This is a genomic window from Ruegeria sp. D1(2025) (genome assembly GCF_056536425.1).
On record NZ_JBQFPO010000010.1, the window covers coordinates 57672 to 173014 of the forward strand.

The window sequence follows — 115343 nt, forward strand, 5'->3', positions numbered from 1 at the left end:
AGGACAATCATTCGGTATCTGCAACGGTGGGAACGCTGCGCGGGCTGCATATGCAAACACCGCCTCACGCGCAGGACAAGCTGGTGCGCTGTGGGCGCGGACGGTTGTTTGATGTGGCCGTCGATATTCGCAAGGGCAGCCCGACCTATGGGAAATGGGTGGGCGTTGAACTGAGTGCCGAGAACGGCAAGCAACTGCTGATCCCGGCCGGGTTTTTGCATGGTTTCGTCACCCGTGAGCCGGACACCGAGATCGTCTACAAGTGTTCGGACTACTACGCCCCGGACTGCGACCGCTCGGTCCGGTTCGACGATGCCGATATCGGTATCGACTGGGAGCTGGAAATTGATCCTGTGCTGAGCGCCAAGGATGAAGCGGCCGTGACACTGGCGGCTTTGGACAATCCGTTTGTATATGAAGGTCAGAAATGAAAATTCTCGTGACCGGCGGGGCCGGGTTCATTGGATCCGCAGTAGTACGTCAGGCCATTCGTGACGGGCACAGCGTCGTCAATCTTGACGCGCTGACATACGCGGCGTGTCTTGAAAACGTGGCCAGTGTGACCAACCACCCCAATTACAGTTTTGTGCAGGCCGATATTCGTGACCGCGCAGCCCTGGACAAGGTGTTTGCAGAACATGAGCCGGACGCGGTCATGCATCTGGCGGCGGAAAGCCATGTTGACCGGTCGATCGACGGGCCGGGCGATTTCATCGAAACCAACATCACGGGCACTTATCAGATGCTCGAAGCTGCAAGAGCATACTGGACACACATGGGTCAGCCCGAGGCGTTCCGGTTTCACCACATCTCGACGGATGAGGTTTATGGCTCGCTGCCCGCCGACCCGCAGGTTCAGTTCACCGAAGAGACGTCCTACGACCCCCGCTCGCCCTATTCCGCTTCGAAAGCGGCAAGCGACCACCTTGTTCGCGCCTGGGCCGAAACATACGGCCTGCCGGTCGTGCTGACCAATTGTTCGAACAATTACGGGCCGTTCCATTTTCCTGAAAAGCTGATCCCCGTGATCATCCTCAATGCTCTGGCGGGCAAGCCGCTGCCGATCTACGGGGATGGTTCGAACATCCGTGACTGGCTGTACGTGGAAGATCACGCGGATGCGCTTCTGCTGGTCGTGCAAAAGGGGCAGGTTGGCCGTACCTACAACATCGGTGGCGAAAACGAGCGCACCAATCTGGAACTGGTCAAAACCCTTTGCGAAATCCTTGACCGCAAACGTCCAAAGGACAGCGGGTCTTACGCAGATCAGATCACCTTTGTAACCGATCGTCCCGGCCATGACGCACGGTATGCCATAGACCCGACCCGCATTCGCAATGAGTTGGGTTGGAGCCCGTCCGTAACCGTCGAGGAAGGGCTGGAAAAAACCGTCCAGTGGTATCTGGACAACGAAGACTGGTGGCGCGCGCTGCAAAACCGCGACGGTGTTGGTCAGCGACTGGGGACGGGAAAATGATCCTTGTCTTTGGAGAAACCGGGCAGGTCGCCCAGGAAATCGCTCTGAATGCGGGCCAGCGCGAGATCGTGTTTCTTGGCCGCGATGCAGCGGATTTGACCAACCCGGAACAGTGCCAGGCCGCCATCGAAACGCACCGGCCGCAAGCGGTGATCAATGCCGCAGCCTATACCGCCGTGGATCGGGCTGAAGATGAGGCCGAGACAGCAATGGCCGTCAACGGCACGACGGTTGGGGCCATTGCCCGGACCTGTTCCGCGCTGGGCATTCCGTTGGTGCATATTTCGACCGATTACGTATTTGACGGCTCGGGTGAGGCCCCGCACCGGCCGGAAGATGCCACGCACCCGATCAACACCTATGGCCGCACAAAGCTGGCTGGTGAAACGGCGATCCGGGCGAGCACCTGCCGCCATGCCATAATGCGCACCTCGTGGGTGTTCTCGGCCCATGGCAACAACTTTGTCAAAACCATGCTGCGCCTGTCTGAAACCCGGGATGCGCTGAACGTTGTAGACGATCAGATTGGCGGCCCGACCCCGGCTGCGGACATCGCGCGGGCCTGCCTGCATCTGGCCGACCGCCTGATGGCTGGTGAGATGGACAGCGCAACCCTGCATTTTGGCGGTTCACCGGACGTCAGCTGGGCCGGATTTGCGCGCGAGATTTTCTCGCAAGCCGGTCGGTCCGTGACTGTTACGGGTATTCCGACCTCTGACTATCCTACTCCGGCCAAACGGCCCCTGAATTCGCGAATGGACTGCAGCAGCCTGTCTGCCTGCGGTCTGGAACGCCCCGATTGGCGGGCCGGCCTGCGCGACGTATTGAACAGCAAAGAGATTTCATCATGACGAACCGTAAAGGTATCATTCTGGCCGGCGGCTCGGGCACCCGTCTGTACCCGATCACGATGGGTGTGTCCAAACAGCTTCTGCCGATCTACGACAAGCCGATGATCTATTATCCGCTGTCGGTACTGATGCTGACGGGAATCCGCGAGATCTGCATCATCACCACGCCCCAGGATCAGGACCAGTTTCAGCGCACGCTGGGGGATGGCAGCCAGTGGGGTCTGGAACTGACCTACATCACCCAGCCGTCGCCGGACGGTCTGGCGCAAGCCTATCTGCTGGCCGAAGAATTTCTGAACGGCGCGCCGTCGGCGATGGTGCTGGGGGACAACATCTTCTTTGGCCATGGTCTGCCGACCCAACTGCAAAAGGCCGATGCGCAAAGCACAGGCGGAACCGTTTTTGGCTATCGTGTGGCCGACCCGGAACGTTATGGCGTGGTAGGCTTTGATGCGACAGGCGCAGTGCAGAGCATCATTGAAAAGCCCAAAGTGCCACCGTCGAACTATGCCGTGACGGGTCTGTATTTTCTGGACGGTACCGCGCCAGAGCGTGCGCGGCGGGTCAAGCCGTCGGAACGCGGAGAACTTGAAATTACCTCCCTGCTTGAGACGTACCTGGACGACGGAACATTGCGCGTCAGGCAGATGGGGCGCGGTTATGCCTGGCTGGACACCGGCACTCATGCGTCATTGCTTGAGGCCGGAAACTTCGTGCACACGTTGTCGAACCGGCAAGGTCAGCAGGTCGGGTGCCCGGAAGAGATTGCGTTCGAACACGGCTGGATTTCGCAGGAGCAGCTTCTGAAGCGCGCGGAATTGTTCCGGAAAACGGCATACGGAAGATACCTGCGCAATCTGGTGGACTAGTCCCATCGCTTTCCGATCCGCGAGTTTTAAAGACCGATGAAGATTGCGTGGGCCGGATTACCGGTCGGCGCTGAAATACTCGTCCGGGAAATATTTGCGCCAGAACGTACTGCCGTATCTTTGGAAGGCGTGGCAGCCAAATGGCAGCTTCCCGTCGTTGCATTCCAGCAGGTATTCCGGCGCGGCTTCAAACGCGAACCGCGACGCCTGCATCGGCGTGGGAATCGTAAACCCGCTGAAATAACGCGGCACCAGGCTGGTCCAGATTACATCCTCGTTCACGCCGGGTTTTACGGGAATGATTGTTTTTCCGAACAGACGAAGCACTAGGTTTGCCAGGGCCACGGCACCAATCTTGTTGGCTATTCTGACGGCACCTGCGCAAGTCAGGAAAAGCGCCTCATGCGTCACCCTACGGCAATCGCTGATCTTGCGAAGGGACAATCCGCCGTTCAGTTCACCGGTGAAGTCATACGGCAGGTTTGGCTGGCTGTACCCGTCAAAAACCGGCGCTCCGACAAAGGAATATCCATGCGCGGTCCAGGAATCGAGATGATCCTGAATGATCAGACAATCGACCTGACAAATCAGGATGTAGGAAAAATCAGCAAATTGGTCATAAAACTCCTGACTGATCATCAGTTGGTTGTACGAGTCGATGCTGACAAAATGGGAATCGGACAGGCAAAGAGTCCGCGCTGTTCCTTCCGTTTCCCGCAGGACGTTTTTTGTGACCGTGTTCTCCAGGTAATCGCACAGGGCGTCTGGCCCCAGAATGGTGACATCGTGCGATTTCAGAATCCTGACATTGTGCAGAAGGGCCGCCATTTCCGTGTCCGTCAGTTCCCGGTGAACGGGCACGACAACGTTGCAGCAGCCAGAAGTGTTTTCTGCGTCTGAACTGTGCGGCACTTTCATGAATTCGCCCCTTCATAGGCCAACTATTTGTAATCTTGCAATATTAGCTGGCCGATACAGGATTCAGCCAAACTGTCAGGTTGAGCGAAATTTTCTTCGTTTCTGCTCTCAATCTAACAGCACCGCAATTGATTGCCAACGATACTCGGCGCTTGTCCTGCCGTGACAGTTGATGCCGACGCCATGACCCTCAGGTTGTCTTGTAACCCCGTGGCACATTCATGATTTGGGCTGAGGTGTCAATCCGATCTTTGCCCGCGGGGTGCATCCGGCCAATCCAGTGGGGCAATCCAGGCCAGATTCACTCAAGTACGTGCGGCTTTGCCTACCAATTATCGGGCCGCATTCTGCCAGGAGAATCGGCGTTCATGGGCGTGAAAACTGGGTCCTACGGGAATCCCCCAATATCGCTGTCAGCCGCGAATCGTTAATTATGTATTTCAGATACCGGGTCTAAACAGACCAAACCACTTTTCCCCCAAGAAGGGGCTGGCTACTTACCCCCTCGGCCGGCCCCTTACCCCTTTCAGGCAAGTTTACAGATCTCCGGCCTGACCAGTCGCCAACCGCGCGACAAGCGCGGGCAGTTCCAATGCATCGTTGTACACGACATCATGGTGAATGGCCGAAATGGCCGACTTCCGGTAACCATTGGTGAAAAGCAAAAAAGGCACCTGCGCGCGGCGCGCCGTTTCAGCGTCAACTTCGCTGTCTCCGACAAACAGCCGCGGTCCTGTGTCGGGCAGGGCTTCGAAGCAGGCATTAAGATGGGCCGGATTGGGCTTGCGTATGTTCAATGTATCGCCACCGAAAACAGCATCAAAGAAACCTGACATTCCCTGCGCTTCCAGGATGTGCCGGGCGGGCCGTTCGGGTTTGTTGGTGCATACACCCATCGCACAGCCCATTTCGCTGAGCGCATGCAGCGCCTGGATCATGCCGGGATACGCAACGGTGTGGACGCTGCTGGCGGCGTTGTAGTGGGCCAGGGTTCTCTGTGTCAGGTCGGAATGCTGTTCAAGGGGAAGGCCGCAATGGTGGATAACCCGCTCGACCAGTTTGGGAAGGCCGTTTCCAACGAATTGCCGGATAGTGTTCTGTTCCAACGGTGGATGACCGACATCATCCAGCATTCGGTTTGCCGCCGCCGCAATGTCGGCGAGGCTGTCGAGCAGGGTTCCATCCAGATCGAATACAAGGGTTGCAGTCACAGAAATGTCCACCGGTATCAATGCGTTCCAAGACCTACCCGGTGTCCCGGCCCGACGCAATCAAACAGTTATTCGGAAATGTGAAGGCACATGCTTGACAAACCTGAGTAAAATAATCAGATTAAGGCGCAGACAGTCAGCCAACCCGGCTCCGGGTCAGCCAGATCGTTGAAAAACGCAATCAGATCAAGACGATTTGCCAAAACCTATCCGGAGTTGCCCGATGAACATGCAGAACCCGAATCCAAGCCAGGCCTATGCCGTTTCCATGTTGCCTGCTCATAAGGCGGAAGACCTGACCAAGGGTGGAAATCTGGCTCATATCGAGTTGGGGGACCAGCTTTACACGCTGCGTATCACCCGTGCCGGCAAGCTGATCCTCACGAAATGAGCGCGCAGTCCTCGCGCGGCGGGGCAACGGTTGGACATTTGGCGGATCTGAGCCCGGTCGAGGCAGGAGCTGTCATGTATCTGCGGCTGTGGGGAAACGGTGCTAATGGCCGTGCTGATGCCGCAAGCGATTTTGAAATCGCTCTGGGTAATGATCACGGTCGCGCCGCAATGCTGACCTTGGACAGGTTGTGCTCGCTGTGCGCCAACCATGGGCGCCGACCTCTGATACGCCACGGCCTGAACTGCGCATGCCTGGGTGCGGACGAAAACTGCTTTGCGCAGATGATTGCTGCCGCATCCGAAGGGGCGCGAGAGGATGCGATGATGATGGCCTCGCTTATCATCAGGCCGGATTTTGCACCGGCGCTTGTCTGTCTGTCCGAAGAATTTGGGCTGGCGCTGCGCCGAATGACCATCTCGGCTCCGTTGCCCAACACGGGACATCATACCCCGGCAGCTACTTTACATTGAAAGAGACCGAATGATGAGAGAACCCCGCGCTGCGCAGCGGGGTTCTTCTGAATTCAGCAGCAACTGCAACCAACATGGTGGTCGTGATCCCAGACTGGGGTGGGTGCATAATCACCCACTTCGCTCAGAACGCTTCTCAAGGCCCAAAGGATCATGTCCACGTCTTCAGCCTCGATCGTCAGCGGCGGGCGAATCTTCAGGATATTGTCCTTTGGACCCTCGCTTCCGATCAGAATGCGATGATCCCGCATCCGGTTTTTGACGAACTTGCAGATCTCGGTTCCTTCCGATCCGTCAGGGCTGATCAGTTCGACGCCCAGAAACAGACCCATCCCGCGTACATCCCCGACGCAGCCGAAATCGGCCTCAATCCCCCGCAGGCCGTCCATCAGGCGTACACCCATATTCCGGGCATTGTCCTGCAATCCCTCGTCATCGACGATGTCCAGCACCTCTTTCCCAATCCGGCAGGACAGGGTCGAACCGCCGAAAGTCGAAAAGAACTCGATGCCATTGTCGAAGCTGTTGGCGATTTCCTTGGTCGTGACCAGAACGCCCAGCGGATGGCCATTGCCGATGGGTTTGCCCATGACAACGATGTCGGGCAGTGCCCCCTGATGTTCAAAGCCGAAATAATACTCGCCCAGCCGGCCAAGGCCGGTCTGCACTTCGTCCGCAATACAAACGCCACCTGCGGCCCGAATTTTTTCGTAAACGGCCGGAAGATAGCCCTTGGGTGGAATGATCTGGCCGCCGACCGATGGGAAGGTTTCCGCGATGAAGCCCGCAACCCCATGTCCTTTGGCCTTCAATGCAGCAATCGCGGGGTCCACCAAGTCTGCGAACTTCGCGGCACGGTCGGAATCGTCACGTCGGAATGAACCTCGATAGTCGTCGGCCACTTCGACCAGTTCGACCCAATCCGCCTGCCCCACACCGCCAGGCTTGTTGAACTTGTAGGCCGAGATCGCCACAGCCGCATTGGTATTGCCGTGGTAGCCGTGATCCGGCGTTACAATCCCCTTTGCCCCTGTGTGCGCCCGCGCCAGCCGCAAGGCCAGTTCGTTCGCCTCGGTCCCCGAGTTCACGAAGAAGCAGACCTCGAGGTGATCCGGCAGTTTCGACAGAATCTTGTCGGCAAATGCCGTTTGGGCCGGGTGAAGATAGCGCGTGTTCGAGTTCATCCGCTTCAGTTGGTCCGCTGCGACCGCCTGAATGCGGGGATGTGCATGACCCACGTGGGGGACGTTGTTATAGGCGTCCAGATAGGGGCGACCCCACTCGTCGAACAGATGATGCCTCCAGCCACGGACCAGCATGACCGGATCGTCATAGGTCAGCGACAGGTTGCCACCGAAATGGTCCTGGCGCCCGCGCAGGATCGCCTGTTTGTCGGTCGGGCGATAAAACACCTTGTCGTCCGGCAGGTTCAGTATTGCCGCAGGGTTCGGGCAGACTGCGTGCCACAGGTACATCTCGTCCGGGTCGCCGACACCGGGCCAGTCCGCCTCCATCCCGGCGGTGGTCAGGGCCAGCTGGAAATGCACATGAGGGGCCCAGCCTCCATTCTGACTGGCATCCCCTAGGCGGGCAAAGGCCGCGCCCTGTGCGACGGGATCGCCCGGCTTGAGCCGCGCGCAGACCTCGGGGTCCAGGTGACCATATAAGGTATAGAACGGATCGCCTTCAGGGGTTTCATGATGCAGGATCACAACGCCGCCGTAATCCAGATGGGCATCGCGGTTCTCGACCACTTCAACACGTCCGCTCATCGGGGCGTACAGCACGGCTCCGGCGGGCGCGAAGACATCAACGGCCAGATGAACAGTCCGCCGGTCCGAGGCCTTCCAAGGTCCCTTACGGAAACCCGGCTCAGCATAGATCAGGCGCGGCTCGTTGTAATACCCCAGCCACAGGCCATCGCCGAACTCGGCGCCCACGCGGGCGGCCTCTTCCAGAGGCATATGGAACGGGTTCTGCGGCCATGTCGAATTTTCAACCGAAAGCGATCCCATCGGCACATCCGCCAGATTCTGCCCGAACATTTGCGCAAACTGGCCGCGGTGGTCGGACAGATAGGCGTGGATACGCTCGGCCCCGTCCGTGACCGGCAGCCCGCAGGCCGCGCGCAGGCGGGCGGGCATCAGACCGCCATTGACGGATGTGTTCTCAAGAAACCGCCAGGCCGGAGCCTGAGAGATGGTGACATAGGGATCATCCGAGTTTACAGCCGCCATCAGAGTCGAATTCACGACAGACACCGCCAGACGCATCCGCAGCAACGGCCAGATCAGGTCGACTTCGTCGGTGCGCAGCGGGTTGGCGGCGTGATAGCCACGCACCAGCGCCGTCAGGGCGCGTTCAGGCCCGGGATGATCCAGAACAATATAGGCCCCGGCAATTGCGAGGTCACAGATACGCGGCGCCGCACACATGTCGCCCAGATCAATCAGGCCCGAGATCTTCAGGCGTTGCCCAAGCTCACCCTCAACAAGAATGTTGTAATCGTTTGCGTCATTGTGGATGGCCTGCCTGGGCATTGCGGCCAACCTGCCGGATACCTCATGGAACCCATCACAGATTTCGGTCAGCAACGCGCGCCGGTTGGGATCCGAAACAACCTCAAGCCTGCCGGAAATCCACCGGGCCTGTGTCAGATCCCATTTGAAATGCTCCCTGCTCAGCCCTGAATGGTCGAACCTTTCCAGAGCACGGTCCGTCGCTCCAAGAACACGGCCCAGCTTCATGATCAGTTCGTCGGTTTTGGGCGCGGCCTTGGCGTAGCACTGGCCCGGCAGACGCTCCAGCAACCAGGCAAGTCTTGGCTGACCCTGATCGTCAGGGATTTCGGGCAGCAATTCACCGGTCAGGTCCGGGATGACCGCCGGGAACGGCAGGCCGGGGGCCTCGGATGAGATATGGCGCAATGCCTGAACCTGCAGGTCCACAAACTCGGCCTCACACCCGGCCCGCATCACCTTGAGAACGTAGTCCCGTCCGTTGGTTGCTTCGGCCAGGAAATTCAGATCGTATTCGCCGTCCAGCCGGGTCAGCCTCGCTTCGATCCCCCAGGTCGCACGCAGCGCGTCCGCCCAGAATTGCGTCAGATCATTCATGCGCTTTGTGTCCTTTCCCAAAGCCGATCTCTTCTTTTGTGCCCATATATCTCGGGGGTGAACTGCCGCTTACGGCAAACGGGGCAGCCGCCTTGCCTTCAGTCCAGCGCGCGCAAGCGTTTGATCAAGGAAGAGGTGTCCCATCGCCCGCCGCCCAGTTTCTGAACGTCCTTGTAGAACTGATCAACCAATGCCGTCAGTGGCAGCGACGCGCCGTTCCTGTTGGCCTCGTCCAGACAAATACCCAAATCTTTCCGCATCCAGTCCACCGCGAACCCGTAGTCGAAATGATCGTCCAGCATCGTTTCGTGCCGGTTTTCCATCTGCCAGCTTCCGGCAGCACCCTGACTGATCACCTCGATCACGGCGCGGCCGTCCAACCCGGCTTTTTCGGCAAAGTGCAGGGCTTCGCTGAGACCCTGCACAACACCGGCGATGGCGATCTGGTTGCTCATCTTCGTCAACTGGCCAGCGCCGCTGTCGCCGATACGGCGGCATATCTTCGAATAGACCTGCATGACCGGTTCGGCCTTTTCATAGGCAGTTTGCGAACCGCCGCACATGATGGACAGAACGCCGTTCTCCGCGCCCGACTGGCCACCCGAAATGGGCGCGTCCACAAAGGCAAATCCCCTATCATCCGCAACCGATGCAAGCTCTTGCGTCACTTTGGCGGATACCGTGGTGTGATCGACAAAGACGGCACCTTGCGACATGCCGTCAAAAGCGCCGTTCTCGCCGGTGCAGATTGCGCGCAGGTCGTCATCATTGCCCACACAGGCAAAGACCAGTTCCGCGCCTTGCGCAGCCTCCGCCGGGGTTCCCGCCATTGCGCCGCCGTGCTGATCAACCCAGGCCTCGGCCCGTTTCGCCGTGCGGTTGTAAACGGTGACGTCATGCCCTGCTGCCTGCAGGTGGCCAGCCATGGGATAACCCATGACACCCAGACCTAGGAACGCGAGTTTTGCCATCAGATGATCCTCCCAGCTGTCCGGCCCTGCATCCGTCTGGTGGCGGGCCGGAATGTTCAGCAGAGACAAAGCAAAGCTGCGGGCAAAGGGCAACCCCGTGTCAGCTTTTGCGACCCAGATCGCTGAGGATTGGACAGTCGGGCCGATTGTCTCCGGCGCAGGCGTCAATCAGGTGGCTTAGCGTGTCACGCATGGCGTTGAGATCCGCAATCTTGATTTCGATCTGCGCCAGGTGATCGCGCGCGACCTTTTTGACATCAGCACTGGCGCGGGTTTCATCTTCGTAAAGGGCCAGCAGTGTCCTGCAATCGCCGATCGTAAAGCCCAATGCACGGGCGCGACCCAGAAAGATCAGCTTGTGCACGTCCTGTTCGCGAAACCGGCGATAGCCGTTGTCGTCACGCATGGGCCTGATCAGTCCGATATCCTCATAATACCGGATGGTTTTGGCGGGCAGACCGGTCTGGCTGGCAACGTCTCCGATATTCATGGTGTCACCGATTGGGTTGTTGGGATTGCAGAGGGTACGGGCGCGCTGACGCTCACCCGCCGCAAACGCAGTGCGTTGGTCACAACAAAGACGCTGGACAAGGCCATCGCCCCCGCAGCGAGCGCCGGGGACAGCAGTGGCCCGCCAAACGGGAACAAGACGCCTGCGGCGACGGGGATCAGCAGCGTGTTGTAGCCAAAGGCCCAGCCGAGGTTCTGGCGGATGTTGCGCATAGTCCGGCGGCTGATTTCCAAGGCGTTCACGACGCCCCGCAGATCGCCGGACATCAAAACGACGTCTGCCGTCTCGATTGCCACATCCGTTCCCGTACCAATGGCAAGGCCGATATCTGCAGCAGCCAGCGCCGGCGCATCGTTGATCCCGTCGCCAACAAAGGCTAACACGCCAAGACTGTCCTGCAGTTCGGTGACCGCGGCAAGTTTTCCATCGGGCAAAACATCGGCCACGACATGGTCAATGCCCAACTCATCGGCCAGCGCCTGCGCGGTGCGGGCGTTGTCGCCAGTGATCATTGCAAGGTTCAGCCCCATATCGCGAAGCTGCGCCAACGCTTCTTTTGTTCCCGGCTTGACCGGATCGGATACGGCAAGCAAGGCCGCTGCCGCGCCGTCAATGGCAACATACAAGGGCGTGGCCCCCGATGCCGCGCGCCTGTCCGCCTCGGCCCTCAGATCGTCAATGTCTATTCCGTTTTGCATCATCAGCTTCGCTGAACCGATCATGACGTCCTGTCCTTCGACCTCGGCGCGTACGCCAAGCCCGGTCATCGATTCAAACCCGGACAGCTCAGGCAAATCCGATGGACCGGCCCTTGTGATCGCGGTGGCAATTGGATGTTCGGACCGGGCCTCAAGCGCGGCGGCAAGGCGCAGCATTTTTTTCGGGTCAAATCCGTTGGCCGGGATAATGCCGTCAAGCTCGGGCCGGCCCAACGTCAAGGTTCCGGTTTTGTCAAAAGCGATGACCTGCGCCTGTTGCAATTGCTGCAGGGCATCACCTTTGCGGAACAGAACACCCAATTCGGCCGCGCGCCCGGTGCCGACCATGATTGAGGTCGGCGTTGCCAGCCCCATCGCGCAGGGGCAGGCTATGATCAGCACCGAAACGCCCGCAACCAGCGCCAGGGGCAGTGCGGGTTCGGGGCCGAAAACAAGCCACAGCGCGATTGTAAGCATTGCCACCGCAATGACCACAGGAACAAAATAATACGTTATGCGGTCGACAAGACCCTGAATTGGCAGTTTCGCGCCCTGCGCCTTTTCAACCATCTGTATGACCTGGGCCAGCACGGTGTCCGCCCCCACGCGTATGGCGCGGACGCGCAGCGCACCGGTGCCGTTGACCGTGCCGCCGACCACTGTGTCTCCGGCGGATTTCCCGACCGGCACCGGTTCGCCGGTAATCATGCTTTCGTCCAGATACGATGTGCCGTCCAGCACTTCGGCGTCCACCGGAACGCGCTCGCCCGGGCGGATTTGCAGGATGTCGTCCACCACAATGTCTGCGACGGGCATGTCTGCAACCATGCCGTTCCTTTCAACCCGCGCCGTTTTGGGCTGCAATCCAATCAGCCTGCGGATCGCGGCACCTGTTCGACCTTTGGCGCGCGCTTCCAGCAGGCGTCCCAAAAGGATCAGCACGATGATGACGGCGGCCGCTTCGAAATAAACATTCGCCGTTCCTTGCGGCAGTATTCCGGGCGCAAATGTGGCGATGACCGAATAAAGAAAAGCCGCGCCTGTGCCGAGGGCAACCAGCGCATTCATATCGGGCGCGCCACGCAGCAGGGACGGGACGCCTTTGGCATAAAAGACACGACCGGGGCCAACCAGCAGAACTGCGGTCAGAAGAAATTGGATCATGTGGCTGGTTTGCGCACCGATATTTGCCTGCACCCAATGATGGAAGGCAGGGACCATGTGCCCGCCCATCTCAAGCACAAAAACCGGTAACGCCAGAACCGCCGCCAGCAGGGTCGAGCGACGGAGGACGTTCATCTCGTCTGATTTATCGGCGGGCTTGGGATCAGGCGCATTCCCCTGGTCGACATGCGCGGTATACCCGATTCCGTCCGACACCTGCGCCAGTGCCTCGGGGGTCGTCGTCCCTTCGAGGTACGAGACCAGTGCTGTCTGGGTCGCCAGGTTGACCTGCGCATCAATGACACCGGGGCTGGCCAGTAAGGCCCGTTCAACCCGGGACACGCATGAGGCGCAACTCATCCCCTCGATTCTCAGCGTCGCTTGCTGGGTTGCAGCCGGGTATCCAGCGCTGTCCAACGCCTCAACCAACGATGCCAAGGGGCCTTCAATTGCGACCTGTGCCGTTTCCGTTGCGAAATTGACAGAAGCGTCAGTGACGCCGGAAACACCCCGCAGCGCCGCTTCCACACGTCCGACACAGGAAGCGCATCCCATGCCCGTGATCGTGAGTTGCAGTGTTTTCAGTTCAGCCATCCGACTCGTCCCGACATAAGTTCTTCCCTGCACATGGGGTTCCAGTCACGGGAAGGTCAAGGGGTTCGACTGGTTTTTTGTCCGAATTCAGGATCCGCGTATGTTCCGTTCCATCAGTCGCTGATACAGGCGCGGTGACAAACTGTTGAGCCACCACGCAAGGCGCGCAACACGCCCGACCGGGATCATGGGCTTGGACCTGTCCAACCCCCGCAGGATGACCTCGGCGGCATTTTCGGGGCTCATGGCGTCCATTTCATCGGATGCCGAGCCGGGACGCGCCATTCCATCTGCCTGCGTTTCGGCATTGCCGGGATTGGTGGAAACAAAGGACGGCGCGGCAATATGCACTCTGACGCCGTGCGGCCCCTCTTCGGATCGAAGCGATTTAAAAAACCCTTCAAGCGCATGTTTCGAGGCAGCATAGGCCGTCCGGTGATAAAGCGGCGCGAAGCCTGCGACCGACGAGATCGCCAGATGCGTGCCCTGCGTTTTGCGAAGCTCCGGAAGAAACGCGCGCGCCATTGCGACGGCTGCGAAATAGTTGATCTCGAATAGTTTGCGATGGCTGGTGTCGTCGGAAACGTCAAACCCGCGAATCTGGGTGACACCTGCGTTGTAGATGACCAGATCGATGCCATCGCTGGATTTGATGGTCTCAAGGACCGCTTCCTGCAACTGCTCGGGTTTCGTCAGGTCGCACCCGATCGGAAGCTGTGTTGGGGTCGCCGTAAGATCTGAAACATTCAGATCCAGCAGGACAACACGCCAGCCCCGCCGCTGAAGCTCCGCCGACAAGGCCCGACCCAGCCCACCTGCGCCGCCGGATATCACCGCTGTTTTCATAGCCCCGCCCATCCTTTCCACAGCGCGAATACCTCGGCGCTGGTCTTTTCCGGGGTGTATCCGAAATCGGTTTTCAGCGCAGTGTTGTCCAGCACCGGCCGGTATTGCAGAAATCGCACCTGTTCCGGTCCGTATCGCGACAGGCCAAGGGGGCGGGCAAGGCTCAGGACTGATCGGATCGCCCACGCAGGCAGGCGCAAAACAGGTTTGTTCAGGAGGTGCGCCAGTTCTGTTATTCCCAGCGCTCCGTCGCCGGCCACGTTGAAGATACCGGCCGGTCCATCTGTCGCCGCACGTTTCAGTATACGCGCCAGATCGCGGGTCCAGATGAAGACAAAGGGACTGTCACTGCCGGACACCGCCAGCAGGCGAGGTTTGTGAAACAGCGCCGTAATCTGATTGTCCGTGCCTTCCCCCAGTACAGTGCCCACGCGCAGGACAACCTGCTCAAGCTGCGGCGCACGTTGACGGGCCTCGGCCAGCATCTCCTCGACCTGCCGTTTGTGGTCGGCATAGGGAAATTCGGCATTGCCACGCAGCGGATCCTTTTCGCGTAGCGGGACGCGGTTGTCCGGGTGATAGCCGTAGGCAGCGCCGGACGACGTGACGACGAGCCGCCGAACGCCATTGGAAATTGCAGCGTTCAACACGTTTCTTGTGCCTGTGACATCCACCTCAAACGCTTTCTGGCGGCCCAGTCCGGGCGGTGGTGTCACAATCGAGGCCAGGTGAACGATGACTTCCGGCTTCACTTTCGCGATCACACGTGCCGCTTCTTCGGTGGTTACGTCCAGATGCAGAAACGCGGTGTCTTCAGGTAGGTCGGACGGTCGGTTCAGGTCTGTGGCAAATACAGCAAGGTCTTTGACTTCGGCCAGAAGGGCGCGCCCGACTGTTCCGGCGGCACCGGTAATCAGGATGCGGGTCATCGGGCCGCCTCGGTCCGGGCCATGGCAGTTGCCAGCGCAATCCCCGAGATCGCGTGCCAGATGCCCCAGAAGGCTGCCACAACGGCCATGCCGCCCAATCCGTTGAAGAACGCGAATATCAGGACCAGCCCGAGGCCGGAATTCTGAATACCGGTTTCGATCGTTATGGCACGGCGGTCATAGGGGGACAGCCGGGTCAGAGTGGCCACAACCCAACCGCCCCCCAAAGCCAGCGCGTTGTGAATGATCACAAGCCCGGCGACGGCTCCGGCAAAGCTCAGGAAAAAGTCCCAGTTGGCCGCCAGAGCAAGAATGATGAACGCAACGAAGATGCCCATGGACAGGTACTGCAGCGGTGTCCGCAACCGCGCGGTCAGATCCGGCCGGCGCTGATTCAGCGCCATGCCAAGCACCAGAGGCAGAATCAGCATCAGCCCCACGATGATCGCAATCTGCCAGGGGTCGATTGCCGTTCTTTGAAGGATTTCCCGGGTCGGTGGATAAAGCCCGCCCCAAAACGCAATGTTGAACGGGGTCATTGCGATTGCCCCGATCGTGGCGAATGCAGTCATCGATACGGACAGGGCGGCATTGCCGCCAGCACGATGCGTTATGAAGTTAGAAATATTGCCGCCGGGACAGGCTGCGACAAGGATCAACCCCAGAGCAATCGAAGGACGCGGGGCCGCCAGCCAGACCAGTACAAACGTCAGCGCAGGCAGCGCTACGAATTGAGAGGTCAGCCCCACGATCACAGGCTTGGGTGCCCGGCGCAGCCGATTGAAATCCTGCGGGGTCAGGTCGATTGCAATCGAAAACATCACGATTGCAAGAATGCCATTCAGCAATGTCAGAGAGGCAGGGCTGAAGTTCAGGGTAATCTCATCGATGCCGGTCATGGAGCGGCTTTCCTGAACTTGTCAATCCAGCCGGTGACCGCTTTGCGATAGGTCGCCTTGTCCACGTAATACGCCATGCGGGCGAGGTTGAGGTAGTTCATGCCCCCGGTGGCGCGCTCATAGGATTTTTGTTTTGTGGCCTTCAGTTCGGCCGCCGCGGTGCAGCCGCTCTGAATACCTTTTATATAGCGCGCCACCATCTCGGCTTGCTCGTGGCGTCCCTGCCAGCCCAGACCGGTCGCTTCGATCATCCCCAGAACAAACAGGTCGTCGCGGACCGGGTGCATGGCGTTGAGGTAAAGATGCGGCGCATCGCCCTGCCAGTTCAGCAGATCCGGGTCGATGAACGGGTAATGCAGCTTGTACCCGGTCGCGGCGAGGATCATATCATAGTCTTCGCTGCTGCCATCTGTGAAATGCACAGTTTTGCCGTCGATCTGCTGAATGTCGGGCCGAACGCGCAGATCTCCGTGACCCGCGTGGTACAGCACCAGTGAGTTCACGATAGGATGGCTCTCGTACAGTCTGTAGTCCGGTTTGGGAAAGCCGTATTTCTGCGGATCGCCGACGAACCACCCAAGGATCAGGCTGTCGATCTTGCGCTTCAGCCACATGGGCAGGCGGATCATTCCGCCCATCGTATCAGCTGGCTTCCCAAACACGTACTTCGGAACGAAATAGTACCCGCGCCGCATCGACAGATCGCAGCGCACGGCATGGTGAATGGCGTCCACCGCAATGTCGCAACCCGAGTTTCCTGCGCCCACGATCAGCACGCGTTTGCCATCGAACTGTTGGGGATACCGGTATTGCGAGGCGTGGATCAGTTCGCCTTCAAAGGTGCCTGCGAACTGCGGCATGTTAGGTTCGGACAGGGTGCCGTTGGCGATCAGAGCACCGGCAAACTCGGCCTCATGTTCCCCGTCCTGATCCCGCCAGCAAACGCGCCAGCCATCGCCGGGTGCGCCCAGCGGTTTGGCTTCTGTTACCTCGGCATTGAAAATGAAGTGTTTGCGCAGATCGAAGTGGTCGGCAAAGGCGCGAAAATAGTCCCGCATTGCCCGATGCGACGGATATTCGGCGACTCCATCCTCCATCGGGAAGTCGGAAAATTCCGTCATCCGCTTTGACGAGATCAGGTGGGCAGTCTCATACATGGTTGATCTCGGGGCATCAATGTCCCACAGACCACCGACATCCGAATGCAACTCGAACCCCTGAAATGGAATACCTTGCTCCTTTAGCACCTTGGCCGCAGCCAGCCCCATCGGGCCCGCCCCGATCAGGGCGAATGCCTCGCGCTTTTCTGACATGAACTCTCCCCTGTTCGCACGGCTTAAGTTGAACGATCGTACAAAATAAGGCAAGATGATTTTCATGACCGCCAAAGTGACTGAAATAAAACGACAAAGGGCACCATCGAAACGATCGCTGCAGACCCGGGCGCGCATTCTGGACGCGGCCGAGGCGCTGTTTGCCGATCGCGGATTCGAAGGGGCGTCGATCAGGGACATCGCGGCCAAAGCCGGTGTGCAAGTCGGGTTGGTGCATCACCACGGAGGCGGCAAGGAAGAGTTGTTTCACAAGACCGTTGCGCGTCGCGCGGATGAACTGGCCCAAATCCGGCTGGACGCCCTGAACGCGTTGAAAGAAGCTGGTCAGCCAACACTGCGCGGTGTTCTGGACTGCTTCATTCGGCCTTACATTACGTTAGCCGAAACGGGCGGAGCGGGATGGATGGCCTATGGGCGTCTGGTGGCGCATGTGTCTGTGGACCCGCGCTGGCGCGCCATCGCGGCGGAATGCTTCGACCCAACGGCGCGGCGTTTCATTGCGGAAATCGCGGCGCTGTACCCGAAGGTCGATATCGCTTTGCTGGCCAGCGGGCAGGTGTATTCGGTGTCCGCAGTTCTGGCGCACCTCAACAGTGCATGGCGGGTGGACGCCTTGTCGCAAGGCGGACAACTTGCCGGGACCGACGAACTGATCGATTTTTGCGCGGCAGGGATCGAAGCGCTTGTTCGATCCGCAAACCCCTAGACGGTTCGACATTACCTGGTTTCAAACTGTATCAGCAGAAGCGAATTATACGCCGCGGGCGGAGACGTTCGAACCGCTTCGGGCGAGGCAAAGAACCCAAACGAAATCACTGCCAGTGAAAAAACGATGCCAGCTAACAGCGCGCTGGCCAAATTCATTGTTGATCGCATCATTCGGGTAATTCCTTGTTCTAATTCAAGGGTAAGGAGCGTTGTTGACGTCGTGTTCAGGATCGCCCTGCCAATTGCTGCCTGAGCTTTTCGTTTTCGGCCTGAAGCTGCGCCAGTTGCTGGCCAAGCGAATTCAGGTGAGGCCGAAGCTCGGCCTCGGTGAAACGAGGCGTGATGTGGCGGGGGCAGTTCCAGTCCAAGGCCTCGACCTTGATGATCACTGCGCGCTCGGCGGAGGCTTCGGCGTTGTCAGGGTAAAGACTGGCGGCTGCGGCTTCGCCTTCGGTGAATTCGACCCGTCCCAGAATCTTCAGACGGCGCTGATTGGCATAATCCATCAGGATCAGGGCAATCCGGTCGTTGCCGTCCAAATTCCCGCGTGAAATGTACTGTTTGTTGCCTGAAAAATCAGCGTATCCAAGGGTTTGCGGCCCAAGCACTTTCAGGAACCCGACCGGACCGCCGCGGAATTGAACATAGGGCCAACCGGTCTCGGATACAGTGGACTGATAAAAGCTGTCGCGGGCCTGAATGAATGCCTTTTCAGCCTCTCCGATCAGGTGTCCTTTTTGCGGACCGCTGTCCAGGAACTTGGCATAGCTTCGCGCCGAACCCATCCTCTCCTGATGGGCGCGAACGGCGGGGGTGAAGGTCAGTTCGGAAAACGCGCGTGGCATGGGCTGTCCTTTCAAAGACCCAGATCAGACAGGCCGGGATGGTCGTCGGGGCGCTGTCCTGCGGGCCAGTGGAACATGCGTTGTTCTGCGGTGATCGGCAGATCATTCAGCGACGTGTGGCGCGAGGCCATTCGGCCGTCTTCAGCAAATTCCCAGTTTTCGTTGCCATATGACCGGAACCACTGACCGCTGTCGTCGTGCCATTCATAAGCATACCGTACAGCGATGCGATTGTCGCGATAGGTCCATAATTCCTTGATCAAGCGGTAATCAAGCTCCTTGGCCCATTTTCGTGTCAGAAACGCGTGAATCTCGGCGTGGCCGCTCAGGAACTCGGCGCGGTTTCTCCAGCGGCTGTCTTCCGTGTAGGCGGGCGTTACGACGTCCGGGTCGCGGCTGTTCCAGGCGTTTTCCGCCATGCGCACTTTCCGGGTGGCCGTTTCATGCGTGAAGGGCGGCAAAGGGGGGCGGTTCATATTACAGGCTTTCAGGTTAAGGCGGCCGTGATCAGCGCCAGAGTCAGAAGAAAGGGAACGTACTGCGGTGAAAATAGGCTGGCACGGCGTCGCATCGGTGAAATCCTTTGGTGTACAGATCGGTCAATCTTGATGATAAGATGTACAGATCGGTACATGTTTTCAAGCCCCTTTTTTGAAAATATTCGACTTCACCCTCCTGGCTTTGGTAATAGCGTTACAAAACAATATGTTAATTGTTGTCATTGAAGCCTCTTTAGAAAGTGTATATGTACTGATCAGTACAATCAGGAGCTAGGAATGCGCCCCAACAAACGTGATGAGCTTGTCCGCAAGGCCTTGGAGGTTTTCTACAGGGACGGTTTTCATGCCACCGGAATGGACAAGCTGGTGGTTGAAACAGGCGTATCCAAAACATCGATGTACAAGCATTTCCGCACCAAGGAGGAGTTGATCCTTGCGGCATTGCGCCTGCGAGATGAAAACTTCCGAAACTGGTTCGTCCGAAGGATTGAAGACCTTTCCGAAACGCCCGCCGATCAGCTGATCGCCAGTTTCGATGTGCTGAAGGAATGGTTCGAGGAAGACAAATACCGCGGCTGCATGTTCATCAAGGCCGGGGCTGAGTACCAGGAAAAAGACCACCCGATCCACGTTCAGGCGGCCGAGCACAAGCGGTTGCTTCTGGACTACATGACCGATCTGTGCCGCAAGGCCGGGGTTCGTGATCCTGAAAGTCTGGGGTGCCAGCTGCTGCTTTTGCAGGAGGGCGCGATTGTGACGGCGGTTCTTCTAAAAAAATGCGACCCTGCGCAGGATGCAAAGGAGGCGGCGCAGGTTCTGCTGAACCACGCACTGACATGACCGGATTTGATGAGCAGGTCAGACGCCAGACCGCGCAAACGAACGTCGCGTAGCAAGGGTTGAGAACGCGGCGTCACCCGGATTGGAAGAATCCGGGGCCGGGGATAGCATCGGACTATCAAAGACCGGAGAATACGATATGTCGCTTTTCACTTCGACCGCCGCATGGGTCACCGACGAACACCGGATGTTTGCCGAAATGGCCGGCCGGTTCATGGATGACGAGCTTGTCCCGAGCATTGATCGCTGGGTCGATCAGGGGATCGTTGATCGCGCGTTCTGGACGAAAGCGGGCGAAACCGGCTTGATGGCGGGCTCGATTGACGAGGCTTACGGCGGCGTCGGCGGCGGCATGGGGTTCGACTCGGTCACGCTGTACGAACAGGCTTCACGAGGCGACGCCGGATGGGGATTTGGGATTCAGTCCATCGTAACCCATTACATCACCAGCTATGGCAGCGAAGATCAGAAACAGAAATGGCTGCCAAAACTGGCCAGCGGCGAGATGGTCGGCGCCATTGCCATGACCGAGCCGGGAACCGGGTCAGACCTGCAGGCGGTGCGAACCACGGCCGAGAAGGATGGTAATTCCTACCGGATCAACGGATCCAAGATATTCATCACCAATGGCCAGACCGCCGATCTTGTCATTGTGGTGGCCAAGACCGACAAATCGCAGGGGTCCAAAGGGGTGTCCCTGATTGCGGTTGAAACCGACGGCGCGGAGGGGTTTCGTCGGGGCCGCAACCTGAAGAAACTGGGTATGAAGGCCAACGACACGGCCGAGCTGTTTTTTGAGGACGTCAAGGTTCCGATGACGAACCTGATCGGCCCGGAAGAGGGGCAGGGCTTTTATCAGTTGATGAAGCAGCTGCCCTGGGAGCGTCTGACCATTGGCATCATGGCACTGGGCGCGATCGACTTCGCCATCGCAGAAACGGTGAAATACACGCAGGAACGAAAAGCCTTTGGCCAGCGCGTGATGGATTTTCAGAACACGCGATTCAAGCTGGCCGAATGCAAGACCAAGGCCGAAGTTCTGCGCAGCTTTGTGAATGACTGTATCGGAAAGCTTGAAGCGAGCGAACTGGATGCGGCCACGGCGTCAATGGTGAAGTACTGGGGTTCCGAGGTTCAGAACGAGGTCATGCATGAATGCCTGCAACTGTTCGGTGGGTACGGATTCATGATGGAGTATCCGATTGCCCGCCTTTATGCGGATGCGCGGGTTCAGATGATCTACGGCGGGACAAATGAGGTGATGAAGGAGCTCATCGCCCGTTCCCTGGACGTCTGAGTCCTGAACGCTCCCGCCAGTCGTCAATGTTCCTTGCGGAACACCTCCTCCTGTTGGGCCGCGCAGCGCGCCGGGGCGCGCTGCGTTCGTGACAGCAGATGGGTCAGCCCCACAAAGTAGGGTTCATCCAGGGATCTGGCAGGTGCAGAACGCCAGACGCCTTTGTCTGGTTCCGGTTGATGTGCAGGGACTGCCACGCCGGGGCCCATTCCGTTGGAATGGGATAGGGCGTGGATACCCGGTCTTCCGCAAGAAACCCAAAACGGCTGTAATACTGCGGATCACCAAGCACAAAGACTTGCTGGTGCCCGAGTGTCTCAAGCTTGCTGATGCCTGCGTTGACCAGCCGTGTGCCGATCCCCTGTCGCTGAAGGTCCGATGAAACGGCAAGCGGCCCCAACAGGGCCCCCGGTGTCGGGTCGTTCTCCGTCCGGCAGGTGGTGAAAAGGACATGGGCCACCAGCCGATCACCGGTAAATCCACCCAATGACAGGATATCCTGTTCCAGCGTCAGAAGTTCCGCGACCAGCGGTGTCAGATCTTCGTCCGGGAACGCATCAGGGTACAATTCCAGAATCTGCGCCCGATCCGATGCGCCCGTTTCGCGAATGGTGATCTTGTCGTCCAATTCGGCCTCCTTTGACAGCGGTCCCGCCGCTTAATCCGGTGGTGTTGCGACCTGCCCCTCAAGCCAGGCGCGGAAAGAAACAAGCGGTGTTGCGGCAGGTCGGTGCTGCGGCCACACTAGGTAATAGTCACCCAGGCTGACCGGCGGACCCTGCCAGGCCAGCGACAGCCTGCCTTTCCTGAGATCCTCGGCAACCAGATAGCTGGGAAGCAGTGCGACACCCAGCCTGTGGATTGTGGCCTGAATCATGGTTGAGAACTGATCGAACATCATTCCGGTCAGGCCTTTGACGGGGTGTCCCTGTATCGCGAACCATTTCTCCCACGCGTCGGGGCGGGTTTCGATGTGCAGCAATGGGGCCGATGTCAGCCATTCAATACCGCCTTGATTCTTTGGCAGAAGATCCGGGGCGCAGACAGGCAGAATGTCTTCCCGCATGATGGGCAGGTAATTGACGCCGGGCCAGTCCCGTTGTCCGAAATGGATGGCGGCATCGAAATGCTCGGTCTGGAAGTCAAACGGTCTGAGGCGGGTATTCAGGTTCACGGTCACTTCGGGGTGACGGCGTGCAAAATCCTGAAGCCGGGGGGCCAGCCAATGCATGCCAAACGCGGGCAGAATAGACAGGCTCAGCGATCCGCCCGTCGGGTTTGCCTTGAGTTTGAGAGAGGCCTGCGCAAGCTGGTGTAGTGCGGTTCGGGCAATCTGGACATATTCCTTGGCCGCCGGTGTCAAATGCAGGCGCATCTGGGTGCGCTGGATCAGTTCGACCCCCAGCTGCTCCTCCATGGTCTTGAGCTGACGGCTGATCGCACTTTGCGTCAGCGACAGTTCCTCGGCCGCTGCCGAGGCGCTGCCGAGGCGATCAACCGCTTCCAGCGCCAGCAACGACGGGATCGAAGGCAGAAAACGGCGCGGCGCAATCATATAACGAATCCTCATACCTTTCGGATGGAATATCACTGGCATTGCGAAGGCGCTAGCCCGATACAGGGCAGGCTGATGGGTAACGGGATTCTCGCATATGGGCAGTCTAGAAACAGTGGCCGAGTTTCACCGGGCCGAGCGGCTCGACGGGATAGAGCTTTCGGAAATCGTTCAGATCTCCGAACATGCGGCGCGTCTTCGGGCCGAGGGCGTGGATGTGATCGCTCTCAGCACCGGAGAACCCGACTTTCCCACGCCGCCGCACGTGGTCGAGGCCGCGCATCTTGCTGCTGTTCAGGGTCAGACACGATACCCGGCTACGGGGGGAACACCGGCCCTGCGCGCGGCGATTGCAGGCCAAGCGGGGGTCGGGCCCGCGAATGTCATCGTGTCGACAGGTGCCAAGCAGGTTTTGTCTGGCGCGCTGATGGCGACCCTGAACCCGGGCGACGAAGTTATCACCGCGGCGCCGTTCTGGACCAGCTATGCAGACATGGTCAGGCTAGCGGGCGGTGTGCCTGTGGTGCTGGAGTGTCCAAAACAGCAAGGTTTCAAACTCTTGCCCGCACAGTTGGAGGCGGCGATCACGCCGCGCACGCGCTGGCTGCTGCTAAATACGCCGTCAAACCCGACGGGAGCAGTCTATTCCAAGGCGGAATTGCAGGCTTTGGGCGCGGTGTTGCAACGTCATCCGCAGGTCTGGGTCATTGCTGACGAGATTTATCAGCATCTGTCCTATGTGCCGTTTTCCCCGTTTGTCGAGGCCTTGCCCGAGCTTGCGCACCGGACGCTGACTGTAAACGGCGTGTCCAAAGCCTATTCGATGACCGGTTGGAGGATCGGCTGGGGTATTGGGCCTGAACCCTTGATCAAGGCGATGATCGCGGTGCAGGGGCAGATCACTTCGGGTGCGTGTTCGGTCGCGCAGGCTGCGGCTTTGGCTGCGATTACCGGACCGCAGGACCTGTTGGCGGACCGGCGTACCGAAATGCAGGCGCGCCGTGATCTGGTGGTCCGTGGTCTGAATGCGGCGGGGATGAAATGTGCGGTGCCGGACGGGGCTTTTTATGTGTTCCCCGAAACTCCACCTAAAATGCCGGTCGATCACGAATTTTGCCGTTACCTGCTGGACGAAGCGGGTGTGGCGCTGGTGCCGGGGCGGGCCTTCGGGATGCCGGGGCATCTGCGGCTTTCTTTTGCTTATGCCACCGAAAGCCTGCAACAAGGGCTGAGCCGCATTGCGGCCGCCGTCGAAAAGCTTTGAATTCAAAGACCGGGGATTTGCAATGGACCGCGCCCAGATCGTTCACGACAACTTCCTGACCCGCGTCGCCCGTCGCGACTTGCCCGAAGGCGCGCCGCCGCGTCCGGGGCTGAGCGGGCCCGAGGCTGTCTCGCTCTACCGATCGCAGGTTCTCAGCCGAGCGCTGGACCGGACTAGCCGGGCGATGCAGAAGGCCGGCCAAGGGTTTTACACCATCGGTTCTTCAGGGCACGAAGGCATGGCGGCCGTGGCCCACGCGCTTCGGCCGACCGACATTGCCTTTTTGCACTACCGCGATGCCGCGTTTCAGATCGCGCGGGCTGAACAGGTTCCGGGTCAGCAGATCGCCTGGGACATGCTTCTCAGCTTTGCCTGCTCGAAAGAGGATCCGACGTCAGGCGGCCGGCACAAGGTGTTGGGATCCCGGGCGCTGATGATACCGCCGCAGACCTCGACCATTGCCAGTCATTTGCCCAAGGCCGTGGGCGCGGCCTATTCGCTGGGTGCCGCCCGGCGTCATGACCCCGAGCATCGGGACCTGCCCGCAGACGGGATCGCCATGTGTTCCTTCGGTGATGCGTCGGCCAATCACTCGACTGCACAGGGTGCAATCAACACGGCCGGCTGGACCAGCGTGCAGTCAACGCCGCTGCCATTGTTGTTTGTCTGCGAGGACAACGGCATCGGTATTTCAGTGAAGACGCCAAAGGGCTGGATTCAGGCCTCGATGGAGCATCGGCCGGGCATCAAGTACTTCCAGGCCAACGGGCTGGATATTTTCGAAACCTATGCCGTGGCACAGGAAGCAGCCGAATATGTCCGGACGCGCCGCAAGCCCGCTTTCCTGCATCTGAAAACGGTTCGTCTTTATGGCCATGCGGGGGCGGATGTGCCGACAACCTATCTCAGCAAATCCGAGGTCGAGGCGGATGAAGCCAACGATCCCTTGCTGCATACCGTTCGCCTGCTGGATCAGGCCGGGGCCATGACGCCGGACGAGGCATTGAAAATCTATAACCAGACCTGCGCCCGTACTGACCGGATCGCCGCCGAGGCCGCGACCCGCCCGCATCTGGCCAGCGCCGAAGACGTTGTGGCCAGCCTGGTCCCACCAAAACGCGTCTGCAAACCCACAAACGGCCCCAGCGCCGGTGCGCGATCCACGGCGTTTGGCGGCGACATGCGGGCAATGGATGAACCACAACCAATGAGTCGCCTGATCAACTGGGCGCTGACCGATCTGATGCTGGAACATCGCGAGATCGTCTGCATGGGCGAAGATGTCGGACGCAAGGGCGGTGTCTATGGCGTGACACAAAAGCTGCAGCAACGGTTCGGGCCGGATCGGGTCATCGACACCCTTCTGGACGAGCAATCCATCCTGGGGCTGGCGATCGGGATGGGGCACAACGGGTTCATTCCGATCCCGGAAATTCAGTTCCTCGCCTACCTGCACAACGCCGAGGATCAGATCCGGGGCGAGGCGGCGACTCTGCCGTTTTTCTCGAACGGGCAGTTCTCGAACCCGATGGTTCTGCGGATTGCGGGCCTTGGATACCAGAAAGGCTTTGGGGGGCATTTCCACAATGACAACTCGCTGGCCGTGTTGCGGGACATTCCGGGTGTGATCATTGCCTGCCCGTCGAACGGAGCGGATGCCGCGAAAATGTTGCGCGAGTGCGCCCGTCTGGCCCGGGAAGAGCAACGGGTGGTGGTGTTCCTGGAACCCATCGCGCTTTATCCAATGCGGGATCTGCATGCACCGCAGGATGGCGGTTGGATGACGACCTATCCTTCTCCCGACCAGAGAATTGCGTTGGGGGACGTGGGCGTGCATGGCGCAGGAACCGATCTTGCGATCGTGACCTATGGCAACGGATATTACCTGTCGAGGCAGGCTTTGCCGGAACTGGAGGCCGCAGGGCTGAGCGTGCGTGTCATCGATATGCGCTGGCTGGCCCCCCTGCCGGAAGACGCGTTGCGGCAGGCTACCAAACCGTGCCGGCATGTGTTGATCGTGGATGAATGCCGCAGGACTGGCAGCCAGTCCGAGGCGCTGATGACGTTTTTCCGCGAAGAAAGTGACGGGATACCAACCGCCCGCGTCGTGGCCGAAGATTGTTTCATAGCGACGGGCCCCGCCTATGCCGCGCCGCTGCCGTCCAAAGATAGTATCGTCGCCTCCGCACTGAAGCTGACCGGAGTGCAGCCATGACCCGAACTGCCGTTGTGATCTGCCCCGGACGGGGTACCTATAACAAGCCCGAACTGGGTTATCTGCACCGACACCATTCGGATCGGATGAACATGTTTGCCGTGTTTGATGCCATTCGCGCCGAAGCGGGTCAGGAAGGTGCCACGGCGCTGGATGGCGCTCAGCGCTACACGGTCGGCAAGTACTCCAGAGGCGATGTGGCCTCACCCCTGATTTATGCGGCGTCGCTTGCGGATGCTCAGTCGCTTTCGGACGATATCGAAATTGTGGCCGTAACCGGCAATTCGATGGGGTGGTATATCGCACTGGCCGCCGCGCGCGCGTTGAGTACGCAGGATGGGTTCCGGGTGGTTAACACGATGGGAACCCTCATGCAGGAACAGCTGATTGGCGGTCAGCTGGTGTATCCGTTTGTGGGTGACGATTGGGTGAACGATCCTGCGCGGAAGGCTGAGTTGCTGGCAGATGTGGCGAGAATTGATGCGTTGAACGGACACGCTCTGGCAATCTCCATTGATCTGGGTGGGATGCTTGTGCTGGCGGGTAACGAAAGCGGGCTGAAAGCGTTTGAGCAGTCGCAGCCGGTGGTGCAGGAACGGTTTCCTATGCGACTGGCAAATCACGCGGCGTTCCATACCGGGCTTCAGGCACCGGTTGCAGCCAGGGGCCGTGCCCTGCTTGGCCAGGAACTGTTCGCTCAGCCGGATCTGCCGCTGATCGACGGACGCGGCAAGATCTGGTGGCCCGGTGCAGCCGACACAGAGGCGCTTTGGGACTACACGCTGGGGCATCAGGTCATGGAAACCTATGACTTTTCACGTGCAGTGCAGACCGCCGCGCGCGAGTTTGCCCCCGATCTGTTCATTGTCACCGGGCCGGGCGCAACGCTTGGTGGCGCGGTCGCGCAATCACTGGTTCTGGCAAATTGGCAGGGCATGGCCGACAAGGCTGCGTTTCAGGCCCGACAGGAGGCAGAGCCCCTTTTGATTGCCATGGGTCGCGACGATCAGAGAATGCTGGTAACCGGCTGATACACCGATGAGGACTGGTGCGAATCCGAGGGCGTCGACTTGAGTGATCATGAAAAACCATTGTGGCTGAATACCAGCCGCGAGCATGTGGACAGCACCCGGCTGACTGCCGATCTGACCGTGGATCTGGCGATAATCGGCGGGGGGTACACCGGCTGTTCCGCTGCCCTGACGGCCGCCAAAGCAGGCGCATCGGTCTGTCTGCTCGAGGCGCAGGAGATCGGGCACGGCGGATCGGGGCGCAATGTGGGGCTGGCCAATGCGGGCCTATGGCTGCCTCCGGACGACATCCGCGCGCATCTCGGTAAGGCCGAAGGCGACCGGTTGATTGACCTGTTGGCCGGGGCTCCGGACGAAGTCTTTCGCCTGATCGGGCAACACGGAATTGACTGTGCGCCGGTCAGGAACGGGACATTGCATTGCGCACATTCCCCGGCAGGCAATCAGGACATTGCGAAACGCCATGCGCAGCTCCGCGCATCCGGCGCGCCGGTCGAGCTGTTGACTGCCGAGGATACCAGTGGACGTACCGGCAGTTCCGCGTTTCACGGTGCGCTTTTTGATCCCCGGGCGGGAACCATCCAGCCGCTGTCTTATGTTCAGGGGCTTGCCCGGGCCGCAATCGCGGCCGGGGCGCGGGTGTTCACGAACAGCCCCGTGCGTTCGGTGACACAGAACGAGGGCGGCTGGTCACTGATCACGGAAGGCGGAGTTGTTCGGGCCAAGGCGCTCATTCAGGCGACAAACGCCTATCACTGCGACCTGCAGGAAACCGCACCTGCCTATGTGCCGGTCTACTATTTCCAATACGCAACGCAGCCTTTGCCGAATGATGTGCGCGACAGCATCCTTGCGGGTGGCGAAGGGTGCTGGGACACCGGACTGATCATGACATCCTTCAGAATGGATGCCGATGGGCGCTTTGTCATCGGCGCAATGGGGGATCTGGGCCACGCCGGGCGGTGGGCTCATTCCGGGTGGGTACGCCGCAAGATGGCCGAGCTTTATCCGCAACTGGCGGACCAGCCGCTGACAGATGGCTGGCATGGGCGAATTGCAATGACATCGGATCACATCCCGAAAATCACTCGGCTTGGACCGCGCGCCTTGTCCGCGCACGGCTTTTCCGGGCGCGGCATCGGGCCGGGAACCGTGTTTGGGCGTCTCATGGCCGAAAGCCTTCTGGTGGATGATCCGTCAGTGCTGCCAGTACAGCCCGTGGATGCGCATCGTGAAGGCTGGACAGGATTGCGCCGCGCCTTTTTTGAAACAGGCGCGGCATTGACGCATCTGGTGAAGGCACGGTTCTGAGGTCAGACGGATCGCGTGATGCCACCGTCGACGCGAATGTTCTGACCCGTGATGTACCCGCCTCCTTCGGATGCCAGCAGGGCAACGACGGACGCGATCTCATCATAGCTGCGACCGTACCTTCCCATCGGTATGCGCGCCCGGAATTCCTCTTTCTCGGGCAGGCTGTCGATAAAGCCGGGCAGGACGTTGTTCATGCGGATGTTGTCTGCTGCGTATTTGTCCGAGAACAGTTTTGTAAAGGCCGCCAGACCAGCCCGAAACACGCCAGAGGTCGGAAACACCGGATCCGGTTCGAATGCGGCGAAGGTCGAGATGTTGATGATCGATCCACCGCCCTGCGCCTGCATGATTGGTGTGACCAGCCGTGTCGGGCGGACGGCATTCATGAAATAGACGTCCATTCCGGTGTGCCAGTCCTCGTCCGTCAGTTCCAGAACAGGCGCGCGCGGTCCGTGTCCGGCGGAATTGACCAGCACGTCAATGCGGCCCCATTGTGCCATGGACGTATCAACCAGCCTTTGCAGATCGTCATTGGACTGGTTCGATCCGGTAACGCCGACGCCGCCCAACTCATCCGCCAGCGCCTCGCCCTTGCCGGATGAGGACAGGATGCCGACCTTGAAGCCATCCGCCGCCAGCCGACGGGCCGCATCTGCCCCCATGCCGCTGCCGCCTGCCGTGATCAGAGCCACTTTTGCCATTTCTTCTCTCCGATTGAATGTCTGGATTGAATGTGGAGGTTGCGGCCGGGTTTGACCAATCAGTTCTTCTGCCATAAAACAGTAGAAAATCTACTGGTTATTGCGATGGCCGCTCTACCTCCATTGAATGCATTGCGGGCTTTTGAAGCTTCGGCACGACACCTGAACTTTCGACGCGCCGCTGATGAACTGGGCGTTACACAAGGCGCGGTCGCGCAGCAGGTGCGCGGGTTGGAGGCGCGGTTGGCGGAAAAACTGTTCGACCGCATGCCACGCGGGTTGCGCCTTACTGAAGCGGGGCGGCGGTTTCACGCACCGCTGCAACGGGCCTTCCAGCTTATCGAAGAGGCCGTCGATGACCTGGCCGGCACAAGGCAGATCACCATTTCGGTTACACCCAGTTTCGCGTCGAAATGGCTGGTCCCGCGCCTGAACACATTCACGGACCTGCACCCCGACATCTCGGTTCAGGTAGACGCCCGCGAGCGGCTGGCAGATTTCCGGACCGACAATGTGGACATCGCCGTCAGGCAGGGTCGCGCACCTTTCGGGCCCGGGCTGATCGTAACACCCCTGTTTTCGACCGAGTTCGTTGCCGTTTGCAGTCCGGACCTGGCAGGGAATGTGCGGGCTGCGCGTGATCTTCTGGGCCAGGTCCTGCTGAACGATACGCACGGACTCTGGCCGCTTTTTCTTGAGCGTGTCGGAGTAACCGGCAAACCCCGGATGATGAGTTTCAGCCAGACCAGCCTTGCCATCGATGCGGCGATGTCGGGGCAGGGGATCGCGCTGGCAAACGCACCGCTGGTAGAGAGGGAACTTGAATCCGGTCGTCTGGTGCAACCCCTGCCGGATGTTCTGATCGGGGATCTGGGGTTTCACGTCGTGGCACCTGCCAATCCACGACAGCCAGAACTGGTCGGGTTGGTTCGCGACTGGCTGTTGTCTCAGACCTGAAGCCTTGCGGCAACCGCTTCGATCCGGTTTCGCAGCCACCGATGCGCGGGGTCGTTGGTCGATCGTTGGTGCCAGACCATGTAGATCGAAACCGGGTCGCAGTTGAACGGAAGCGGCGCGCAATCAAGCGAAGACAACGGCCCCTGTTTCATCAGCGCCGTGTCGGTCGAAATCAGATCGCTGCCTTTCACGAAAGATGGAATAGCGTTGAAATGCGGCAGGGCCACGGTGGGTGGCCTGATCTGCGACTGATCCACGCCGCGCATCACCGCGCGCGAACTGCGTCCATCGGCAAACCGCACTTCGACATGTTCCGCCTGACAATAGCTGGACCAGCTGTCCGGGGGCGTTCGCATCGCGCCGTCATAGAAAATCATCAGCGGGCTGGTGATCAACAGCTTCTGAATGATGTCCGGCCCGTCCGGCGGCAGCGGCGTCAGCATCAGTTGGCACCTGTCACCGCGCAGCAGGTCGGGGTCGGGAACACCTGACGGAATAAAACCAAGTTCAACGCGAATGCCGTCCGCGCGGCTGGCGCGCAGCAGTTCGGGAAAGATCAGCTCGCGCGGCATGTCGTTGGTGGCGATCCCGAACGCCATTTCTTCGGACAAGGGATCGAATGGGCGCTCGTGGGTCAGGGCCCGCATATCGTCGAGCAGCGTCTGAACCGGCTCTTTCAGGGACAAGGCGCGCTCGGTCGGGGTCAGGCCCTGACCTGAACGAATGAACAGCGGATCGTTCAACACCAGTCTCAGCTTCGCCAGTGTATGACTGATTGCAGATTGCGTAACGCCAAGCCGGTCGGCCGCCTTCGAGACCGAGCTTTCCTCGAGTATCGTCAGGAAGATGCGCAGCACCTTGCCATCCAAATCAGTAAAATCAGTTTTGCTCATACAATCTATGATTATTCATGAATGGATTTGCTGTCCACGGCAGGATAGGCAGCTTTCAGATCAGGAGGCGCGAAATGGGAATACGCTTTTTCTCGGACAAGAACCGACCCGTTCACATGGGGGCGTACCCAATGGAGCGGTTGGCTCGGCAGGACAACCTTCCGGATCTGTCGCTTGTGCCGCCGATGAAAGAGCTCAGCTTTCACCGCCCCGACCAGCCTGAAAGCATCGTAAACGCGATGGGCGAATTTCAGGCCATGATGGATGCTATCCGTGACGGGTTCGTGAACCCCGCGATGGCTGGAATCCCGGACAGCCCGTCGGAGCGCGCCAATCATCTGAAGGCGTTTGGTTATTTCAATGATGCCTCGATGATCGGATGCGGACCGCTGCCGGCTGAGGCGCTGTTGCCCGAACCCCGGAGAAATCGCGACATCGACCGGCTGGCCCACGCCCTGAGAACACGCCAGACCAAGACGCTGGCCTCGGGCATCGATGTGATCATGGCGGATCTGAAGGAAAGCATGGAGGCGGAGTCCGGCTCGATTGGCGCCCACCGACACGCGATTGTTTTCCTGTACGAACATCATCGCGACCCGGACGCGGATGAGCCGGGGACAGAGTGGATCAGGGATGCACAGGACCATCGTGCCTGCCTTTTGGCGACCGAAAACGCGGTGGTGATTGCCAACTATATCCGATTGCTCGGGTTTGATGCGCGGGCGCATACGGTCATGTCGTCCGAGGTGGATCTGAACAGGTTGGCCGTTGCCGCGGGGCTGGTCACGGCCGAGGACGGCGTGCTTGTCGCCCCCTGGCTTGGCAAACGGTTCGGGTTGGCTGCAATCACCACCGAGATGGAGATCGCCCATGACAGGCCCCTGAAGCCCATGGCGCAGCAGCCGTGGTTCAAAACTCGGGGCCCCGCGTGGTGGCTGGGTGCAGGTTTTGCCAAAGGTGCGTTGAACCGTGACCCCTATGCCAAGCGCCGCTATGTGGATGGCGCGCATCCGTTCGAAAAGCTGACGCGTGTCGACGATCCAACCACATACATTGACGAGGAAAACGTGGCCCGTGTGCCGAAACGGGCGGACATGTTTGCCCGCGCGCAATTCGGAGATATGGGCAAGCCCCTGCAGGACGCGGCCAAAGGCGGGCACTACGTCCGGAAATCCGCGCCCAGCTTCGCACAAAGGCGCGCGCTGGGTGCCTTCGTTCTGCTGCAGGATGGCGACGGCGCCGACGGGCGCAAGCAAACAGATGCGCAGCAGAACGCGGCGAACATCAAGGCGGCGTCCTACTTTCTGGGGGTCGATGCGGTTGGTCTCAGCCGGTGCCCCGAATGGGCCTGGTATTCCCATGACGCAACCGGCGAATCCATCGATCCGCCCCATGATCAGGCCGTCAGCATGATCATTGATCAGGGATATGAGACGATGGAAGGCGCCAGCGGTGACGATTGGATCAGCGTCGCCCAGTCCATGCGAGCATATCTGAGATTTTCCTTACTGGGCGGGGTGATTGCCCAGCAAATCCGCAATCTGGGCTACAAGGCCAAGGCGCATACGGTCATGGATGGCGAAGTGCTGCAGCCACCACTGCTGTTGCTGTCCGGGTTGGGCGAAGTCAGCCGCATTGGCGAGGTGATCCTGAACCCCTATCTGGGGCCGCGTCTGAAATCGGGCGTGGTAACGACAGATATGCCGATGAGCCACGACAAGCCCATCGACTTTGGCCTGCAAAGCTTTTGCGAGTCGTGCAACAAATGCGCGCGCGAGTGCCCCTCGGGGGCGATCACTGCCGGACCGAAACTGATGTTCAACGGATATGAAATCTGGAAATCCGACAGCCAGAAATGCGCCACCTATCGGATCACGACACCGGGCGGGTCCATGTGCGGGCGGTGCATGAAAACCTGCCCTTGGAACCTTGAAGGCCTGTTCAGCGAACGCCCTTTCCGCTGGGCAGCGATGAACATCCCATCCGCCGCACCCGTTTTGGCGCGATTGGACGACGCGGTCGGAAATGGCGGTTTGAACGACACCAAGAAATGGTGGTGGGATATCGAGTTGCAGGCGGACGGGGCCTATCGCCCTTCGACCCATCCCCTGAACCGGCGTGACCTGCAAAAGGATCTGGACCTGAAATACGAGGATCAGACGCTGGCCGTCTACCCGGCTTACCTGGCCCCGCACCCATGGCCCTATCCGTTCGCGATGGACCGCGAGGCCGGGATCGCCGCCTATGACGCTCTGGTTTCGGCAGACGAGTACAAGGCACGCAAAGCTGCCGGGGATATGAGCGTGGTTCACCGCTATCAGATCGCCGGAGACGCACCGGTGATGCGGGTTGAACTGACCAGGGTCGACAAGATGACTTCGGATGTCACGAAATACGAATTTTCGGCCATGGATGGTGCGCCGTTGCCGGACTGGACTGCCGGCGCACATCTGGATGTATTGGTCGCCCCGGAATTTCTGCGTCAGTATTCCATGTCGGGCGATCCTGCTGACCGGACTACGTATCAGATCGGCGTCCTGCGCGAAGATGAAGGGCGCGGCGGTTCGGCGCTGTTGCACCGTATCTTCGGCAAGGGGCGCAAGGTATTCATTTCAAAACCCATCAATCACTTTGAACTGGATGAGACTGCCAGCAAGACGTTCCTGATGGGCGGCGGTATCGGCATCACCCCGATGATTGCCTTTGCGCACAGGCTTCACGCGCTGGGCAGAGACTTCGAGCTGCACTATTCCGCCAGTACGCGGGCGGACGCTGGTTACCTGCAGGACCTTGCCGCAGCGCCCTGGGGCGATCATGTGCACTACCATTTTTCAGACGAAAACACCCGGGCCGATCTGGATGTCATCCTGTCTGATTATCAGGAAGGATGGCACGTTTATACCTGCGGTCCGGATCGATATATGGACGGCGTGATACAAGCGGCAGAACGACAGGGTTTTCCCGAAGACGCCCGGCATCTGGAGTATTTCTCGGTTCCCGAGCAACCCGAATACGAAAACCATCCGTTCATTCTGAAGCTAGCAAAGTCAGGCAGGGAGCTGACCGTCCCATCGGACAAGGATGCCGCGCAGGTTCTGAATGAGGCGGGAATTCATGTGGATGTGAAATGCGCCGACGGCATTTGCGGGGTCTGCAAATGCGGGGTTATCTCGGGCGAAATTGAGCATCGTGATTTTGTGTTGTCGAACCGGCAGCGCGAAGGAGCTATCATTTTATGCCAAAGCCGCGCCGCGAATGCGGATGGCGTGATCGAGATTGACCTCTGACAATTGTTCAAAAACGACTTTGGGAAACCTAAATTTTGGTCGTTCCGGCCATGGACGCCACCTGGTTGCTGCACTAACGTCCCGTTCAAACCCCAGTTAATCCTGATCCACAGGTGCGAGGTAAACAAATGGACTATCACAGCCCCAACAGTTTCGAAGAAGCTTCGGCGCTGGCAGCGAATGCAACGGGAACGACCCGGTTTCTTGCAGGCGGCACCGACGTACTGGTGCAATTGCGTTCGGAACTGGTGACCCCCGATACACTGATCGACGTGAAAAAAATCAACGGGGTGCGGGACATCACCCGTAACGCCGATGGCAGCTGGACCCTTGGCGTCGCCGCCACCGGTGCCGAAATGAGCGAGCACCCCGAACTTGGCCGCGACTGGCCCGGCGTGGTCGAGGCAATGGATCTGATTGGCTCGACCCAGGTACAGGGACGCGCGACTTTGACGGGCAACCTGTGCAATGGCTCGCCTGCGGCTGATTCCGTGCCGGCCATGGTAGCGGCCGGTGTCACGGTGACCGTGACCGGTCCTGGCGGCACGCGGGAGGTCGCGGTCGAAGATATTCCTGTCGGCCCCGGAAAGACCTCGCTGACCAAGGGCGAGCTGATTTCCGCAGTGCACATTCCGGCGCGGGGAGACAACGGTGGAGACGCATATCTGCGCTTCATTCCACGTACCGAGATGGACATCGCCGTCGTCGGCGTCGGCGTGAACCTGCGCCTGGATGGTGATAAGATCACCGAGGCGCGTGTTTCGCTGGGTGCGGTGGCCCCGACCGTTCTGCTGGTCGAAGACTGCGCCAAGGCCATCATCGGCACCACTCTGGACGACGCCGCGCTTGATGCACTGGCTGCGGCTGCATCCGCCGCCTGTAATCCGATCAACGACAAACGCGGCACAATCGAATTCCGCACCGAAGTTTCGGGTGTTCTGGCAAAGCGCGCCGCGAAAATCGCCTATGCCCGCGCGAAGGGAGAGCAAGCATGAGCAAGTTACACGTATCCACCACCGTGAACGGTGACGCGGTTGAATACCTGTGTGATCCCCGCGAAACCCTGCTGGACTGCCTGCGTGACAAGCTGAACCTGACCGGCGCCAAAGAAGGCTGCGGCACCGGCGATTGCGGCGCGTGTTCAGTTACGGTTGACGGCCGTCTGGTATGCTCGTGCCTGATGCTGGGTGTCGAGGCGGAAGGAAAGCAGATCGAAACCGTCGAAGGTATCGCGGATGGCGATGTTCTGCACCCGCTGCAGAAGAAATTCATCGAATACGCCGCCCTGCAATGTGGCATCTGCACGCCGGGTATTCTGGTTGCGGCGAAGTCCCTGCTGGAAAAGAACCCGAACCCGACCGAGGAGGAGACCCGGTACTGGCTGGCGGGCAACCTGTGCCGCTGCACGGGATATGACAAGATCATTCGTGCCGTGATGGATACGGCAGCTGAGATGCGGGAGGCTTCGTAATGGCACTCGACGATCGGAAATCCGAATTCAATTTCGTGGGTACCCGTCCTGACCGGCCGGATGGTCTGGACAAGGTGACGGGCCGGGCCCGGTTTGGCGCCGATGCTTATGCGCCCGGTATGCTGCATGGTGCGATCCTGCGTTCCCCTCATGCGCACGCGCGGATCGTGAAGATCGACGCATCGAAGGCCGAGGCGCTGAAGGACGTCAAAGCCGTTGTGACCCGGGCCGATTTCGCGGATGTGCCCTTCAAGCCCGGTTTGGAAGGCGAATTCTGGAGCGTGCTGGAAAATGTCATGGCGGGTGAAAAGGCCCTCTATGACGGTCACGCTGTTGCGGCGGTTGCGGCCACGTCGGCTTTGGCTGCGCGCGATGCGCTCAAGCTGATCGAGGTCGAGTACGAAGTGCTGCCCCACGTCACGGATGTGGACAAGGCGATGACCCCTGATGCGCCGGTAATCCGCGAAGGGGCTGCGGACTATTCTGTGCCCGAAGGGATGCACCCCAACGTCGTGCGTTATCACGAAAGCGGCCATGGCGACGTCGAGGCCGGGTTTGCCGAGGCGGATCTGATCCTGGAAGACAGTTTTGTGACCGAGGCAACGCATCAGGGCTATATCGAACCGCACGCCTGCCTTGGATCTCTGGGCAGTGACGGCAAGGGTGAGCTGTGGTGCTGCACGCAAGGCCATTGGTACGCGCAGAAATACTGCGCCACGCTGCTAGGCATTGAAACGGCGCAGCTGCGGGTGACCGCCTCGGAAATCGGTGGTGGCTTTGGTGGCAAGACCACCGTGTTCATCGAACCGGTTGCATTGGCGCTGAGCCGCAAGGCCAACCGGCCTGTTAAGATCGTAATGAGCCGCTCTGAGGTGTTCCGAGCTACCGGCCCGACCTCGTCCGCGTCGATGGATATCAAAATCGGCATGAAGAAAGACGGCACGATCACGGCGGCCGAAGGTATCTTCCGACTGCAGGGCGGTGCCTTTCCGGGAGCGCCCGGGGATATGACCGCCATGTGCGCTTTTGCGCCCTACAACCTGACCAATGTTCGTCAGGTCGGCTATGACGTTCTGGCCAACCGTCCGAAACAAGCCGCTTATCGCGCGCCCGGCGCGCCCATGGGGGCCTTTGCGGTGGAATCCGTGCTGGATGAGCTGTGCAAAAAGCTGGGGCTGGATCCGGTGGACGTGCGTCTGAAGAACGCGGCGCACGAAGGCACCAAAGCCAGTTATGGCCCGACTTACGAACGTATCGGTCTGGTCGAAACACTTGAGGCGGCCAAGGCCCATCCCCACTATTCGGCACCGCTGAAACCGGGGCAGGGGCGCGGCATTTCGTGCGGGTTCTGGTTCAATCACGGTGGTGAAACCAGCGTCTCGCTTGCGCTGTCCGAGGACGGCTCGGCCCAGGTTATGGTCGGCACACCTGACATCGGTGGCTCGCGTGCGTCGATGGCCCTGATGGCGGCCGAAGTGCTGGGTATCCCATACGAGAACATTCGTGTCACCGTCGCGGATACGGCGACGCTGGGCTACAATGACGTAAGCCACGGCTCGCGCGTGACCTATGCCAGCGGACTGGCGACCATCAAGGCAGCCAGAAACGCTGTGGAACGTCTGTGTGAACGCGCGGCGGCCAAATGGGGTATCCCGGTCGATGCGGTGAAATGGGAAAACGGCTGTGCCGTGCCTTCGGGTCCGAACGCAGGCGATTTCGATCCAATGCCGCTGGCCGATATCACCGCAGATATGGGTGCGACCGGTGGTCCGATCTCGGGGCATTTCGAAGCCACTCCGGAAGGGGCGGGTGTGTCATTCGGTACCCACATCGTTGATGCCGAGGTCGATCCGGAAACCGGCAAAACCGCGATCACCCGCTATACGGTCATTCAGGATGCCGGTAAGGCGATCCACCCGACTTACGTGGAAGGTCAGTATCAGGGCGGTGCCGCCCAAGGCATCGGCTGGGCGCTGAACGAGGAGTATATCTACGGCGAAGATGGCAGGCTGCAGAACTCGATTTTCCTCGACTATCGCATTCCTGTGGCCAGTGATCTGCCGATGATCGACACGGTGATTGTCGAAGTGCCCAACCCCGGCCACCCATTCGGTGTGCGCGGCGTGGGCGAGACCGGCATCGTGCCGCCGCTCGCGGCCATCGCCAACGCTGTCTCCAATGCGGCGGGCGTGCGGATGAAGCGACTGCCAATGTCGCCGCCCCGCATTCTGGCGGCGCTCAAGGACAATGGTTGAAGTCCACCTCTGGTCCGGCCTCCGGTCTCTGACCGGGGGCCAGCAGGTGGTCGAGGTGCAGGCCACAACCACCGGCGAGCTGCTGCGCGAACTTGTTCGCGCGCATCCGCAATTGCAGGCACCGATTGATGCCGGTGTGTCGATCGCCATCGACGGCCGCGTCATCGCCTCGGGACTGACCGAACCGATCCCGGAAGGCAGCGAGATTTACCTGATGCAACGCCTGCGTGGCGGCTAAGCGAGGTTGACCCGGAAGGGGCAACGATCAGTTCACTAGACCTTCGGCTATTTGATCCACGGCGGATTGCAGAGAGTCGCGTCGATATTGCGTGCTGTCGGCGAAGGCGTCGAAACGGGCCGAGGCCCGCAGAATTTGAACGCCGTCCCGTGGGGTGATTTCGAAACTGATCGAAGAAATAATGCAGTTTCCCAGCAAGGTGCGGATTTCAGTACAGATTTTGCGTACCTTTTCGAACACCTCTGCGCGGTTGCCCAGAGTGTTGTGAAGATCGCGGCCACCAATCAGCCGCACCCGGGCCGAGATGAGTTCGCCGTTCTTGACGACTGACGGATCGCCGGTTTCGTAATCCGGGACATATTGCAGGTTTCCGATGATCCTGACGGTTCCATCCCGTGAAAGCGTGGCGTTGGATTTGGAAACATCACATTTTGTTCCCAGGTTGCCCAGTACTTCGAAACAGTATCCCGCCAGAGTTTGCGGCGCGCGTGCATGGGCATAAAGTTCCTGAAAATCCGGCTCTGGCAGGGTTTCTCCAGGCTTCAGCAAAGCCTCAAACGGCATTTCCAGCTTGTATGACACATAGCGGCCTGTGGTCAGGTCCGTGGGGTTGAATGCTGCGTTCAGCTTCTTGTTGTTGCGCAGCCAGGCAACAAGTGGTGGGCCTTCGGCAAGTTCACCCACGGTTTCAAACGCCGCGTCGTCGCCGGACTGCGCCTGTGAAACCGCGCGGCTGATTTGATAGCCCCAGTACATCGTCGGCAGATACCAAACCGCAAGTAGGGCGAGGATCGACAGAGTCAGGGCCGTACCTATCAGTTTCATTGCCGGGAAACCTCCTGCGGCGCGGGATCAAGCAGCGCAAGGTCACCACCGACCGCGGCGGTCAGCAGCATGATATGCGTGTCCTCAAACGTGTCATCTCCGATCAGCGTAAAGTCGTTTTCCGAGACATAGACATCACGTCCTGCCATGCTGCGATATTCGATTGGCTGGTCCGGCAGGTCGCCCACCAGGACATGGGCCGCACTGTGGGGGGCTGTTACATTGGTGTCCGCAGGCACACCCATGACCTGCCGGTACCATGCGTCAAACGCGCGATAGCCGGTGTTGAAGCTGTAAATTTGGTTCGTGTACAGATCATTTCCGTTATCCGCCTTGGTCTGCGTGGGCCAATGCGCCTGTGGCCTTCGCCATGGTGCAACCATGCAAGGCCCCGGGGCATCATTCGCGCCAAATTCAAAGTTCGTTACAAAGTCGCTGATCCTGATTGCCTCGAACGGCACGTCCTGTTCAGGCGCCACAAGACCCGAGTTCTCGCCGATCATCGCGACATGCGACAGGGTGACTCCCCTGGCCAGTTGCAGGTTCCAGATCACGTTCTGGCGGAAGCTTTGCAGCACCAGATAGACGGGTGCCGACGTGTCCGTGACAAACACGTCCACGGCGAACATCCGTCCCTGCGCCCGGGATCCGGTCTGAAAGTGTTTTTTCGAAACCTGCACACCTTCGATATGGTCGATCAGCGCATTCGCGATGGCCCGGTTCGAGAACACATGGGTCGTTGTCGGCAGCGTGCCGGTCTCCATGCGCACGTTATAGACAACATCATTCGGCTGCGGTCTTTTGAAGGTGCATTCGGAATTGACGGCAAAAGGGATCAGCACGTTGGGCGGCGCGTCCTGCCCTGCCGGATCAAAGCCCGTCGCCACATCCAACACGGTCAATTGTTCCCGGTCCGCAGTTGCCAGACCCGGGCTGGGAATGCTCCAGCCTTGATCGGTGATCTGGCGAACGTCCTGCACAGGCTTGGGTTGTGGCTGTGAGGCCGACTGGTTGTCCGGGGCTGCTGCTTGCGACAGTTTCCACTCGTCGAACATCATCAGGGCGTAAAACCCGCCAATTCCGGCCATGGCCGCCAAATTGGCCCAGATCATCGCGTTGCGGAGATTATGACCCTTCGGCGCCGGTTCACTGGATGGAGCTTCTGTTTGGACTTGCGGTGGCGGAGGGGTGCCGTGTTTCTGCTGAATGCGTTGTATTCGTTCCGAAAAATCTTGCTTTTGTTTTGAATCGGTCATGGCGTCGTATCTCGTGATTCGGCACCGACGTTAATTGAAAATTTCAACCGCCGCGAGAATGCGTAACGGCGAAACATGCCGTTCGAAATGACTGTTGCAAGAAGACAAATCAACTACACCTTGTTTGAAGCAGTTGCAGTCCGGTTGTTTTGGCTGGATTTGATGCTTGGTTTGTTAACTCTGCCAGGGTTCACGCCCGACCATCCGGTCCGCTTCAGCAGTGAGATCGTTCATGTGGTGCTCGAGGCTTTGCCTGAGCGTTTCGATCTGTTCTTCACTGGCTTTGCGGGGAACGGTTTCGGTCCATTCCCGGCACAGGAAAACGCCCTGATTGCGCCAGGGGCGGGGCAGCAGCATGCGGTCCCACGTTCCGGCCTCGCGCCCGTGGCGGGTAGAAAAGGTAATGCCAAACACCCGCTTGCCCGAGGTGCGCGCCCAAACCAGCGGCACGGTCGACAACACCCGTTCGGGCCCACGCGGACCATCGGCGGCTATGCCAATCGAAATGCCCTGCTTGATCATCCCCAGCACCTCGCGCGACAAGGCGACGTGGCGTTTCCGGCTGGTCATGGCGATCGAGTCCAATCCGAAGAGCTTTTGCACCCGGCCCACCATGCTGCCGGCGCGCGCGGCCGACGTGATGGTACAAACCCGTCCCTTGTCCAATGGAAAGAGGTAGGGCGATAGCGTCAGCCGCTGGTGCCACATCACAACGATCACCGGCTCACCCTGTTCCACCAGTTTGTCCATTTCCTCAAACCCGAGGCGCTGCCAGCTCGTATTGCGATGAACCATCCGGATGTAGCTGGCGATCCGCCGCGCCGCCCAGTTGAGAACGGCTTCGCTGTCTGCGATTTTCTTGCGGAGGCTCACGTATTGTATCCTTTTGCTGACCAGACCTTGTCTTAAAGAACTGCGCGTTCTGTGCAACTTGTTTGTCCCCGGGGTGATCTGACGATGAATCGCAAAAAGCCTCTTGAGTCCGCCGCGCGGCTGGCATATCTGGGTCGCACCACAGGGGTATAGCTCAGTTGGTAGAGCGACGGTCTCCAAAACCGTAGGTCGCGGGTTCGAACCCTGCTGCCCCTGCCATTTCCTTGCATGTTGTCGACGAAGCCCAGGTTGGGGATACCCTTCCGTGTGCCGGTTCAGTTTCACGGGCAATCGCTGTTCCCTCTGGCGAATGAATGGCCTATTGTCCGGTGCAGACAGAACGCACCGGGATGGGGATACATGTCGCGTTTCGATGGTTACTTCCTGCGGCAGTTGCTGGTGCTGTTCGGATTTTTCACTCTGGTTCTGGTTGGCGTCTTCTGGATTACCCGATCAGTCAGCCTGTTTGACCGGGTAATCAGCGGTGGTCAGTCGGCCATGGTGTTTCTTGAATTTACGGCCCTGACACTGCCGACGCTGATCCGCACGGTGATGCCAATGGCCGTATTTGCTGCCGCAGTTTACGCCACCAACCGGCTGAGTCGGGAAAGCGAGATGACGGTGATGCTGGCCACCGGGTCAAGCCCGTGGCGGCTGGCGCGCGGAGTATTGGTTTTTGGTGTCATTGCCGGGCTGATGATGGCGGTCATAAGCATATTCCTGCGCCCCGCATCCGTCGATCAGCTTGAGCAGCGACAGGCCGAAGTCGCCGGGGACGTCACCGCGCAATTGCTGAACGAGGGTGAATTTCTGCACCCGGCCACTTCGGTGACGGTCTATATCGGCAGCATTGATCTGGACGGTACTTTGCACGAAGTGTTTGTTTCCGATCGTCGCGACAAACTGAACTCGGCCAGCTATTCCAGCAAGACGGCGTATCTGGTAAACAATGATGCGGGTCTGCATCTTGTGATGCTGGACGGGATCGCGCTGCGCCTGGACCGTGAAGGCCGGACGTTGTCTTCGACCCTGTTTCAGGACGCGTCTTACGACATATCCGGGTTGACCAGTTCGCGCGGCATGAACGACCGCAGCCTCGAAGCGGTTCCGACAATCGAGTTGCTCAATGACCGGGACGCAATCTCGGCAGCGGAAGGATTCAGCCAGGGTGAGATGATCGAGGAGCTGCACCAGCGGTTCTCTTGGATCGCGATCTGTATTGCTGTCGCGATGGCGGGGTATTCCACCCTGATGCTGGGCAGTTTCTCGCGGTTTGGCCTTTGGCCACAGATATTCGGGGCTTTCACCATCCTTATTCTGCTGGAGGGTGTTCGCGGATTTATCTCTCCCATTGTCATCGCCGATCCTGCCCTGTGGCCGATGCTGTATCTGCCGGCCTTCGGGGGCATCCTGATTTCCTGCATGTTCCTGTTTGTTGCGGGCCGGCCGCTTGTCGTGATGCGGCGAACCGAAAACCAGGCAATGCCGCAGGCAGGTACCTGAGTTCAGCCGCGAAGATCGGCAAGGCAGCTCAGGATATCGTCGATGCCCGCGCCATCACGGCGGGTCACCAGATAGAGCGGCAGTAACAGGTCGCGTGCCCCCTCGATCGGGATCAGTTCCTGTGATCGCAGGTGGTCTTCGATGACATAGCGCGGGAAATACCCGGTTCCGCCCCGGCGCAACACATAGCGCAGCGCCATCGTGCAATTGCCAAGAAAAATCGTCTGCCCCGGCGCCTGTCGGGCCACGGATCTCACGTGGTCCTGATAGACTTCACCCAATTCCAAATTGACAAATACCAGATCCTGGCCGGTGTCGGCCGTGCCATGGGTTCGGACAAGTATCAGACGCTCGGTGCCCAGGTCGTGGAACACCACGCGCGGATCGGCCGGTTTCTCATGGGTCAGGGCGGCATCCAGAACATGCGTCGCGACAGCGTCGACCATGTTCAGATCGTGGTCATAGTTTAGCGTCAGCAACAGTTTTCCGGACTGCCGTTCGAATCGCACGGCCAGATCAACCAGCAACGGATCCCAGATGCTCAGCTGCGCGCCAAGTCGCAAGGCGATGCGGTTCTGGGATTGAGACGGCAGGTCGTGTGAAGCAAAGGACCAAAGCGACAGCATCTGTTCGGCGTAAGGGCGGAATTGCCGCCCGAAATCAGTCAGTGTGGTGCCACCCGCGCCCCGATTGAACAGTTGCTTTCCCGTTTCATCTTCAATCGCGCGGATACGCGCACTGACCGCGGTCTGGGTCACGTTCAGCTTGCGGGCCGCGGCGTGAAAGCCTCCGACCTCGGCAACGCACAGAAATGTTTCGAGCGCTTTGATCTGCATGCCGAAAGTATTTTTTGATCGAACCGATAAAATCAATTCATTTTTTTGGCCACAGGGATTGCACTATCATGATGCGCAACTTCAGCCAAAGGACGCGCCATGCTGGACAAAAGCCACAAACCCACCTGGACCAGTTTCGAAAACACCACCAAGGAAGATTTTCTTGCGGTAATGGACTACGAAGACGCCTATAACGCGGCCCTGCCGGATCGCATTCTGGATGCAATCCGCTCGCTCGATGAAGAGTGGACGCCCTATCCTGTAAACCGTTATCAACACAGCCTGCAGGCCGCGACCCGTGCCTATAACGACGGGGCCGACGAAGAGATCGTCATCGCTGCATTGGTGCATGATACGGGCGATATCCTGTCCCCCTACAACCATGGTGAGCTGTCAGCGGCGATGATGAAGCCCTATGTCAGCGAAAAAACCTACTGGATTCTCAAGCATCACTGCGTGTTTCAGGGGTATTATTACAACCACTTCCTGGGTGGCGACCGCAACGCCCGCGACAAGTATCGTGACAGCCCGTACTGGGAAGACTGCCGGTATTTCTGCCACGAATACGACCAGTGCGCCTTCGACCCCGATTACCCGACCAAACCGCTGGAGTTCTTTGAACCCATGTTGCGCCGGGTTCTGAACAAGGGAGAAGGCCACATGGAATTGAACGAGACGGCGGACGACGGCAAGACTGATTAAGAAAAATGAAAGGCGGGCCTGAGTGGCCCGCCTGAACCGATCAGCAGCTTGCCATCAGACGATAGACGATCTGCGCGGCGGTAAAATCCCATGCGGCATTGCCATCGGGGGCCAGTTCGACCACATCGAGTCCGACGCATTTTCGCCCCTTCAACGCGTGTTCCACCAGATGCAGCGCCTGGTAATAGGCCAGCCCACCGGGTACAGGGGTTCCGGTTGCCGGCATGATCGCCGGGTCCAGTCCATCAACATCAAAGCTGACATAAACCAGTTCCGGGAAGTCTTCGGGCAGGTCGATGGCGTGGATGTTGTCGGTCACCAGTTCTTCGGCATCGACGTGAAAAACGTTGTTTTGTACACGGCTCTGCGCCTCTTCTTTGCAGAAGGCACGAACGCCGAACTGGGCCAGGCGGATGCCTTCTTCGGCCAGAAGATGCATGACCGAGGCGTGGGAGTGTTTTTCGCCCTGATAGGCGTTGCGCAGGTCGGCATGCGCGTCCACCTGAACGATACCGATTGGTTGACCCAGCGCACGGGCGACGCCCATGACTGCACCGTAGCTGAGCGAATGCTCGCCACCCAGCGTCACCGGCACCTTACCCGCGCGCACTGCGGCTTCGGTGCGTTGGGCCAGGCGTTCCATGATTTCCGGCAGCGAGGCATCGCAATCCAATGGCGGCTCGGTGAAGATGCCCTGCAGGCAGGGTTCAGCGCTGCCGACGATCCGCTCCAGCTCATTTGAGGCCTCGATAATTGCTTCGGGCCCTTTGGCCGTGCCCGAGCCATAGGACACCGTGCGCTCCAGCGGCACCGGGATCACGTGGAACCGCGCATCTTCAGTGCGCTCGGAGGCGGTCAGTTCACTGTCGAGGAAAATGCTCATGAGAGTCTGTCCTTAAAGTCTTCATAGCCGAACTTTTTGATGATTTTCAGTTCGTCTGTTTCGCTGTTCCACAGCGCGATGGTAGGCAGCGGCACGCCATTGAATGTGTTCGTCTTGACCATCGAGTAATGGGCCTGGTCCAGGAAGGCGAAGCGCTGCCCGATCTCCAGCGGCTTATCCCATGTGTAGTCGCCGATCACGTCGCCCGCCAGACAGGACGGGCCGCCCAGACGGTAGGTGTGGCCAGCCTCGGCTTCATCCATCAGAGCCGGACGATAGGGGGCTTCGATCACGTCGGGCATATGGCAGGTGGCCGAGATATCGGTGATCGCAAGGTTCATGCCATTGGTCGGCAGGTCGAGGATTTCGCCAATCAGAACACCTGCATCCAGTGCGACGGCTTCGCCGGGTTCAAGATAGACATCGATGCCATATGTTTCGCGGATGCCCTTGATGAAAGCGACCAGCCCGTCGCGGTCATAGTCGTCGCGGGTGATATGGTGCCCGCCGCCGAAGTTCAGCCATTTGAGTTGCCCCATGAACGGCAAGAGTTTCGGTTCGACGGCGTCCCACGTGCGCTGCAGCGGCTCGAATCCCTGCTCGCAGAGCGTGTGCATGTGCAGGCCATCAACCCCGGTCAGGGTTTCCGAGGTGAGCTGGCTGACGGGCGTTCCCAGCCGAGAACAGGGGGCGCAGGGATCGTATTTCGGAATTTCACCCTCGGAGTGTTCCGGGTTGATGCGCAGGCCGACCTGAACGCCCGCAGCCTGTGCCTTGGCGAGAAACCGATCCTTTTGCGCAGGAGAGTTGAAGATGATGTGGTCGGACAGTGACAGGATCTCGTCGATATCCGCGTCCTTGTACCCGGCGCAGAATGTGGCGACCTCGCCACCGTATTCTTCGCGGCCCAGCCGAGCCTCAAAGGTGCCGCTGGCGCAGGTGCCGCCGAGATATTGGCGCACCAGCGGGGCGAGCGAGAACATCGAGAAGGCTTTCAGAGCACTCAGCACATGTGCGCCCGAGCGGGTGCCGATATCGGCGAGGATGCTCAGGTTCCGTTCGACGGCCTTTTCATCGACCACGAAGCAGGGGGTCGGCACACGGCTCAGGTCAAAATTGCGGAAGGCTCCGGCATCCCCGGCTTGTGTGGTCATCATGTCGGACATAACCGGCGTCTCCTTGGGGTGGAGAGGCCGGGGGCGCTGCCCCCGGACCCCCGGAGTATTTGGGAAAAGATGAAGACCAGATCAGAATTCGACGGGGCCGTCGAGTTCATGGACCTGCCACGGCAGGCCGTGGTTGTTCAGCATGTCCATGAAATCATCCGGGTCGAGCTGTTCCATGTTCCAGACGCCCGGCTCGGTCCAGTTGCCTTTCAGAACCTGTGCCGCGCCGATCATGGCAGGGACACCGGTGGTGTAGCTGACAGCCTGGCTGCCAACCTCGCGGTAGCATTCTTCGTGGTCGCAGATGTTGTAGATGTAATAGGTCTTCTCGCCCGAGCCATCCTTGGCCTGACCCGTGGCGATGTCGCCGATACAGGCTTTGCCCTTGGTTTCCGCGCCCAGATCGCCGGGATCGGGCAACAGGGTTTTTAGGAACTGGATCGGGATGATTTCCTTGCCGTCATGCATCACCGGGTCGATACGGGTCATGCCGACGTTTTCCAGCACTTTGGCGTGGGTGATATAGGCGTCACCGAAGGTCATCCAGAAGCGGGCGCGCTCAATCTCGGGGAAGTGAGTCGACAGCGACTCCAGTTCCTCGTGATACATCAGGTACATGTTTTTGGGGCCGATGGCGGGGAAGTCAAACTCGACCTTGTTTGTCATCGCCGGCGAGTGCTTCCACTCGCCACCTTCCCAGTGGCGAACTTCGGCCAATACTTCGCGAAGGTTAATCTCCGGGTTGAAGTTGGTGGCGAATTCCTGATCGTTCGAGCCGCCATTGGCGTCCAGAACGTCGATTTGACGAATGGTGTCCAGCTTGTGTTTCTTGAGCCACTTGGCAAAGACGCTGGTCACACCCGGATCGAAACCCGAGCCGAGGATGGCGGTCAGGCCAGCCTCTTTGAACCGCTCCTGATAAGCCCACTGCCAGTGATATTCGAACTTGGCCTCATCCTCGGGCTCGTAGTTCGCGGTGTCGAGGTAATGGATACCGGCCTCAAGACATGCATCCATAAGAACCAGATCCTGATAGGGCAGGGCGAGGTTCACGAGGATTTCCGCGCCGGTCTCCTTGATCAGCTTGACCGTGTCTTCGACCTTGTAGGCGTCCAGTTCTGCGGTGGCGATATCAACGCCCACACGCTCTTTCACCGATTTGGCGATGGCGTCGCATTTCGATTTCGTGCGGCTGGCCAGAGTGATTTCGGTGAAGATGTCCGAGTTCATCGCCATCTTGTGCACGGCGGCGTGGGATACGCCGCCTGCGCCGACAACCAGTGTTTTGCCCATGGGGTTTTCTCCTCTCACAGGGGGTTATTCGTAATAGGTGTAGCCGTTGATCGAGTCGCGGTAGGCGCTCATCAGGGTTTTGCGGTCCTTGGCTTTCAGAGTACCGGTCGAGATCGCCTCGTCCACCATTTTGCGGAAGGCAGCGACACAATCGCCGGGGTCAAACTCGACATAGGACAGAACTTCGGAGATGGTGTCGCCTTCCTGCTCGTGCAGCAGGTCGAAGCCGCCGTCAGCGCGCAGGTCGATGGTGACGACGTTGGTATCACCAAACAGGTTGTGCAGATCGCCCAGCGTTTCCTGATAGGCGCCGACGAAGAAGACGCCCATGTAGTATTCGTCTTCTTCAGGCAGCGAATGCACCGGCAGGCTGGGAGAGACACCATCGGCCAGGATGAAGCGGTCGATCTTGCCGTCGCTGTCGCAGGTGATGTCGGACAGGACCGCGCGGCGGTCCGGTGTTTCGTTCAAACCCTGCAGCGGGACGATCGGGTGCAACTGGTCGATGGCCCAGACATCGGGCAGGGATTGGAACAGCGAGAAGTTGCAGTGGTAGATATCAGCCACTTTCTCAAGCTGGTCGTCCACATCGGTTTCCAGATCGTCGCTGGCCGCAAGCGCCTTGAGGCGGGTCATCAGCGACAGGTAGATGCGCTCGGCCCGGGCCATCTGGCGCAGGTCGACATAGCCGCGCCGGAACAGGGCACGCAGTTCATTGCGATAGAAGGTGGCGTCGTTCCAGCATTCCTGCAACCGGTCGCTGCTGAGGTAACTGGACACAGCGGCCAGGTCCGATACCATATGGTGGTCATCGGGTTCCACCTCGGGCCCGTTGGGCGCGTCGTAGAGCGTGCTTTCCAGCACGTTGAACAGCAGCATCGACGAGGTTGCCACCACAGCGCGACCGCTTTCGGTGACCAGAGTCGGGTGGGCCACTTCGGCCTCATCCATCGCGTAGGCCACGGTTTCGACGACATTGGCGCAGTATTCCTCGACCGTGTAGTTGATCGAGTTCTCGGCGGCTTTCTTTTCGCCGGTATAGTCCACACCCATGCCGCCGCCGAGGTCCAGATGGGTCAGCGGTACACCTTCGCGCGTCAGCTCGGTGTAATAGCGGCAAGCCTCGCCCACGGCGCGGCGCACGTCGTTGACGTCCTGCACCTGAGATCCGAGATGCGAGTGCTGCAGCTTCAGGCAATGCAGCAGACCGGCCGCTTTCAGTTTGTCGACAGTAGCGACCAGCTGATCGGTGTTCATGCCAAAGGCGGACCGGTCGCCCGAGCTTTCTTCCCATTTGCCGCTGATCTGGTTGGTCAGTTTGACCCGGACACCGATCAGGGGCTCGATGCCCAGTTCGTTATAGACCTCGATCACCGTGTCGGCCTCTTTCGGGCTTTCCAGCACGATGACCGTGTTGAAGCCGATCTTGCGGCTGAGGATCGCCAGTTGGATGAACTCGGCATCCTTGACGCCGTTGCACACGATCAGTGCTTCGCTGGCCAGACGATGGGCAAGCGCGATCACCAGTTCGGGTTTCGATCCGGCTTCCAGGCCGTAATTGTACTTCTTCCCGAACTCGACGATCCGGTCCACGACCTGCGCCTGTTGGTTCACCTTGATCGGGAAGACACCGCGATAGTGCCCTTTGTACCCGGTACGGGCAATCGCATCCCGGAAGCTTTCATTGATATGAGCGATCTCGTTTTCCAGGTAGGAACTGATACGCAAAAGCATCGGGGCCCTGATGCCGCGTTCCTCAAGGTCGCTCAGGATGCCGGGCAGGCTGATTGCCGCAGCCTCTGGCGCCATGGGATTGCGCAGACCGATCTCGCCCTGCTTCGTCACCTCGATGAGGCCTTTGCCCCATTTCTCAACCCCGTAGATGGAATGCGGTGCGTTGGGCGTATGTTTCAATCAAGTCAGTCCTTGTACGTCTGGAGTGCCGGTTTTGCGCCCGCCAATACGGCAGCAGTTTGATTCGTCCAAGTGTAATCTATGCGATGGAAAATGCCGAGGTTCAGCCAAACGCCCGGACAGGGATCAGGTGGTTGTCCCATTGGCAGTCCAGTTGGGCCGAATTGTTGGCGCTGATGCCGCTCAGGCTGCCGATCACTCCGGTGCCGGTGGTAAAGACATACCCCTTGGGCCCTGCGCATAACCCGCATACATCGTCAAGCTTGTGGATGCTGACCAATCGCCCGTCTGCGACATTGAACTGATGCAACGCGTTGCCGCGCGGGCAGGTGATCGCGACGGTTTCGCCATTGGCAGAAAACGCGACACTTCCTGCGTAGCCTTGAAGCGTGGCTTGATCGGTGTCGGGTGCCGCCAAAAGCCTGGGCGTCTGACGACGGTGATGCAGGCCCAATAACGGCGGGTGAGCGGTCGCGTCGCCCTGCCATTGCATGGCAAAGGCAACAAGGCCATCCCGGCGCACTGCCAGATGACGGGTCGAGCTCTTGTGCATCGCGCGCGGCAGTTCCACCGTCTCCAGAATGTCGCCGGACAGGTCAAGATAGGTCAGGTTGGGTTGCATCACCGGCAGGTTCAGCTTGGTGCGGCCCGTTTCGGGATGGGTTTCGATCCCGCCATTGGCGACGACCAAAGAAACGCCATCCGGCATCAGGCGCAAGTCGTGCGGGCCGATACCGCCCGAGGAAATCTCTCCGATCCGGGTGTAATCTTGGCCGTTCCAGATGCCGATGATGCCCGCGCCAGCGTCATAGTCGTTTTCGGTCGTGTAAAGCCTTGTTCCATCTCGCGAATAGGTACCGTGGCCATAGAAATGGCGCCCTTTTGGGGCCTGCAACTCGGCGATTTGCACCCCAGTGGCGCAATCAATCACCGCGGCAAAGGTACCGGGACGGCGGGCAAAGGCCACCGCCTGCGGCAAGTGTGGATGCGCGGCGGCGGCGTGGCCCCGGGCGGGCAATGGCAGGGAAAACAGGATGGTTCCGTTCACATCCAACCCGGCCAGGCGGTACGTATCATCCGGGAATAACGCCGCAGCCAGATAGTCCGGGCCGCCCACCGACGCCCACCCCTTCATGGGGGCAAGACCGGCGGCGGTCAGACCGACCAGAAAGCGGCGGCGGGTGGTCATGCGGATCAGTCTCCGTCCAGTGAGTTGAACCCGGCGCTGATGCCAAGGGTCGGGCCGAGTTCGGTAGAGGCAATAGCGCGGATGTCGTTGATCGACTGTTGCAGCGCTTCGACCCGGATGCGTCCCTGTGGATCGGCGACACCCGCAAAGGCCGGATCGTCCAGTGATTGTGCCCGGCTTATGGCTCTTGCAAAGGTGGCGTCCAGATCATCGGCAATCCCGGGATGACCAGTCGACAGATGAGTGGCAAGATCGTGCAAGGCGATCAGCGACAATTCTACATGGCGCAGGGATCGTTCGGACCGGCGTGCCTCGGCCCGGTTGGGGCGGGGGCGGTCATGCGTTCCCATGGGGCGGCCAAGGCGGGTGTCGGCGGTAAACTCCAGGCCGGTGATCAGCGCTTTGAACAGTTCCTGCATGGCTTCGTCATCGGACCGGTAAGGGCCGTCGGGTCCGGGTCGAGCCATTTTGCCGGCAAAGGACTGCCAGTCACTGTCGATAGCCCGCGCATTCCGTTCGATATCTGTCGCGATGGCCCGAACCAGCGCGCAGCGATAGTCATCCGCGCCTGCCGCGGACAGTTGCGGGTCGAACAGAACCTGCTCCAGAGCAAAGAAACCGCGTCCAGCGATCGATGTTTCCGCGAACCCTTCGGCGGAATAGACCGCATCATCTTCCCGGGCGATCAGCACTGACAGTGCCTTGGGCGTGAAACCCTTGCTGTCGGGCCAGAACGCCAGGGCAAAGGCGCGGTCATCGGTTTCCGATGGGCCAAAGCGCAGGTGGCTGGCAGAAATCCATGCGTCGAAGGCATCGTGATAAGCCGCATGCAGATCGGGGGCGTCCGTTGAGCAATCCGCCTGCGACGATGCTTTCAGTGTGCCGGACGCGTCCGCAAGCTGCGCAAAACGCGGCAGGATGTGGGATTGCACCGTGTCCGCGAGTACAGCCTGACGATCCTGAGCGTGGACAGCTATTGGCAGTATGAGGGCAGCCAGTAAGGTGAGAATTCGCATGAGTCAGAGACTTTCGAGAAAACGCACAAGGGCATTGCGGTCGGCTTTTGGCATCGAAACAACACTGTCCCGCGCCGCCTGCGCCTCACCCCCATGCCACAGGATGGCTTCAAGCAGCGACCGGGCGCGCCCGTCATGCAAAAACTGGGTATGCCCGGACACCTGTTCGGTGAGGCCAATGCCCCACAGCGGTGCGGTGCGCCATTCCCGGCCATCGGCGCGGGCTTCGGGGCGGTTGTCTGCAAGCCCCTCGCCCATGTCGTGCAGCAGCAGGTCGGAATACGGCCAGATCAACTGAAAGCTGTGTTCTGGCCGGTCGTCCATGCGGTGCGTGACGAAAGCGGGCGTATGGCAGGAGGCGCAGCCGGAGGTGTAGAACACCTCTTTCCCGCGCAGCACTTGCGGATCATCCACATCGCGTCGGGCCGGAACGCCAAGGTTCTGGCTGTAGAATGCAACCAGGTCCATGCCCTGCTGGTCAATTTCGAATTCCCGAATGTCCTGATCGCCATGGGGGGCCGCAACGCAAGCAGTCTGGCGGTCAGTGCAATCGCCGTGCGGCGCCGGGTAGAGCGGGCTGGAAATGCCGATATCACCGGCAAAGGCGGCGGCGGATTGTTCCATGATCGTCGGCATTCCGGCCTTGTGGCCGAACCGGCCCATCATCGGTTCACCAAATTCCGCTGACCAGACGATATTCGGTCGTCCGGAAATTCCGTCGCCATCCATATCTTCGGGATCGGCGTTGGCCAGCAGATCGTCGACCGGGATGGCTTCAAGCAACCCCAATCCGATCATCTGTGGCGCCACGCGGGGGCTGAACATCGCGTCCGGGTGCAACGGGCCGTATCCCAGATCTGTTGCGCCGTAGGTCGGGCGGCGCAGGATGGCAGTTTCGCCTTCCGACAGTTCAACGGGAACATCCTCATATGCGATATCCAGCCGGTATTCGGCCGGATGGCCGGGCAAGGCAAGGTCCTGCATCTGGCCGCCGTAATTCGGTTCGGGACGGGTGGCGATGTAATCCTCGATCTCGGAATACCTGTCGTCGGGGCCACCGGGAACAGACACGCGCAGGAACATTGATATCGCGTTGTCGTCCGGGCCGTTGGGCGTATGGCCGCGCCCGTCCTTGATGTGGCATCGCTGACAGGATCGGGCGTTGTAAAGCGGGCCCAGACCGTCCGAGGCCAATGTAGATGCGGGGGACGAGACCCAAATCTTTCTGAACAGCCCGTTGCCGACCCGGAAATCCAGCTCCTGCTCGAAGCTCAGATTGCCCGAGGGTTGTGAAAAGGCATCGGCGTCCTGGCGCGCCCGCACGGTGGCCGCCCCGGCGGGCAGGTCCTCGAACCGTTGCGGCGCGCTGAAATCATCGGGCAACGCCGTGACGGCGGAGATCCGGTTGCGCTCTTCCTCGGTTCTGGGCTGGAAGTTCAGGTGAATGTCACGCAGTTCGGCGGACAGGGAGGGGGTGGCCACGCACGTGACCACCGACAAAAGACAGAGTTTAGTCCACTTCGTCCATTTTCGACGCGTTGAGCTGCGCATAATTGGCTTCGCCGATCCTTTCATACAGGTCGAGCTGTGTTTCGAGGAAGTCGATATGTCCTTCTTCATCGCTGATCAAATCCTCGAACAATGACATCGACACATAATCGCCCGCCTCGCGGCAATATTCCCGGGCTTCGACATAAAGCGCTCGCGCATCCTGTTCCGCCGCCAAGTCGCATTCCAGCGTTTCCTTCGGGGTCTGGCCGATCCTCAGAGGATCGAGTTTTTGCAGGTTGGGATGCCCTTCCAAGAAGATGATCCGTTCGATGAGCTTGTCGGCATGGCCCATCTCTTCGATGCTTTCCTCGCGGCTTTTCTTGGCCATATGGCCAAGGCCCCAATCCTCTTGCAGGCGGTAGTGCAGCCAGTACTGGCTGACCGCCGTCAGTTCATGCCGCAGGGATTTGTTGAGGTATTCGATGACCTTGGGGTCGCCTTTCATCTGCACTCTCCTGTGTTGCTCCGCTGCGCAGGGCGCGGAGTTGCATGGGGACTTCCAGATTATCGCAGGACCGCATCGAGTCGAGAAAAAGCGGCATACATCCGCCACAATCCGCTGATTTCCCAAGCGCATGGTAGATTTTTCCGGGCGTGATCACCGTGTGCGGGTCAGACGCGCGCATCCAGTCGATCGCGGCGCGGATGTCGTGGTCCGAGATATGTGTGCAGTGGCAGATGATCATGGTAATGTGCCCATTTTTGCGGTCGAGCTTTGATGTCAGTTGGGGGTTCGGATGCGGCTTTTCACATCAAACCCCGGTGATCCGGATATCCGGAAGCACCCACGTTCAGATGCTTCCGGTTCAGTCAGGCCGGGAGGGGGTGCCCGGCCAGACAGGTCTTATTCGAACACCGAACCTGGGTTATCTAGGCTGTCCGAGCCTTCGATGCTGACCTGATCCAGGTCCAGCGCAGCCACGACACGCTCAATGGTCTTGGTCTGGTCGATCAGGCCGTTCACACCGCCCATGATCAGGACCTCACCGCCTTCATTGCCGCGTTCCAGCATCTGGTCGTAGGCAAAGCCTGCCTCGGCTGTCGATTTCAGACGACCCAGCGCCTGCATTGTGTTGGCCAGCTTGGCCTTCATCTCAGCGTCCAGCGACGGGTCGGTGGCCAGTACCAGATCCGACAGCGACGCACCGGAAACTGGTGTGCCGTCGATGCGGGTATAGCTGCCCAGATAGACGTTCTGAATGCCCAGCCCGTCGTAGTAATGGCTGTTGTGAGTGTTGTCCGAGAAGCAATCATGCTCCTCCTCGGGGTCGTTCAGCATCAGGCCAAGGCGCATCCGCTCACCCGCCTGTTCGCCATAGGACAGCGAGCCCATGCCGGTGAGGATGGCGCTGACACCGGCCTTGTCGCTTTCGGCCAGTGCGGCGCGTGCCGCACCGCCTGACTGCCACTGGGTGGCCATCCAGTCCAGATCGCTGACCAGCAGTTCGGTTGCGGCGCTCAGATACTGTGCGCGGCGATCGCAGTTGCCGCCGGTGCAATCGTCACCCTGCACATAGTCGGTGGAAGGACGGTTTCCCGCGCCCGAGCCGTGGCCGTTCAGATCCTGGCCCCAGAGCAGGAATTCAATGGCGTGATAGCCGGTTGCGACGTTGGCCTCGATGCCGTCTGCTTCGTGCAGGGTTTCACTCAGCAATTCGGGCGTGATTTCGGCGGCGTCGATAGTGTTGCCGGACAGATCGAAACTGGGGTTGGCGATGACGTTCAGCGCCGCAAACTCATTCTCGTCGGTCGGTCCGCCGTAGGAGGCGTCGACATAGTCGATCAGCCCCTCATCCAGCGGCCAAGCGTTCACCTTGCCTTCCCAGTCGTCGACGATGGCGTTGCCGAAGCGATAGACTTCGGTCTGCTGATAGGGCACGCGGGCCGCGACCCACGCGGCGCGTGCGGCGTTCAGCGTGGCGTCGGACGGATCGGCAATCAGTGCGTCGACGGCGGTTTGCAGGGATTTCGCGGCAATCAGGCTGTCTTCAAACGTGGCTTCGGCGATATTGGCATAGGTGTTCAGAACGTCCGCCCGGGAGGGCGCATCAGCGGCAATTGCTGAAGTTGCGGCAAGTAGTGTCAACGTACCCGCTGTGGCAAAGCGTTTGGTCATGATGATTTTCTTTCCTGTCAGAAACAATAGTTCGGGTGTCTTGTGGCAGGCACCGTTCCGCCTATAGCTGATTTAATTAGTCAGGAATGTCAACCTGAGTTTTATTGTCGGAAATAGTCGTATTATGTTCCGACCGCGCCCCCTACCCATATCTGGCGAGGTCTGGTTGGGGTGCTGACATTGCGCGATTGACGGATCGGAATACAATAAAGCCAGTGATTCTTTTTGAACGGTGCACTGGTTATGAAAGCAGCGATGGTCGCATTTTCCCTGATGCCAGTCGTTGTTCTGGCCGAAGAATCCAATATTTCTCAATCACATAGCCACGGTACGGGAACACTGATCGTTACCCACTCCGATACGAGCATACAGCTCTCATTTTCCGCGCCCGAAGCGGACATCGTCGGGTTCGAACATCCGGCGGAAAACAACGACGATCGCGTGCTGGTAGCCCGGGCCGTGTCGGACCTGTCCAAACCGCTGGAGTTGTTTGAACCTCCGGTCGAAGCTGGCTGTTTTAACGCGTCAGCGAATGTAACGCTGACCAGCGTCGCACAGGGGCAGAGCGACAAGGCAGGTGACGAACGGCATATGGAATTTGTTGCCGACTATCGGATCACTTGCCAGAACGCAGAGCAGCTTGATCGAGTAAAGTTCGCGTATTTCGACAGGTTTCCGAACGCAGGGATGCTGCGGCTTCAGGTTGTTTGCGGCGATGTTGCTCAGGTAAAGGAAGTTTCCCGCACAGACCCGATTGCCGGTTTGGCCTGCACCCAATAGCACGCAAAGCAACCGCGGCGTCCGCGACGTTCAGATACCGAACCGGGTCAGTACGTTCCTTGTGATCCGTTCAACCTGCCAATCCCGCCGGGTCAGCCCCATGACCCATTCACAGGTGGCGGCGTTGAACACCTCACCCTTTCCGCGGTGCCAGTGCACGATCACCCCGTTGCCGCGGGTGCTACGGTCCAGCGTTTCTTCGGTGACCTCTCCAAAGATTGCCTGCGCTTTGAAACTGGCATCATCGTCACCGATGTAGACGGTTTCACCCCAGACACCGTGGTCGGGTTCGACATTTGTAGCCAGACCCAGCGCAAGGATTTCGACCTCTGGATCGGTGCCGTCATTTCCGGTGGCAAAGGGCAGGCCATCCTCCATCCGGTAGTCGACGCCATCCACCTCGTACCCGAAAATGCGCGAGGTGGCCCCCAGTTGGTCGCCGTAACCCAGTTGAGTGCCTGCAAACGCCCAGTGCCGGGGGCGATAGACGGTGAAACCGCCACTGCCCTGACCCGCGCAACGTCCGAGACTGGCATACACGCCCCCCAGTCCGCTTGCGCCAAAGGTCTGCGCGCCGGGCCAGTTGGTGGGGGCGACCTCCCATGCGGATGTGACCAGATAGTCCCGGTCCGTCCCTACCAGAGGGTCCTGATCGGCATTGTACTTGTAGCAGACCTGCTGACGGCCCTGATCCTGGATCCGGGTCTGCCATAGGAAGTTTCCGCCAAACCGCGCCACCTTGCCGCCGTTTTCCGTGAACCGGTCCACGGCGTGGCGCATCGGGGCAGACCAGTATTCGTCGTGACCCACGAAAATCGCACATTTGTAGCGGTTCAGCAGGTCCGGGTCAGCATCAAGATCGTGCTGAGTGGCAAAATCCAGATCAAAACCGTTCGCTTCGGCCCACACAGCAAAATGCCGTTCGTAACTGGCCCAGCCGGCCGAGGCGTATTTCTTGGAGTACCCATAGGAATAGGCCCATTCCATGTAGGGGTAACGTACCATTCCACCGGGCACATGCGGGGCTTCGGGAACCGCGCGCGGGGCGCCGTGGGGCAGTTTACAAAACCCACGGGTCCAGGGGCGCCGGGTCGAAACCACGGGTGAAAATGCATCACCGTCTGCGCCCGTGATGCCCTGATAATGGTTCGAACCTCCCCAGCAGTTGTAGGCCAGCCAGGTGCCGGTGGCGCAGACGAGAACGTAAGGGGCGGGCACGTGATCCGCCGCGTGGCGCAGCAGAAACAGGTGATGCTCTTCGACCCTGTCGCCGTCCTGTTCCGCACTGAAGGTGATCAGGTATCCGCCCGTGCGCCAGTCATCGGGGATGGTGAATTCGTAGGCGACTGCCCAGTCGCATCCATTCACCGAACAGTCCGGCGGGGTGGTTTGGTGCATGCCGGGTAGGTTGGTTTCGTGAAGCAGCGGCTCGTAATCCGGCCCGTCGCGGCCAATTTCCAGTGTCCAGTTTTGGGCAGAGGTCGAAACCCGAAGCGCAACCCGATCGCCCGGTGCATAGGACATGCGGTCCGTATAGCCCCAAATTTCCAGAACTGAGCCGTCTCCGGCCGGTCCGATATAATAGTTATCCAGAATGTGGCGGGCCTTGGCGCGTGTGCGCGGCGTTGTTGCGGGGCCGGGATTTTCCGATCTGGTCATGGGGCCATCCTGTATCGGGTTGCTGCGATCCGGTGTGCCTGCACGGTGGTTCGATCATGGCGAGAAACCAGCAAGCAGAAAAGTGAAAACACTGTTGTCAGCGGGCACTGGGCCGCGCATCATGCCGCCTGCGCGATCCAGTTCTGAAACAGATGGGCGCCGGTTTTTGTTTTCCCCAAAGCCGTGACCGAGCAGAAGTAGCCGCGTTTGCTTTCATGCTCGTGGTCACAGGCTAGCGCAAGGGTTCCGTTGGCCAGAAACTCGTCAATCAAGGGCCTCCAGCCAATGCCGATGCCCAGACCATTCTGAATGGCGCGCAGATAGACCATGAAACTGAGGTAGGTGTCATGGCCGGGTGGTGGCGGCACTTTCTTTCCGGTTCCCTGGAAATACCGCCCCCAATCGCCGTTATGGTCACGCTCGGACATATGCAGCAGTTTTTGCCCGGCCAATGCCGCGCGGGAATAGGGTTGCCCGTCGTGCAGCAGGTCGGGGCGGCAAATGGCCACCATGCGCTCGGGGAATATTTGCAGCGATGGGCAACCCGGAATGCCGTGTTCGCCGAAAAGAATAACGACGTCACATTTTGCCGGATCATAGTCAGGGTTCTGATCCCGGGTGACAATCTGGAGCTTGGTGTCGGGGTGATCCGCCTGAAACCCGGCCAGTCTCGGCAACAGGTAAACGCTGGTGAAACCGATGCTTGCGCTGACCACGATCGTGTCCTCGTGCGCGCGGGTTCGCACCGCGTCAAGCCCGCCTCGGATGGCCCCGAATCCTTGTGACACGGCCTTGGCCAGCAAAACCCCGTCTTCTGTCAGGGTCAGGCGGGGCTTGGTGCGGGCAAAAAGCCGGGTCCCCAGTTCCGCCTCAAGCGCCGCGACATGGCGACTGATCGCGGGTTGCAGCACGTTCAACTCCTCGGCTGCACGGGAAAAGCTAAGGTGGCGGGCGGCGGCGTCGAAGGCGTTGATCTGGTGCAGGGGAATGGACATGCGTCAAAATCATTCATTGTAGGAACAATATTCATTCATCATTTCCGTCTTTTTCTTTCGCTGCAAGCGGGCAAATCTGTTTGCGGAACCAAATCAGGGTCGTTCCATGGAAAAGACGATTCTTGCGCTGGGTGGCGATGGCATCGGTCCCGAGATCGTGGGCTATGGACTGCAGGTGGCCGAAGTGCTGGCGCAGCGATATGGTATTGCGCTGTGCGTCAGGCACGGGCTGCTGCACGGCGCTTCGTGGGAGGTGCATGGCACGTTTTGCACGCCCGAGGTTCTGGAACTTGCAAAGGCATCGGATGCTGTTCTGGTGGGCGCGGTCGGCGGACCCGACTGGGATGACATCCGGGTATCCGGCGGCGCGGAATGCCAGGACGGGCTGATGTATCTGCGCCACCATCTGCAGACCTATCTGGGGCTAAGGCCCGCGCGGGCATGGGCAGGATTGATGAACCGGACCCCGTTCCGGGCCGGTGTTGCCGACAGGGCGGACATTTTGATCCTGCGCGAAATGTGTGGCGGTGCGATGTTTGCCCGCGAACGCGGCCAGCGTCGGGTCGATGGGGTGCGGCAGGGTTATGACCTGACCGCTTATGACGAAAACGAAGTCGCCCGGTTTGCACATGGTGGGTTTCAGTTGGCTCGCGAACGGCGCAGGCGCCTGGTCAGCTGCGACAAATCCAATGTCATGGAAAGCTACAAACTGTGGCGCAACGTCGTGACCGAGGTGGCGCAGGAATACCCGGATGTCGAATTCGAAAACATGTTCGCCGACAATTGCGCCTATCAGTTGATGCAGCGGCCTGCTGATTTTGATGTCGTGTTGTGCTGCAATCAGATGGGCGATGTGCTCAGCGATCTGACGGCTGTGTACGCGGGGTCACTGGGTATGCTGCCCTCGGTAAGTCTGAGCGCCAGTCCCGCCCGTGGTCCGGTGTTTGGCATGTATGAAAGCACCGCCGGGTCTGCGCCGGACATTGCGGGTCAGGGGAACGCCAATCCGGTGGGGACGATCCTGTCGGTCGGGATGATGTTCAAATACAGCTTTGGCCTGCCCGACCCTGAAAACCACCTGCACAGAGCTGTTTCTGCCACATTGCGGGACGGGATCATGACGCCCGATCTGGGCGGCGCAGCAACCGGCGCCGAGATGACCGGCGCCATTCTGGACAGGTTGCCGCAATGAGTGGTTCGTTCGATTATGTCATCGCCGGAGGCGGCTCGGCCGGATGCGTTCTAGCGGCGCGGCTGGCCGAAGATCCGGACATATCGGTCTGTCTGGTCGAGGCGGGCGGAGAGGGGCGCGATCTGTTTATTCGGATGCCTGCGGGGAACGGATTCGTGTTCGGCAACCCAAGGCTGGACTGGGGCTATACATCCGTTGCTCAGCCCGGATTGGGGGGCCGTTGTGTTTACTATCCGCGTGGCAAGGCGCTGGGCGGGTCCTCGATCGTCAATGGCATGATCTACATGCGCGGTGTCGCGGCGGACTATGATCTGTGGCGGCAGAAGGGGCTGGCGGGCTGGTCTTACGCCGAGGTCCTTCCTTATTTCCGCCGGGCCGAAGGTGCCCGTGACAGACGGGATGCCTGGCATGGCGCGGATGGCCCCCTGAAGACGGAACCGGCGCGCAATTTCGGCCTGATGGAGCAGGCGTTTATCGCGGCGGCGGCAGCCGCCGGGCATCGCGAACTGGACGATCTGAACGGTCCGCACAGAACAGGTGTGGCGCGCAATGACAGCACGGTTGCCAAAGGCGTCCGGCAGTCGGCGGCGATTGCCTACCTGAAATCCCGGCCAAAGAACCTGACCGTCCGCACTGGCGTTCATGTTGTGCGGGTTGTCACCGAAGACTGCCGTGCCGTCGGACTGCTGACCTTGACGGGTGAGGTCATCCGGGCAGAGCGCGAAGTGATCCTGTGTCAGGGCGCCATCGGGACGCCGCAGTTGCTGATGTTGTCGGGGATTGGACCGGCAAATCATCTGCGGTTTCATGATATCGAGGTTTTGGCCGACCTGCCCTCGGTTGGCGCGCATCTTTCGGATCATCCGAATGTGTCGATGCAGTTCGGATCCGACCGCGCGGACCTGAGCCACGCCAAACATCAGCGTCTGGACAGGGCAGCTCTGCTGATGGGACGATGGTTGCTGAACGGATCGGGCCCCGGGGGCGGCGCTTTTTTCTCGACAGTGCTGTTTCACGCCTTCGACGACCCCAAATGGCCCGAGCTTCAGGTGCACATGACCCCGATGGTGGTTGAGGAAAACCTGGGTGACGGTGCGCATGAAACTGTGCCGTTGCTGAACCGATTAGGCCGCAAGTTACTGGTGCGTGGGCGAAAGATGGCGCGGCCTGGTGTGCAGATCGACATCAATCTGGAACGCCCGATCTCGGAGGGTACGGTTCGATTGTCCGGCCCGGACCCTCTTCTGCACCCGGTCATCGACCCCAATTACTTCGCCGACCCCCGCGACCTGGAGTGTCTGAAGCGTGGCGTTTCCGCGATGCGCGAGGTGATGGCACAACCCCAGATCGCGCAATATCTGACGGGTGAAATCGGCCCGTGGCTTGGGGCCAAAACCGATGCGCAGATTACCGATGCCATCCGAAGAACCGCCTATACCGGCCATCACCTGTGCTGCACTGCCCGGATGGGTGATGTGCTGGATTCCCAACTGCGCGTGCACGGGGTTGAGGGGCTGCGGGTTTGCGATGCCTCGGCCATGCCCGCTCAGATCACCGGAAACCTTTATGCAACCGTTGTGATGATGGCCGAGAAAGCCGCCGACATGATCCTTGGCCGGGCACCTCTTCCCGCTGAACATCCAATGGAGACCGCGTCATGAGCAATATTCGGACCTTTCGGCACTTTACCGCCAACCAATGGCACGACCCGGCGGGCGGCGCATATATCAACAGCGAAAACCCCGCCAACGGAGAAGTATGGGCCCGTGTACCGGACTGCCGCGAAACAGATGTGAACCGAGCGGTCGAGGCGGCGCGAAAGGCATTTTACGACGGACCCTGGGGACGAATGCAGCCCGCCGAACGCGGGCGGGTGCTGCGCCGGATCGGGGACGTGATTTCCCGACACGCCGAGCGTCTTGGGGTGATTGAGACACAGGACAACGGCAAGCTGCCTTCCATGATCACGCCGGGCTTGCAACCGGGTCAGTGGCAGGTCGACAGTTGGCATTATTACGCAGGCATGTGCGACAAGTTCGAAGGCCGTGTGATACCGGCCGAGGCACCGGACATCCACAACTACATGACATGGGAGCCGTTCGGTGTGGTGGCACAGGTGCTGCCGTGGAACTCTCCGTTGGGTACGCTGATCTGGAAGCTTGCGCCTTGTCTGGCGGCGGGAAATACCGTTGTGATCAAACCTTCGGAGCATTCCAGTTGTTCGACGCTTGAGCTGATGGACATCTTGCTCGAGGCCGATCTGCCGCCCGGGGTTCTGAATGTGGTCACAGGTTATGGGCCGACAACCGCCAAACCGATGATCGAACACCCGGATGTGCGCATGGTCAGTTTTACCGGCGGCACGGCTGGCGGGCGGGCCGCAGCAATCGCGGCTGCGCAACAGGTCAAACCGGTGGTGATGGAACTGGGCGGCAAGTCGCCGCAAATCGTGTTTCCGGATGCGGATCTGGAACTGGCGGTGAATGGCGTGGCTGCCGGGATATTTCCACCCGGCGGGCAAAGCTGCATTTCCGGCTCGCGCCTGCTGGTGCATGCCGAAGTGATCGAAGAATTCACCGACCGCCTGGTGGATGTCGTGAAAAAGGCGCGGGTCGGCGACCCGCTTGATCCCGCAACCCAGATCGCACCAATAGCCAACCGGCCACATTATGAATCTGTTCTGAGCCGGATCGCCGCCGCTGAGGAGGCCGGTCACAACCTGCGACTGGACGGACGCACGGCCTGCCGGGACAAGGGCTATTATATCGGTCCCACCATCTTTTCCGATGTCCCGAACTCTGCCGATCTGGCGCAAAACGAAGTTTTTGGCCCGGTTGTCAGCACCGAAGCCTGGACCGAGGAGCCCGAGGCCATTCGCATCGCCAATGATACGGTTTACGGGCTGGCCGCCGGGATATGGACCCGCGATGTCGCACGCGCGATGCGGGTGGCGTCCCGGATCGAGGCCGGGACCGTCTATATCAACAACTACTTCAACGCAGCCACCCAGTCGCCGGTTGGAGGCATGAAACAATCAGGCTACGGGCGCGAAAACGGCTGGGAAGGGATGCGCTGCTTCATGCAGACCAAATCCGTCTGGCTGTCGACGAACCCGCATCAACCTGATCCTTTCGCGGATTGAGTGGGTGCGAGGTTGAGCATTTGGATGACGCTGCTTTCCGGGTCCACTCAGCCGAAAGGGGGTACACCGTGACGGCCATTGAAACACTTGCGCAATTTGCGGTTGCGGCCCGCCCGGACCCGTCTGTACAGGCGCAGACTGCCCCGGCGGTCGTCGATTGTTTCGGGTGCATACTGGCTGGCGCGAACAGTGCGGTGGCGCGTCAAACACGGGCGGCGTTGGCCTTGGTCGCGCCCGGTCCGGTCCGTGTTTACGGTGCGGATCAGACCCTGTCGGCCCCGGTTGCCGCGCTGGTAAACGGGGTCGCGGGCCATGCCTGGGATCTGGATGACTGGGAAGAGCCGGGAAATACCCACCCGACTGTTGTTCTGCTGCCCGCCTTGCTGGCGTCCGCGCATCTGACCCCGGTTTCCGGAAAGGACCTGATGACGGCCTATGCCGTGGGGGCCGAAATCATCATGCAATTGGGTAAAGCGGTGTCATTGGCGCATTATGCACGTGGGTTTCATTCCACGGCCACGCTGGGTGTCATCGGTGTCGCCGGGGCGGTTTCGCGGTTGTTGGGGCTGTCGGCGGGCCAGACAGTGCATGCCCTGTCTTTCGCGGTGTCGCAGGCGGCGGGCTACACAAGGCAATTCGGGTCCAACGCCAAGCCCTTGCAGGCCGGTTGGGCCGCCCGCAACGGTGTTGAGGCCGCCTTGCTGGCAGCCCAGGGCCTGACGGGGCAACCGCATGTAATGGACAACGAACGCGGGTTTGCAGGGCTTCTGAGTGACTATGATGCGAAACGCTTCTCAGGCGTCATGTCGCGGTTGGGGCGGGACTGGGCTCTGTCCGATTATGGGCTGATCCTGAAACCCTGGCCCTCGTGCGGATACACGCACCGCCTGATGACTGCGGCGGTGGAAATCCGTTCGCGATTGGCCGGGGGCGTGCATGGGATTACGGCCATCGAGGCATTCATGCCGGATTTCCACTATGAAATCCTGCCATTCGATCGCCCGGCATCGCGTACCGAAGCCCTGTTTTCGGCTCCGGCCTGTGTTGCGCAAGTTCTGGCAAAGGGACAGCTATCGCTGCGCGACAGCGCGGATGCGTTCTGGGCCGACCCCGAAGTTGCCCGGTTGATCGATTTGACCACCGTCAAGGCAGAACAGGCCAAAAACCCGGCGCTGAATTATGACCCGGATCAGCCAGACAGGCTCAGGGTTGAACTGACAAGTGGCGAGATTGTCCAGGCCACCTGCGCCGCCCCTCTGGGTCATCCATCCAACCCAATGACGCCTGACCAGTTGGCGGACAAGTTTTCTGGTCTGACTGGATTGCCTGAGGACAGTTACAAGACTGCACTCAACTGGCCGCAGGCGGACAACGTTGCCAGTTTTTTTGACAGGATCGATCAATGACTGCACGTAAACGCAACGGCGGACGCGCCGCCCGCAGGCACGCAAGGCAGGATGGCGCGGGAATGGGCGTGACCGAGGCGATCTGGCCGGGGATCGAAGGCGGAAAGTTCGCCGCACTTTCGGCCCGGGAACTTTCGCTGATCGATACCACGGCGATGCGTATTCTTGGGGAAATCGGGCTGAAGGGGGCGACCCGGGACTGCATCGACACGGTCTGTGCTGCTGGTGGGTCCCTGACCACGGACAGGCGGCTGTTGTTTCCCGAACCTATGGTGCGGCGGGTCCTGGAAACCGCCGGCCGCGGGTTTCCCCTGTTTGGCCAGCGGCCCGAGCATGATTTGGACCCGTCAGGTGCGCGAACGCATTTCGGCACGTCGGGGGCGGCGGTTCATATCATCGACAGCGAAACCGGTCAGATCCGCGACACGACCTTGCGCGATCTTTACGATATGGCGCGGCTGGCCGAAGCGCTGCCCAACATCCACATGTTCCAGCGCACCGTGGTGGCGCGGGACATCACGGACCCGCGCGAGATGGATCTGAACACGCTTTACGCATGCCTAAAGGGAGCGGCCAAGCCGGTTGGCACCTCATTCGGTTCGGCAGCCGTTCTGGAAGAGGCCGTCGGTATGCTGACGATGATCACCGGCGGTCCCGAGGCGCTGCGGGCACGGCCGCCGCTTTGTATCTCAACCTGTTTTGTGGTGCCGCCGCTGACTTTTGCCGAAGAGGCGCTGGAAGTCATCGCGACTGCCGCGCGCCATGGCATTCCGTTAAAGCTGGTTTCGGCGGGGCAGGCGGGCGCCACCAGCCCCGCACCGCTAGCCGGGGCGGTTGCCCAGCAGACCGCCGAGGTGCTGGCAGGGCTGGTATATGTCAATCTGCTGAATCCCGGTCATCCGGCCACTTTTGGAGCCTTACCCTTTGTCAGTGATCTGCGTACCGGTGCGATGTCGGGCGGCAGTGCGGAACAGGGGCTGCTGATGGCGGCCTGTGCACAGATGGCGCGGTTTTATGACATTCCCTGCGCAGTCAGCGCAGGGATGACCGATAGCAAGATGCCGGACTTTCAGGCCGGATATGAAAAGGGCTGTACCGAGCTGTTGTCCGCGCTGTCGGGTGCCAACCTGATCTACGAGGCGGCAGGGATGTATGGTTCGCTTCTGGGCTGTTCGCTGGAAAGCTTTGTTCTCGACAATGACATGATCGGTTCGGTGATGCGCGCAACGCGCGGGTTCGAGGTTTCGGAAGACACGTTGTCCCTTGAAACCATCCGCGATGTCTGTGTCGGAGGGCCGGGACATTTTCTAGCGCATGATCAGACGCTGAACCGGATGGAAAGCGACTATTACTATCCGGCGATGGCGGACCGGCGCACGCCACAGGAATGGGCGGCGGCGACAGATAAGGATCTGCTGGAACGGGCCCGGCAGCGTACCCGCGAATTGCTGGCGGCCCCCGACCCCGGTCATATCCCGGTTCGGCTGGACGCGGAAATCCGCGCGCGGTTTCCCATTCGCCGGCTGGGACACGCCAAGGGTTGATCAGGCCGAATCCCCGCGCTCGGGCGCAGGCAATACAAGGCCGGATGGCCGGAACCGGCCTGGGTCGCTGAGGCCCAGATACATGCGCCCGATCCCCGCCAAACCAAGCATCAGGCCTGGTGTTTCACCGCCTTCGACCAGGCCGCATCTCCATTCCTCGTTTGCAGGGGGTCGCATTGCCAGACCAAGTTCGCGGGCCAGGGCTATTGCCTCGGGATCAGGGCGGAGCTGAGATGAGTAGATCAGGGGTTCGACGATACTTCCAAGGCCATGGCAAACGCTTGCGTTTACTTCGAAACCGGCGCGTTCGGTGGTCAGTGCCTGCCGCGCCCGTCGTTTGCAGGCGAAGATGGCGGCGTTGGCTTCTGCAAGGGCTGTCTTGTCGCTGGTCAATTGCCAGGCCCGAAGCCGCGACAATGCGATGCCGCCCGCCCCGTAACACCAGTAGGTGGGGTAAACCATCGCTTTGGGGTCACCGGCCTGATCGGCCCTGACATCGCGCAGATCGGGCCAGCCGCATTGGTGGCGATCGAACCATTGCCGCTCGTACTCAAAGGCGCGGAAACCGGCTTTGCGATAACGTTCGTCCCGGGTCGCGGCCCAAAGCTCCAGCAGCGCGAGCGCTGGGGAAGAGGCACCGTGTGCAAGGCCGCAATGTGGAAAGGCGTGTGATGTTTCCGCATTTTCTTCCTGCCAGGACAACCCGATACCAGGTCCGGGCTGCGCCCGGTCCAACAGCCATTCGCCATTGAGGTGACAGGCGCGCAAGATATTATCGCCGGACTCCGAGCCGTGCAGTGTCAGCAAGCCCGCAATCGTTCCCGATGGCCCGGCGATCAGGTCAAAGCTGCCATCCTGTGGGGGCGCCGCCGTCAGAACTTCGTGCAGAAGACTCGTATCGTCTGCCATCTCCGTTTCTGGCAGCATGTCGTACACGGACCGAACGGTGCTCAGAGTGCCGATGAGGCCGCCGTACCATCCGTGCGGTGTGACGTAGCGCCGTTCACGTATCAGGTGCATGGCGCCGTTGGCTGCGCTTGATGCGGTGTTGGCGTAGTCTGGATTGCGGGTCTGCCGCCACATCTCCGCAAGGAACAGCGCAACCCCGGCCAGTCCGCCGTAAAGGGATTCGTCGATTGTCTGGTAAACGGACCGCCATTCCCCGTCGGCCAGATCCATTTCATACCCAAGCCAGGTGCAGCAATCGCCGTCCCGGATAGCATCGCGCACCAGTTGATCCGCGATAGCAGTAGCGACCCCAAGAAAGGCCGGGCCCTGGTCGCCGCCGGAAGGCGGGGGTGATGGGTCCAGTTTTCTCACGGCAATGCGTACTCTGGGCTGTCGGCAGCTTCGGCCCATGGCCGATCCGGTGCGATGCCTTCGGACGAGAATACGGCGCGCACGGATTTGACCCAGTCCGCGGGCTGATCGACACCGCGATCAACGCATTGCAGGACACCCCGCGCCACCAACGCGCATCGGGACGACCCAAAGCTTTCACCCCGTGCTGCCGGGTCGTCGGCCACGCTGACCCCGGGGCAAAGCTTTCTGGTAAGGGGGGGAACCGGATCACACAGGTCGTCGCATGCACGCCTGGCGGTAGCGGCGATGGCCTGGGCTGCCTTTGCGAAATCTGGTCGGGGCAGATACAGGACAAGCGCATCCCGGCGATCATATTCGGCCGGGCGTCTGGGGCACTTAAGGAAATATGGGAATGCGTCGTTCAAAGCCTGACTGAGCGCGTGAACCAGAACAGGGGCGCCGGGTGGCGTTACGTTCCAGTACACCCGGACAATCGGGTGCCGGTTCGCGTGCCAGGGTTCCGAGAAGGTGACGTAATCGCCAGGGTTCATGGTTTCGGAATCCCGGCGGGCCACAACTGAAACGGTGTCGCCGGGGCGAATACGCGCGCCACGGCCATCTTCGGGCAGGCAATCGATCACGTGGAGCACCCGCCTTTCGCGTCCGCGCGTTACGGCAACCTTGCCGCGTCTGGACACTTTCGCGACATACCACCCGTCCTCCCATCGGTGCGAGGATGCGTGCGCTGTTCTCAGCAACTCGCACAGATCGCGGTCTTCTGCATTCAGGCCCGGTTTTTCACCGACCGCACAATACCAGTCCCGATAGAGCGCATTCGTCAGGGGGGTGGGATCACCGCGCCTAAGGGGTTCACTGGCCAATACCCGCGAAATGACGTCAAACGCCGAAGGTAAGGCCTCGTCCAGCGCATCAGCACCCATTGCTATACCGATCCTGTTCCAATTCGCGGCCCGTCCCGAAGAAGGGTTTCAAGCCAATTCGGAGTCTGGCACACCCTCAGCGCCATGGCCAAGGCTACCTGACCGCGCGTCCCGTCCGAGCCTTCCATCGATTGCAACTCGAGAGTGGTCTGGACAAGTCGGATACCGGTGTAGAGGCTGCATCTTTTCAGGAAATCCGTATTTGCGGATCCTAAAGAGCCGGTGGCGCGCGTGTAGGCTGAATACAGATGGACCGCAGCCCGGCAGGCTTCGTTTTCAGGGACAGAGGCCAGTGGCTTATTGTCCGGGCTGACGGGCGGTTGCGCCAGCTGAAGGTACTCCTGCACGGCCGTTGCGACGTCCCAGGCGGGATCGCCCAGACCCGCCAGTTCCCAATCGACCAGCCGGATCTGCACCGTTCCATCCGGGCCGGACTGCAGCAGGCAGTTGTCCCATTTGAGATCGCCATGGATGAGGCAGGTTTCCCGCCATCTTGCCTGAGCGCGGTTGATGCAGGCCATGACCGCCGCACGCGCAGCCGGATCGGGCAGGAGGTGATGCAACTGTTCGTGCAGCCCACCGGAATCCTCGGCCAGCACCCAGGGACGAGCCGAGGGAAGGTGCGTGTCATCTACGTGTCCCTGATGCAGACGGGCCAGCACGTTTGCCAGACCATCAAGCACGGCTGGGTCATCCAAGGGGTTGCGCCCCATGAAGTCGTGCAGGGTTGTGGCCGGGTCCAGAAGTTCGGTGATCAGGATGCCTCGATCCGGATCGGAATGCGCCAGATAGGGCGCGATGCCGGGGCTGAGCGATTGTACCGCCTGATAGCAGGTTATCTCACGCCGGTTCCAGTTGCTGGCGGATCGGGTGCCCAATTTGACCAGAAACATTCCCTGTCCGCCCAGATGAACAGTGGCTGTTGTCGCGCGGTCGCGCCGGGTGGCCATGATGCGCATGCCCTGTTGCACGATCCGCGTTGCGGGGATCAGGTTACGGCTGCGCAGAACAGAAGCGACCCGTTCTTCCGCACGCGGCCTGCGCGATGGTTCTGAGTTCGAACGAATGGCTGCATTGGTCATGTCGTAAGGCCCTCAGGAACACCCCCGGGCGGTTGGCCCGAGGGTGCTTGGTCGTTACATCCGACAGGATGACTTAGTACTCGTCATCATAGCCGTAGTCGTCGTCCCAATAGTCGGCGTCGGACTCGGCGCCGTACTCATCCACCCATTCATCGTCATAGGCGTCTTCGTACATCGCGTAACCGTCGTCCCAGTCGTCGTATCCGTCGTCCCAGCCGCTGTCATAGTAATCCTCGTCGCCAGCGCGGAAGCAAGCCAGTGTGGGACGTGGGCAGCCTGCGAGCGTCGGACGCGGACATCCGGCCAGTGTCGGGCGCGGACAGCCTACCAGCGTTACCCGAGGACATCTCGGCTCGCTCAGGGTCGGGCGCGGGCATCCGGCGAAAGTCGGGCGTGGACACCACGGTCCGGTGAAGGTCCGGCGCGGGCAGCGCGGCCCGACGGTTGTCGGACGCGGGCACCACGGCCCGACCAGGGTCCGGCGCGGGCACCATGGGTCAACCAAAGTCCGGCGCGGGCAGCGTGGCCCGACGGTTGTCGGACGCGGACACCACGGCCCGGTCAGGGTCCGGCGCGGGCAAAGGGGTCCAACCACCGTTCTGCGCGGGCATGCGGGTCCGACGATCGTTCTGCGGACAGGCCGGTGCAACCGGTCATATGCGGCCTTGATCTGGACAATGCCGGATCCGGAATGCTGGTCGAAGCCGCTGGCCCCGATATCCTTGGCCGTTGCCTTCAGTATGGATTTCAGCTGTGCCTGCGTTGCGCTGGGTTGGGATTGCTTCAGCAACGCCACCGCACCCGCAAGGATCGGCGTCGCCGCCGAGGTGCCGGAGTCACTTGTGAAATACCCCGTGAAATGGCTGATGGAACAGAAGTCAGGCTTATTCGAATCCAGAGCGGCAGGTCCGCGGCTGCTGTATCCGATGAACTCTTCGTTCTTGTTCACCGCGCCGACGGTCATCACCAGCGGGTGGCCATTTGCACCCCAGATGCTGCGTCCCGGGCCGTTATCGGCGCCGCAACGGTTGTCGGGGCAGGTATCTCCGCAGTTACCAGCGGCGAAGAGCACGAGAATGCCTTCGTTGATCGCCTCGACCACCTTGCGGGTAAACGGGTGGTTGGGGTTGCGGGCATAGGTGGTATCCCATGTTTCCTGGAAAATACCCCAACTGTTTGTCAGAACTTGCGGAGTGCCATTGCTTCGGAACTGGTTGATGGACCAGTTGAACGCCTGCAATGCCCGGCTGATTGTCCCGGGCGAGCCGCCAGATCCGGCAATCCGCAGATCGTAAAGCTGGGCTTCGGGCGCCATGCCAAGAACATCAGTGGCGCACATGTTGCCGTGATTGCCCCATTTGCCGGATTCGGTGCCCCAGTCTGACGGCCATCCGCCGATTACGCGCGGGATGCGACGCGAGGTCTCTCCGGTCTTGACCGGTCGGCCTTGCGCGGTGATGCCGCTGTCCAAAACGCCGACAACAATTCCGTTTCCACGGAACCCCGCCGCCCAGACCTGATCGACGCCCAGATAGGTGGCGACGTCGGCCATGTTACCCTTTGGCGTGCCGGGGCTGCAGTCGCAGGGCGGGATCGGGCATGCTGCCATGCCGCCGCTTGTCTGCGGCCCGTACGGGTTGTCGACGGGGAAGCCGTCGATTGGGACGTCGCGCCAGACACCGGCCACTTCGGGGCGGTTGCGCAAGGCTGCCATTGCGTCTTCGCTTGCAACGGTGCCGCGCACCACGAAGGTTTCGTCAGGGGCCTGACCCGAAGCGGCAAATTCGGCGCTTCCGGTGCCGCCCATGCTGACGGGCTCGAATTCATTGTCGACAGCGAAGCCGTCGCCCGAGAAACTTTCGGCCGAGGACATCGCCATGGGACCGGAGCCGCCGGGTGTATAGCGCATTTCGACCAGTATGCTCAGCCGGCCCTTGCCGTCAGTGGGCTGGGGAACCCCGTTTGGGGGCGAGCCGTTGTCGCCGTTGGACTTCCTGCCACGCGTGGTTTTTTTAGCAGCCATCTTTATACCTCCATTGGGTTAAATTTGGTGAACTGGAAACTGGTTGCGCAGGTTGTCGGTCGCGGCGAACGTCGCCACGACAGATTTCGGGATTGGTTGAGTTTGAGTGGTGGAAGAAATCCGGTTCAGCAGGTTGAACGCGGCCTACGGGGCAAAAGGCGCAATTGGCGTATCGCCCCAAATGTTTATGACGTCCGGTCGTAGCTTGAGTGCGTCCAGAGCTTCCGCGTCGGCTATGGTTCCGCTGAGTATCACGCTGGTCGGCTGCCGTTGTGCGCCGTGGCCCGTCTCGTTCATCGGAACAGGTTCCAGATCCGGGTCGAGTTCGAACCCCAGCTTTCTCATCTGAGTGGCCAGTGCTTCGGGATCCTGCAAATCGAAATGTGCAGACGCGGTGATCTCGACCATAACGCGCATATTCACGGCCGGACCCTTTGCAAAGGGTGGGTGGTGTCTGACGAATAGTCTCGCGACAGAATATGCCCCCGGTGGATCCAGGCGGTTCGATCCGTTGTGGTCTTCTCAACACCTGTATTGTGAAGGAGTGCCATTTCACAACCTCGGTTCGTACGGGATCCGGCGTAATACACGGAGCCATATCAAATTCTCGTCGGAGATTCGAGCGGGGAGTGCTCATGACTGTTGCTTTCAATACCTGCGCAGATGCGAACTCGCCCGGGCGTCAAAGCATCAGGTCAAAAGAATACGGACTAACTTGTTAATGCCACGGCACGTGTCTGGTGTTTTATCCGAAAGCGGTGGCGTTCCGTCAGAGGCAGAAAAGCCTGCTGTCGAAGGGGCGCTGTATGCTTCGGTCAGGTCCAGCCGCAGTTCAAGCCGCAATCCTTTGCAACAATGGCTCTGAGGCCACCGAGCGGAGAAAAAGTGGTGCCCGCCGTCTACATTCAATAACTCGTATAAACGCGATCATAATAGCGTTTTAGGCTGGTTTTTTCAATTCTAAACAGAGTCCGCCGGGCGCCGGAATAGACCGCTTGCCTGTGCACCAGCCCGGTTCTGTGTCAATGATCCAGCGTTTGCAGAAAGAGGTTTTCCGGTCCGGTCTCGTGTAAAAGGTTGATAAGCTGCGCACATCCCGAGGTTGTCCGGAGTGGTTGCAACGCAGCGGGTTTGTTAGACCGGGTCGTTCGCGCACATTGCGTTGATGGTCAATTTGGCCTGGCTGATTGGGTTGCCGCCGGGGTTGTGCTTGCGAACGCCCCAATTCGGATCCCCGTTTCGGCGCTGGGTCCGGGGCGACCGGTCCGCCATCGATTCCCCCATTTTGCGGCGACAGGACCTCGGGCGGCCCGCACCAGCTGGTCGGTCAGGGCTCTTCTCCAACTGGGGATTTTACGAACAGGATTCTGGTGTCGGAAACAGTTGCGAACGTGGTCTCTGACGGTGTGCATGGGATCATCCGGTTAGTTGATTGACTGATCAATAAAAATCCACCATGGTCATCCCCACAGATAAAATGGCCGGCTCGATCCGCGCTGGCCCGTCTGCTCAGAACCATGCGTTCGCAATACAAACCCGCCGGAGAAAAACAGTTTCGGACTACCCATCAGCCATGTTTCGGAGACCTCAGAACATGATCGCGCAGCCTCAGGCCAGCCAATACGTGAATGGCGCCTATCTTGAAGATGAAAACGGTCGATCCCTTGATGTGATTTACCCAGCAACCGGAGAGGTGATCGCGCGGTTGCACGAGGCCTCTCCCCAACTCGTCGATCAGACGATCGCGCTGGCCCGGACGGCGCAAAAAGCCTGGGCCGCCATGTCCGGCACCGAACGCGGGCGCATCCTGCGCCGAGCCGCCGACATCATGCGCGAACGCAACCATGAGCTTTCAGTGCTGGAAACCTATGATACCGGCAAGCCACTGCAGGAAACCCTGGTTGCGGACGCAACATCGGGCGCAGATGCGTTGGAGTATTTTGGCGGTCTTGCAGGCAGCCTGACCGGCGAGCACATACAGCTTGGCGAAGACTGGGTCTACACCCGGCGCGAACCGCTGGGACTGTGTGTCGGCATCGGTGCCTGGAACTACCCCACGCAGATTGCGTGCTGGAAAGCCGCGCCAGCACTGGCCTGCGGCAACGCCGTGATTTTCAAGCCTTCTGAAGAAACACCGCTCTGCGCGCTCAAGGTTGCTGAAATCCTGTCCGAGGCAGGCCTGCCGCCGGGTCTGTTCAACGTGCTGCAGGGGCGGGGTGAAACCGGCGCGGCCCTTGTCACTGATCCCCGGGTGGACAAAGTATCGCTGACCGGTTCGGTGCCCACCGGGCGAAAGGTCTATGCTGCTGCGGCTGCGGGCATGAAACATGTCACGATGGAGCTCGGCGGCAAGTCTCCGATGATCGTGTTTGACGATGCCGATCTGGAAGACGCCGTCAGTGGCGCGATCCTTGGCAATTTCTATTCTTCGGGGCAGGTGTGTTCGAACGGGACGCGTGTGTTTGTTCAGAAGGGCATCAAGGATGCGTTTCTGAACCGCCTGCAGGAGCGGCTTGCCAACGCGATCATCGGTGACCCGCAGGATGAGGCCACCAATTTTGGCCCGCTGGTCAGCGCGCGTCAGTTGGAGATCGCCCAAAGCTATATCGAGGCAGGGAAATCCGAAGGGGCCCGCTTGGTTTGTGGCGGCGAACGGATTGAACGTCCGGGCAACTGGATGACGCCTGCGGTTTTCGCCGACGTTACCGACGACATGAAGATCGCGGTTGAAGAGATCTTTGGTCCCGTGATGGCCGTGCTGGACTTCGAAACCGAGGAAGAGGTGATCACGCGCGCCAATGCCACCGATTTCGGTTTGGCCGCCGGTGTGTTCACCAGCGATCTGAAACGTGGGCACAGGGTCATCGCGCAACTGGATGCCGGAAGCTGCTTTATCAACTCGTACAATGATGCGCCGGTCGAAGCGCCGTTTGGTGGCGTCAAGCAATCGGGGGTCGGGCGCGAGAACTCCAAGGCTGCGATCGAACATTACAGCCAGCTCAAATCCGTCTATGTCCGCATGACGCCGCTGGAGGCGCCATACTAAAGCACGACAACGGTGCAAAAGGATGCCGGTTCGGCCATTGGCATGATTGCCTTTTGGCCGATCCGGCTTTTGTTTTTTCGTTTCGGCGAGTGGTTTTATGGGGCCAATGCAGTTGGGCCTGTCAATGCACGAGGTCGAAATGCGCCACGGTGACGGTTTGATGGCCGGACGGTCGCGTGTACGCAAGCCTTGCGGGGCAGCGCCCGAACAAGCGTAGTTGGCTTCTACCCAAGTCTTAACTCCTGAAATTTTTCGAGTACGATTGAGGTGGTTTTGCCGCGGCAATCAAGGTCGCCGACCCGTGAGCATATCATACCACAAGCCATCGGAAATTAGTCGACCCGCTCATCGCCCATTCTGAAGATTGTGCCATTGTGGGCTTTGGGTTGCGGCTCCGAAAACCGGGCCAAGCTTGCTGAGCCCAGGCGATTCCGCCCATGACGTTTTGCCCGGAAGGTTGCGCGCGTGGGAAGTTCACATTTAGTATCGCAATGTATCGATGTGAAACATCCGGCGTTCAGCCGGTAAAATGTCTATCTGGGGGGAAGTGTATGAAACAGTTTTGCTATCGGGTGCTGACGGCAGTTCTTTTCGCGTCGCCTGGATTTGCGCAGGATGCTCCGATCATACACGATGCCGAGTTTTACATTCTTCAGTCCCAGCATGAAGACCAATGGGCACAGGATGACGCTGCGGTCAACGACGCTCTGGCCGCATTTCGGGACGGCAACGGAGGCAACCCACCGAACATCGTCAGTGTGCTGATCGACGATATGGGTTTTGGCGACATGGGAATACCCGAGCTGAACGCCGTGCGGGGTTATGAAACGCCGAATATCAACGATTTCTCGGATCAGGCCATGCGAATGGTACGCATGTATACCGAACCCTCTTGTACGCCGACGCGGGTGGCGCAGATGACTGGGCGGTTGCCGGTGCGGATGGGCATGGGCGACACGACAGTCGATATCGCAGGTTTTGGCCTGCCGGAGAACGAAGTCACGCTGGCCGAGGTCCTAAAACAGGCGGGCTATGCGACCAGTCATGTGGGCAAGTGGCATATGGGCGACATCGCTGAAAGCTGGGCGATGAACCAGGGATTTGATTACGCTCAGCACGCAATCCACCAGCAGGGGCAGCTGACCATTTTCAACGACGACGCGATCAGGGAACAGGTTTCGGTCGCGATCCGGGATTACGACGACAAGTACACGCTGGACGGCTGGTTCCGGCCGGATGCTGCTGCAATGATGACCGTGATCGAAGGTGAAACCGGCGGCCCAATCCGTGAAATCCGCATGGAAACCGGTGAACGCTGGAATGCCGCTAAATATGACGAGATGAACCAGGCGTTCCAGGACAAGACGCTGGAGGAACTGGATCGCCTTGCAGGCGGTGAGCATCCGTTCTTCCTGCAATACTGGCCGATGATCCCGCTGGACAACACCCGTGCCGGACGATCGGGACCGGAAAGCGTGAATGGGGGACTTTATGTCGACAAGATGCAGCTGCTGGATCAGTGGCTGGGCGATCTGTTTGCCCGCTTGGATGAACTTGAGCTGACCGACAACACCGTTGTCGTAGTGATGGGCGATAACGGACACTTCACAAAATACGCTCCACAATCCGGCTTTACGCCGTTGATCTATGCAGGTGGCAAAGGTGACACGACCGAAGGCGGTGTCCGCGTCGATGCCTTCATCCGTTGGCCTGGTATGATCGAGGCTGATGGTCTGCTGAACAGCATCATTCACGTCTCGGATCTTTACACAACGCTCTCCCGGTTCGCCGGGGCCGATCAGCATATCCCACGAGATCGTCTGGTTGACGGGGTGGACCAATCGGCCGCCCTGTTGTTTGCCGATGAAACCAAGGCGCGGCGCGATCATGTCATCATTTATTCGGTCAACAAGCCTGAGGCCGTTGTGAAAGACCAGCTTAAGCTGAAACTGCCGGGGCCCGGGGAAAGTGCGATTCTTGCTAAGTTCTTTGATCTCTACCGGGACACACGCGAAGAATACTCGGTCTCGACCGAGGTTGGCGCCTGGGGCGGTCAGGAGTTCGCGCGGATTCTGGGGCGTCACATGGCAAGAAAAGAGAAATATCCCGATACAACGCCTGCCTACGGTGTGCCCTATGAAGGGATCGAGAACATACGCCCCGAAACGCAACAGGCCGTAGATGCGTTCATGACCAAACGCGCCTCTGCGCAGCAATAACGCAAAAACCGGAACAGGATCACGAGGTGCAGATGGTCGGAAACATACTCTTCGCTGTTGGCCTGATCGCCTCGCTTGGGATCGGCTTTGTCTATTTCCGCGATCTTGGCGACATCTCGCAGATGCTGCTGAAGGTGAAGCGCGAAAATATGGTGCGGTTCATCCGAAACGAATACCGCCTCATCGGCATTGGGCTGAGTGGGTTTGCCGTTTCAACTCTGGCGCATTTCCTGTTTGGCGGTGGTCCGTTCTGGCTTTGGTTTGTCGCCGCGCTGCTGGTGATATTTCTGTACGGGTTTCCCTATGTCTGGGTGCATCTGGGTTTGCGGAACCAGCTTAACACGGCGCAGTATTTTCCGATCAGCGAAGCGCGGAAATACGTCGGGTCGACTGCGCCGGTTATCGTGATCGAAAACAATGGGCACGCCCGCGCCCATCCGGATGCCCAGATTATGCGCCCGCATCTGGCGGGCAATGAAAAAGGTCTGGGCGGCGAAGACGTCGTGATGACCTACTGTGCCATGGCCAATCTCGGTCAGGGATATTCGCCGGCCATCGAAGGCAAGCGGCTGAACCTCGAGGTTCTGGCCCAGCACGGCAACAACCTGATCCTGCGTGACAATGATACCGGCGAGCCGATTCAGCATATCTACGGCTTCCGCGAAGCGGATCGCGACCCGAATGCGGACGGACCTGCCTGCCCCCTGCGGCCGGAAGCTCGGATGAAGCCATGGCCCACGTTTCGGATGACGTTTCGCGGGTTTCAGAAGGCCTTTCCCGACGGCGAGGTTTACCTGAACAAACCCTCTTCGAACCCGCTGCTGCGCCTTCTGGACATGGTGACGGAGATCACTTTTGGCTGGGGTATTTCACGCCAGCACCAGGAAGATGCGCCGGTGATGGACAACATGGACCGCTCGGACAATCGGCTGCCGAACAAGACCTATGTCTGGGGGATCACAATCGGGGATGAGGCGGCCTGCTGGACCGACGATTTCATTGTCGAGAATGACTGGATCGTGAACGCGCGGGTTGGCGGGCGCGACGTCGTTGTCAGTCTGGACCCTCGTTATGAGAGTTTGGGTGTGTGGTACAACGACAGCGGCCAGCCCGTGACCCGATGCGATTTCTGGGGTGTTTCGGATCAGGGCCAGTTGCAGAGGGTCGAGACGCTGCGGGCCGGCGTGTTCTGGCATGTTTGGTCCGAGTTTTTTCCAAACACCGAAATCAATCGTGTAGAAGGTGGTGAAGACGTGGTTGGAGAGACCGCCGCGTGATCCGACGGGCCCGGGGAGCATTCCAATTGCGACGGCACACTTGTTTTTGGAAGCCTCGCTGGGCGGTTCCCCGGCGCATTGACCTGCCCGGTTGCTCGGGCAGGATTTCGGATTTCGGTGTTGTACTGATCCTTGCTCTGGCAACTTGGGCGTACCTTGCCGCTGCCGTCAGGGGACAAGAGATACAGTCGGAGAACACGGACCAGCACTATGTCGGATCGGAGCAGTGTACGGGCTGCCATCAGGATGCCACCGACGCCTGGATGGGGTCGCATCACGCGCTTGCCTGGACCAGCCCCGCGCCGGATACCGTCCTGGCCGACTTTGACGGAACCCGGTTCGAGCACGACGGGGTGCAATACGAGTTCTCAGTCGACAACGGAAACTACCGCATTCACCTGACCGAGACCGACGGCACGGTGAAAGACTATTCCGTCCATTCCGTTGTCGGGGTCGCGCCGCTGCAACAGTATCTGATCGAAACCGAGCCGGGCCGATTGCAAAGCTTTGATGTCGTTTGGGATGTCGAAAACGGTCGTTGGTACCACTTGTACCCCGACCAGACATTGCCGCCGGATGACGGGTTGCACTGGACCGGACCATACAAGAACTGGAATGCCCGCTGCGCGGAGTGCCATGCGACCGGTTTCGAAAAGCGCTATGACGAACGCCGTCAGGCCTATGCTTCGGTTCAGGTCGAAACGGGGGTCGGATGCGAAGCCTGCCACGGCCCCGGTTCGGCGCATGTCGACTGGGCGGAATCTGCCGGAACCTCATCGGTGCCCGCGCCCGCGGGATACGGATTTGCGATGGATTTCGCCGGGGCAGGGGCTGAGGCTGCGATACAGCAATGTGCGACCTGCCATTCCCGACGTGAGCCGTTTGGCGAGGGAAACCCAATGCCCGGAACCAGTTTTCATGAGGCTAACAACCTGTCATTGCTGCGCCCCGGCCTATACCACGCCGATGGGCAGATTTTGGACGAGGTCTATGTCTACGGGTCGTTTCTTCAATCCAGGATGTATTCAAAGGGCGTGACTTGCCTGAATTGCCACGACGCCCACAGCGCCGAATTGAAGGCAGACGGAAACGGCGTCTGCACGCAATGCCATTCCCCGGCAGGCAATCCCGATTTCACGTCTTTGCCGCTAAAGCTCTACGATGATCCTTCGCATCATTTCCATGAAGCGGGGTCCGAGGGCGCGCAGTGCAAAAACTGCCATATGATCGAGCGTGTCTATATGGGGACAGACGGTCGTAGGGACCACAGCTTTCGTATCCCAAGGCCGGATCTGGCGGACGTAACCGGTGCACCGGATGCCTGTACCGACTGCCACGCGGATCGGTCGGCAGAATGGGCGGCGGCGGAGATAGAAAAACACCATCCGAATGCAGCAGCGCGCCCGCATTACGGCGTCACGCTGGCGGCCGGGCGGTCTGATCCAGTGGGCGCCAAGCCGGACCTGAACTCTCTGGCGCTTGATGACAGTCAGGCGGGCCTGGTCCGGGCAACAGCCCTATGGCTGTTGTCTCAGGTCGCGGATGAGACTACCGCCGAGGATATGGCACCTCTGTTGGCGCATGATGATCCGCTGATAAGGGCGACGGCCATCGCAATTCAAAGGGCTGCGCCGCCCCGGTTGCAGGCGGACAGGCTAAACGAACTGCTCGACGACCCGGAAAGGATGGTGCGGATCGAGGCTGCGAAGGCCATGCTGGATTTTCCTGCCGCCGGTCTTCCGGAGCAGCAGCAGGACAAGTTGCAGCAGGCGATGTCCGAGTGGCGGGCCTCGCTGCGGGCGCGGTCGGACTTCCCGGAAACCCATCTGGTACTGGGTGGAATGGCGCTGACCTTCAGAAATATTCCCGCAGCAAAACGCGCCTTTCGCGAGGTGGTGCGCATGGATCCGCAACGCGAAGAAGCCTGGGTCATGCTGGTCCGGATTGCCGCAGCAGTCGACGGGCGCGAGGCGACGCTGGCCATTCTGGAGGAGGCCCTGAGCAAAGTGCCGGACAGTCAGGCCCTAAACGAGTTGCGCGCCTCGGTCCTGGCCCAATAGACACACGCCTTCTACAGGTTCTGAATTCCGTGAAGGGTCAGTGTGCTGACCACGTCCGAGTAATCTTCGCGCGCTTTTGACCCTGCACCAGTGTTCCACATGTAATACCAGTTCAACATGCCGAAAACGGACATGGTCGCGGCGCGCAGCTTGTTCTTGTCTGTTCCAAGAACACCCGGAGCCAGTTCTTTCAGGATGTCGCTGACGAAATTGACCAGATCCCGCTGATAGCCGCGCAGGACCTTTTGCTGCTCGTCGGGCAGTGCGGACATGCCGCTGATCTGAACGCGATGTTCATCATCCGCGCCCTGATAGGCGAACAGGATTTCTTTTATCGCGGCCCGCAACTTCTGTTCAGCCGTCAGGCCATCCGTGTTGATGCCGCAAATCCTGTCGCGCAGATCGCGCAGGTAGGTTTCAAGGATGTCATACAGGATGGCATCCTTGCTGTCGTAGTAGTGGTAGATATTGGCTTTTGATATCCCGCACTCCTTGGCCAGCAAGGACATCGAGGCACGGTCGAACCCTTCATTGGCAAATACCCGTGCCGCCGATTTCAGGATTTGAGCACGTTTCTGATCGTGATCTTTGGCGATGGTACGGGCCAAGGTCTACTCCTTATCGCGGTTGTCGACGACCCGTTTGGCTTTGCCTTGCGAGCGTTCAACCTGTCCGGGGTCCTCTACAATAATCTCGGTTGAAACACCAACGATGTCCTTGATCCGCTTGGTCAGCATGCGCGCCGCCGCGGTTTTGGACAACTCATCGGTCGAATCCGGATTGGCCTCGACCAGCACCCGCATTGCGTCCATGCGGCCCGACTTGTAAAGCTCGATCTGGTAATAGGGTGCCAGTCCGCCGGTCGCCATGACCTGTTCTTCGATCTGGCTGGGAAAGACATTGACGCCGCGGAGGATGATCATGTCGTCGCTGCGCCCGGTGATCTTGGCCATCCGGCGCATCGACCGGGCGGTTCCCGGCAGCAGACGCGTCAGGTCGCGGGTGCGGTAGCGGATCATCGGCAGGCCTTCCTTGGTGAGCGTGGTGAAGACCAGTTCGCCCATTTCCCCGTCCGGCAGAACCTCCCCTGATTCCGGGTCGATGATTTCGGGCAGGAAGTGGTCCTCCCAGATCACCGGACCGTCCTTGGTTTCGACGCATTCGTTGGCGACACCCGGCCCCATGATTTCCGACAGGCCGTAGATGTCGACCGCATGCATGTCAAAGGCGGCTTCGACCTCTTTGCGCATGGCGTCGGTCCATGGCTCGGCGCCAAAGATGCCAACCTTGAGTGAGCTTTCGCGCGGATCAAGCCCGGCCTTGTGAAACTGTTCGAGAATGTTGAGCATGTAGGACGGCGTCACCATGATCCCGTCCGGACGGAAATCGGTGATTAGGCCGACCTGCTTTTCCGTCTGTCCGCCCGACATCGGTATGACCGTGCAGCCAAGCCGTTCGGCCCCGTAATGTGCGCCCAGACCGCCGGTGAACAGGCCATACCCATAGGCCACATGCATCATGTCACCCTTGCGCAACCCGCTGGCGCGGATTGAACGGGCGACCAGATCGGCCCAGTTGTCGATGTCGTTTTGCGTATAGCCAACAACGGTCGGCTTGCCCGTGGTTCCTGAAGACGCATGAATGCGCACGATTTCGCGGCGTGGAACGGCAAAAAGCCCGAATGGGTAGTTATCCCGCAGGTCGTTCTTGTAGGTGAACGGGAACTTTGCCAGATCAGACAGGCTTTGCAGGTCGTCAGGATGAACGCCGGCCTCATCGAAACGCGACCTGTACATCGGCACGTTTTCATAAGCGTGACGCACCGACCATTTCAGGCGGTCCAGTTGCAGAGCCCGTATCTCATCGATCGATGCGATTTCAATCGGGTCCAGGTCAGCTTTGTTGGGGCTAAGATCTTCCATCGCGGTCTCCTCCAAACGCGAAGTTATTCTTTGAACAACTGGCCGTTGATCGTGCGGGACATGCCGCGAAACTCGGCGATCAGTTTGTTGTCCTGATTGGTGACGCGGACGTCGTAGATGCCGCTCCGCCCGGTCAGGGTTATTTCGGTCGCCGTGGCGGTCAGGCTGTCGCCCAACTGGCCGGGGGCGAGATAACTCATCACCGTATGCTGCGCCACGGTGACGGTGTTTCTGCTGTTGCAGGCAAACGCAAAGGCGCTGTCGGCAAGGGCGTGGCTGACTCCGCCGTGGCAGATACCCACACCGTTGCAATGGTGGGCCGCGACGGTCAGTGTCAGCACGGCGCGGCCTTCATCGACCTCAAGGATTTCCATATCGAACCACTTGCTTGCCTGATCGTTGGCCCACATGGCGGCCGCTGATTTTTCTGCCCGTTCTTTCGCGTTCATGCTTACCTGCCCTGAAAATTCGGTTTGCGCTTTTCCAGAAAGCTGGCGACGCCCTCGGCATAGTCCGCGCTCTGACCGCAGGTTTTCATGGCTTGCGCCTCCAGATCCAGCTGATCGGAAAGGGTGTTTTTGGCTGCGGCGTGAATGCATTCTTTTGTCAGCCCGTAGCCCAGCGTCGGGCCATTTGCGAACTGTTCAGCCAGCGCGCGGGCCTCGGACATCAGTTGATCGTCCGGCACCGCTTTCCAGATCAGCCCCCATTCGGCGGCTTGCGCGGCAGGCAGGGGTTGCGCTGTCAGGGCCAGGCCCTTGGCCCGCGCTTCACCCAGCAACCGGGGCAGGTGCCAGCTTCCGCCGGTATCGGGTATCAGCCCCACCTTGGAAAAGCTCTGGATGAACTTTGCGCTCTCGCCCGCCAGGACCATGTCACAGGCCAATGCAAGGTTTGCGCCCGCGCCGGCGGCAACACCGTTCACCGCGCAGATGACCGGAAAGTTGAGCGACCGGATCAGCCGAACAAGCGGCGCGTAGAAGGTGCGCACAGTGTGCCCAAGATCGGGCGGCCCATCCATCTTCGAAGGGTCCCGGTCGCCAAGATCCTGCCCTGCACAAAAACCGCGCCCGGCGCCGGTCAGCAAGATGGCCCGCGCTCCGTCGTCGCGCGCTTTTTCCAGCGCGGAACGCAGGGCAAGGTGCATCTCCTCGTTGAAGGAATTCAGTTTGTCCGGGCGATTCAGGGTGATTTCGACCCAATTTCCGTGACTTATGGCAATAATGGTATCGCTCATGGCGACCTCGTGTTTGAAATCCGGCAAGTTCCATATTGCATTAACCGAACGGTTGGTCAATAAATAACCGAGTTGCGAATCTGAACCGAACTGGGAGCCGGCATGACGCAATCCCCGCTGGTCAAGGTGGATCTGGAAGGCGACATCGCCTGGGTCACGGTGAACAATCCGCCGGTGAATGCGACGTCGTTGCAGGTGCGCCAGGGGCTGGCGGATGCGGTTGAAGCCGCCAAGGATGCCCGGGTTGCCGTTCTGCGCTGCGCCGGTTCGACCTTCATTGCCGGTGGCGACATGTCAGAGTTCGACAGCGCGCCCGTTGAGCCTCACCTACCTGATGTCGTGCAGATGATCGAGGAAAGCCCGGTTCCGTTTGTTGCCCAGTTGCATGGCAACGTGTTGGGCGGTGGCTTCGAGATTGCCATGGGCTGTGCTTGGCGGATCGCTGCGCCGGGCACACGGTTTGGGCTGCCCGAGGTTAATGTAGGGCTGATCCCCGGTGCCGGAGGCACGCAACGGTTGCCACGCCTTGCAGGGATGGACGTTGCCATCGACATGGCCTGTTCGGGAAAGCTGCTGACAGCCGAAGCCCTGCAAGAGCTTGGGGGTGTCGATCTGGTCGCTGAAAACATCGACCTGGCGGTCAGAGAGTTTGTCGCGGATATCCCTGCGCGGCCTGTACCCGTCAGTCAGCGGAAAGTGCAAGACATTGCGCCCGATCTTTTTGAAGTGTCGCGAGAGGCGCTAAAAAAACGTGCCAAAGGTCAGCAATCCCCGCTGGAGAACCTGACGGCGCTGTCATGGGCGCTGGAACCATTTTCAAAAGGCCAGCCGAAAGAGCGGGCGCGTCACCTGGAGCTGAGACAAACCCCGGAAAGCCGTGCATTGCGTCATGCTTTTTTTGCGGAGCGGACGGTGACCAAGCCATCGGCAATTCAGGGTGCCTCACCCCGCGCGGTTAACAGAATCGCTGTGGTCGGCGGCGGGCTTATGGGGGCCGGGATCGCCACGGCCGCGCTGAACGGTGGTCTTGCTGTAACCCTGATCGAACGTGATGCCGAGGCGGCGACAGCGGCCGAGGCGCGTGTTTCCGAGCTTTTGAACGGGGCGGTAAAGCGCGGCAGAATGACCGAAGCACAGATGCAGGATCGGTTGTCAGCCTTCAGCGCCGTGGACGATTATTCTGGAGCCGCAGACGCAGATTTGGCGATCGAGGCGGTATTCGAGGATCTGAGCGTCAAGCGCGCGGTTTTTGCAGACCTTTCCGCCCACATGAAGCCGGACGCCATTCTGGCCACCAACACGTCTTATCTTGATCCTGTCGACATATTCGAAGGGGTGCAAAATCCCGCCCGTTGTCTGGGGCTGCATTTCTTCAGCCCGGCGCATGTCATGAAACTGCTTGAGATCGTGAAAACCCCTCACACCAGTGCCGAGGTGATCGCGACAGGTTTTACTTTGGGCAAGACGTTGCGCAAGGTTCCGGTCCTGTCGGGAATATGTGACGGATTTATCGGCAACCGAATGCTGGCCGCATACAGGCGCGAGGCGGATTACCTGCTGGCCGATGGTGCCATGCCGTATCAGATTGACGCCGCGATGCGCGCTTTTGGAATGCCGATGGGGCCATATGAATTGCAAGACCTGACCGGGTTGCAGATCGCCTGGGCCAACAGAAAACGCAACGCGGTCACGCGTGATCCGCAGGAGCGGTACGTCACCATCGCCGATCAGCTTTGCGTGTTGGAGCGTTTTGGGCAGCGCAGCGGTAAAGGCTGGTATCGTTACGAAGACGGCAACCGCGCACCGATCCGCGACCCCGAGGTCGAGGCGCTGATCAAAACATATTCTGCCGAGCAGGGCATTACACGCCGGGAGTTTTCGGCTGAGGAAATCACCTCCCGTATTCTGGCCGTTCTCGCCAACGAAGGGGCGCTGATTGTCAGGGAAGGTATCGCCGAAACCACGGATGCCGTCGATATGGTTCAGATCCATGGCTATGGTTTCCCACGCTGGCGCGGCGGCCCGATGCAATACGCGACTGAGGTGGGATGGAAAAAAACGTTGGAAGCCATGCAGTTGGTGGCGTCCGAAAGCCCCGCGTCCTGGAAGTTGGCGGCGGTGCCCGAAAGCTCTAAACCCGTTGATGGTTACAAAAAGGACCATTAACGCATTCTTAACTCATGTTTCACTGGGAGGAGACAGATCCATGAAGTTCACTAAGTTGAGTACCCTTCTTGCCTCGGCCGCGCTGGCCGTTTCGGGTACTGTGGCGCTGGCGGCGGATTACACGCTGACCATTTCCAGCTGGGCCCCGCCGACCCATGGCATCAACGCAATGATGTGGCCGAAATTCACCGAAATGGTCGAAGAAGCCACGGATGGTAAAGTCACCGCCGAGCTGAAACTTGGCCTTGCACCTCCGCCCGCGCAAATGGACCTGATCATGGATGGCGCAGCAGATGCCTCGATCATTTTCCACGGCTACCAGCCGGGTCGCTTCGTCACTACAAAGATGATCGAACTGCCCGGGTACGAAGGATCGGCCGAGGCCGCATCGGTCGCCTATTGGCGCGCCTATGAGAAGTACCTGAAAGCGGCCGACGAGCATCGCGGGGTCAAGCTGATCGCGCTGCACACGCACGGTCCGGCGCAGCTGCATTCAAGCGCTCCGGTGACATCGCTGGATCAGGTCTCGGGGCTGAAGGTACGTATCCCCGGTGGTGTGGGTGGCGACGTTGGAACGGCGCTGGGCGCAACCGGCATTCAGGTTCCGGCCCCCAAGGTCTATGAAACGCTCGCGTCCAAAGCGGCGGATGGCGTGGTCATGCCGTTTGAATCCCGCAAGGGCTTCAAGCTGACCGAGGTCGCACAGAACGTTTACGAAGTGCCCGGCGGGCTCTATCGCGGCTCGTTTGCGTTCATTATGAACGAAGATACGTTTGCCGACTTGCCCGAAGATCTGCAGAAGGCACTGGAAGAGAAAGTCTTTGGCGAGCCGCTGAGCCGTGAGATCGGCAAGATCTGGGACCAGATCGACGCCATTGGGCGCGAAGCGACCGAGGCGGCGGATGGCAACAGCATCAACGCCGCGTCCGCAGAAGATCTTGAACAGTTCAATCAGATTGCGGCCGACGTTCGAAGCAAGGTGATTGGCGAAGTCAATGAAACCGGTATCGACGCGCAGGCAACCTATGACCTGATCGTGCAAGAAATGGCGGCTCAGTAAGGCTGTCCGGCTGGTGGGGTTTCCCACCAGCCATTTTTTACCGGCAAGAGACATAATCATGCGAAATCTCGTGATCTGGGCGCGGCGCGCCAGTTTTTTTCCGACGCTGCTGGCCTGTGTGGCCTTGTTCATCCTGATGGTGATGACATTCTGCGATGTCATCCTGCGCTCGGTTTTCAATGCTCCGATCGAGGCTGCGACCGAACTGACCCGGATTTTGATGGCCATCCTCGTGTTTTCGGTCCTGCCCATGATTTCCGCGGGAAAAGGCCAGATCGCGGTCGATCTCACAGACGGTCTGTTTTCCCGTCTTCGCCTTAGCCGGGCCCGTGACGCTGCGGTTTATCTGGCATCGGGCATCATGCTGATCTGGCCAATAAATAGGGTCTGGATCCTGTCCGAGCGCGCGCGCGACTACGGGGACGTCACAGAATACCTGTCGATCCCGGTCTTCTATGTCGGCTGGTTCATCACCTTCTTCACCGTTATTGCCGCCATCGCGATGGTGATTACCGGTCTGATGTACATCTTTGCACCCCACGCCCTGTCGGAGCAGACCCAATGACCGCAGCCCTGATCGGTTTCGCACTGGTACTGGTTCTGGTGCTACTTCGTTTGCCCATTGTCTTTGCGATGGGTTTGGTTGGCACGTTTGGCTTCGCCTACGAACGCGGCGGCGCGATTTTTTCGGAACGGGGGCTCAAGGCCGCCATGTCGATGGTGGGCCGCCAGATCACGGACACCGCGCAGGACTATGGCCTGTCGGTTGTGCCGCTGTTCATCCTGATGGGACTGTTCGTCAACAAAGGTGGATTGGCGCGTGAGCTTTACGCGGTTTCTAACGCTTTCCTGGGGCATTTCCGGGGCGGTATCGCGATGGCGACCGTTGCCGCCTGCGGCGGTTTTTCGGCGATCTGCGGGTCGTCTTTGGCCACGGCTGCTACAATGTCCAAGGTCGCGATGCCCGAAATGCGGCGCTATCGCTATTCGGACGAGTTGTCGACCGCCTCGATTGCGGCGGGCGGAACGCTGGGCATTCTGATCCCGCCTTCGGTCATTCTGGTGATCTATGGCCTGCTGACCGAAACCTCGATCGGGAAGCTGTTTGTCGCCGGGATATTGCCGGGGATGATGGGCATCCTGTTCTACCTGTTCGCGGTGCGCTGGACCGTCTGGCGCAAGCCTGATTCAGGCCCTGCCGGTGAACGCCACGGCTGGGGCGAGCGTCTGACGGCGCTGCGATCCGTCTGGGCCGTGCTTTTGTTGTTCTTCCTGGTTATCGGGGGCCTCTACGGCGCGTTTGATTTTCACCCGCTGAACCTGACCTTCAGCCCGACCGAAGCGGCGGGCATGGGTGCGATGGGCGCGTTCCTGATCGCCCTGTCGCGCGGCGGCCTGACGCTGAGTTCGACATTCGAGGTGCTGAAGGAGACGTCATATACAGCCGCGGCCTTGTTCTCGGTGCTGATTGGGGCGCAGATCTTTTCGAATTTCATCAACCTGGCTGGTTTGCCCGAAGCGTTGATTGCGCTGGTCACGGCATATGAAGTGTCGCCTTTCGTGGTGATCCTGATGATCCTGGGCATCTACATCATCCTTGGCTGCGTTTTTGAATCTCTTTCGATGCTGCTGCTGACGGTGCCGATCTTTTTCCCGCTGGTCACGTCGCTGGGCTATGACCCGATCTGGTTCGGTATCGTCGTGGTCGTTGTGACCGAGATCAGCTTGATAACTCCGCCCGTCGGTCTGAACGTGTTCATCCTGAAAGGCGTGGTGGGCGATGTGTCGACCGGAACGATCTTCCGGGGCGTGACACCATTCTGGGTTGCCGACATCTTCCGCCTGGCGTTGATCGTTCTGGTGCCTTGGCTGGTGCTGGTCCTGCCCGAGCAGATGGGCGCGATGGGGCACTGATGTTCGCGCTGACCGCACTTCCCGAGGGGTTCCATCAGGACCCGTATCCGACCTACGCCGCTTTGCGCGAGGATGCGCCGGTTTGTGTGCAGCCGGATGGCAGCGTGATCCTGTCCAGATACGAGGATCTGGATCTGGTGTATCGCGATACCCGCCGTTTCATTTCGGACAAGAAGGCGGTATTTGGCCCGAAATACGGGGTCGATAGCCCATTATACGAACACCACACCACCAGTCTGGTGTTCAACGATCCGCCGTTGCACACCCGTGTGCGCAAGGTGATGGTTGGCGCGCTGAACCCCCGCGCGCTGGCGCAAATGGAGCCTGGGCTGGTCGAACTGGTTGATCGCCTGCTGGACGAGATGCAGGCCAAGGGCCAAGTCGAACTGATCGAAGATTTTGCCGGTGCCATTCCCATCGAGATCATCGGAAATCTTCTGGGCATTCCCCGTGACGAGCGTGAGCCTTTGCGGGACTGGTCGCTCGCGATACTTGGGGCGCTTGAGCCCAAGCTGACGCCCGAGCAGGAGGAGCAGGGCAATCGCGCTGTCGCCGATTTCGTCGAATACCTGCGCCGGATCATCGACGACCGCCGCGCCAGTCCGGGCGACCCGGAGACAGATGTCCTGACCCGTCTGATGCAGGGTGATGTGGACGATCGGTTGACCGAAGTTGAGCTGTATCAGAATTGTATCTTCATTCTGAATGCCGGTCACGAAACCACCACAAACCTGATCGGTAACGCGCTTGATCTGTTGCACCGGCACCCGGATAAACGGGCCGAACTCTTGGCCAGACCCGACCTGATCACGACGGCGGTGGACGAATTCCTGCGGCTGGAAAGCCCGAACCAGTTCGGCAATCGCCTGACCACCGAGGCGGTTGAATTCCATGGTCACATGATCCCGGCGGGTACGGATATTCACCTCTGTATTGGTGCTGCCAACCGTGATTCGCGCCAGTTTGACGACCCCGATACCGCGAAACTGGATCGCCGTCCCAACAAACATCACGCCTTTGCCGGCGGACCGCATACCTGCGTCGGGCTGACTCTGGCGCGAATGGAAGGGCGTGTTGCCGTTGGCCGTTTTCTCGAGCGCTTTCCCGGTTTTGAGTTGCAGGAGGGTGCGCAAAGAGGAAATCGCACCAGGTTTCGCGGCTTTGCCCGTCTGCCAGCTCGGGTGCCATAGATGCGGCATAGATAGGCATTTTTGCTGTTTTATATTTGACCGACCGATCGGTTAATAATAGTTTGATCCGAACGAACCGGCCACAATCGCCGACCGGATGCCAAGGATGAGGAGGCACATATGACCATCCAACAGATTTCCAGCTTTGCCGCCGGTGAATGGATTGCGCCGGGTGAAGGCGCCCGTTCCATCGCCAGTGCAGTCACCGGAGACGTAATCGCGACCGCGGGTAACAACGCGCTGGACGTGCAGGCAATGCTGGACCACGCGCGGGATGTAGGCGGGCCCGCCCTGCGCAGAATGACGTTCCACGAGCGGGCAAAGATGCTGAAGGCGCTGGCCATGCATCTGGGGCAGCACAAACAGGCACTGTATGATCTGTCTTTCGATACAGGCGCGACTCAATCCGACCACCTGATCGACATCGATGGCGGCATCGGCACGACTTTTGTCTATGCGTCCAAGGGGCGTCGCGAGACGCCTGACGGGCATGTCTTCCTGGACGGCGAGGTTGAGCAATTGTCGCGCAACGGAACGTTCCTGGGCCAGCATGTCTGCACCCCGTTGCAGGGCGTCGCGGTGCATATCAACGCATTCAACTTCCCGGTCTGGGGCATGTTGGAAAAACTGGCGCCAACGTTGTTGGCCGGGGTTCCGGCGATTGTAAAACCTGCCACCAACTCCTGCTACGTGACAGAGTTGTGCGTGCGCATCATGCTGGATTCAGGCATCTTGCCCACGGGTGCCTTGCAGTTGGTGACGGGCGGATTGGGCGATATGCTCGACCGGCTGGGAATGCAGGACGTGGTCAGCTTTACCGGCTCGGCCGAAACGGCACTGAAACTGCGTGCCAATCCGGTGATCCTTGAGAACTCGGTACGGTTTGTGGCCGAACAGGACAGCCTGAATGCCTCGGTTCTGGGGCCGGATGCGGAACCCGGAACGCCCGAGTTCGACCTGGTCATCAAGGAAGTTCAGCGCGAAATGACAACCAAGGCGGGGCAGAAATGTACGGCCATTCGCCGGATCATCGCGCCGGAAACACATGTTCAGGCTGTGATCGATGCGCTTACTGACAGATTGGCAAAGACGGTCGTCGGCAATCCGAGGCTTGAAACCACCCGCATGGGCGCGCTCGTATCACAAGGCCAGAGGCGCGATGTTCTGGAAAAAGCCGCGATCATCGGGCAGGAGGCCGAGCGGGTTTTCGGCAATCCTGAAGACTTCGCCATTGACGGTGCGGATGTCGAAAAGGGCGCCTTTGTTCCACCGATGCTGTTCCATTGCGCCAGCCCTGACACGGCCCGGCGCGTGCACGATACCGAGGCCTTCGGCCCGGTCAGCACCATCATGGGGTATCGTGATCTGGACCATGCGGTTGAATTGGCGAACAAGGGGCAGGGTTCACTGGTGGCGTCCGTGATCACCCGCGACCCATCCGTCGCGCGCGAGATTGTCATGGGGGCCGGGGCCTATCACGGGCGTTTGTATTTCAACAACCGGGATTCGATGAAGGAAGCGACGGGCCACGGGTCTCCGTTGCCGCACATGGTCCACGGCGGCCCCGGTCGCGCCGGAGGCGGCGAAGAGATGGGTGGTGTGCGAGGGGTGCAGCATTACATGCAGCGCACGGCAATTCAGGGCTCGCCCGATATCCTGACCGCGATCGGCGACAGGTGGGTTTCCGGTGCGACCGAGATCAAAGGCCCGGCGCATCCCTTTACCCGCCGGTATCACGATCTGGCGATTGGCGAGACCATTCATACGGCACCGCGCACCATCACCATGGACGATATCGAGCATTTCGCGCATTTCACGGGCGACACTTTCTACGCCCATATGGATCAGGCCGCGGCCGAGCGGAACCCGTTCTTCCCTGGTCGTGTGGCGCATGGTTATTTGTTGCTTTCGTTTGCGGCGGGTCTGTTTGTGGAACCCAACGAAGGTCCGGTTCTGGCCAATACCGGGCTGGACAATCTGCGTTTCATGAAGCCGGTGGAAGCAGGCGATGCGATCAAGGTGCGGCTGACTGTCATGAAGAAGACCGGGCGCAATGATGAATACGGAGAAGTGCGCTGGCTCGTGTCGCTGACCAACCAGGATGGTGATCTGGTGGCGGAATATGAATTGCTGACAATGGTAGCCTACTGAAGCGGGCCGGATGGCAATTTCCTTTGGCCGGGCTATACTTAGGCTATGAAAGATCCGCATTCTGACTGGTTCGAAACCTGTATTGCCCAGCTGACGGCGTCCGGCACGCAGCGGGTCTGGTCGGTGCTGGTATCGATTTTCGGCGATCTGGCCCAGAACGAGACCGATCAGATCAGCGGTGCCCTTATCACCCGGCTGACCGGACTTGCCGGGATAAAGTCTGAAGCGACCCGCGTTGCTTTGCACCGACTGCGCAAGGAGGGCTGGATCGAAAGCACCCGGAGCGGGCGCAACAGCACGCACAGCCTGACGGCGTTCGGGCGCGCTCAAAGCGCCGCAGCGGTGCCGCGCATCTACGCCCGCGAAACCGTGCGCCCGGAAACCTGGCATGTCCTTATCGCGGACAGTTCGGACGGGTCCCGGCAGGAACTGGCCGATCTGCTGCTGACCGGTGACTACATTCCACTGAGCAGCACGGCAGCGATGGCTCCCGGTGAGGCTCCGGAAGGTATCGAAGACCTGTTTGTTGTTCAAAGGGGCGACCTCTCGGTTCCCCGCTGGCTGCGCGAACGTTGCGGACCAGATGCGCTGAACGAAGGATATAAACAGCTTCTGACCCGATTGCGGGCGGTTCAGGAGAGCATTCCGGCCTCGGGTGTCGGCGATCCGTTCCAGGCGGCGGTGCTGCGGGTCCTGATCGTTCACAGCTGGCGCCGCATCGTTTTGCGGCACCCGGATTTGCCGTCAGAGTTTCTGCCCGAGGCGTGGAAGGGTCCGGCCTGCCGAAAGGTTGTTTTCCAGATCCTCGACAGGTTGCCGAGCCCTTCGATCGAGGCGCTTGAATCCGCTTTGACCGGATAGTGATCGCGGTATTTCCCGGTGGCGAAGGTCGGTGTGTCGAACAATAAGTTACATTGATTCAGAAATGGCAAAAAAGACGTAACATATTTCTTGCTTCGAATCATCGCGACCCGTATTAACCGACCATACGGTTGGTATTTCCGGCCGTTGCGACAGGAGGCCTTTGATGGACGCATTCATTTGTGACGCGACACGTACCCCGATTGGCCGGTACGGTGGCGCGTTGTCTTCGGTCAGAACAGATGACCTTGCGGCGGTGCCGATCGCTGCACTGATGGCCCGGAATCCGCAGGTGGACTGGGCCAGTGTGGATGACGTGATCTTTGGCGATGCCAATCAGGCCGGTGAAAGCAACAGGAATGTGGCGCGTATGGCGGCGCTGCTGGCTGGTTTGCCGGTTGATGTTCCGGGAACCACCGTGAACCGGCTGTGCGCCAGCGGCATGGACGCGGTGGGCATGGCCGCGCGTGGAATCCGGGCCGGCGACTTCGATCTGGCAATTGCGGGCGGCGTGGAAAGCATGAGCCGCGCGCCCTTCGTCATGCCCAAGGCCACCAGCGCCTTTAGCCGCGCTAATGCGGTTTATGACACAACGATTGGCTGGCGGTTCGTAAACCCGAAGATGAAAGACATGTACGGCGTGGACAGCATGCCGCAAACGGCTGATAACGTGGCCGAAGACTATGGCGTAAGCCGTCAGGATCAGGACGACTTCGCGGCCCGCAGCCAGGCTCGCTGGCAAGCAGCGCATGAGGCGGGGATTTTCCGGGATGAGATCACCCCGGTCTCGGTCCCGCAGCGCAAGGGCGATCCGGTTGTCGTGGATACGGACGAACATCCCCGTCCCGGAACCGATGCCGCGAAGCTGGCCGGATTGAAAGGTGTGAATGGTCCCGACAAAACCGTGACTGCGGGTAATGCCTCGGGTGTGAACGATGGCGCAGCGGCGCTGCTTCTGGCCAGCGAGGTGGCAGCGCACAAGAACAGCCTGACACCGATGGCGCGCGTGGTTGGGATGTCCGCTACGGGTGTCGAGCCGCGCGTCATGGGCATCGGCCCGGTATCGGCAAGCCGCAAGGTGCTGGCCCGCGCCGGTCTGAGTATCGATCAGATGGATGTGATAGAATTGAACGAGGCGTTTGCGGCTCAGGGCCTTGCCACGCTGCGCGAGCTTGGTGTTGCCGATGATGCACCGCACGTGAATGCCAATGGCGGTGCCATTGCAATGGGTCATCCGCTGGGCATGTCGGGGGCCCGCATCGTGCTGACCGCGGCTTATCAACTGCAACGCTCGGGCGGGCGCTATGCGCTTTGCACCATGTGCGTCGGCGTGGGTCAGGGCGTCGCCCTGATCCTTGAACGCGTCTAAGGGAGGAGACCCCAGATGTATGCTCAACTTGTGAAAACGGCCGGAACCGGCGTCAAATCCAAAGACGAGATGACGGATCAGGAGCGTGAGTTCCAGGACAAGATCGACCGCGATATCAAGATCGAACCAAGGGATTGGATGCCGGATGATTACCGCGCGACCCTGATTCGCCAGATCGGACAGCATGCGCATTCAGAAATCGTCGGCCAGCTTCCCGAAGGCAACTGGATCACCCGTGCGCCCACATTGGAACGCAAGGCGATCCTACTGGCCAAGGTGCAGGATGAGGCCGGGCACGGTCTGTATCTTTACTGTGCTGCGGAAACGCTTGGGGTCAGCCGCGATGAGATCACCGAAATGTTGCTGGACGGGCGCATGAAGTATTCGTCGATCTTCAACTATCCGACCCTGAACTGGGCGGATATCGGTGCCGTCGGCTGGCTGGTGGATGGTGCGGCGATCATGAATCAGGTGCCGTTGCAGCGCACATCGTACGGGCCGTACTCGCGCGCGATGATCCGCATTTGCAAAGAAGAGAGCTTTCATCAACGGCAGGGTTATGACGCCATCCGCAAGATGGCTGAAGGTACGCCCGAGCAGAAGAAAATGGCGCAGGACGCGCTGAACCGGCTGTGGTTCCCGTCTTTGATGATGTTCGGCCCCTCCGACAAGGATTCAGTGCACTCGGCGCAGTCGATGGCGTGGAAGATCAAGATCAACACCAATGACGAGCTGCGCCAGAAGTTCGTGGACCAGACGGTTCCGCAGATCGAGTTCCTTGGCCTCGATTTGCCGGATCCCGGCATCAAATGGAACGAAGAGCGCGGCCACTACGATTATTCCGACCCGGACTGGTCCGAGTTTTTCAACGTCATCAAGGGCAACGGTCCGTGCAACGTGGACCGGCTGGCTGCGCGCAACAAGGCGTGGGACGACGGCGCGTGGGCGCGCGACGGCTTGCTGGAACATGCCCGCAAGAAAGCCGCCCGCAAGCACGCGGCAGAGTAATCAGGAGGTTCCGCTATGAAAAATGAATGGCCCCTTTGGGAAATCTTCATCCGCGGCCAGCATGGGCTGAGCCACCGGCATGTGGGTTCGCTACATGCACCAGATGCCGAAATGGCGATCAAGAACGCGCGCGATGTCTATACGCGCCGCAACGAAGGCGTGTCGATCTGGGTGGTTGAAGCCCGGCACATCGCGGCCACTGCACCCGGCGAGAAGGGCCCTCTGTTCGAGCCCTCCGAGAGCAAGGTCTACCGCCACCCGACGTTTTACGACATCCCGGACGAAGTGGGGCATATGTGATGGCAGAAGTCGACAAACAGGCCCTGCTGCAATTTCTGCTGCGGATGGGCGACAACACTTTGGTCCTCGGGCACAGGGTGTCCGAATGGTGCGGTCACGCGCCCGTGCTGGAAGAGGACATCGCGCTTGCCAATACGGCGCTGGACCTGATCGGTCAGACGCAGCTCTGGCTGGGTTATGCGGCCGAAATTGAGGGCGAAGGCAAGTCGGTGGACGATCTGGCCTTTCTTCGCGACGTCTGGGATTTTCGCAACGTTCTGCTGGTCGAGATGCCCAATGGCGATTTCGGTCAGACCCTGATGCGTCAGTTTCTGTTCGATTCGTGGCATTCCATCATGCTGGGCCGGCTGATCAGATCGTCGGATCGGACTGTGGCCGATATCGCTGAAAAGGCCAGCAAAGAAGTGGCGTATCACCTGGAAAGATCTGCCGACACGGTTGTCGGTCTGGGAGACGGAACCGAGGAAAGCCATAACCGGATGCAGGCCGCCCTGAACTACCTGTGGCCCTATGTCGGAGAAATGTTTGAAGGCGACGCGGTCGATGAGGCCATGGTTACGGCCGGTATCTCGAGCGACCCCGGCCAGTTGCGTGAAGAATACGACACGCTGGTGGGCCGGGTCCTTTCCGAGGCGACGCTGATCATTCCCGAAAGCCGCTTTGCCCATAAGGGTGGTCGCACCGGCCAGATGCATACCGAACATCTGGGCCATCTGCTGTGCACGATGCAGTGGCTGCCGCGTGCCTATCCCGGTTGCCGGTGGTGACAGTGATGGCGCGGCCCTCCGTCGGTGAAATCTGGCAGTGGCTGGACCATGTGCCCGATCCGGAAATCCCCGTGATCTCTTTGGTGGATCTGGGGATCATCCGCGACGTCGCGTGGGAAGATGATCTTTTGGTTGTCACGGTCACACCAACCTATTCGGGTTGCCCGGCGACCAGCGTCATCAATCTGGATATCCAGACGGCGCTGCGCGAAAAGGGGATCGACCGGCTTGAACTGCGCCGTCAGCTTTCACCTGCATGGACCACCGACTGGCTGTCGGACAAGGGGCGCGTGCGTCTGGAAGAGTTCGGCATCGCACCGCCGCAACCGGCAGGCGGACCCGAACGCTGCCCGCGTTGTGGTGGCAACCATCTGGAAAAACTCAGCCAGTTCGGCTCGACCCCCTGCAAGGCGCAGTGGCGGTGTTGCGACTGCCTGGAACCGTTCGACTATTTCAAGTGCATCTGAGGGAGGAACCCATGGCGCGCTTTCATGATCTTGAAGTCACAGACATCCGCAAAACGATCCGCGATGCAGTGGTCGTGACGCTGAAGCCCGAGAATGGTGCGGCTGCCGAGTTCGACTTTACGCAAGGCCAGTACCTGACATTTCGCCGCGACTTTGACGGTGAGGAACTGCGCCGATCCTATTCGATCTGCGCGGGCAAGGATGACGGTGTCCTGCAGGTCGGCATCAAGCGGGTCGATGGCGGTGCGTTTTCGACCTGGGCCAACGAAGACCTGAAGGTGGGGGACACCATTCAGGTGATGCCTCCGATGGGTGGGTTCTTTACCGAACTGGATGCCGGAAACGAGAAGCAGTACCTGGGATTCGCGGGCGGGTCCGGCATTACCCCGGTGCTGTCGATCCTGAAAACCACCCTGTCACGCGAACCCAATTCCAGTTTCACGCTTGTTTACGCCAACAAGAGCGTGAATTCGATCATGTTCCGCGAGGAGCTTGAGGACCTGAAGAACAGCTTTATGGGACGTTTCAACGTCATCCATGTGCTCGAGACGGATGCACAGGAAATCGATCTGTTCACCGGAATGGTGACGGAAGAGAAATGCGCGCAACTGTTCAAAACCGGTTGGATCGACATCGAAAATGTCGATACCGCATTCATTTGCGGCCCTGAGCCGATGATGCTGGGCATAGCCCGTGCATTGCGCGACCATGGGCTGGATGACGGTCAGATCAAATTCGAACTTTTCGCCAGTGCCCAGCCCGGTCGGTTGAAGCGCAAGGCCAAGGCCAAAGATGCCGCCAGCAGCGCCAATACGGCAAAGGCTTCCATCACGCTGGACGGCGCAACCCAGACCATCGATATGCCCAAGGACACGACGCTGCTGGACGCGGCTTTGCAGAACGCAATGGATGCACCTTATGCCTGCAAGGCCGGGGTCTGTTCGACCTGCCGCTGCAAAGTGATTGAGGGCGAGGTGGAGATGGTGACCAACCATGCGCTGGAGGATTATGAGGTCGAGAAGGGCTATGTTCTGTCCTGTCAGTCCTTTCCACTGACCGACACTGTCGTCGTCGATTATGATCAATAAGGAAGGGGACCTGTCATGCCGGATGATATGAGCATTGAAAGCTACCTTGCGCAGGGTGGGGTGCTGACAAACCCTTCGAACGTGCCTTCGCGGTATCGCGCCGAACTGATGAAGCTGATGGCGACCTTTGTGGACAGCGAGCTGGCCGGTGCCGCCGGGTTTGCCGACGTCATTAACACCGGCCCGGGCATCAAGGAACGTATTGCCGCCGCCAAGATCGTGTTGGAGAAAACCGATAACGCCGATCGTGTCCTGACCATCATGGGTGAGTTCGGTGTCAATACGAAACGCTACGCGACGCACCACCCCTGGGCTGCGCGGCTGGACCGTTCCGCGGATATCGGCGCGACCCGCAGCGAACATGATATGCGACTTGCCGTCTTCAATTATCCGCTTGAAGGGTGGACGGACGCAGTGGTCATGAACCTGATCATGGGGTGCGCTGTCGGCGTGCAACTGGCCGAATTCAGCTATGTCTCGTATCAACCTCTGGCCGAAGCCTTTCGTGCAATCGCACCGGTTGAGGCGCGCCACGCCGAGTTGGCCGAGGAAGGTGTGGCCAGACTGGCAGAGGATGGTGGTACGGCCGCGATTCAGGCGTCGGTCGACTACTGGTGGCCACGTGTCGCCGTTTGCTTCGGGGGGGATGACCCGGCGCGGCTGAAAGATCTTCAGGCCCTGGGGCTGCGCCGCACCGGGAATGCCGAGCTGCGCGATCGCTGGATTGTCGCGGCCTCGGCCATTCTTGACAAATACGGGCTGGACGTTCCGCGATAGCTGAGAACAAAGGCCGTCTGTTATTCAAAAAAACAGACGGCCTTTTTGCCACGTTATTTGTTCAGTTCTTTGGCATGCAGCCAGTCGGCGTGTTTCGGGGCCTTCTTGGTCTTTGACCATTCATCCAGCATCAGCCATTTGACCTCGTCCATGCGCTTGAGCATCGCCTCTTCCTCGGGATCGGGGCAGGCCAGTTCGACCCGGTGCCCGTTGGGGTCGAAGAAGTAGATCGAGTGAAAGATGGAGTGGTCGGTGACGCCCAGAACCTCGACACCGTTGGCTTCCAGATGGTCTTTGAACTGCAGCAGCGTCTCGCGGTCTTTCACCTTGAAGGCGATGTGTTGTACCCAGATCGGCGTGTTGGGATCGCGCCCCATCTCGGGCTTGGTCGGCAGCTCAAAAAAGGCCAGAACGTTGCCGTCACCCGCATCCAGAAACAGATGCATGTAGGGATCAGGCTCGTGGGTCGATGGTACGTGATCCTCGGCAATGGCCAGGATGAAATCCATGTTCAGCATCTTGCCGTACCATTCGACGGTTTCCTTGGCGTCCTTACAGCGATAGGCGACGTGGTGGATTTTCTCGATTTTCACGTGTTGTCCTCCTGTTGAAGCGACGCGGCGCGCAGGGCTTGTCGCAGCACGTCGTTGTCCCCGATATGGTTGGCCAGGACCAGCACCAGGCGCGCGTTCAGCGCGTCCCCCTGTGCCTTGTCCAGCGCTTCATGTGCATCCAGCAGATCGGCGTAGAACCCATCGGTACTGTCGAAATTTGGCGTGAGGATCAGATCGGCCATGGCGATTACTCCTTACCTGTGGCGCGGCGGACCGCATGCCGGAATGCGTTTTCTTCGTAGGTGTCGCGTCGCGCCGCCACGTGCTGATCTGGCCGGATCAGATAGACCCCCTGCGGCGCATCACCCAGATAGCGGCGCTTCAGGGCCATTGTCCGGTCGTCCTTGATCGACAGGGCCAGGCGCGAAACCGTGATACCGTCCACCTCGATCTCATCCGGGGCATCGGCATCAATGGTCATCAGGGTGAACTTCCCGGCCAGTTTCGGCAGCAGGAAGCCGTCCCCCAATGGCGCATCTGGGCAGGGCGAGCCCGGACGGGTCGAAGCCGGCCCGTTCAGCGCATCCGCCGAATTCAGGGGCGAGCCATCATAGGTGCAGGGAACGCTCAACCGACCGGAGTTCACCATCGGACGGGCGAATTCATAATGTTCGCTCAGATCCAGCACCGCGTCGCGCATGATGCGGGACATCTGGGATTTCGGTGTGATGAAATCCGTGGACCTGGTCGAGTTCAGGATATTCTCATCCGCCCCGTGGATACGTTCGATATCATAGCTGTCCAGAAGCGTTTCCGGAGCCAGACCGTCGATCACCAGCTTCAGTTTCCAGCACAGGTTGTCCGTGTCCTGCAGGCCCGAGTTGGCACCGCGCGCGCCAAACGGGCTGACCTGATGCGCGCTGTCGCCGGCAAAGATCACCCGGTCATGGCGGAACTGTTCCATCCTGCGGCACTGGAAGGTGTAGATGCTGACCCACTCCAACTCGAACTCGACATCATCGCCCAGCATAGCCTTGAGACGCGGGATGACGTTTTCGGGGCGCTTCTCGCGCTCTTTGTCGATGTCCCAGCCCAGTTGCAGGTCGATGCGCCAGACGCCGTCCGGTTGTTTGTGCAGCAACGCGGATTGCCCCCTGTTGAAGGGCGGATCGAACCAGAACCAGCGCTCGGACGGGAAGTCGGCCTCCATGATCACGTCGGCAATCAGGAAGTTGTCCTCGAACACACGACCAACAAAGTCCTTGCCCAACATAGCCCGCATCGGCGATCCGGCCCCGTCACAGGCAATCACCCAATCTGCTTCGATGGTGTAGGACCCTTCTGGCGTTTCGACTTCAAGCCTTACGTGATCCGGATGCGTGCCAACCGCTTCGACCTTGTTCCGGCCCCGGATCTGGATCGGTGCGCCCTGCGCCTGCAACTCGCGAACCCGCTCGACCAGAAACTGCTCGAAGTAATATTGCTGAAGATTGATGAAAGCCGGGCGCTGATGCCCGTCCTCGGGCAGCAGATCGAAGTTGTAGACCTGCCGGTCATCGAAGAACACCTTGCCCTTGTTCCAGACGACGCCCTTGTCGACCATCGCCTGACCGCATCCCAGCCGGTCGAGGATTTCCAGCGGCCGCTTGGCGAAACAGATGGCCCGGCTGCCAAAGCTGACCTTGTCATTGTCATCCAGCACGACAACCTCGACCCCTTGCTGTGCCAGATCGATGGCAGCGGCCAACCCGACCGGGCCCGCGCCGACAACAATGACCTTGTGACGCACCGGTGTCGGCGCGGTCTGATCCGGGCTGGGCTCGTATGCATAAAGAGGGTCTTCGAAAATCTTGTTCACAGGCTCTCTCCCCAGGTGTTGCGCAACAGGGCGCAGAAATTCGAACCCTGGCGCGCAGGCGCCAGAGCGTCAGGTCAATAGTTTCACCGTCTGATTCGGGTCGCCACGATCTGAATCAAACCGGCCCCAATTCGTCAGCCTTGCAGGGCTTCCCACATTTCAAGATCGCGCTGGGCGGTCCAGATGCGGGGATGGGCGATACCGCGGGCTTCGTCATAGGCGCGGGCGACGTTGAAGGGCAGGCAGTGTTCATAGATCGCGTAATCGGCAAATTTCGGGTCGCATTCGGCGCGCACGGCATCCCATGCCTCTTTCAGCGATCCGCCGCGGGCAGCAATCCTGCGAACAGGCCGGTAGGTGCTGTCTACAAAGTCGCGGGTGTTTTCGATGGCCTTTTCCACCATCTCCTTTCCAACCAGCGCATCGCCGCGCCCCGGTGCGATGGCGTCCACGTCATAGGCCTTGATGTTGTCCAGGGTCTGACCCCAGTCGGCGAAATGCCCGTCGCCGCAATAGCAGGCCGAGTGATATTCGACGATATCGCCGGTGAACATCACGTTCTGATCCGGCACGTGAATGATGGCGTCGCCTGCCGTATGGGCGCGGCCGATCTGTTTGATGTCGACGCGGCGTTTGCCCAGAAACACGGTCATGCTGTCCGAGAAGGTCGTTGTCGGGAAGGTCAGGCCCGGAATGCTATCATGTCCTTCGAACAGGCGCGGAAAGCGTTGAAATTCACTGTCCCAATCTTCCTGCCCGCGTTCCAGAACCATGTTGTAGGCTGCGTTCGACATGATCACCTGCCCGGCGTCAAAGGCGCTGGCACCCAGAACGCGCACGGCGTGATAATGTGTCAGCACCACGTGGCTGATCGGCTTGTCAGTAATGGATCGGACACATTCGATCACCTTGTTTGCCAGACGCGGTGTGGCCTGTGCCTCGACGATCATCACGCTGTCATCGCCGACGATGACGCCGGAATTCGGGTCCCCTTCGGCGGTAAAGGCGTACAGCCCGTCGCCGATTTCATCGAAGGTGATTTTCTTTTCGCTCAGATCGCCCTGCGAGGCGAATGCCTTGGCCATTTCCTGTTCCTTTGACGTTCTGTCATCCGCACAGCAATAACCGCAGCGCGGCGGGTGGGTCCCATAAGTTACGATCCGGGCGGTCAGCCTGTGCTGCCTTCGCCCTGACATGCGAATACGCCAACGACGGGTTCTGCCGCCTTGATCTGAGACAGACCGACACGTCCGCTGACGTCTATTTGCTTCTTCTTGCGCTGCGCGTCAATTCAAATATTGAGCCGATGGATCAAATATTGCTTTGACCTTCTGCTCTGTCAAGCTATTCATGCATGGGGTAAGGATCATCAGGTTTGGTTTGCGAGGTGACATGGCGGAAGGCCCATCAACAGTACATAAGGCGCTGTCATTGCTGGAGTTTTTTGATGAAAGACGCCACCGTATCGGCCTGAGTGAGCTTTCGAAATTGTCCGGTTACAACAAGGCGACGACGATGCGGTTTTTAGCCGCGCTGGAATCCAAGGGCTTTGTCGAACAGGACGAGGAAACACGTTTGTTCAATCTGGGCCCCGCGTTTCTGCGGTTTTCCCAATTGCGCGAGGCCAGTTTTCCGCTTGTCGATGCGGTAAAGATCGTGTTGCGGGACCTGAATGCGATCACGGGCGAAACGGCGCATGCGTCGCGCATCGCAGGCCAAACGCTGGCCAATATCGCTACGATCGAGAGCAAAAGCATGAACCGGGTCATCATAGGATCAGGCGAGTCGTTGCCGTTGCACGCGACGGCCTCGGGGCTGGCTTATCTGGCTTTCGCGGCCCCTGCCTTTGTCGAGCCGTTTATTGAAGGAGGCGCCTTGCCGTCGCATACGACGCAAACCCAAACCGATGCGGCTGTAATCCGGCAGCAACTGGATCAGATCCGTCAGACAGGCCTTTCGATTTCAAGCGGCGCGTTCGAGGAAGGTGTAATCGGGATAGCGGCCCCGTATTTTGGCCCCAGCAACAAGGTGTGCGGGGCCGTGGCCGTGGCTCTGCCCGCCGTTCGGGCGACCGAGGCGCATCAGAGCATCATCGAGGAAAATGTCAGGAAGGCCGCCAAGCGCCTGACATTGCTGCGCGGCGGCCGGTATCCCGAAGCGATAGACAACGAAACGGTATCCGACAACGGGTAGGCGGGCGCGTGGTCCGAAGGCTTGGCGAGGGTACAAAAAAATGCACCTCCTTTGATGGGAGGCGCATTATCAAAAGACTACATCGAAAAAGAGATGACGTTCAGCCGTTTGCGGCGATCAGTTCGGACTGTGCGACGATAACTTCGGCCTGTTTGATTGAGGCGATGTCGACCAGGCGGCCCTTGTAGACCGTTGCACCTTCACCATTGGCTTTGGCCTGTTCCATCGCCGCCAGAATCTCACGCGCTTCGGACACAGCTTCGTCTGACGGGGTGAACACCTGGTTGGCCAGAGCGATCTGCTTGGGGTGGATTGCCCATTTGCCGACCATGCCCAAAGTGGCCGAACGTTTCGCCTGCGCGATATAGCCTTCGTCGTCCGAGAAATCGCCGAACGGCCCGTCCACCGGCAGAATCCCATGGGTCCGGCAGGCGGCGACGATGGCGGCTTGTGCCCAGTGCCACGGGTCGGACCAGTGCTTTTCGCCCTCGCGCAGCATGTAGTAGTTTTCCTGCGTTCCGCCGATGCCGGTTGTCTGCATGCCCATCGAGGCTGCAAAATCAGCGGCACCAAGACTCATCGCCTGCAAACGAGGAGAGGACGCGGCAATGGCCTCGACATGCGCGATACCGGCGGCGGATTCGATGATGACTTCGAAACTGATCGGCTTGGTGCGCCCTTTGGCCCGTTCGATGGCGGTGACAAGGGCATCCACGGCATAGACGTCCTCGGCGCAGCCCACTTTGGGGATCATGATCTGATCCAGGCGGTCACCGGCCTGTTCCAGCACGTCCACGACATCACGATACCAATAGGGTGTATCCAGCCCGTTGATCCGCACGGACATGTATTTGGAGCCCCATTCGACGGTGTTCAGCGCCTCGATCACGTTGGCACGGGCTGCATCCTTGTCGGACGGGGCAACCGAGTCCTCAAGATCCAGATTGATGACATCCGCAGACGAAGCGGCCATTTTCGGGAACAGCTTGGTGTTCGATCCCGGCCCGAACAATTGGCAGCGGTTCGGGCGTGCAGGGGCGGCGGGTTGGATGCGAAAGCTCATCGGGACCTCGTGCGAGAAAGGAAATTGCGGTATTCTTGCTCAATGAGGTATTAAATTGCGCGGTCAGGCGCAAGCGCCTTTGTGCAGCTGCGGCAATGCTGTTGCAGCATTCGCCGAAAATCGGTGCGTTGACGGTGACTAAAGTTTAATCAGTTTGAAAACTTGCAAGATTGTCCCGAAATTCTGCGGGTTAATGCAAGATAATCCTATTGCGTGGGGTGCGTCCGGGCGAAAATGCGAAACGCTCGTTTGCTGCGTTCTTTAGCCTGCGCCGGAATCAAAGGAGTGCATGGCGATGATCGAAACACCGTATCTGCTGTTTTTGGGCGATGCGCCCGACCAATTGGCGGCCAAAGTGGCTGTTGGCATCAAGGACTGGCGACCGGAGAATGCCGTGGGCCAGTATCGGATGGAAGGCTGCAAGGCCGATCTGGGTCTGACCGACATGTCTTTGGTCGAAGCGCGTGAGGCTGGTGCCAAGACACTTGTGATCGGGGTCGCAAATCGTGGCGGTGTGATCAGCCAGGAATGGAAAAAAGTTCTGGTCATGGCGCTGGAGGAAGGGTTTGACTTGGCTTCGGGTCTGCACAACCTGTTGCGGGATGAGCCCGATTTGGTTGCCGTGGCAGAAGCCACCGGGCGCACGCTGCATGATGTCCGGGTGCCCGAGGTGGACTACCCGATTGCAAACGGCATCAAGCGCAAGGGCAAGCGCTGCTTGGCCGTGGGTACGGACTGTTCGGTGGGCAAAATGTACACGGCGATGGCGATGGATGCCGAAATGCGCAAGCGCGGCATGAAATCCACCTTCCGCGCAACCGGTCAGACAGGGATCCTCATCACTGGTGACGGTGTACCGCTGGACGCAGTCATTGCGGATTTCATGGCGGGCTCTGTCGAATGGCTGACACCTGATAATGACGAGGATCACTGGGACCTGATCGAAGGGCAGGGATCCCTGTTCCACGTGTCCTATTCGGGCGTGACCATGGCCTTGATCCACGGCGGCCAGCCTGACGCGCTGATCCTGAGCCATGAGCCGACGCGCGAGCATATGCGCGGCTTGCCGACTTACCAGCTGCCGAGTCTGGAAGACCTGCGCGACACAGCGCTGTCACTTGCGAAAGTGGCGAACCCGGACTGTCAGGTTGTGGGCGTATCGGTGAACACTCAGCACATGTCCGAGGAAGATGCGACTGCTTATCTGGCCAGGATCGAAGCCGACATGGGCTTGCCGGCAACGGACCCGTTCCGATTTGGGTCGGGCAAGCTGGTGGACGCGCTGGCTGCGTTGTGATCTGAACGTTTCGCCGTTGGCAGGCGCTGTTCTGCCTCCGGCGGGAGTATTTGGAAAAAGATGAAGGAGCGTGTTCGTGCAGATTGAAGTTTCTCGCGATGTGTTTCGGCTGGCGCAGGTCTTCACCATCTCGCGCGGGTCGCGAACCGAGGCGAGGGTGCTGACGGTTCGGATTTCGGACGGGACGCATCAGGGGTGGGGCGAATGCGTGCCATACACCCGCTATGGCGAAACGCTGGATTCGGTTGAGGCCGAGATCGCGGGTTTGCCTGCGAATATTTCCCGGGAGGCGCTGACTGGTTTGCTGCCCGCTGGTGCCGCGCGGAATGCGGTTGATTGCGCGCTTTGGGACCTGGAGGCAAAACGCGCGGGCAAGCGTGTGTGGGAATTGGCCGGTCTGCCGGTTCCGGGACCTGAAATCACGGCATACACGCTGTCGCTGGACACGCCTGAGGCGATGCGAAAGCAGGCGGCCGAAAACGCGAACCGGCCGCTGCTGAAGATCAAGCTGGGTACTCCGGACGACATGCCGCGGCTGGAAGCCGTTCGCGCTGGCGCGCCTGACGCAAAAATCATCGTGGACGCCAACGAAGGGTGGTCCGCTGAGGTATACGCTGATCTTGCCCCGCATCTGGTGCGCCTGGGTGTGGCGCTGGTCGAACAGCCGTTGCCTGCAAGTGATGATGAGGCACTGATCGGGATGGACCGCCCGGTACCTGTGTGCGCGGATGAATCCTGTCATGACCGGGCCAGTCTGCCAGCGCTAAAGGGCAAATATGACGTGGTCAACATCAAGCTCGACAAAACCGGAGGTCTGACCGAGGCGCTGGCGTTGCGCGAACACGCACTGGCCGAAGGTTATCGCGTTATGGTTGGCTGCATGGTCGGCAGTTCGCTGGCGATGGCGCCTGCGACATTGCTGGCGCAGGGTGCGATGGTAACAGACCTTGACGGTCCGCTTCTGTTGGCTGAAGACCGCGACAACCCGCTGATTTTTGATGACGCCGGAGTGCACCCGCCCGTGGCGGCACTTTGGGGCTGAGGAGACATACATGACCCGCACCGTTTACGTGAATGGCGAGTACCTGCCGGAGACCGAGGCCAAGGTATCCATTTTTGACCGAGGCTTTCTGTTTGCAGACGCCGTTTACGAAGTCACCAGCGTTCTGGACGGCAAGCTGATTGATTTTGAAGGTCATGCTGTGCGCCTCAAACGTTCGTTGGACGAGTTGGAGATGGCCGAGCCCTGCACCAAGGAAGAACTGCTTGAGATCCACCGAAAGCTGGTGGAGCTGAATGGCATTGATGAGGGTCTGATTTACCTTCAGGTGAGCCGCGGATCGGACGGCGACCGGGACTTTGTGTTCCCCTCTGCGGATACCAAACCCAGCCTTGTTCTGTTCACTCAGAACAAGCCGGGTCTGGCCGACAGCCCGGCCGCGAAAAAGGGTGCAAAGATCATTTCGATCGAGGATATCCGCTGGGGCCGCCGCGACATCAAGACCGTGCAGTTGCTGTATCCGTCGATGGGCAAGATGATGGCCAAGAAAGCGGGCTGTGACGATGCGTGGCTGGTCGAGGACGGCTATGTGACCGAAGGCACCAGCAACAACGCCTATTTCGTCAGGAACGGCAAGATCGTCACCCGTCCGCTGTCCAACGACATTTTGCACGGCATTACCCGCAAGGCCGTGCTGCGCATGGCGGCAGAAGCGCAGATGGAAATCGAAGAGCGGCTGTTCACCATCGACGAAGCCAAAGAGGCGGATGAGGCTTTCACCACTTCGGCCAGTGCATTTGTCATGCCCGTCGTCGAGATTGACGGTGTGGCGCTTGGCGACGGAACGCCGGGTCCGATTGCCAAGCGTTTGCGCGAGATCTATCTGGACGAAAGCCGCAAGGCCGCAATCTAAAGAAAAGGCCCGCTTCATTGGCGGGCCTTTTTTTCAGGCGTCAGCCTTTCTTGGTGACATTCTCTTCGAAGGCGACCTTGAAGGCGGCTTGCTTCTCGGGGCTGGCTTCCGTCTGGAAGTTGGCTTTCCACTCATCCATGGTCATGCCGTAAAAAACTTCGCGGGCTTCTTCCTTGCCCATCTCGATGCCCTTTTCATTGGCCGCTTCCTGATACCAGCGCGACAGGCAGTTGCGGCAGAATCCGGCAAGGTTCATCATGTCGATGTTCTGCACATCGGTGCGGTCTTCCATCAGATGCTTCTGCAACCGGCGGAAGGCCGCGGCCTGAAGTTCGATTTCGGTTTGCTTGTCCATTAGATGGCTCCGAGTTATTGTCTTATGTTCTGAGCCTGACCTAACAATCCGGCGGCTCTGTTACAACAAACAGGAAGGGCCTAACGGACCCCTCCCAGCCTTTGAAATCGAATTCATGCCAGTTTCAGCGCCAGCCAGGGCATCAGGCAGAATACGATTGTCAGGATCTTGTAGTTGGCGAGATACCTGAAATATGCCCTTTTCACGTCGGCGCGTTCCATCTGGAACATCCGGCCGTGAATCCCCGCGATCCAGTCCTGAAGGACTATGATCATCAATGTGGTAAAGCCCAAAAGGGCGATGTTCAGGACCGTCATCCAGCCGAAGACGGTCGTCAGGATTTCCTGGGTCATGGTCGTCTCCTTTCCCGAAATATATGGGGTTCGCGGGGTATGCTCACAATAATGTGAGGTCGGGAAACGGCCCGAGGTGACCCAACGTCACAGGTCGCTGTCTTCCAAGGCGCTTTGCAAGATCGGGGCCAGACGTTCGGCCCATTCGCGCTGTCCGGCATGGTCTGCGACCAGGTCATTGCGCAGTTCGATCAGCGCGTTCGGGCGACCGAATCTGGTGCAGTGCTTATCGATCGCATCGCCGGGAAGAACCCCGGTATAGGGTTCGTTAACGCCAACACACAAATCGCGCTCTGCCTCGAGCCGGTTGATCAGCGGACGTGAGAAACGTTCATCCGGCGTGTGCAGGATTCCGATATGCCAGGGGCGCGGTTCGCGGCCCCGCAACTGACGGGTAAACGAATGCATCGACACGATCACCGCGTGCGGCAGGGCCGCCAACTGCGCCAGCGCCTCGTGATAGGGGCGGTAGCACATGTTCAGGCGGCGTTCCTTTTCGGCCGCGTCCGCTTGGCGGTTGCCGGGGATGATCGAACCGTCATAGAGCTTCATCAGTAGCGTCGGGTCGTCCTCGCCACGGTTCGGGTCGATCACCAGACGCGAGAAATTGGCGGCGATCACAGGAGCGTTGAGAATTTCGCCCAGATGTTTCGACACCTCGTAGGCGCCTACGTCATAGGCGATGTGACGCTCCATATCCTCGCGTGGCAGGCCAAGGTCTCCGCCGTTGATTTCGGGCGGTACGGTGTTGGTTGCATGGTCGCAGGTGATCAGCCAGCGGGACGGGCGATCCTCGCCGTGAATGAAAAACGGAGTGTACGTCATGAGCCTGTCATCAAGTTTGCCGCAGGTGTAGGGCAGTTGCTTCGGAAAGGGAATTGCGCAATAAGCACATCGAAGCACTGTTTGCGGTAACATTGAGTCATCGAGGAGAGCAAGACCGATGCGACGCCTGAGAAATGTGAAAATCGTGGCGACGCTGGGACCGGCGTCCAACGACTATGACACCATTCGCGCCCTGCACGAAGCCGGAGCGGATGTCTTCCGCCTGAACATGAGCCACGGCAGCCATGATGAAATCCGCGAACGGCACCGGATCATCCGGCAGGTGGAAAAGGACCTGGAAAGCCCGATCGCGATTCTGGCCGATCTTCAGGGCCCGAAGCTGCGGGTCGGTGTGTTCGGCAATGGCGAAGAGGAATTGCAGGAAGGGGCCGCGTTCCGGTTGGACCTGGATCCGGCGCCTGGTGATGCCGAGCGTGTCTGCCTGCCGCATCCCGAGATTTTCGCCGCACTGGAACCGGGTGCGCGCCTGTTGGTCAACGATGGCAAAATTCGTCTGATCGTTGCCGATTGCGGTCAGGATTTCGCCAATTGCACGGTCGAGGTCGGCGGTACCATCTCGAACCGCAAGGGGGTGAACGTGCCGGACGTGGTGCTTCCACTGGCGGCCCTTTCGGCCAAGGACCGTGACGATCTGGAATTTGTCTGCCAACTGGGCGTGGACTGGCTGGCGCTCAGCTTCGTGCAGCGGGCACGGGATGTTTATGAGGCGCGCACGCTGGCCGATGGCCGGGCCGCGATCCTGTCCAAGATCGAAAAGCCCGCCGCTGTCGAGGCGTTCGAGGACATTCTTGATGCGTCTGATGGGATCATGGTCGCACGCGGCGATCTGGGCGTTGAATTGCCGGTGTCGGCAGTGCCCCCGATCCAGAAACGACTGGTGCGCAGATGCCGGGCCGCAGCCAAGCCGGTGATTGTGGCCACGCAGATGCTGGAAAGCATGATCGAAAGCCCGATGCCAACGCGCGCCGAAGTTTCAGACGTGGCCACGGCGATCTATGAGGGTACCGATGCCATCATGCTCAGCGCGGAATCCGCTGCCGGTGACTACCCCGTCGAGGCGGTTCAGACCATGAACAAGGTTGCCATCGAGGTCGAGGCCGACCCGACTTACACGCAGATCATCGCGGCCTCGCGTTCGGCCAAGGGGACGACGATCGCCGACGGTATCGTTGCCGCCGCCCGCGAGATTGCTGAAAAGACGGATATCAAGGCCATCTGCTGCTTTACCCAAAGCGGCACAACAGCCTTGCTGACCGCCCGTGAGCGCCCCGGTGTTCCGATCATCGCCATGACGCCGGCCCGAGGCACCGCACGGCGCCTGTGCCTGAGCTGGGGCTGCCATTGTGTCATGACGCCCGAGCTTGAGCGGTTCAAAGGTGCGGTGGTCAACGCGGCCCGTGCTGCCCGCGCCGGTGGATTTGCGTCCGAGTCCGATCAGATCGTGGTTACCGCAGGGGTGCCGTTCAACGTGCCGGGCACCACCAATATTCTGCGCATTGCCCCTTGTGACGAACGGTTGATCTACAACACCGACCCCGGTTGAAGAGATAACGATGCCCCGGTGTGTCGCCGGGGTGCCTGAGCCGGGCTGGAAAAGCGAAGATTCTGGTCGAAACCCCCTTGCCAGTATGGCGGAACTTGCGTAAACGGCGCTTCTGATCGCGTGACCGGCCGAGATGGCATGCCGAGTCGCGTTTGAAACCGAACCCGGAAAAGGAGACGGAAATGCCTAAGATGAAGACAAAAGCGAGCGCCAAGAAGCGCTTCAAGGTGACTGCGACCGGTAAGGTCCTTGCTGGCCAGGCCGGCAAACGGCACGGCATGATCAAGCGGACCAAGAAATTCATCCGCGACGCCCGTGGCAACACCACCCTGTCCGCCCCCGACGCCAAGATCGTCAAGGGCTACATGCCCTACGACCGCTAAGAGGAGATTAAGAGATGTCCCGCGTTAAAGGTGGAACCGTAACTCACGCCCGTCACAAGAAGGTCATCAAGGCCGCCAAAGGTTACTATGGCCGCCGCAAGAGCACCTTCAAGGTTGCCCGTCAGGCCGTCGACAAGGCCAACCAGTACGCAACCCGCGACCGCAAGAACCGCAAGCGCAACTTCCGCGCGTTGTGGATCCAGCGTATCAACGCTGCTGTCCGTTCGCATGACGAGGCACTGACATATTCCCGCTTCATCAACGGCCTGAACCTGGCCGGTATCGAAGTGGACCGCAAAGTTCTGGCCGACCTGGCCGTGCACGAACCGGAAGCGTTCGGCGCGATCGTCGCCAAAGCTCAGGCTGCTCTGACTGCCTGATCCTCTGAAAAGAGACAGTGAAAGAGAGGGTCGCTCCGGATGAAGCGGCCCTCTTATTTTTATAGGTGGTGCGCGATCCTTTATTCAGTCACCCGGATAGGGGAAGTCACGGCCAAGCGCCTCACTGGCTTGTTCGTAGATTGGCCGCAATGCATCCTCTACATCCCATTTTCCACTTTCGATGAAATCCGAGAAACCAACTGACTCTACAGGAATACCTTGGTTTTTGGCGAAAGTTTCACGGTCATTCTCACCTGGTGGAATTGGCGGTTCGGAAAGAGGTGGCGACCAAGTGTGTTCTTCGGTAACAGCCATGCGCACCTGGATATCGTCTTTGGTGATGTTCCATACCATGAAGTCTTCCGCCAGACTTAGCGGCCCTTCATAAGTCGTGCGAATGCGCTCTTCGACTCCTCCAACGGTGTCGAAATCATTGAAAAAATGGTAGGCCACGGCAATCCGTGGCTTTATTTCGGACATGACTTTACCGAATGCTTCCGGAGCCGTGTGTATTTGCGTCCCGACTTGCAGCGCAGACTCGGGTGTAAACCCTAGCTTACCAACAATGTCGGGGACAGCAATGAAGCATTCATGGATGGCGATATCGGCGTCCTTGGCGTATTCTATGAACCACTTATTTGGGTAAGTGTCAGAGCTGTAGACAAACTTCAGCCCGTTCCATTCCAAGGAGAAACTGACAGCCCCGTCAATCCCGTGAATGGCCGGAAATGTTCGGACCACGACACCGTGCTCGTCGTAGATCACTTCGTTTTCGGCTTTGTAGTCAAACTCGGTAACGTCCATCTGATAACCACGAGGGTCCGTTGCCCCGACACGAGCGCTCAGGTCCCAAAGCAGCATGTCTTTCATACTGTCCGTGGCCGCTTTGGTGCCAAGCTCGGGAACCGATCCGCTTGGCCCCCAGACGCGGAGGGGTTTGTTTCGCCCCATCAACGCACCCCCGATAAAGAGCTCGTGCAATGCCCCGAAATGGTCAGTGTGCAGATGCCCTATGAATACCTTGTCGAGGTAATTGTATGGAATCTGCAACGAGGAAATCCGCTCTGAAGAACCCGAACCAATATCGAAAAAGAACTTTTCACCGTTCCCGAGTTCGACAAGGAAGCAAGCGGCTGCCTGAGCCGCCCGCGTTGTTGGCATGCCCGTTCCGCAGGCGACGACGCGCATTTCATCAGATGCTAAATCTTCCGTGTTTGGATAATAGGTGTCACGGGAGCGATCGCGAACCAGAGTTGGAGAAATTTCTGTTTCCGCTTCCTGCGCGGACGCCATACTGGGGCTAATGGCATCAAGCAGTGCAGCTTGTGGAGCACCGTCATTGCGCTCCATCCATATTCCAACGGCCACACTAAAACCCAGCAAAAACACGACGGTTGTAGTTTTCACCAAACCCTTCATCAAATGCTCCTCCTATCTACTGGCCAAAGAAAAACTGTGGGTTCCTGCTCCAGTTCCGGCAGAAATATATTCACATTCGAATATAGCACATTTCGGATGATATCGCGAAGCATCGCCAGTTGTGTTGCCAGTAGGCGAGTTGCTCAGACAGTAAACTGCTGATGCTAAGACAAAAAAACCGGCGCCACCAAGCGCCGGTTTCCAATTTTCTTCGTGGGTTGTTGGGTAGGCTCAGCAGCCGTTACCCGAACACACGCCCCAGCGCGCCGTCGACGGCGTCGGTGATCTGATCAATGTCGTCTGCCGTTGCAATCAGCGCAGGCGAGAAGCACAGCGTGTTGTTGCGGCTGGGGATCGAGCGGTTGGTGGCCCCGATGATCACACCTTGTGCCATACAGTCGGCCACGACCGCCTGAACGCGTTTCTCGTCCATCGGGTCCTTGGTGGCGCGGTCGGTTACCAGTTCGGCACCCAGGAACAGGCCCTTGCCGCGCACGTCACCGATCACCTTGTGCTTTTCCATCAGCGCCTGCAGGTTGCCCATCATGCGGTTGCCCATGTCGGTGCAGTTGCCCAGCAGGTTTTCATCCTCGATGATGCGCATGTTCTCGATCGCGGCCGCCGGACCTGCGGTGCAGCCGCCAAAGGTCGAGATGTCGCGGAAGTAGTTCAGCGGATCGGATGCGTCGTCCTTGAACAGGTCAAAGACTTCCTCGGTGGTGACCATCACGGCAATCGCCGCATAGCCCGAGGCAACGCCCTTGGCCATGGTCACGAAGTCCGGCTTGATTCCGTATTGCTGATAGCCGAACCATGTGCCGGTCCGGCCGACGCCGCAGACGACTTCGTCGATATGCAGCAGCACGTCGTACTTCTTGCAGATCTCCTGCACCCGCTGCCAGTAGCCTTCCGGCGCTTCGATCACGCCACCACCGGCGGTCACGGGCTCAAGGCACAGCGCGCCAACGGTGTCGGGACCTTCGCGCAGGATCACCTCTTCGATCTGGTTCGCGGCCCATTCACCGAAGTTCTCCTCGGGCGCGCCGTCCAGCTCGTGCTTGCGGTATTCCATGCAGTGTGGAACGCGCACGAAATCAGGTGCGAACGGACCATACTGCGCGGTGCGCTCGTCCTGGCCACCTGCCGACATGGTCGCCAGCGTCGAGCCGTGATAGTCGCGGTCGCGATACAGGATCTTGGTCTTCTTGCCGCCATAGCGCTTATGCGCGATCTGCCGGACCATCTTGAACGCTTTCTCGTTCGCTTCCGAGCCCGAGTTGGTGTAGTAGACGCGGCTCATCCCCGGCATCTTTTCGATCAAGTTTTCAGCAAAGATCGAACCGGGAATCGAACCTGCGGTATTGGCGAAATAGCACAGCTTCATCAGCTGGTCGTACACCGCCTTGCAGATCGATTCGCGGCCATAGCCTACGTTGACCGTCCAGACCCCGCCGGACACGGCATCCAGATGCTCTTTGCCTTTCTGATCCCAGACGCGCATGCCCTTGCCTTCGACAATGATGCGCGGGTCACTGGTTTCAAAAGGTTTATGCTGCAGCAGATGGTGCCAGATATGGGCGCGGTCGGCTTCGACTACGCGCGAAAGATCGTTTTCGTTGAACGTGCCGTCCATGACATGTCCTTTCCAAAATGCAGTGCCCGGCGGCGAAATCAGCCCTGTCCCGGGAAGTGTTTCCGATGGCCCAGATCACCTTGAAAGGTGCTTTGTAGATAGGGCCAGATCGCATCATCCCGTATCTCCAGAGCATACGCCAGCGTATTTTTACGGATTTGCACAGCCCTGTCTTTGTGGTGAAGTCTACCGGCACGAATTGGGAGGACCAGCGGATGTCAGGCACCAACATCTATACCCGCCATCTGGATAAAAGCGGCGCGAACTACACACCGTTGTCTCCGCTCAGCTTTATCGAAAGGACGGCGCAGGTTTATCCGGATTATCCGTCCGTGGTTTACGGTGATCGCAGGTATACTTGGGCGGAAACGTACACGCGTTGCCGCCAGCTTGCCGGCGCGCTCGCGGCGCACGGAATCGGGCAGGGGGATACGGTGTCGATCATTGCGGCCAATCTGCCTGAAATGTACGAGGCGCATTTTGGCGTGCCAATGGCAGGGGCAGTGCTGAACGCGATCAACACCCGGCTGGATGCTCCGATCGTTGCGTTCATCCTGAACCATGCCGAAGCCAAGGTTCTGCTGGTGGATCCCGAGTTTTCAGGCGTGGTCAACGAGGCGTTGAAACAGGTCGATCACGAGGTTCTGGTCATCGACATAGAAGACCCAAGTTTTGCCGGCGGCGAAAAGATCGGATCAGTGACCTATGATGATTTTCTGGCCACGGGTGATCCGCACTACAACTGGTCGTTGCCTGCAGATGAATGGGACGCCATCACGCTGAACTATACCTCCGGTACGACCGGAAACCCGAAGGGCGTCGTCTACCATCACAGGGGTGCCGCCCTGAACGCGCAATCGGA

104 protein-coding genes and 1 tRNA gene (2 of these 105 cut by a window edge) are annotated in these 115343 nt (G+C 59.6%); 54 read left to right on the top strand and 51 right to left on the bottom strand.

Annotated elements, in window-relative coordinates; genetic code table 11:
* The 4 genes in view from rfbC to rfbA are tightly spaced (each overlapping or abutting the next) and all read left to right on the top strand, a layout consistent with a single transcriptional unit that may run on beyond the window.
* Positions 1-431, top strand: the 3' portion of a protein-coding gene (gene rfbC, locus ACR1XU_RS18875) for a dTDP-4-dehydrorhamnose 3,5-epimerase (protein WP_170615854.1). The gene continues 136 nt to the left of window position 1, outside the view; only the last 431 of its 567 coding nucleotides appear in the window; its start codon lies off the left edge, out of view; it ends in the stop codon at positions 429-431.
* Entirely contained in the window at positions 428-1477 is a 1050-nt protein-coding gene (rfbB, locus tag ACR1XU_RS18880) for a dTDP-glucose 4,6-dehydratase (RefSeq protein ID WP_480907640.1), read from the top strand. The genes rfbC and rfbB overlap by 4 nt, the downstream gene beginning before the upstream one ends.
* Positions 1474-2328, top strand: a complete 855-nt coding sequence (rfbD, locus tag ACR1XU_RS18885; RefSeq protein WP_480907642.1) for a dTDP-4-dehydrorhamnose reductase — start codon at positions 1474-1476, stop codon at positions 2326-2328. The genes rfbB and rfbD overlap by 4 nt, the downstream gene beginning before the upstream one ends.
* On the top strand, positions 2325-3197 hold the full coding sequence (gene rfbA / locus ACR1XU_RS18890; RefSeq protein ID WP_480907644.1) for a glucose-1-phosphate thymidylyltransferase RfbA: 873 nt from the start codon (positions 2325-2327) through the stop codon (positions 3195-3197). Before rfbD ends, rfbA begins: the two co-directional genes overlap by 4 nt.
* A gap of 57 nt (positions 3198-3254) precedes the next feature.
* Here the strand turns inward: rfbA and ACR1XU_RS18895 are convergent, their stop codons facing one another.
* Complete coding sequence (locus ACR1XU_RS18895) at positions 3255-4115, bottom strand: DUF5672 family protein (protein WP_480907646.1); 861 nt, start codon at positions 4113-4115, stop codon at positions 3255-3257.
* 536 nt (positions 4116-4651) lie between these two features.
* Complete coding sequence (gene gph / locus ACR1XU_RS18900) at positions 4652-5326, bottom strand: phosphoglycolate phosphatase (protein WP_480907648.1); 675 nt, start codon at positions 5324-5326, stop codon at positions 4652-4654.
* 223 nt (positions 5327-5549) lie between these two features.
* On the opposite strand from gph, the gene hemP reads away from it, so the two are divergent.
* Together hemP and ACR1XU_RS18910 are read left to right on the top strand one after the other, a co-directional pair.
* Positions 5550-5717 carry a hemin uptake protein HemP gene (gene hemP, locus ACR1XU_RS18905; protein WP_170615874.1) on the top strand — a complete coding sequence of 56 codons (168 nt, stop codon included), beginning with the start codon at positions 5550-5552 and terminating at the stop codon, positions 5715-5717.
* On the top strand, positions 5714-6190 hold the full coding sequence (locus tag ACR1XU_RS18910; protein ID WP_170615876.1) for a hypothetical protein: 477 nt from the start codon (positions 5714-5716) through the stop codon (positions 6188-6190). Before hemP ends, ACR1XU_RS18910 begins: the two co-directional genes overlap by 4 nt.
* Before the next feature lie 53 nt (positions 6191-6243).
* Here ACR1XU_RS18910 and ACR1XU_RS18915 read toward each other — a convergent pair whose 3' ends face one another.
* From ACR1XU_RS18915 to ACR1XU_RS18950, 8 genes are all read right to left on the bottom strand, one after another.
* A complete protein-coding gene (locus tag ACR1XU_RS18915) occupies positions 6244-9306 on the bottom strand; it encodes an aminotransferase class III-fold pyridoxal phosphate-dependent enzyme (RefSeq protein ID WP_480907650.1) in 3063 nt (1020 codons plus the stop codon).
* A 98-nt stretch (positions 9307-9404) separates the two neighbouring features.
* Positions 9405-10277: an NAD(P)-dependent oxidoreductase gene (locus ACR1XU_RS18920; protein WP_170615879.1), complete on the bottom strand. Its 873-nt coding sequence runs from the start codon at positions 10275-10277 to the stop codon at positions 9405-9407.
* 100 nt (positions 10278-10377) lie between these two features.
* Positions 10378-10767 (bottom strand): Cu(I)-responsive transcriptional regulator, encoded by a 390-nt coding sequence (gene cueR / locus ACR1XU_RS18925; RefSeq protein WP_170619721.1) that lies wholly within the window; start codon positions 10765-10767, stop codon positions 10378-10380.
* Positions 10764-13244 (bottom strand): heavy metal translocating P-type ATPase, encoded by a 2481-nt coding sequence (locus ACR1XU_RS18930; protein ID WP_480907652.1) that lies wholly within the window; start codon positions 13242-13244, stop codon positions 10764-10766. The genes cueR and ACR1XU_RS18930 overlap by 4 nt, the downstream gene beginning before the upstream one ends.
* A gap of 87 nt (positions 13245-13331) precedes the next feature.
* Positions 13332-14090, bottom strand: a complete 759-nt coding sequence (locus ACR1XU_RS18935; RefSeq protein ID WP_480907654.1) for an SDR family NAD(P)-dependent oxidoreductase — start codon at positions 14088-14090, stop codon at positions 13332-13334.
* A complete protein-coding gene (locus tag ACR1XU_RS18940; RefSeq protein WP_480907656.1) occupies positions 14087-15019 on the bottom strand; it encodes an SDR family oxidoreductase in 933 nt (310 codons plus the stop codon). Before ACR1XU_RS18940 ends, ACR1XU_RS18935 begins: the two co-directional genes overlap by 4 nt.
* Positions 15016-15918, bottom strand: a complete 903-nt coding sequence (locus ACR1XU_RS18945; protein ID WP_480907658.1) for a bile acid:sodium symporter family protein — start codon at positions 15916-15918, stop codon at positions 15016-15018. Before ACR1XU_RS18945 ends, ACR1XU_RS18940 begins: the two co-directional genes overlap by 4 nt.
* Positions 15915-17231, bottom strand: a complete 1317-nt coding sequence (locus ACR1XU_RS18950) for a flavin-containing monooxygenase (RefSeq protein WP_480907660.1) — start codon at positions 17229-17231, stop codon at positions 15915-15917. Before ACR1XU_RS18950 ends, ACR1XU_RS18945 begins: the two co-directional genes overlap by 4 nt.
* A gap of 64 nt (positions 17232-17295) precedes the next feature.
* Here ACR1XU_RS18950 and ACR1XU_RS18955 point away from each other — a divergent pair, with 64 nt between their 5' ends.
* Positions 17296-17958: a TetR/AcrR family transcriptional regulator gene (locus ACR1XU_RS18955; protein WP_480907662.1), complete on the top strand. Its 663-nt coding sequence runs from the start codon at positions 17296-17298 to the stop codon at positions 17956-17958.
* Between the two features lie 226 nt (positions 17959-18184).
* Here ACR1XU_RS18955 and ACR1XU_RS18960 read toward each other — a convergent pair whose 3' ends face one another.
* Positions 18185-18805, bottom strand: a complete 621-nt coding sequence (locus tag ACR1XU_RS18960) for a pyridoxamine 5'-phosphate oxidase family protein (protein ID WP_480907664.1) — start codon at positions 18803-18805, stop codon at positions 18185-18187.
* Positions 18806-18816: 11 nt separating this feature from the next.
* On the bottom strand, positions 18817-19281 hold the full coding sequence (locus tag ACR1XU_RS18965) for a nuclear transport factor 2 family protein (RefSeq protein ID WP_480813876.1): 465 nt from the start codon (positions 19279-19281) through the stop codon (positions 18817-18819).
* 300 nt (positions 19282-19581) lie between these two features.
* Between ACR1XU_RS18965 and ACR1XU_RS18970 the strand changes: the two genes are divergently transcribed.
* Together ACR1XU_RS18970 and ACR1XU_RS18975 are read left to right on the top strand one after the other, a co-directional pair.
* Complete coding sequence (locus ACR1XU_RS18970) at positions 19582-20145, top strand: TetR/AcrR family transcriptional regulator (protein WP_480907666.1); 564 nt, start codon at positions 19582-19584, stop codon at positions 20143-20145.
* A 139-nt stretch (positions 20146-20284) separates the two neighbouring features.
* Complete coding sequence (locus tag ACR1XU_RS18975; protein ID WP_480907668.1) at positions 20285-21442, top strand: acyl-CoA dehydrogenase family protein; 1158 nt, start codon at positions 20285-20287, stop codon at positions 21440-21442.
* 103 nt (positions 21443-21545) lie between these two features.
* On the opposite strand, the gene ACR1XU_RS18980 is transcribed toward ACR1XU_RS18975, so the two are convergent.
* Both ACR1XU_RS18980 and ACR1XU_RS18985 read right to left on the bottom strand, forming a co-directional pair.
* Positions 21546-22070 carry a GNAT family N-acetyltransferase gene (locus ACR1XU_RS18980; protein WP_170806919.1) on the bottom strand — a complete coding sequence of 175 codons (525 nt, stop codon included), beginning with the start codon at positions 22068-22070 and terminating at the stop codon, positions 21546-21548.
* 30 nt (positions 22071-22100) lie between these two features.
* Positions 22101-22997 (bottom strand): LysR substrate-binding domain-containing protein, encoded by an 897-nt coding sequence (locus ACR1XU_RS18985; protein WP_480907670.1) that lies wholly within the window; start codon positions 22995-22997, stop codon positions 22101-22103.
* A gap of 97 nt (positions 22998-23094) precedes the next feature.
* Here ACR1XU_RS18985 and ACR1XU_RS18990 point away from each other — a divergent pair, with 97 nt between their 5' ends.
* Genes ACR1XU_RS18990 through ACR1XU_RS19005 form a run of 4 tightly spaced genes read left to right on the top strand, consistent with a single transcriptional unit; the run spans position 23095 to position 28818 of the window.
* Entirely contained in the window at positions 23095-24261 is a 1167-nt protein-coding gene (locus tag ACR1XU_RS18990) for a pyridoxal phosphate-dependent aminotransferase (protein ID WP_480907672.1), read from the top strand.
* A 22-nt stretch (positions 24262-24283) separates the two neighbouring features.
* Complete coding sequence (locus ACR1XU_RS18995; RefSeq protein WP_480907674.1) at positions 24284-26476, top strand: dehydrogenase E1 component subunit alpha/beta; 2193 nt, start codon at positions 24284-24286, stop codon at positions 26474-26476.
* Positions 26473-27507, top strand: coding sequence for an ACP S-malonyltransferase (locus ACR1XU_RS19000; RefSeq protein ID WP_480907676.1), 1035 nt, complete (start codon positions 26473-26475; stop codon positions 27505-27507). The genes ACR1XU_RS18995 and ACR1XU_RS19000 overlap by 4 nt, the downstream gene beginning before the upstream one ends.
* A 39-nt stretch (positions 27508-27546) precedes the next feature.
* Positions 27547-28818, top strand: a complete 1272-nt coding sequence (locus tag ACR1XU_RS19005) for an NAD(P)/FAD-dependent oxidoreductase (RefSeq protein WP_480907678.1) — start codon at positions 27547-27549, stop codon at positions 28816-28818.
* Between the two features lie 2 nt (positions 28819-28820).
* Here the strand turns inward: ACR1XU_RS19005 and ACR1XU_RS19010 are convergent, their stop codons facing one another.
* The gene (locus ACR1XU_RS19010) at positions 28821-29522 is read right to left on the bottom strand and encodes an SDR family oxidoreductase (RefSeq protein ID WP_480907680.1); all 702 of its coding nucleotides are present in this window, start codon (positions 29520-29522) and stop codon (positions 28821-28823) included.
* Positions 29523-29627: 105 nt separating this feature from the next.
* Between ACR1XU_RS19010 and ACR1XU_RS19015 the strand changes: the two genes are divergently transcribed.
* Positions 29628-30479 carry a LysR substrate-binding domain-containing protein gene (locus ACR1XU_RS19015; RefSeq protein ID WP_480907682.1) on the top strand — a complete coding sequence of 284 codons (852 nt, stop codon included), beginning with the start codon at positions 29628-29630 and terminating at the stop codon, positions 30477-30479.
* On the opposite strand, the gene ACR1XU_RS19020 is transcribed toward ACR1XU_RS19015, so the two are convergent.
* Complete coding sequence (locus ACR1XU_RS19020; protein ID WP_480523715.1) at positions 30470-31372, bottom strand: LysR family transcriptional regulator; 903 nt, start codon at positions 31370-31372, stop codon at positions 30470-30472. The two genes, ACR1XU_RS19015 and ACR1XU_RS19020, sit on opposite strands and share 10 nt — an antisense overlap.
* Positions 31373-31446: 74 nt before the next feature.
* Between ACR1XU_RS19020 and ACR1XU_RS19025 the strand changes: the two genes are divergently transcribed.
* The 5 genes from ACR1XU_RS19025 to ACR1XU_RS19045 all read left to right on the top strand — a co-directional run bounded on the left by ACR1XU_RS19025 (position 31447) and on the right by ACR1XU_RS19045 (position 38623).
* Positions 31447-34659 (top strand): reductive dehalogenase, encoded by a 3213-nt coding sequence (locus ACR1XU_RS19025; protein ID WP_480907684.1) that lies wholly within the window; start codon positions 31447-31449, stop codon positions 34657-34659.
* 128 nt (positions 34660-34787) lie between these two features.
* Positions 34788-35654 (top strand): FAD binding domain-containing protein, encoded by an 867-nt coding sequence (locus tag ACR1XU_RS19030; RefSeq protein WP_170806909.1) that lies wholly within the window; start codon positions 34788-34790, stop codon positions 35652-35654.
* Entirely contained in the window at positions 35651-36130 is a 480-nt protein-coding gene (locus ACR1XU_RS19035; RefSeq protein WP_170615926.1) for a (2Fe-2S)-binding protein, read from the top strand. Before ACR1XU_RS19030 ends, ACR1XU_RS19035 begins: the two co-directional genes overlap by 4 nt.
* Positions 36130-38385: a xanthine dehydrogenase family protein molybdopterin-binding subunit gene (locus ACR1XU_RS19040; protein ID WP_170824708.1), complete on the top strand. Its 2256-nt coding sequence runs from the start codon at positions 36130-36132 to the stop codon at positions 38383-38385. The genes ACR1XU_RS19035 and ACR1XU_RS19040 overlap by 1 nt, the downstream gene beginning before the upstream one ends.
* Entirely contained in the window at positions 38378-38623 is a 246-nt protein-coding gene (locus tag ACR1XU_RS19045) for a MoaD/ThiS family protein (protein WP_170682168.1), read from the top strand. Before ACR1XU_RS19040 ends, ACR1XU_RS19045 begins: the two co-directional genes overlap by 8 nt.
* A 27-nt stretch (positions 38624-38650) precedes the next feature.
* Here ACR1XU_RS19045 and ACR1XU_RS19050 read toward each other — a convergent pair whose 3' ends face one another.
* The 3 genes from ACR1XU_RS19050 to ACR1XU_RS19060 all read right to left on the bottom strand — a co-directional run bounded on the left by ACR1XU_RS19050 (position 38651) and on the right by ACR1XU_RS19060 (position 41577).
* Positions 38651-39448: a hypothetical protein gene (locus tag ACR1XU_RS19050; RefSeq protein ID WP_321249054.1), complete on the bottom strand. Its 798-nt coding sequence runs from the start codon at positions 39446-39448 to the stop codon at positions 38651-38653.
* Complete coding sequence (locus ACR1XU_RS19055) at positions 39445-40560, bottom strand: hypothetical protein (protein WP_480909580.1); 1116 nt, start codon at positions 40558-40560, stop codon at positions 39445-39447. The genes ACR1XU_RS19050 and ACR1XU_RS19055 overlap by 4 nt, the downstream gene beginning before the upstream one ends.
* A gap of 318 nt (positions 40561-40878) precedes the next feature.
* Entirely contained in the window at positions 40879-41577 is a 699-nt protein-coding gene (locus ACR1XU_RS19060; RefSeq protein WP_480909578.1) for a lysophospholipid acyltransferase family protein, read from the bottom strand.
* A 143-nt stretch (positions 41578-41720) separates the two neighbouring features.
* Here ACR1XU_RS19060 and ACR1XU_RS19065 point away from each other — a divergent pair.
* Positions 41721-41796, top strand: a tRNA-Trp gene (locus ACR1XU_RS19065).
* Between the two features lie 141 nt (positions 41797-41937).
* Positions 41938-43080: an LPS export ABC transporter permease LptF gene (gene lptF / locus ACR1XU_RS19070; protein WP_480909576.1), complete on the top strand. Its 1143-nt coding sequence runs from the start codon at positions 41938-41940 to the stop codon at positions 43078-43080.
* Positions 43081-43082: 2 nt separating this feature from the next.
* On the opposite strand, the gene ACR1XU_RS19075 is transcribed toward lptF, so the two are convergent.
* The gene (locus tag ACR1XU_RS19075; protein WP_480909574.1) at positions 43083-43916 is read right to left on the bottom strand and encodes a LysR family transcriptional regulator; all 834 of its coding nucleotides are present in this window, start codon (positions 43914-43916) and stop codon (positions 43083-43085) included.
* Between the two features lie 99 nt (positions 43917-44015).
* Here ACR1XU_RS19075 and ACR1XU_RS19080 point away from each other — a divergent pair, with 99 nt between their 5' ends.
* Positions 44016-44618: an HD domain-containing protein gene (locus ACR1XU_RS19080; RefSeq protein WP_480909572.1), complete on the top strand. Its 603-nt coding sequence runs from the start codon at positions 44016-44018 to the stop codon at positions 44616-44618.
* Positions 44619-44658: 40 nt separating this feature from the next.
* On the opposite strand, the gene speB is transcribed toward ACR1XU_RS19080, so the two are convergent.
* The 10 genes from speB to ACR1XU_RS19130 form a co-directional block, all read right to left on the bottom strand.
* Positions 44659-45501 carry an agmatinase gene (gene speB, locus ACR1XU_RS19085; RefSeq protein WP_170682161.1) on the bottom strand — a complete coding sequence of 281 codons (843 nt, stop codon included), beginning with the start codon at positions 45499-45501 and terminating at the stop codon, positions 44659-44661.
* Positions 45498-46667, bottom strand: coding sequence for a carboxynorspermidine decarboxylase (gene nspC, locus ACR1XU_RS19090; RefSeq protein WP_480909570.1), 1170 nt, complete (start codon positions 46665-46667; stop codon positions 45498-45500). Before nspC ends, speB begins: the two co-directional genes overlap by 4 nt.
* 81 nt (positions 46668-46748) lie before the next feature.
* The gene (locus tag ACR1XU_RS19095) at positions 46749-47960 is read right to left on the bottom strand and encodes a saccharopine dehydrogenase family protein (RefSeq protein WP_480909501.1); all 1212 of its coding nucleotides are present in this window, start codon (positions 47958-47960) and stop codon (positions 46749-46751) included.
* Between the two features lie 24 nt (positions 47961-47984).
* Positions 47985-49874: a biosynthetic arginine decarboxylase gene (gene speA / locus ACR1XU_RS19100; RefSeq protein ID WP_480909499.1), complete on the bottom strand. Its 1890-nt coding sequence runs from the start codon at positions 49872-49874 to the stop codon at positions 47985-47987.
* A 103-nt stretch (positions 49875-49977) separates the two neighbouring features.
* Complete coding sequence (locus ACR1XU_RS19105) at positions 49978-51063, bottom strand: DUF1513 domain-containing protein (protein WP_480909496.1); 1086 nt, start codon at positions 51061-51063, stop codon at positions 49978-49980.
* Positions 51064-51068: 5 nt separating this feature from the next.
* Positions 51069-52079, bottom strand: coding sequence for an imelysin family protein (locus tag ACR1XU_RS19110; RefSeq protein WP_480909493.1), 1011 nt, complete (start codon positions 52077-52079; stop codon positions 51069-51071).
* Positions 52080-52082: 3 nt separating this feature from the next.
* Positions 52083-53630, bottom strand: coding sequence for a di-heme oxidoreductase family protein (locus tag ACR1XU_RS19115; protein WP_480909490.1), 1548 nt, complete (start codon positions 53628-53630; stop codon positions 52083-52085).
* The gene (gene bfr / locus ACR1XU_RS19120) at positions 53590-54075 is read right to left on the bottom strand and encodes a bacterioferritin (protein ID WP_170806895.1); all 486 of its coding nucleotides are present in this window, start codon (positions 54073-54075) and stop codon (positions 53590-53592) included. The genes ACR1XU_RS19115 and bfr overlap by 41 nt, the downstream gene beginning before the upstream one ends.
* Positions 54023-54316 carry a (2Fe-2S)-binding protein gene (locus ACR1XU_RS19125; protein ID WP_480909487.1) on the bottom strand — a complete coding sequence of 98 codons (294 nt, stop codon included), beginning with the start codon at positions 54314-54316 and terminating at the stop codon, positions 54023-54025. The genes bfr and ACR1XU_RS19125 overlap by 53 nt, the downstream gene beginning before the upstream one ends.
* A 158-nt stretch (positions 54317-54474) precedes the next feature.
* The gene (locus ACR1XU_RS19130; RefSeq protein ID WP_480909484.1) at positions 54475-55746 is read right to left on the bottom strand and encodes an imelysin family protein; all 1272 of its coding nucleotides are present in this window, start codon (positions 55744-55746) and stop codon (positions 54475-54477) included.
* A gap of 255 nt (positions 55747-56001) precedes the next feature.
* Between ACR1XU_RS19130 and ACR1XU_RS19135 the strand changes: the two genes are divergently transcribed.
* Positions 56002-56526: a ZrgA family zinc uptake protein gene (locus ACR1XU_RS19135; RefSeq protein ID WP_480909481.1), complete on the top strand. Its 525-nt coding sequence runs from the start codon at positions 56002-56004 to the stop codon at positions 56524-56526.
* Positions 56527-56556: 30 nt separating this feature from the next.
* On the opposite strand, the gene ACR1XU_RS19140 is transcribed toward ACR1XU_RS19135, so the two are convergent.
* Complete coding sequence (locus ACR1XU_RS19140; protein WP_480909478.1) at positions 56557-58185, bottom strand: N,N-dimethylformamidase beta subunit family domain-containing protein; 1629 nt, start codon at positions 58183-58185, stop codon at positions 56557-56559.
* A 119-nt stretch (positions 58186-58304) separates the two neighbouring features.
* Positions 58305-59180 (bottom strand): LysR family transcriptional regulator, encoded by an 876-nt coding sequence (locus ACR1XU_RS19145; protein WP_480909476.1) that lies wholly within the window; start codon positions 59178-59180, stop codon positions 58305-58307.
* Between the two features lie 106 nt (positions 59181-59286).
* Between ACR1XU_RS19145 and leuB the strand changes: the two genes are divergently transcribed.
* The 5 genes from leuB (at position 59287) to ACR1XU_RS19170 (ending at position 66464) form a co-directional block, all read left to right on the top strand.
* Positions 59287-60372, top strand: a complete 1086-nt coding sequence (leuB, locus tag ACR1XU_RS19150; protein WP_480915649.1) for a 3-isopropylmalate dehydrogenase — start codon at positions 59287-59289, stop codon at positions 60370-60372.
* Positions 60369-62033 (top strand): GMC family oxidoreductase, encoded by a 1665-nt coding sequence (locus ACR1XU_RS19155; protein WP_480909538.1) that lies wholly within the window; start codon positions 60369-60371, stop codon positions 62031-62033. Before leuB ends, ACR1XU_RS19155 begins: the two co-directional genes overlap by 4 nt.
* Entirely contained in the window at positions 62030-63514 is a 1485-nt protein-coding gene (locus tag ACR1XU_RS19160) for an aldehyde dehydrogenase (protein ID WP_480909536.1), read from the top strand. The genes ACR1XU_RS19155 and ACR1XU_RS19160 overlap by 4 nt, the downstream gene beginning before the upstream one ends.
* Before the next feature lie 68 nt (positions 63515-63582).
* Complete coding sequence (locus ACR1XU_RS19165; protein WP_480909534.1) at positions 63583-64920, top strand: MmgE/PrpD family protein; 1338 nt, start codon at positions 63583-63585, stop codon at positions 64918-64920.
* Positions 64917-66464, top strand: coding sequence for a trimethylamine methyltransferase family protein (locus tag ACR1XU_RS19170; RefSeq protein ID WP_480909532.1), 1548 nt, complete (start codon positions 64917-64919; stop codon positions 66462-66464). The genes ACR1XU_RS19165 and ACR1XU_RS19170 overlap by 4 nt, the downstream gene beginning before the upstream one ends.
* Here the strand turns inward: ACR1XU_RS19170 and ACR1XU_RS19175 are convergent, their stop codons facing one another.
* The 5 genes from ACR1XU_RS19175 to ACR1XU_RS19195 all read right to left on the bottom strand — a co-directional run bounded on the left by ACR1XU_RS19175 (position 66465) and on the right by ACR1XU_RS19195 (position 72235).
* Positions 66465-67784, bottom strand: coding sequence for a lanthionine synthetase LanC family protein (locus tag ACR1XU_RS19175; RefSeq protein WP_480909531.1), 1320 nt, complete (start codon positions 67782-67784; stop codon positions 66465-66467).
* Positions 67781-68707 (bottom strand): T3SS effector HopA1 family protein, encoded by a 927-nt coding sequence (locus ACR1XU_RS19180; RefSeq protein ID WP_480909529.1) that lies wholly within the window; start codon positions 68705-68707, stop codon positions 67781-67783. The genes ACR1XU_RS19175 and ACR1XU_RS19180 overlap by 4 nt, the downstream gene beginning before the upstream one ends.
* Positions 68708-68709: 2 nt before the next feature.
* Positions 68710-69789: a phosphotransferase family protein gene (locus tag ACR1XU_RS19185; protein WP_480909527.1), complete on the bottom strand. Its 1080-nt coding sequence runs from the start codon at positions 69787-69789 to the stop codon at positions 68710-68712.
* Positions 69790-69862: 73 nt separating this feature from the next.
* Positions 69863-71812 (bottom strand): S8 family peptidase, encoded by a 1950-nt coding sequence (locus ACR1XU_RS19190; RefSeq protein ID WP_480915650.1) that lies wholly within the window; start codon positions 71810-71812, stop codon positions 69863-69865.
* Between the two features lie 144 nt (positions 71813-71956).
* Entirely contained in the window at positions 71957-72235 is a 279-nt protein-coding gene (locus ACR1XU_RS19195) for a hypothetical protein (RefSeq protein ID WP_480908885.1), read from the bottom strand.
* A 1171-nt stretch (positions 72236-73406) separates the two neighbouring features.
* On the opposite strand from ACR1XU_RS19195, the gene betB reads away from it, so the two are divergent.
* The 4 genes from betB (at position 73407) to ACR1XU_RS19215 (ending at position 80414) form a co-directional block, all read left to right on the top strand.
* The gene (gene betB / locus ACR1XU_RS19200; RefSeq protein WP_480908884.1) at positions 73407-74858 is read left to right on the top strand and encodes a betaine-aldehyde dehydrogenase; all 1452 of its coding nucleotides are present in this window, start codon (positions 73407-73409) and stop codon (positions 74856-74858) included.
* Positions 74859-75409: 551 nt separating this feature from the next.
* On the top strand, positions 75410-77077 hold the full coding sequence (locus ACR1XU_RS19205; RefSeq protein ID WP_480908883.1) for a sulfatase-like hydrolase/transferase: 1668 nt from the start codon (positions 75410-75412) through the stop codon (positions 77075-77077).
* 32 nt (positions 77078-77109) lie between these two features.
* On the top strand, positions 77110-78354 hold the full coding sequence (locus ACR1XU_RS19210; protein WP_480908882.1) for a DUF3179 domain-containing (seleno)protein: 1245 nt from the start codon (positions 77110-77112) through the stop codon (positions 78352-78354).
* A 26-nt stretch (positions 78355-78380) separates the two neighbouring features.
* Positions 78381-80414 carry a cytochrome c3 family protein gene (locus tag ACR1XU_RS19215; RefSeq protein ID WP_480908881.1) on the top strand — a complete coding sequence of 678 codons (2034 nt, stop codon included), beginning with the start codon at positions 78381-78383 and terminating at the stop codon, positions 80412-80414.
* Between the two features lie 11 nt (positions 80415-80425).
* Here the strand turns inward: ACR1XU_RS19215 and ACR1XU_RS19220 are convergent, their stop codons facing one another.
* Genes ACR1XU_RS19220 through paaG form a run of 4 tightly spaced genes read right to left on the bottom strand, consistent with a single transcriptional unit; the run spans position 80426 to position 83573 of the window.
* Positions 80426-81022 (bottom strand): TetR/AcrR family transcriptional regulator, encoded by a 597-nt coding sequence (locus tag ACR1XU_RS19220; RefSeq protein ID WP_480908880.1) that lies wholly within the window; start codon positions 81020-81022, stop codon positions 80426-80428.
* Positions 81023-81025: 3 nt separating this feature from the next.
* Positions 81026-82336 (bottom strand): phenylacetate--CoA ligase PaaK, encoded by a 1311-nt coding sequence (gene paaK, locus ACR1XU_RS19225; protein WP_170615997.1) that lies wholly within the window; start codon positions 82334-82336, stop codon positions 81026-81028.
* Between the two features lie 23 nt (positions 82337-82359).
* The gene (gene paaI, locus ACR1XU_RS19230; RefSeq protein ID WP_480908879.1) at positions 82360-82785 is read right to left on the bottom strand and encodes a hydroxyphenylacetyl-CoA thioesterase PaaI; all 426 of its coding nucleotides are present in this window, start codon (positions 82783-82785) and stop codon (positions 82360-82362) included.
* Between the two features lie 2 nt (positions 82786-82787).
* Complete coding sequence (gene paaG / locus ACR1XU_RS19235) at positions 82788-83573, bottom strand: 2-(1,2-epoxy-1,2-dihydrophenyl)acetyl-CoA isomerase PaaG (protein WP_480908878.1); 786 nt, start codon at positions 83571-83573, stop codon at positions 82788-82790.
* A 102-nt stretch (positions 83574-83675) separates the two neighbouring features.
* Between paaG and ACR1XU_RS19240 the strand changes: the two genes are divergently transcribed.
* The 14 genes from ACR1XU_RS19240 to ACR1XU_RS19305 all read left to right on the top strand — a co-directional run bounded on the left by ACR1XU_RS19240 (position 83676) and on the right by ACR1XU_RS19305 (position 98691).
* Entirely contained in the window at positions 83676-85739 is a 2064-nt protein-coding gene (locus ACR1XU_RS19240) for a 3-hydroxyacyl-CoA dehydrogenase NAD-binding domain-containing protein (RefSeq protein ID WP_480908877.1), read from the top strand.
* Positions 85740-85779: 40 nt separating this feature from the next.
* Positions 85780-86799, top strand: coding sequence for a TRAP transporter substrate-binding protein (locus tag ACR1XU_RS19245; RefSeq protein WP_170616005.1), 1020 nt, complete (start codon positions 85780-85782; stop codon positions 86797-86799).
* Positions 86800-86857: 58 nt separating this feature from the next.
* A complete protein-coding gene (locus ACR1XU_RS19250; RefSeq protein ID WP_480908876.1) occupies positions 86858-87364 on the top strand; it encodes a TRAP transporter small permease in 507 nt (168 codons plus the stop codon).
* Complete coding sequence (locus ACR1XU_RS19255; RefSeq protein WP_170616009.1) at positions 87361-88713, top strand: TRAP transporter large permease; 1353 nt, start codon at positions 87361-87363, stop codon at positions 88711-88713. Before ACR1XU_RS19250 ends, ACR1XU_RS19255 begins: the two co-directional genes overlap by 4 nt.
* Positions 88713-89903 carry a cytochrome P450 gene (locus tag ACR1XU_RS19260; RefSeq protein WP_480908875.1) on the top strand — a complete coding sequence of 397 codons (1191 nt, stop codon included), beginning with the start codon at positions 88713-88715 and terminating at the stop codon, positions 89901-89903. The genes ACR1XU_RS19255 and ACR1XU_RS19260 overlap by 1 nt, the downstream gene beginning before the upstream one ends.
* A gap of 120 nt (positions 89904-90023) precedes the next feature.
* Positions 90024-92054 carry a phenylacetic acid degradation bifunctional protein PaaZ gene (gene paaZ / locus ACR1XU_RS19265; RefSeq protein WP_480908874.1) on the top strand — a complete coding sequence of 677 codons (2031 nt, stop codon included), beginning with the start codon at positions 90024-90026 and terminating at the stop codon, positions 92052-92054.
* 45 nt (positions 92055-92099) lie between these two features.
* A complete protein-coding gene (locus ACR1XU_RS19270; RefSeq protein ID WP_480908873.1) occupies positions 92100-92915 on the top strand; it encodes a PaaX family transcriptional regulator C-terminal domain-containing protein in 816 nt (271 codons plus the stop codon).
* Between the two features lie 166 nt (positions 92916-93081).
* Positions 93082-94284: a 3-oxoadipyl-CoA thiolase gene (pcaF, locus tag ACR1XU_RS19275; protein WP_480813916.1), complete on the top strand. Its 1203-nt coding sequence runs from the start codon at positions 93082-93084 to the stop codon at positions 94282-94284.
* A gap of 15 nt (positions 94285-94299) precedes the next feature.
* Complete coding sequence (paaA, locus tag ACR1XU_RS19280) at positions 94300-95292, top strand: 1,2-phenylacetyl-CoA epoxidase subunit PaaA (protein ID WP_480908872.1); 993 nt, start codon at positions 94300-94302, stop codon at positions 95290-95292.
* Positions 95293-95307: 15 nt separating this feature from the next.
* Positions 95308-95592: a 1,2-phenylacetyl-CoA epoxidase subunit PaaB gene (gene paaB / locus ACR1XU_RS19285; RefSeq protein WP_170616022.1), complete on the top strand. Its 285-nt coding sequence runs from the start codon at positions 95308-95310 to the stop codon at positions 95590-95592.
* Positions 95592-96359: a 1,2-phenylacetyl-CoA epoxidase subunit PaaC gene (paaC, locus tag ACR1XU_RS19290; protein WP_480908871.1), complete on the top strand. Its 768-nt coding sequence runs from the start codon at positions 95592-95594 to the stop codon at positions 96357-96359. The genes paaB and paaC overlap by 1 nt, the downstream gene beginning before the upstream one ends.
* 5 nt (positions 96360-96364) lie before the next feature.
* Positions 96365-96826, top strand: coding sequence for a 1,2-phenylacetyl-CoA epoxidase subunit PaaD (gene paaD, locus ACR1XU_RS19295; RefSeq protein WP_170616027.1), 462 nt, complete (start codon positions 96365-96367; stop codon positions 96824-96826).
* An 11-nt stretch (positions 96827-96837) separates the two neighbouring features.
* Positions 96838-97914 carry a 2Fe-2S iron-sulfur cluster-binding protein gene (locus tag ACR1XU_RS19300; protein ID WP_480813913.1) on the top strand — a complete coding sequence of 359 codons (1077 nt, stop codon included), beginning with the start codon at positions 96838-96840 and terminating at the stop codon, positions 97912-97914.
* Positions 97915-97929: 15 nt separating this feature from the next.
* A complete protein-coding gene (locus ACR1XU_RS19305) occupies positions 97930-98691 on the top strand; it encodes a Phenylacetic acid catabolic protein (protein ID WP_480908870.1) in 762 nt (253 codons plus the stop codon).
* A 53-nt stretch (positions 98692-98744) separates the two neighbouring features.
* Here the strand turns inward: ACR1XU_RS19305 and ACR1XU_RS19310 are convergent, their stop codons facing one another.
* The 4 genes from ACR1XU_RS19310 to ACR1XU_RS19325 form a co-directional block, all read right to left on the bottom strand.
* Positions 98745-99284, bottom strand: coding sequence for a VOC family protein (locus ACR1XU_RS19310; protein WP_170616033.1), 540 nt, complete (start codon positions 99282-99284; stop codon positions 98745-98747).
* Entirely contained in the window at positions 99281-99487 is a 207-nt protein-coding gene (locus tag ACR1XU_RS19315; protein WP_480908869.1) for a DUF2783 domain-containing protein, read from the bottom strand. The genes ACR1XU_RS19310 and ACR1XU_RS19315 overlap by 4 nt, the downstream gene beginning before the upstream one ends.
* 5 nt (positions 99488-99492) lie before the next feature.
* Positions 99493-101103: an FAD-dependent oxidoreductase gene (locus ACR1XU_RS19320; protein WP_480908868.1), complete on the bottom strand. Its 1611-nt coding sequence runs from the start codon at positions 101101-101103 to the stop codon at positions 99493-99495.
* Between the two features lie 134 nt (positions 101104-101237).
* On the bottom strand, positions 101238-102188 hold the full coding sequence (locus ACR1XU_RS19325; protein ID WP_480908867.1) for an MBL fold metallo-hydrolase: 951 nt from the start codon (positions 102186-102188) through the stop codon (positions 101238-101240).
* A 307-nt stretch (positions 102189-102495) separates the two neighbouring features.
* Here ACR1XU_RS19325 and ACR1XU_RS19330 point away from each other — a divergent pair, with 307 nt between their 5' ends.
* Positions 102496-103296 carry an IclR family transcriptional regulator gene (locus ACR1XU_RS19330; protein ID WP_480908866.1) on the top strand — a complete coding sequence of 267 codons (801 nt, stop codon included), beginning with the start codon at positions 102496-102498 and terminating at the stop codon, positions 103294-103296.
* A 100-nt stretch (positions 103297-103396) separates the two neighbouring features.
* On the opposite strand, the gene ACR1XU_RS19335 is transcribed toward ACR1XU_RS19330, so the two are convergent.
* Complete coding sequence (locus tag ACR1XU_RS19335) at positions 103397-104359, bottom strand: L-malyl-CoA/beta-methylmalyl-CoA lyase (protein ID WP_480908865.1); 963 nt, start codon at positions 104357-104359, stop codon at positions 103397-103399.
* A gap of 295 nt (positions 104360-104654) precedes the next feature.
* Here ACR1XU_RS19335 and dgcN point away from each other — a divergent pair, with 295 nt between their 5' ends.
* The 3 genes from dgcN (at position 104655) to ACR1XU_RS19350 (ending at position 107569) form a co-directional block, all read left to right on the top strand.
* Complete coding sequence (gene dgcN, locus ACR1XU_RS19340; RefSeq protein ID WP_480908864.1) at positions 104655-105656, top strand: N-acetyltransferase DgcN; 1002 nt, start codon at positions 104655-104657, stop codon at positions 105654-105656.
* Between the two features lie 76 nt (positions 105657-105732).
* Positions 105733-106698, top strand: a complete 966-nt coding sequence (gene dgcA / locus ACR1XU_RS19345) for an N-acetyl-D-Glu racemase DgcA (protein WP_480908863.1) — start codon at positions 105733-105735, stop codon at positions 106696-106698.
* 10 nt (positions 106699-106708) lie between these two features.
* Entirely contained in the window at positions 106709-107569 is an 861-nt protein-coding gene (locus ACR1XU_RS19350) for a D-amino-acid transaminase (RefSeq protein ID WP_170682119.1), read from the top strand.
* Positions 107570-107609: 40 nt separating this feature from the next.
* On the opposite strand, the gene ACR1XU_RS19355 is transcribed toward ACR1XU_RS19350, so the two are convergent.
* The 3 genes from ACR1XU_RS19355 to ACR1XU_RS19365 form a co-directional block, all read right to left on the bottom strand.
* Positions 107610-107924: a DUF1244 domain-containing protein gene (locus ACR1XU_RS19355; protein WP_170682118.1), complete on the bottom strand. Its 315-nt coding sequence runs from the start codon at positions 107922-107924 to the stop codon at positions 107610-107612.
* Positions 107925-108037: 113 nt separating this feature from the next.
* Positions 108038-108277: a DUF6868 family protein gene (locus ACR1XU_RS19360; protein ID WP_170682117.1), complete on the bottom strand. Its 240-nt coding sequence runs from the start codon at positions 108275-108277 to the stop codon at positions 108038-108040.
* An 87-nt stretch (positions 108278-108364) separates the two neighbouring features.
* Positions 108365-109102, bottom strand: coding sequence for an N-formylglutamate amidohydrolase (locus ACR1XU_RS19365; protein WP_480908862.1), 738 nt, complete (start codon positions 109100-109102; stop codon positions 108365-108367).
* A gap of 118 nt (positions 109103-109220) precedes the next feature.
* Between ACR1XU_RS19365 and pyk the strand changes: the two genes are divergently transcribed.
* From pyk to rplT, 3 genes are all read left to right on the top strand, one after another.
* Positions 109221-110666, top strand: a complete 1446-nt coding sequence (gene pyk / locus ACR1XU_RS19370) for a pyruvate kinase (RefSeq protein WP_170616057.1) — start codon at positions 109221-109223, stop codon at positions 110664-110666.
* A 182-nt stretch (positions 110667-110848) separates the two neighbouring features.
* On the top strand, positions 110849-111049 hold the full coding sequence (rpmI, locus tag ACR1XU_RS19375) for a 50S ribosomal protein L35 (protein WP_088632295.1): 201 nt from the start codon (positions 110849-110851) through the stop codon (positions 111047-111049).
* A 14-nt stretch (positions 111050-111063) separates the two neighbouring features.
* Positions 111064-111429, top strand: a complete 366-nt coding sequence (rplT, locus tag ACR1XU_RS19380; RefSeq protein WP_152457001.1) for a 50S ribosomal protein L20 — start codon at positions 111064-111066, stop codon at positions 111427-111429.
* A gap of 84 nt (positions 111430-111513) precedes the next feature.
* Here rplT and gntH read toward each other — a convergent pair whose 3' ends face one another.
* Positions 111514-112848 carry a guanitoxin biosynthesis MBL fold metallo-hydrolase GntH gene (gene gntH, locus ACR1XU_RS19385; RefSeq protein WP_480908861.1) on the bottom strand — a complete coding sequence of 445 codons (1335 nt, stop codon included), beginning with the start codon at positions 112846-112848 and terminating at the stop codon, positions 111514-111516.
* A 241-nt stretch (positions 112849-113089) separates the two neighbouring features.
* Positions 113090-114481, bottom strand: coding sequence for an aminotransferase family protein (locus tag ACR1XU_RS19390; RefSeq protein ID WP_170616061.1), 1392 nt, complete (start codon positions 114479-114481; stop codon positions 113090-113092).
* 215 nt (positions 114482-114696) lie between these two features.
* Here ACR1XU_RS19390 and ACR1XU_RS19395 point away from each other — a divergent pair, with 215 nt between their 5' ends.
* Positions 114697-115343, top strand: partial view of an acyl-CoA synthetase gene (locus ACR1XU_RS19395; protein ID WP_480908860.1) — the beginning only. The gene runs 982 nt beyond the window's last position; 647 of the gene's 1629 nt are visible here — the first part of the coding sequence; its start codon is at positions 114697-114699; the stop codon falls past the right edge of the window.

Excerpts from the sequence above, each read along its gene's own strand:
- rplT (WP_152457001.1), top strand. The coding sequence starts at position 111,064 with ATGTCCCGCGTTAAAGGTGGAACCGTAACTCACGCCCGTCACAAGAAG.
- paaK (WP_170615997.1), bottom strand. The coding sequence starts at position 82,336 with ATGGAAGATCTTAGCCCCAACAAAGCTGACCTGGACCCGATTGAAATC.
- paaC (WP_480908871.1), top strand. The coding sequence starts at position 95,592 with ATGGCAGAAGTCGACAAACAGGCCCTGCTGCAATTTCTGCTGCGGATG.
- ACR1XU_RS19240 (WP_480908877.1), top strand. The coding sequence starts at position 83,676 with ATGACGCAATCCCCGCTGGTCAAGGTGGATCTGGAAGGCGACATCGCC.
- ACR1XU_RS19040 (WP_170824708.1), top strand. The coding sequence starts at position 36,130 with ATGGCACTCGACGATCGGAAATCCGAATTCAATTTCGTGGGTACCCGT.
- ACR1XU_RS19135 (WP_480909481.1), top strand. The coding sequence starts at position 56,002 with ATGGTCGCATTTTCCCTGATGCCAGTCGTTGTTCTGGCCGAAGAATCC.
- ACR1XU_RS19270 (WP_480908873.1), top strand. The coding sequence starts at position 92,100 with ATGAAAGATCCGCATTCTGACTGGTTCGAAACCTGTATTGCCCAGCTG.
- ACR1XU_RS19145 (WP_480909476.1), bottom strand. The coding sequence starts at position 59,180 with ATGTCCATTCCCCTGCACCAGATCAACGCCTTCGACGCCGCCGCCCGC.
- ACR1XU_RS19010 (WP_480907680.1), bottom strand. The coding sequence starts at position 29,522 with ATGGCAAAAGTGGCTCTGATCACGGCAGGCGGCAGCGGCATGGGGGCA.
- ACR1XU_RS19260 (WP_480908875.1), top strand. The coding sequence starts at position 88,713 with ATGTTCGCGCTGACCGCACTTCCCGAGGGGTTCCATCAGGACCCGTAT.
- ACR1XU_RS19190 (WP_480915650.1), bottom strand. The coding sequence starts at position 71,812 with ATGGCTGCTAAAAAAACCACGCGTGGCAGGAAGTCCAACGGCGACAAC.
- ACR1XU_RS19095 (WP_480909501.1), bottom strand. The coding sequence starts at position 47,960 with ATGGGCAAAACACTGGTTGTCGGCGCAGGCGGCGTATCCCACGCCGCC.
- ACR1XU_RS19335 (WP_480908865.1), bottom strand. The coding sequence starts at position 104,359 with ATGAGCTTTCGCATCCAACCCGCCGCCCCTGCACGCCCGAACCGCTGC.
- ACR1XU_RS18990 (WP_480907672.1), top strand. The coding sequence starts at position 23,095 with ATGGGCAGTCTAGAAACAGTGGCCGAGTTTCACCGGGCCGAGCGGCTC.
- ACR1XU_RS18920 (WP_170615879.1), bottom strand. The coding sequence starts at position 10,277 with ATGGCAAAACTCGCGTTCCTAGGTCTGGGTGTCATGGGTTATCCCATG.
- paaI (WP_480908879.1), bottom strand. The coding sequence starts at position 82,785 with ATGAACGCGAAAGAACGGGCAGAAAAATCAGCGGCCGCCATGTGGGCC.
- ACR1XU_RS19245 (WP_170616005.1), top strand. The coding sequence starts at position 85,780 with ATGAAGTTCACTAAGTTGAGTACCCTTCTTGCCTCGGCCGCGCTGGCC.
- ACR1XU_RS19180 (WP_480909529.1), bottom strand. The coding sequence starts at position 68,707 with ATGGGTGCTGATGCGCTGGACGAGGCCTTACCTTCGGCGTTTGACGTC.
- ACR1XU_RS19205 (WP_480908883.1), top strand. The coding sequence starts at position 75,410 with ATGAAACAGTTTTGCTATCGGGTGCTGACGGCAGTTCTTTTCGCGTCG.
- ACR1XU_RS19125 (WP_480909487.1), bottom strand. The coding sequence starts at position 54,316 with ATGATCATCTGCCACTGCACACATATCTCGGACCACGACATCCGCGCC.
- ACR1XU_RS18960 (WP_480907664.1), bottom strand. The coding sequence starts at position 18,805 with ATGCCACGCGCGTTTTCCGAACTGACCTTCACCCCCGCCGTTCGCGCC.
- ACR1XU_RS18970 (WP_480907666.1), top strand. The coding sequence starts at position 19,582 with ATGCGCCCCAACAAACGTGATGAGCTTGTCCGCAAGGCCTTGGAGGTT.
- ACR1XU_RS19015 (WP_480907682.1), top strand. The coding sequence starts at position 29,628 with ATGGCCGCTCTACCTCCATTGAATGCATTGCGGGCTTTTGAAGCTTCG.
- bfr (WP_170806895.1), bottom strand. The coding sequence starts at position 54,075 with ATGAAAGGCGACCCCAAGGTCATCGAATACCTCAACAAATCCCTGCGG.
- ACR1XU_RS19355 (WP_170682118.1), bottom strand. The coding sequence starts at position 107,924 with ATGGACAAGCAAACCGAAATCGAACTTCAGGCCGCGGCCTTCCGCCGG.
- ACR1XU_RS19025 (WP_480907684.1), top strand. The coding sequence starts at position 31,447 with ATGGGAATACGCTTTTTCTCGGACAAGAACCGACCCGTTCACATGGGG.
- ACR1XU_RS19365 (WP_480908862.1), bottom strand. The coding sequence starts at position 109,102 with ATGACGTACACTCCGTTTTTCATTCACGGCGAGGATCGCCCGTCCCGC.
- paaA (WP_480908872.1), top strand. The coding sequence starts at position 94,300 with ATGTATGCTCAACTTGTGAAAACGGCCGGAACCGGCGTCAAATCCAAA.
- ACR1XU_RS19030 (WP_170806909.1), top strand. The coding sequence starts at position 34,788 with ATGGACTATCACAGCCCCAACAGTTTCGAAGAAGCTTCGGCGCTGGCA.
- ACR1XU_RS19155 (WP_480909538.1), top strand. The coding sequence starts at position 60,369 with ATGAGTGGTTCGTTCGATTATGTCATCGCCGGAGGCGGCTCGGCCGGA.
- rfbB (WP_480907640.1), top strand. The coding sequence starts at position 428 with ATGAAAATTCTCGTGACCGGCGGGGCCGGGTTCATTGGATCCGCAGTA.
- ACR1XU_RS19160 (WP_480909536.1), top strand. The coding sequence starts at position 62,030 with ATGAGCAATATTCGGACCTTTCGGCACTTTACCGCCAACCAATGGCAC.
- ACR1XU_RS18915 (WP_480907650.1), bottom strand. The coding sequence starts at position 9,306 with ATGAATGATCTGACGCAATTCTGGGCGGACGCGCTGCGTGCGACCTGG.
- gntH (WP_480908861.1), bottom strand. The coding sequence starts at position 112,848 with ATGAAGGGTTTGGTGAAAACTACAACCGTCGTGTTTTTGCTGGGTTTT.
- ACR1XU_RS18940 (WP_480907656.1), bottom strand. The coding sequence starts at position 15,019 with ATGACCCGCATCCTGATTACCGGTGCCGCCGGAACAGTCGGGCGCGCC.
- ACR1XU_RS19390 (WP_170616061.1), bottom strand. The coding sequence starts at position 114,481 with ATGGACGGCACGTTCAACGAAAACGATCTTTCGCGCGTAGTCGAAGCC.
- ACR1XU_RS18910 (WP_170615876.1), top strand. The coding sequence starts at position 5,714 with ATGAGCGCGCAGTCCTCGCGCGGCGGGGCAACGGTTGGACATTTGGCG.
- ACR1XU_RS19255 (WP_170616009.1), top strand. The coding sequence starts at position 87,361 with ATGACCGCAGCCCTGATCGGTTTCGCACTGGTACTGGTTCTGGTGCTA.
- ACR1XU_RS19055 (WP_480909580.1), bottom strand. The coding sequence starts at position 40,560 with ATGATCTGGGCCAATTTGGCGGCCATGGCCGGAATTGGCGGGTTTTAC.
- leuB (WP_480915649.1), top strand. The coding sequence starts at position 59,287 with ATGGAAAAGACGATTCTTGCGCTGGGTGGCGATGGCATCGGTCCCGAG.
- rpmI (WP_088632295.1), top strand. The coding sequence starts at position 110,849 with ATGCCTAAGATGAAGACAAAAGCGAGCGCCAAGAAGCGCTTCAAGGTG.
- ACR1XU_RS19300 (WP_480813913.1), top strand. The coding sequence starts at position 96,838 with ATGGCGCGCTTTCATGATCTTGAAGTCACAGACATCCGCAAAACGATC.
- ACR1XU_RS19140 (WP_480909478.1), bottom strand. The coding sequence starts at position 58,185 with ATGACCAGATCGGAAAATCCCGGCCCCGCAACAACGCCGCGCACACGC.
- speB (WP_170682161.1), bottom strand. The coding sequence starts at position 45,501 with ATGAGCATTTTCCTCGACAGTGAACTGACCGCCTCCGAGCGCACTGAA.
- ACR1XU_RS19115 (WP_480909490.1), bottom strand. The coding sequence starts at position 53,630 with ATGCGCAGCTCAACGCGTCGAAAATGGACGAAGTGGACTAAACTCTGT.
- ACR1XU_RS19035 (WP_170615926.1), top strand. The coding sequence starts at position 35,651 with ATGAGCAAGTTACACGTATCCACCACCGTGAACGGTGACGCGGTTGAA.
- ACR1XU_RS19250 (WP_480908876.1), top strand. The coding sequence starts at position 86,858 with ATGCGAAATCTCGTGATCTGGGCGCGGCGCGCCAGTTTTTTTCCGACG.
- hemP (WP_170615874.1), top strand. The coding sequence starts at position 5,550 with ATGAACATGCAGAACCCGAATCCAAGCCAGGCCTATGCCGTTTCCATG.
- rfbA (WP_480907644.1), top strand. The coding sequence starts at position 2,325 with ATGACGAACCGTAAAGGTATCATTCTGGCCGGCGGCTCGGGCACCCGT.
- paaD (WP_170616027.1), top strand. The coding sequence starts at position 96,365 with ATGGCGCGGCCCTCCGTCGGTGAAATCTGGCAGTGGCTGGACCATGTG.
- ACR1XU_RS19305 (WP_480908870.1), top strand. The coding sequence starts at position 97,930 with ATGCCGGATGATATGAGCATTGAAAGCTACCTTGCGCAGGGTGGGGTG.
- ACR1XU_RS18895 (WP_480907646.1), bottom strand. The coding sequence starts at position 4,115 with ATGAAAGTGCCGCACAGTTCAGACGCAGAAAACACTTCTGGCTGCTGC.
- ACR1XU_RS18955 (WP_480907662.1), top strand. The coding sequence starts at position 17,296 with ATGACCGCCAAAGTGACTGAAATAAAACGACAAAGGGCACCATCGAAA.
- pyk (WP_170616057.1), top strand. The coding sequence starts at position 109,221 with ATGCGACGCCTGAGAAATGTGAAAATCGTGGCGACGCTGGGACCGGCG.
- ACR1XU_RS19105 (WP_480909496.1), bottom strand. The coding sequence starts at position 51,063 with ATGACCACCCGCCGCCGCTTTCTGGTCGGTCTGACCGCCGCCGGTCTT.
- ACR1XU_RS19170 (WP_480909532.1), top strand. The coding sequence starts at position 64,917 with ATGACTGCACGTAAACGCAACGGCGGACGCGCCGCCCGCAGGCACGCA.
- ACR1XU_RS19210 (WP_480908882.1), top strand. The coding sequence starts at position 77,110 with ATGGTCGGAAACATACTCTTCGCTGTTGGCCTGATCGCCTCGCTTGGG.
- ACR1XU_RS19075 (WP_480909574.1), bottom strand. The coding sequence starts at position 43,916 with ATGCAGATCAAAGCGCTCGAAACATTTCTGTGCGTTGCCGAGGTCGGA.
- ACR1XU_RS19130 (WP_480909484.1), bottom strand. The coding sequence starts at position 55,746 with ATGACCAAACGCTTTGCCACAGCGGGTACGTTGACACTACTTGCCGCA.
- nspC (WP_480909570.1), bottom strand. The coding sequence starts at position 46,667 with ATGTCCGACATGATGACCACACAAGCCGGGGATGCCGGAGCCTTCCGC.
- ACR1XU_RS19110 (WP_480909493.1), bottom strand. The coding sequence starts at position 52,079 with ATGCGAATTCTCACCTTACTGGCTGCCCTCATACTGCCAATAGCTGTC.
- ACR1XU_RS19000 (WP_480907676.1), top strand. The coding sequence starts at position 26,473 with ATGACCCGAACTGCCGTTGTGATCTGCCCCGGACGGGGTACCTATAAC.
- ACR1XU_RS19330 (WP_480908866.1), top strand. The coding sequence starts at position 102,496 with ATGGCGGAAGGCCCATCAACAGTACATAAGGCGCTGTCATTGCTGGAG.
- paaG (WP_480908878.1), bottom strand. The coding sequence starts at position 83,573 with ATGAGCGATACCATTATTGCCATAAGTCACGGAAATTGGGTCGAAATC.
- ACR1XU_RS19325 (WP_480908867.1), bottom strand. The coding sequence starts at position 102,188 with ATGGCCAAGGCATTCGCCTCGCAGGGCGATCTGAGCGAAAAGAAAATC.
- ACR1XU_RS19080 (WP_480909572.1), top strand. The coding sequence starts at position 44,016 with ATGCTGGACAAAAGCCACAAACCCACCTGGACCAGTTTCGAAAACACC.
- dgcN (WP_480908864.1), top strand. The coding sequence starts at position 104,655 with ATGATCGAAACACCGTATCTGCTGTTTTTGGGCGATGCGCCCGACCAA.
- ACR1XU_RS19360 (WP_170682117.1), bottom strand. The coding sequence starts at position 108,277 with ATGACCCAGGAAATCCTGACGACCGTCTTCGGCTGGATGACGGTCCTG.
- ACR1XU_RS18935 (WP_480907654.1), bottom strand. The coding sequence starts at position 14,090 with ATGAAAACAGCGGTGATATCCGGCGGCGCAGGTGGGCTGGGTCGGGCC.
- ACR1XU_RS19185 (WP_480909527.1), bottom strand. The coding sequence starts at position 69,789 with ATGACCAATGCAGCCATTCGTTCGAACTCAGAACCATCGCGCAGGCCG.
- ACR1XU_RS19350 (WP_170682119.1), top strand. The coding sequence starts at position 106,709 with ATGACCCGCACCGTTTACGTGAATGGCGAGTACCTGCCGGAGACCGAG.
- betB (WP_480908884.1), top strand. The coding sequence starts at position 73,407 with ATGATCGCGCAGCCTCAGGCCAGCCAATACGTGAATGGCGCCTATCTT.
- ACR1XU_RS18950 (WP_480907660.1), bottom strand. The coding sequence starts at position 17,231 with ATGTCAGAAAAGCGCGAGGCATTCGCCCTGATCGGGGCGGGCCCGATG.
- ACR1XU_RS18930 (WP_480907652.1), bottom strand. The coding sequence starts at position 13,244 with ATGGCTGAACTGAAAACACTGCAACTCACGATCACGGGCATGGGATGC.
- ACR1XU_RS18945 (WP_480907658.1), bottom strand. The coding sequence starts at position 15,918 with ATGACCGGCATCGATGAGATTACCCTGAACTTCAGCCCTGCCTCTCTG.
- ACR1XU_RS18975 (WP_480907668.1), top strand. The coding sequence starts at position 20,285 with ATGTCGCTTTTCACTTCGACCGCCGCATGGGTCACCGACGAACACCGG.
- ACR1XU_RS18965 (WP_480813876.1), bottom strand. The coding sequence starts at position 19,281 with ATGAACCGCCCCCCTTTGCCGCCCTTCACGCATGAAACGGCCACCCGG.
- cueR (WP_170619721.1), bottom strand. The coding sequence starts at position 10,767 with ATGAATATCGGAGACGTTGCCAGCCAGACCGGTCTGCCCGCCAAAACC.
- lptF (WP_480909576.1), top strand. The coding sequence starts at position 41,938 with ATGTCGCGTTTCGATGGTTACTTCCTGCGGCAGTTGCTGGTGCTGTTC.
- ACR1XU_RS18995 (WP_480907674.1), top strand. The coding sequence starts at position 24,284 with ATGGACCGCGCCCAGATCGTTCACGACAACTTCCTGACCCGCGTCGCC.
- ACR1XU_RS18985 (WP_480907670.1), bottom strand. The coding sequence starts at position 22,997 with ATGATTGCGCCGCGCCGTTTTCTGCCTTCGATCCCGTCGTTGCTGGCG.
- ACR1XU_RS19315 (WP_480908869.1), bottom strand. The coding sequence starts at position 99,487 with ATGGCCGATCTGATCCTCACGCCAAATTTCGACAGTACCGATGGGTTC.
- pcaF (WP_480813916.1), top strand. The coding sequence starts at position 93,082 with ATGGACGCATTCATTTGTGACGCGACACGTACCCCGATTGGCCGGTAC.
- ACR1XU_RS19045 (WP_170682168.1), top strand. The coding sequence starts at position 38,378 with ATGGTTGAAGTCCACCTCTGGTCCGGCCTCCGGTCTCTGACCGGGGGC.
- ACR1XU_RS19020 (WP_480523715.1), bottom strand. The coding sequence starts at position 31,372 with ATGAGCAAAACTGATTTTACTGATTTGGATGGCAAGGTGCTGCGCATC.
- ACR1XU_RS19050 (WP_321249054.1), bottom strand. The coding sequence starts at position 39,448 with ATGAAACTGATAGGTACGGCCCTGACTCTGTCGATCCTCGCCCTACTT.
- paaB (WP_170616022.1), top strand. The coding sequence starts at position 95,308 with ATGAAAAATGAATGGCCCCTTTGGGAAATCTTCATCCGCGGCCAGCAT.
- rfbD (WP_480907642.1), top strand. The coding sequence starts at position 1,474 with ATGATCCTTGTCTTTGGAGAAACCGGGCAGGTCGCCCAGGAAATCGCT.
- paaZ (WP_480908874.1), top strand. The coding sequence starts at position 90,024 with ATGACCATCCAACAGATTTCCAGCTTTGCCGCCGGTGAATGGATTGCG.